This window comes from Uliginosibacterium sp. 31-16 (assembly GCF_030730865.1).
In the GTDB taxonomy this organism is placed as follows: Bacteria; Pseudomonadota; Gammaproteobacteria; order Burkholderiales; family Rhodocyclaceae; genus Uliginosibacterium.
This window is the reverse complement of sequence record NZ_JAVALZ010000002.1, coordinates 680,255-795,597: the sequence shown is the minus strand read 5'-3', so window position 1 is coordinate 795,597 and position 115,343 is coordinate 680,255. Positions and strand designations below refer to the sequence as shown.

Genomic DNA, 115,343 nt, shown 5'->3' with positions numbered 1-115,343 from the left:
CCGAAACCAGTTCGTTAGTCGTTGTTGCAACCCGGTTGCGTTGAATCATGTCTCGCATGGAAGGTGCAGCAATGCTGACCAGAACAGCCAGCACAGCCAATGTGATCATCAGTTCAACAAGGGTAAAGCCGAGATCTTTTTTCATGGTCGTAGCGTGGTTGGCAAAATCGCCAAATTCAACAATTTCGCGATGAGAGGGGATTGAGCAGGGATGGATGGCTGGAGAGTGCGGCTGATCCGGGTCTTTGCTGGACTATTGTACAAACGAACAAATTGATCGCGTTGTTCAAAGATGTCCCCTGTTGAGGTATTCGATCTGATCGCATACAATCCGCGTCCTTCGCTGCTGTAGCTCAGTCGGTAGAGCAACTGATTCGTAATCAGTAGGTCACCAGTTCGATTCCGGTCAGCAGCACCAGTTCCATGGAAAGGGTTGTGTCTTGGACACAGCCCTTTTTTCTTGCCCGCGTTACGGCCGGTGCTGGTTGATGCTGCGTTGTAGAATCGCTTTCCTGTCTTTCGGTCCGGCCATCGTGACTACCGGTTTTCAGACTTCCGTCGAGCTTTCCTGCTTCCATTGTGGTCAGCCCGTGCCTGCAGGAACAGCGCTGTTTGTTTCAATGGATGGAATTCCGAGACAGGTGTGCTGCGCAGGCTGCCAAGCGGTATCCGAGGCCATCATCGTGAATGGTCTGGCTGACTATTACCGCCATCGGGCTGCGCTGCCTGAGCGGCCGGAAGAGGCTTTGCCGGCAGAACTGCAGGAACTGGGCTTGTTCGATCACCCGAACTTTCAGCAGAGTTTCGTGCGTCCCTTGGTCGGAGATGAGCGGGAGGCCGATCTGATCCTGGAGGGAATTACCTGTGCAGCCTGCGTATGGCTCAACGAACGCCATCTGACGCAATTGCCAGGGGTGTCCGGCGTGCAGGTCAACTATGCGACGCGGCGTGCACGTATTCGCTGGCACGAGGGAGAAATCAGGCTCTCGACGATCCTGGCGGCTGTCGCGTCAATCGGTTATCGCGCACATCCTTACGACCCCTTGCGATCTGAAGAACTGGCCCAGCGTGAACGGCGCAGTGCGCTGTGGAGGCTGTTTGTCTCGGGTTTCGGGATGATGCAGGTGATGATGTACGCCGTGCCTGTATACATGGCAGGCGAGGGTGAAATGAGCGTCAGCGTCGAATCGTTGATGCGCTGGGCAAGTTTGTTGCTCACCTTGCCGGTGGTGTTCTATGCCGCGGCACCGTTTTTTCAAAGAGCTTTGCGGGATCTGCGTTTGCGGCGGGTGGGCATGGATGTGCCGGTTGCGCTGGGGGTGGGCTTTGCGTTCGTGGCGAGTGTGTGGGCGACATTGGCGGGCGCTGGGGACGTGTATTTCGACTCCGTGTCGATGTTCGTGTTCTTTTTGCTCGGTGGGCGTTATCTGGAGATGCTGGCGCGCCAGCGTGCGATGCGTGGTGCCGAAATGCTGGGGCGCCTGTTGCCGAGTTTTGCACGACGCCTGACAAAGGACGGAGGGGTTGAAGAGAGGGTTCCTGCGAACCTGCTGGTCGTGGGGGACCGGGTGTTGGTGCGGCCTGGCGAGACGATTGTGGCGGACGGTGTTGTGCGAGCCGGGCATAGCGAGGTCAATGAAGCCTGGTTGACCGGCGAGAGCGCGCCTGTGCTCAAGGCGGTTGGCGCCACGGTGTTGGGCGGCAGTCTGAATGGCAGTGGCGTGCTGGAGGTGGAGGCGCAGCAGGTAGGGGAGACGACCCGACTGGCGACGATTCGTCGCTTGATGGAGCGTGCCGCCGCTGAACGACCAAAGGTGGTAGAGCAGGCCGACCGTATCGCAGGAGTATTTACTCTTGTCCTGCTCGGATTGGCATTGCTGTCGGGGATGTACTGGTGGCAGGCCGACGCTGCGCGAGCTGTGCCGGTTTTCGTGGCGGTGCTGGTTGTGAGTTGTCCTTGTGCATTGTCGCTGGCAACGCCGGTGGCCCTGACGGTGGCAACGGATGCGTTTGCAAGGGCCGGGTTGCTGGTGACGCGGGGGCATGCCATCGAGGCGCTGGCTCGTGCTGGACATTTTGTATTCGACAAGACTGGGACCTTGACGACCGGTGCATTGCGCCTGGAGGAGGTGGTGTGCGCTGAAGGCGTGGCACGCGAGCAGGCGTTGAGCTTGGCGGCCGCGCTGGAGTTGCATTCCGAACATGTGATTGCGCGGGCGCTCGTGCTTGCCGCAGGGGAGAATGTTTGTGCGGCTACCCGTCTGGAGATCCGCCCCGGACAAGGCTTGACAGGCCGCATTGATGGAGAGCCGCATGCGCTAGGGTGCTACGAGCATGCCGCTCGTTTAGCCGCGTCAGACTTGCCTTTCCGTCTTGTTGCGCCAGAGGGGCGAACCATTGTTTATCTGGCGCGGCAAGGGCAGTGGCTGGCTGCATTTGCTCTGGCTGACAGCTTGCGCCCCAGTGCGTATGAGTTGGTCAAAGGGCTGCGCGAGGCGGGCTGCGGGGTCAGCATTTTCAGTGGCGACGCGCAGCCTGCCGTGGCTGCCGTGGCCGAGACGCTTGGCGTGATGGATGCCAAAGCCGGTCTTGCCCCTGAAGGAAAGCACGCGGCACTTCAGGCTCTGCAAGGGCGCGGTGCCGTGGTAGCCATGGTGGGTGACGGGATCAACGATGCGCCTGTGCTGGCGCAGGCGCATGTATCCATTGCAATGGCGGGGGGCACCGAACTGGCGCGTAATCAGGGTGACATTCTGTTGCTCAATGATGAGCTGGGGCGTCTGCTGCTTGGTCGTCGTCTGGCGCACAAGACGCTGGCCGTTATCCGCGAAAATCTTGCTTGGGCACTGGCTTACAACCTGCTGGCCATTCCGGCGGCAATGCTTGGCTGGGTGACCCCATGGATAGCAGGGATTGGCATGGGACTCAGTTCGCTGCTGGTCGTACTGAACGCCCTGCGGATAGCGCGCGTAAGATAAGCACATGGAAAACAGCCTCTACATACTTATCCCTCTTTCCGTGCTGCTGGTCTTCGTGATCGGCCTGATCTTCCGGTGGTCGGTCAAGAGTGGGCAATTTGATGATCTTGAGGGGCCAGGCTTCCGTATTCTCATGGATGACGATTCGTCTCCGTCGGCGTCAGACAAGACTGAACCCAAGGATGAAGAAATTAACACTTTGGTGTAGGCCGATTGATTTCGGTCAAGCCGCCGGGCGGCCAAAGGGGCATACTGCACACATGCCGACGGGGGCGTCGGCGGCGAGAAGAAAACCGGTTGCAATGACTAGGTTTTCTGATCGTGAAGTCTCTCTGTTGGGGTTGGGGGTGCGCTTGTCGCACCCTTTTTTTCGTCCCAAACTTTTGTTCGCTGCCTAAAAACCCTTCTTGTTGTGCTAGGATTTGCGCCAGCGCAAAAACTCACTTGATTTTGATCAAAAAGTGAGCGAGAGGGCAAGGATGGTCCTCCTGCTGATGTGTGGTTGTGCCGCTGAAGCCGCTGGTTTTAAGCACACCGCTGAAACTCCGTGAATTCCGGGGGGGGGGCAGGCGCTAGGTTCCTTCTCTACTGCGAGGTGGCTTATGCAAACCCAGGCGACTTACGACTATCAGGTCGTACGACAGTTCGCGATCATGACGGTTGTTTGGGGCATCGTCGGCATGCTGGTCGGCGTGATTATTGCCGCACAGCTGGTCTGGCCTGATCTGAATGTTCACGAATACCTTCACTTCGGGCGCTTGCGCCCTCTGCATACGAATGCGGTGATTTTTGCTTTCGGCGGCTGTGCTCTGATGGCGACATCGTTTTATGTGGTGCAGCGAACCTGTCACACCAGTCTGTTTTTGCCAAAACTGGCCTCCTTTGTGTTCTGGGGGTGGCAACTTGTCATCGTACTGGCTGCTATCACCTTGCCGCTGGGTTACACGTCAGGCAAGGAGTACGCCGAACTCGAGTGGCCGATCGATATTCTCATTGCAGTCGTATGGGTGGCCTATGCCGTGGTTTTCTTTGGCACCATCGGGAAGCGCAAGACCTCGCATATCTATGTAGCCAACTGGTTCTACGGTGGTTTCATCCTGGCCGTCGCCTTGCTGCATATCGTCAATTCAGCCGAGATCCCTTTTTCGCTGATGAAATCCTACTCGGCTTATGCCGGGGTACAGGATGCGATGATCCAGTGGTGGTACGGGCACAATGCTGTGGGCTTCTTCCTGACGGCAGGCTTCCTCGGCATGATGTATTACTTCGTGCCCAAGCAGGCGGGGCGCCCGGTGTATTCGTATCGTCTGTCGGTGGTGCACTTCTGGGCGTTGATCTTCACATATATGTGGGCGGGCCCTCATCATCTGCACTACACCGCATTGCCTGACTGGGCGCAATCCATCGGCATGGTGTTCTCGCTGATTCTGCTGGCCCCAAGCTGGGGTGGCATGATCAACGGCATCATGACCATGTCCGGGGCTTGGGATAAATTGCGTACGGATCCAATCCTGAAGTTCCTGATCACCTCGCTGTCTTTCTACGGCATGTCGACCTTTGAAGGCCCGATGATGTCGATCAAAACGGTGAATGCCCTGTCGCACTACACAGACTGGACTATTGGTCACGTGCATTCTGGTGCGTTAGGCTGGGTGGGGATGGTGTCTATCGGCTCCATCTACTATCTGTTGCCGCGACTCTATGGCAAGACCGAGATGTATTCGGTGCGTCTGATTACGCTCCATTTCTGGGTGGCAACCATCGGCATCGTGCTTTACATCGCTTCGATGTGGATTGCAGGCGTGATGCAAGGCCTGATGTGGCGTGACGTGAACGTTGATGGCACGCTCAAGTGGGCTTTCATTGAAAGCGTCAAGGCGACGTATCCGTACTGGGCGATCCGTTTGTTGGGCGGCCTGCTCTACCTCTCCGGCATGTTCATCATGTTCTACAACATGGTGCGCACGATTGCTGGCCAGAAAGCGGTTGATGCTCCGGTGCTTGCACCGGCGGCGGCACACTGAGGAGAGATCAAGATGAAACTGAATCATGACGTGATTGAAAAGAGCGTGCCGCTGTTGATCGTGCTGACCTTGCTGGTGGTCAGCGTGGGCGGTCTGGTGGAAATCGTCCCCTTGTTTTTCCAGAAATCCACGACAACCCCGGTCGAAGGCGTGAAGCCTTACGATCCGGTGCGTCTGGTTGGCCGGGATATTTACATTCGTGAAGGCTGTTACAACTGTCATTCGCAGATGATTCGGCCTTTTCGCGCGGAAACCGAGCGCTATGGGCATTACTCTGTGGCGGGCGAGTCTGTATACGATCACCCGTTTCAGTGGGGGTCCAAGCGTACCGGTCCCGATCTGGCGCGGGTAGGAGGACGGTATTCGGACGTATGGCATCGCGCACACTTGCTCAATCCGCGCGACGTGGTACCCGAGTCGAACATGCCGGCTTTTGCGTGGCTTGACCGCCCGGTCAAAGCTGACGACATTCAGGCGCGCATGAAGGCCTTGCGTGTCGTGGGGGTGCCGTATACGGATGCAGAAATAGCGGCCTCGCCTGAGCAGATCAAGGGCAAGACCGAGCTGGATGCGTTGATTGCATACCTGCAGGGTCTGGGTACGGCGATCAAGAACAACAACTGAGCTCAGGAGGCGATCATGGATATTGATAGCGTGCGCTCGCTGGTAACAGTGCTCGGGATGACCTGTTTCCTGGCCATCGTATTTTGGGCTTACAGCCGTTCTGCCAAAAAAGGGTTTGAAGAGGCTGCCATGTTGCCGTTTCATGAAGATGACGAAGTGGACAGCCAGTCTGCTTCCCGTTCGCATACTCAGGGGTAAGCATCATGAGTGATTTCGTCAGCGATACCTGGCATTACTATGTTGTGGGTCTGGTGGTCCTGAGTCTGGCTTTTTGCCTGTGGATTCTTGTGTCCAACATGACCAAGCGCGAGAAGGGGCCGGTAACCCTTCACGATCACATCTGGGACGAGACCCTGCAGGAGTACAACCATCCGTTGCCACGGTGGTGGTTGTACCTCTTCTGGCTGACATTGGGTTTTGCGGTCGCTTATCTTGTGCTGTATCCGGGTTTGGGTACGCGTCAGGGGCAATTGGGCTGGAGCGGAAAGTCTCAGTATGAGGCCGAAGTCAAGGCCGCTGAAGCGCAGTTCAAACCGATTTATGCCAAGTACGCCAAGCAGGATCTGGCTGCGGTAGCGGCAGATCCGGAAGCCCAGGCGATGGGGCAGCGTCTGTTCCTGACCTACTGTGCGCAGTGTCATGGAGCGGACGCCCATGGGGCGAAAGGTTTTCCGAACCTTGCTGACAATGATTGGCTGTATGGTGGCGATCCGGCCACCATCAAGACCACCATTACTGGCGGACGGAACGGCGCAATGCCTGCGTGGGGTGCTGTATTGGGCGCTGATGGGGTGAAGGATGCGGCCAACTATGTGCGTTCTTTGTCAGGTCTGGCTAATGACTCCATCCGGGCTCAGCGTGGTAAGGAGCTGTATGCACAGAACTGCATTGCTTGTCATGGGCTGGAAGGCAAAGGCAATCAGGCGCTGGGTGCCCCCAATCTGACGGACCGGATCTGGCTGTGGGGATCGTCCGAAACCTCGCTGATAGAGACCATCAGCAAGGGGCGTCAGAACCAGATGCCGGTATTCAAGGATTTTCTGGGCGAAGACAAAATTCATATCCTGTCGGCGTATGTGCTGAGTCTCTCAAAGAGCCAGGACAAACAACAATAAACGGCAATAATCAGCCGGGGCGCGCAAGGCGCCCCGGCCTTGCTTTCAGGGTAGGAAACTGCAGCCCTTGGGGCTGCGTGCGGAGACCGCTGTATGGATCGCGAAGAAAAACCGTCCAGTGATGAAACGACAAGCAGTCCAGAAGTTTCGACGCGCGTGGTGAAGTTGCATCCACGCGCGGCGGGTGCTGATGCCGATGCTCTCTATGAAGTTCGTCAGAAGGTTTATCCGCGAGCAGTCAGCGGGCGATTTGCTGCCTGGCGCTGGGCACTGGTGTGGCTGACTCAACTCGTTTTTTACGGGCTGTGCTGGTTGCCATGGAATGATCGGCAAGCCGTTCTTTTCGATCTGGCAGAACGCAAGTTTTATGTATTTGGCTGGGTGTTCTGGCCGCAGGATGTTTTTTTTCTGGCGATCCTGTTGATCATCTGTGCGTACTCCCTTTTCCTGTTTACTGCGGTGGCTGGGCGTTTGTGGTGCGGTTACGCGTGTCCGCAGACGGTTTATACCGAGATTTTCATCTGGATTGAAAAGCTGGTTGAGGGGGATCGTGCCCGGCGCATGAAACTGGATGCTGCAGGCGCCAGTTTCCGGAAAATTCTGCTCAAAGCCGTGAAGTATGGAGCGTGGGTTGCGGTAGCGCTGTGGACCGGTGTTAGCTTCGTCGGCTATTTCTCTCCCGTCAGAGAGCTGCTGTCTGGCCTGATCAATTTCTCTGCAGGCGGTTGGGAAATATTCTGGATCCTGTTCTACGGCGGCTTCACCTATCTGATGGCGGGGGTGATGCGTGAGCAGGTATGCAAATACATGTGTCCTTACGCGCGCTTCCAGGGCGTAATGTTCGACCCTGACACCTTGGTCATCACCTATGACGAGGAGCGTGGCGAGCCGCGTGGTTCCCGGCGCAAAGGCGTTGCCGTTGCCGGGCAGGGAGATTGCGTTGATTGCGGGATTTGTGTGCAGGTCTGTCCAACTGGGATTGATATCCGCCAGGGCTTGCAATACGAATGCATCGGTTGCGCAGCGTGTATTGATGCCTGTGATCAGGTGATGGACAAGGTTGAACTGCCGCGCGGGCTCATCCGCTATTCGACCGAGAATGCAATTCGCAAACACTGGGGGCGAGGCGACATCATCCGCCATGTGCTGCGTCCGCGGATCCTGATTTACGTGACGGTGCTGTGCGCAATCTGTATCGCCTTCGTGTGGGGACTGACTACACGCAAGCCACTGAGGATGGATGTCATCAAGGACCGGACGGTGCTGGTGCGCGAGGTAGAGGGCAGTCTGCTGGAGAATGTTTACATCCTCCACGTGATGAACATGGCTGAACAGCCGCGTCATTTGCGGCTTGGAGTGTCCGGCATTGAAGGTGTGACGCTGGATGGTCAATCAGAGATCGAAATGTTGCCGGCGCAGAACAAGACCTTGACGGTTCGGGTTCGGGTTCCACTGGATACGCTGACAAAGGGGGCTCATCAAGTGTTTTTTGATCTGCAGGCTGAAGATGATTCCTCTTTGCGGCTGCACGAAAAAGCCGTTTTCATTGCCCCTTAGAAAGCCATCATGCGCCCTGTGACTCAACCTTCGTCGAGCCTTCGTCCCTGGTACAGGGAGCCTTGGCCTTGGCTGCTGATGAGCTTGCCGGCATCTGCGGTCGCGGCAGGTCTGGTTACCTGGCTGATCGCCTTCCGTTCGGATGATGGTCTGGTTGCTCAGGACTATTACAAGAAAGGCTTGGCTATCAATCGTGTCCTGGCCAGCCAGGAACGCGCGACCCAGATGGGATTGACCGCCAGCCTGCAGCAAGATGGTGAGCAGCTGGATCTGGTATTGGAGTCGACGCGTGATCTGACTTTACCGGATCAGGTCCGGCTGAGTTTGCTCAATCCGGCACGCGCCGGTTTTGATCAGGTCGTGATGCTGCAGCGGGATGGCAAACACTACAAAGGCAAGATCAGACAGGTGCGCGATGGGCGCTGGAATCTGAAACTTGAAGACGAAGGCGGCGTCTGGCGCCTGTTCACTGAAACCCGTTTGCCTTTGCTGGCGCCTGTGCGCCTTGAACCCTGAACCGAAAATCTAGGGGGTGTTATGGCTGTTTCGCTGACCAACCGGCTGGTTCTGATGCTCTGGCCATCCTTTCTGATGGCAGGGGTGGCCGAGATCGTGTTTTTCACCCTGATCAATCCTCAGGAGCTGTATCTGCTGGGGCGCCCCGTTCGCTATTCCGTGATGGGCACTTATTCACTGGGTTTTCTTCTGTTCTGGGTTTTGTGTGCGGCCACGTCCGTCACCACGTTGTTTTTTGCCCGGACCAGTGCGCAGGTCAACCATCCGGAAACTCCGGTGGAGTGATCAGAAGGAGGCGGCCGAACCCAGAGGGGGAGGCCGCAGAGCCGCTTCTGGCGGCCGTCTTCAGAGGGGTGTGTTCAAGAAGCAGGCGGGGCGAGGCTCTGCAGCCATGCCTCTATGCCTGCCCCTCCCGCACAAATTCAACGATAAACCAGTACCGGAACCTTGCAATGGGTCAGAACCTTGTGGGTTTCCGAGCCGATCAGCAGTCCGGCCAGCCCCTTGCGCCCGTGTGAGGCCATGAAGACCAGATCACAACCTTGATTCTGGGCGGCATTGATGATGACCTGGTAGGGGATGTCACTGACTTCGGTCAGGCTGTCGGCCTTTACTCCGGCCTTTTGCGCGATGGCGACGGCCTCCGCCAGGACCTTCTCGGCCTGTTCCCGGGTGCCTTGCGCGAATTCATCCCGGCTTTCCGGAGCCAGCATCGCCCCCTCTCCGGCAATCGGCAGGGGGAATTCGGGCTGCACGTAAAGGAAAGTCACATCAGCCCCCAGACTCTGCGCGAATTTCACGCCGCTGGAGACAGCGCCGGCCGAGAGTTCAGAGCCGTCAGTGGGAATCAACAGGTGCTTGTACATGAGTTCCTCCTTCGCCGTTTTTGCGTTGATCTGATTTCTGGCGGGCAGCCTGCCTGCGTGGTGCCACCCTTAGGTCAGCTCGCGCCGCAGTAACCCTTCTGCCATGATTCATTCTATGCTCTTCTGCAGAGGGGAACGCAATGAATGCAAAACAGGGCGACGATGATCTCAAGCCCGAGCGTCCGTTTTATCGCGAATGGCACGAGAAAATTGATGCCAGCGTTGATCCTCTGGGCGTATTCGTGCCCCTCGCGCATGCCCAGCTGGCGTGGCTGCTGCATCCTCAGGAGCTGATCGAGCATGTGATGGGATTTTCTTCGGATGTGCTGGCAGTCGCTGTTCATGCTGCGCGCCGGGCTGCTGGAGTTGCCAGCGAGGATCCGATCACGCCCCAACCGGACGATAACCGCTTCAGCGATCCCGCGTGGACCGAGCATGCCTCCTGGGATATCACCAAAGAGTGGTATCTGCTGGTGACACGGCGCATTCAGGACATGCTCTACGAGACTCCGGGGCTTTCGGACAACGAACGTCGCAGGGCTGCTTTCTGGTGGCGGACCTATCTCAACGCGGTTGCGCCAACCAACTTTTTCTGGAGCAATCCGGCGGCCATGCGTTTGGCGGTCGAAACTCGCGGTGAGAGCCTGCGCGCCGGCTGGCAAAACTTTGTCGACGATCTGGCTGCAGATGATCTCCGCATGACCAATCCGGACGATTTCAAGGTGGGTGAAAATCTGGCAACGACACCCGGCGTGGTGGTTGCCCGCAACCGTTTGCTGGAAGTGCTGCGTTACGCGCCGACCAAGTCAAAGGTTCATTCACGACCGATCGTGATCGTCACGCCATGGATCAACAAGTTCTACATCCTTGATCTGACCCCGAAGAAGAGCATGGTGCGGTATCTGCTTGACCAAGGGTTCGACGTGTATATCACCAGCTGGAAGAATCCTGATGCGTCGATGCGTGATGTCAGTTTCGAAGACTATCTTATCGAAGGTGTCGATTTTGCCATCAATACTGCACGTACCTTGTCGAAGTCCGATCAGGTCGTGGCGGCGGGTTATTGCATCGGCGGTACGGCACTGAGTATCTACATGGCGTGGGCTGCACGGCAGTTCCCTGCGGACAAACACCCTGTGGCGTGCTGGACTTTGTTTACCACCTTGACCGATTTTTCTGCGCCGGGTGATATCGAGGTGTTCATCGACGAAGGCAGTGTGCGCTATCTGACAGATGCAATGCGGCGCAAGGGCGTACTCGAAGGCAAAGAGATGGCGGTTTCCTTCCGTCTGCTGCGTTCCAATGGCTTGATTTGGCATTACTACGTGCATGGCTATCTGTATGGCGAAAAGCCATCAGCTTTCGACGTGCTGTTCTGGAACATGGACTCCACCCGCATGCCGGCGGCAATGCATTCCTGGTATCTCAAGGAGCTGTACCTGCATAACCGCCTGATCGAGCGTGATGCGTTGACCGTTGCCGGACAACCGATAGACCTGGAGCGGATCGAGCAACCGCTGTACGCCGTGGGGGCCGAGGATGATCACATTGCTCCGTGGCGGCAAACCTTCCGTGTAATGAATTTTGTGCGTGGTCCCAAGCGCTATGTCCTGTCGAGTTCCGGGCATATTCTGGGCATCGTCAATCCGGTGGTGACACCGCCGAAGCGCAAGTTTCGCGCGGATGTGGTGCATCGCACCGATACGGTTGAGAAATGGCTGGCGCGTGCCGATTGGACATCCGGTTCATGGTGGGAGGACTGGATGGCTTGGCTGGTTCCGCAGGCCGGAGAGCTGCGCGAGGCGCCCGCCGTCGAGAAACTTGCGCCACGCAAGCTCGGTGCAGCGCCGGGTACCTACGTGCTGGAGCCTTGAATGGCAAACGGCCGAGTCATTCAGTGAATGGTCCGGCCGTGCCGCTCTCTGTGAGGAGAGCCTTCAGTGGAGCTTCGGATCAGCTCGGGGTGTGGTTCAGCAGGGCCTTGAGGCCGTCTGCATTGAGGATGCGGATGTATTTCTGCTGAACGCCAATCAGGCCTTCGTCGTGGAATTTCGAGAACGCACGGCTGACTGTTTCGAGCTTGAGGCCGAGATAGGAGCCGATTTCTTCACGAGTCATGCGCAGGTGAAATTCCGATGCTGAATACCCGCGTACCCGCATGCGTTGCGACAGATTGAGGAGAAAGGCGGCAATCCGCTCTTCCGCTCGCATGGAGCCAAGCAGGATCATCAGGCTCTGATCGCGGACGATCTCGCGGCTCATGAATTTGTGGAACTGCTGCTGAAGACTTTTGATCCCGCGAGAAAGCTCTTCAAGCTGGTCATAAGGCATGATGCACACTTCACTGTCTTCCAGCGCCGTGGCATTGCAGACATGGTGATCATTGCTGATGCCATCCATGCCGATGATCTCGCCCGCCATCTGAAAACCGGTGACCTGTTCAAGGCCTTCCTCGGTCAGGATGTCCGTCTTGAAAAAGCCGGTGCGGATGGCATAGAGGGCCTCAAACGAGTCGCCTGCACGGTATAACTGCTGGCCACGCTTGAGCTTGCGCTTGGTGACCATATCATCAAGTTTGTGCAGATCGTCGTCGTCGAGGCCAACAGCAAGGCACAACTCACGAAGATTGCACTGAGAACAGGCAACGCGCATATTGTTTGAAGTCAGGGGGATGGTAACTTTCTGGTCCACGCTTTGGAGTTTACCTTGCGGATTGATCAACATCAACGTTTTTGCTTACTATCTCTGCGATTGTTTTCCTCCACCTGAAAAAGAACACGAATCGTGCAACATACGATCAGTTTTGACCCCGACCTCATCCGGCGCTTTGATGTGCCCGGCCCACGCTATACCTCCTATCCGACGGCTGATCGTTTCACTGATGCATTTTCCGCGCCAGATCTGGCCCGGCATCTGGGCCGGATCGTGTCGGACAGTGGGCTGTCGCTGTACTTCCATATCCCGTTCTGTAACACCATCTGTTACTACTGTGCCTGTAACAAGATCATTACCAAGGATCGGACGCTGAGCGCGAAGTACATTGATTATCTCGGGCGTGAAATGGCCATGCAGGCCGCTTTGCTGTCGGCGCCGCGCAAGGTGCAGCAGATGCATTTCGGTGGGGGTACTCCGACTTTCCTTTCGCCAGAGGAGCTTGGGAAGCTGATGGCGAGCATTCGCCAGCATTTCGAGTTGCAGGCGGGAGGAGAGTTTTCCATTGAAGTCGATCCGCGCAAGGTTTCGGCGGAGTATGTCGCTCTGCTGGCGCAAGAAGGCTTCAATCGCATGAGCGTGGGCGTGCAGGATTTCGATCCGCAGGTGCAGAAGGCGGTCAATCGCATCCAGTCGGTCGAAGAGACACGGCTGGTGATCGATGCTGCGCGCGCCGAGGGCTTCAAATCCGTCAGTGTCGATCTGATCTATGGCTTGCCGCATCAGAGCGTCGAGCGTTTCGGCAAGACGCTGGATACGGTGCTGGCTATCCAGCCGGACCGGCTGGCCTTGTACAACTATGCCCACTTGCCAACCCGCTTCATGCCGCAGCGGCGCATCAACGAGGCTGATTTGCCGCTTGCTGACGAGAAGCTGCAGATCCTGCAGCTGGCGATTGAAAAGCTGGCCGCAGCCGGTTACGTCTATATCGGCATGGATCACTTTGCCCGGCCGGATGATGAACTGGCGGTCGCGCAGCGTGAAGGCCGGCTGCAGCGCAATTTTCAGGGGTATTCGACGCACGCCGAATGCGATCTGCTCGCTTTCGGTGTTTCGTCGATCAGCAAGGCCGGCGGAGCGTTCAGCCAGAACCAGCGCGACCTTGATGCCTACTACGCCGTGCTGGACCAGGGGGCGTTGCCTGTGATGCGTGGCTGGGCGCTGAGCGAGGATGACATTCTGCGCAACGCCATCATTCAGGCCCTGATGTGCGATTTTGCATTGTCCTTCCCGGCGCTGGAGAGTCGCTTCGCTATCCGCTTTGCGGACTACTTCGCCAGCGAACTTGAGGACTTGCGCGATCTGGCCAAGGCGGGTCTGCTTGACCTGGATGCGCAGGGGCTGGTGGTCAGCGCAAAAGGGCGCATGCTGGTGCGCATCATCGCCATGGTGTTTGACCGCTATCTGCGCAGCGATCAGGCACAACGCCGTTACTCCCGCGTGATCTGATTCGGTTTGCCCTGATCGGCAGACCGGCATTCCCGGCTTAGAATGCGCCATCGCATTCTGAAGGATCCTTGTGCCTGAAACCGGATATCTGGCCGTTTTTCTGATCGGCCTGTTGGGCGGCGCCCACTGCATCGGCATGTGTGGCGGCATCGTCGGAGCCTTGTCCGCGCCTGTTCCTGGCGCAGCCCCGGTCTGGTCGCGGCAGCTTGCCTACAACCTGGGCCGGATTGCCAGTTACACCGCCATCGGAACGGCCGTTGGTGCACTGGGTTCCGCCAGCCTGCTGTTCAACCGGTTCCTGCCGGTGCAGATGGCTTTGTACATTCTCGCCAACCTCATGCTGATCGGCATGGGGATCTATCTGATGGGTTTCACGCAGGCGCTGGCTGGGGTCGAGCGCATGGGGCAGTTCCTGTGGCGACGCATCCAGCCGCTCAGTCGCCATCTCATGCCCGTGCGGAACTGGCGTCAGGCCCTGCCAGTCGGTTTTCTGTGGGGGGTTCTGCCCTGCGGATTGACCTACAGCGTGCTGTCGCTGGCGCTGGTCAGCGGCTCAGCCCTGCGGGGCGGGGCGCTCATGCTGGCTTTCGGGGCAGGAACCCTCCCTAATCTGCTGCTGGCTGGCATCCTGCTGGCACGTTACAGAAATATTGTGCGCAGCCGTTCTTTCCGTACAGGAGCAGGCCTGATCGTGCTGGCCTTTGGCGTGTATGGCCTGATCCGGGCGCCCGAGTTGGGCGGGCGGCTGTGGGCCGGCGTGCTGTGCGAAATTTGAAGATTTTTCATTCCAGTAATGACGGGAGCGCAAGATGAACATTCTGCTGGCTGTTGATGGTTCCGAATACTCCGCCCGGGTGGTGGATGCCCTGCTGACCTTTTCCGGACGGCTGCGCGAAATGCCCCGAGTGCAGGTGCTCTATGTCCATCTGCCGATTCCAATCGGGTTTGCCACCAAGCATGTGGCGCGTGAAATCGTGGATAACTACTATCACGAGGAAGGTCAGGCCGTGGTTCAGCCTGTCGCCGATCGCCTGATCCAGGCCGGGCTGAATGTACAGACCCATGTTCGTGTCGGCTCGCCGGGCGAAACCATCGCGCATGCGGCCAGGGATCTGGAGTGCGATGCGGTGTGGATGGGCACGCATGGGCGTGGCGCGGTAACCCAGGCCTTGCTGGGGTCGGTGGCGGCACGCGTGGTGGCGCTGGCGCACAAGCCGGTGACGCTGGTGAAGTGAAGCTGGACAGGTCGGGGGCGCCTTCGTAGTTACACCGATACCCAAAGTGCAAAAAAAGAACGAGAATGCCCCCGCCTGAGTAACACCACTACATAAAAAGCAGACTTCATACCCAACCAAAGAGGGTTATTTCATGGGTTTCAACAACGTCTTGCCGGGCAATGTGCCCGATGACGTCAACGTCATCATCGAGATCCCGGCGCATGCCGACCCGATCAAGTACGAGATCGACAAGGATACCGGCGCAGTCTACGTCGACCGTTTCATGGGCACCTCGATGTCCTATCCCTGTAACTATGGGTATGTGCCGCGCTCGATTTCCGGCGATGGCGATCCGGTCGATGTGCTGGTAATGGCGCCTTTTGCCCTGATTCCTGGCGTGGTGATTCGCTGCCGGCCGGTTGGCGTGCTGCGCATGAATGACGAAGCCGGCGAGGATGCCAAGGTGCTGGCGGTGCCGGTGCCCAAGATCACTTCGCTGTACGACAACATCCGGACTTATCAGGATCTGCCGTATCTCCTGTTGCGTCAGATCGAGCATTTCTTCCAGCATTACAAGGATCTGGAGCAGGGCAAGTGGGTCAAGGTGCTGGGCTGGGATGGCCCGGACGCGGCGCGCCAGGAAATCTATGCCGGCGTGGCGGCTTTCAATGCCAAGGCGGGCGAATCGACGGACTGAGCCGCGCTGCCGTCTCGCCAGAAAAGGCCTGCCATGTGCAGGCCTTTTTCATGGACATGTCTGGAGGCCCGCTTCTGACAAGGATTTCCGGGTAGTGTGCCCGGAGAAGCTCTTATGTATTGAGCTTTCGCCATGCCTGTCTGAAAACGCTTGCCAGACGCGGCTCTTCAGGCAGGTGTCAGTTGCAGGCCAGCGCCTTGAGGGCGGCAACCTGATCCAGTATCGGTTGCGGCACGGGGGTTTCGTCCGCCAGCATGCGCCGGATCAGTGCCGCATTTTCGGCGACCGAGCAGGATTCGCCTTCAATCTCCTCGCCGCCAAACTCGGCGGCAGCAAAGATTTCTTCTGCGATCCCCTGCGTGAAGCCCAGCAGACGGGGGCGGCGGCGCGGGGCCGCATAAGCTTCGCCCTCGGTGCCACGCATCAGCAGCGCCGTGGCCTGCTTCGCTTCCAGCAAGGTCTGCATGGATTCGAGGTAGGGCGGGTGAGTGACGGCCACCACGCGCACGCTGCGGCCCCGGCAGGGATCAAGCAGCTTGGCGAGCGTGTGGCCACTGTTGCGTACGCCCAGCGTCAGGCGCAGGCCGAGCAGCCAGTCCAGTCCGCGCGCCAGCATGTCCAGGCGCAGGCAGGCAATGTGGCGATCAGCCAGTGCGGCGGCGGCATCCGGCAGGCTGCGCTCGGTGTCGATGCCCAGCGCGGCAAGCAGGTCGAAGGGGCTGACGCGGGATTCGAAATCATGCCGTCCCTGAACCAGCACCGGCACGCCTTCGCGGGCCAGCAAGAGCGCCACCAGCGGCATCAGGTTGGGCTGCTTGCGGGCACCGTTGTAGGTGGGCAGCAGCACGCAGCGCGGGCCGGCGGGTACGCTCACCTGACGCGTGCGTTCGTCCAGTGCGGCGAGAAAACCGAGCAGCTCGTCCGGCGTTTCGCCCTTGATGCGCAGGGCCATCAGGATGGCGCCGAGCTCCATGTCCGGCACCTTGCCGTCGAGGATCAGGCCGAACAATTCCTGCGCCTGTTCGCGTGGCATGGAGCGGGCACCCTTGGCGCCACGCCCGATTTCCTTGATGATCGAAGCGTAATTCATGCCGCGATTATCGCTTGTCGGTAGCCGGGGGCCAAATCAGGAGAAGAAATAAGCATGAAAACCCGATTGATGACGCAGCACACCGGCTGGGCGGAGTTCTCGAAACGCGTTCTGGTGCTGGGGGCTGCGCTGCTGCTGGCGGCTTGCGCCACGGCCTGGCAGAAGCCGCAAGTCAGTCTGGCCGAGGTGCGTCTGGCGGGCGGCAATCTTCTGCAGCAGAAACTCAAGCTGCAATTGCGGGTGAAGAACCCGAATGGTGTCGACATCGGGGTGGAGAGCCTGACATTCGATCTGCTGGTCGGCGAGAGCCGCTTTGCCAGCGGCCAGTCGGCGGCGCCGGTCCTCATTCCGAAGCGTGGCGAGGCGCTGGTCGAAGTCGATGCGAAAGCGCAGGTGCTTGGCTTGCTGTCTCGTCTGCCCGAGCTGACGGGGGCTGACGGCAAGCTGCACTATCGCCTCAAGGGCGAGGCACGGATCAGCGGCTACGGCAACGCACCCTTCGATCAGCCCGGTGAACTGGAACTCGGCAAACTGCAGGGTCTGGGAGGCGCTCGCCCGCCGGCAGAAAAGAGTCCGGACAACACCCGTCTGTAGAGCCGCATCTGGCGGGCTTCTTCAACAGGCCTGCCTGAAAAGGGGCTGGGCATGCGGTGCTTGCCGGTGGGGTGCTGAAGAAGCCTGCCGGGTGCGGCTCTCCGGGCCAATCATTGCGCCTGCTGCAGCCAGGCGATCAGATCGGCCAGTTCCGCCGGATTGGGTTTGCCCAGCAGGCGCATCTTGGTGCCGGGGATGTCGGTCTTTGGCGAAGCCAGATACTGCGCGAGCCGCTCGGGCGTCCAGGTGATGTTCGAGCCTGCCATGGCATCCGAGTAGCGATAGTTCGGCCCCGAGGCGGCCTTGCGGCCGACCACGCCAGCCAGCGCAGGTCCGCGCTTGTTCTTGCCGACGCTGACGGTGTGGCAGTCCGAACACAGGTTCTCGAATACGGCGCGGCCTTCCGCTGGATTGGCGGCCAGGCTGTTGCTGGCGCAACAGATGAGGGCGCTGGCCAGAAGGAGGCGGCTCAGGGAAAAGCGCGTCTTCACCGGGTTTGCTGCTGCAGCCAGGCGATCAGATCCGCCGAGTCCTGCGCGCCGGGCGCGAAGAGCAGCCACATCTTGGTGCCGGGCACATTGCTGCGCGGTCCGTCGATGAAGGCGGCGAGGCGCTCGGGCGTCCACTCGAATTTCGCCGCCGCCATGGCGTCCGAATACTTGTAGCCCGCGACGCTGCCCGCTGCGCGGCCGACCACGCCGGTGAGATGCGGCCCCTTCTTGTCTTTCGCGGGGTCCATGCTGTGGCAACGCGCACATTTGTTATCGAACACGCGGGCGCCGTTGGCCGGATCGTCGGCGGCCGTTGCCAGCAGCGGGCAGAGCAGGGCGAGGCTCGTGATCAGCGGGAGAAGACGCATGGCGCGTTCCTTTCAGTCCTTGTTGACGACGATGGTCGGGAATTTCAGGCGCATGTCGCGTTGTTTCTCGGCGATGCTGATCGCCACCTTGCGCGCGATAGCGCGGTAGGCGTCTGCAATCGCACTGTCCGGCTCGGCGACCACGGTTGGCGTGCCGGCGTCGGTCTGGCTGCGGATCCTGATGTCCAGCGGCAGGTCGCCGAGGAAGGGAATGCCGTAGTCCGCGCACATCGCCTCGCCTCCGCCGGCGCCGAAGATGTGCTCGGCGTGGCCGCAGTTCGAGCACACATGGATGCTCATGTTCTCGACGATGCCGAGGATCGGAATGCCGACCTTCTCGAACATCTTGAGACCCTTGCGCGCATCCAGCAGCGCAATGTCCTGCGGCGTGGTGACGATCACCGCGCCTGTGACCGGCACGGTCTGCGCCAGGGTCAGCTGGATGTCGCCGGTGCCCGGCGGCATGTCGATGACCAGATAGTCGAGCTCGTTCCAGCGTGTATCGAAGAGCAGCTGGCGCAGGGCTTGGGTGACCATCGGGCCGCGCCACACCATGGGCTGTTCGGGGTCGATCAGGAAGCCGATGGAGTTGGCCTGTAGCCCATGCGCCTGCAGCGGCAGCATGGTCTTGCCGTCGTCGGATTCGGGCTGGGCTGCGGCGATGCCCAGCATCTGCGGCTGGCTGGGGCCGTAGATGTCGGCGTCCAGAATGCCGACGCGTGCACCTTCCTGGGCCAGTGCGAGGGCCAGATTCACGGCGGTGGTGCTCTTGCCGACGCCGCCTTTGCCGGAGGAGATGGCGATGATGTTCTTCACGCCGGGCAGCAATTGCACATTACCCTGCACCTTGTGGGCGACGATCTTCGCGCTGACCGTGGCTTTCGCGCTGGTGACGCCGGGCAGGGCGCAGGCCGCGGCCTCGATCTGAGCCGCGATGGCGGTGAACTGGCTGGTTGCCGGGTAGCCCAGCTCCACGCTGATTTCGGCGGTGTCGCCCTTGAGCGTGGCGGCCTTGATGGCTTTGGCCTCGGCAAAGCGCTTGCCGGTGTTTGGATCGATCAGTTCGCCGAGGGTGGCGAGGAGGTCTTGCTCGGATACACTCATGTCCAGCCTTCTTAATACCTGATTGTTTCAGTCAAGCTTACCACGCCACTCCGTTCAAACATGAGTGACAAGCAGAATCCCTGTATTACCTGCGGCGCATGTTGCTGCAGCTACCGCGTTTCCTTCTATTGGGCCGAGGCTGATGATGCGCCCGGCGGCAGCGTGCCGCACGCGTTGACCGTGCAGGTCACACCTCATCTGCGGGCCATGGCGGGTACCCATCCGCACGTGACGCGCTGCGTGGCCCTTGGTGGGGAGCCGGGGCAGGAAGTCCGCTGCACGATCTATCCGCTGCGCTCGAGCACGTGCCGGGAGCTGAATCCCTGGCGGGAGGATGGCCTGCCCGACCCTCATTGCAACAAGGCGCGCGCCAACATCGGGCTGCCGGCCTTGCTGGCCCTGCAGCCTGACGTGAGCGTGCTGGAGAGCCGAGTGGCACCTGCCTGAGCGGGCAGGGAGGCTGAAGAGCCTTGCTGCAAGCGGCTCTTCAGCTGGGTGCCTCATGGCGTGCCGGCGGCCATGCCCGAGGGGTATTTGTTGCGCAGATAGTGCAGCGGCGGGAAGCTCAGCACATCCGGCAGGAAGCGCCAGTACGGCGAGGCCACGCCGAGCTTGTCCAGCCAGGCGTAGAACATGCGTTGGCGATCCGAGATGGCGCCGTCGGCGGCATGCACGATGCACGGGTTGCGCGAGAAGGCGAGCGTCACACGGTCGATCAGGGCCTGCTCACTCACGAGCGGCGAGTGATAGAACACGCCGCTGGAGAGGTCCGTGTCGGCGCTGATATAGCCCTCGGCAATGGCCTGACGGGCCAGTTCGGTATCGGGCAGCAGGCGGATGCCGGTAAAGAAGACCGACAGGAACTGGCGCCCGGTGAGGCGCTCTTCGGCAAAGCGGATGGTCTCCTCTGCGGTTTCCATGGTTTCGCCCAGTCCGCCGAGCATGAAGAACCAGAAGCTTTTCATGCCCGAGGCACGGGCACGATCCACACAGGTATTCACGTGCTCCATCGTGAAGCCCTTGCGGAAATTCGACAGCATGGTGTCGCAGCCGGCTTCGGGCGAGATCAGCATGGAGTTGAAACCGGCACGCTTCATGGTCGGGAAGAGCTCCGGCGGCACATCGCGCGGATTCAGCCCCATCACCGTGAAGCTGGCCTTGATCTTGCGGCGGATGATTTCCTCGCAGATCTCGATGGCGTGCGAGGCCGGCGTGTTGAAGGTCGAGTCGACGAACTCGAAGGTGCGCGGCTTGACGTCACGCAGCACCTGCTCGATCTCGTCCACCACTTCGCCCGGTGGGCGCAGGCGCAGCTTGCTGCCTTCGACCAGCGGGTAGGCGCAGTAGGTGCACTTCATGCCACAGCCGCGTTTGCTCTGCACCGGCCACGTGCCACCGCTCTTCTGGTAGTTTTTCCAGTTCACGAAACGCTGCATGCCGGAGTGGTCAAAGCCTGGCAGCAGAACAGTCGGGTTGCGCTGCGCAACGCCATCCTGCCAGTAGCACAGACCGGGTACTTCGCTCAGCGGGGTTCCGCGTTCGATGGCGTTGATCAGTGCCGGGAAGGCCACTTCACCTTCGCCGACATTGGCGAAATCGGCGCCGAACAGGCTCAATGCGCGCTCGGCCAGAATCGAGATCGCGGGGCCGCCCAGCACCAGCGGCACCGGTGTGCCATCGGGTTTTCGCGCATGCTGACGGATTACCGCGACCTGTTCACGCAGGGCGTCCTGCGGTGAGACGAAGCGCTGGCTGACCACATTGTCGATGTTGCGGATCGACAGGCCGACCACTTCCGGCTTGAAAGCCTGGATCGCCGCGGCCAGATCGCCCGTGAGATCCAGCGAAAAAGCCAGATCAAGCAGCTTCACTTCATGTCCGGCTGCCTGGGTGGCTGACGCGACATAACTCAAACCCACCGGAGCAGCGGGTTCCATTTCACGACTCTGGTTTGAATAGATCAGCAGGATGCGCATGAAGCAAGGCCCGGAGGGCCGGGATGTGAAGGCAGGGAGGCCGAACGGTAACAAACTTGATTGGTAATGGAAACGATGAAAGTCAAGAATTTGCTGGCGAGATCAGGAGCTGTACGCATTCAAGAAAATCGCGGGCAGTTCCCGTAGATCCAGTCAAGTGAGGTTTGAATGGTTTCGAACCACGCCAAGCTCAAAAAAATCGGACCGGATCTGAAAAACGGGCCTCCGGATGATGTTTTGGGTGGCGATAGTGTTGAAAGTTGTGTCAACCGGGCTTGGCAGGCGCGCAGGCCATCGGATTTAACAATCCAGGCCAATAGTTCGACTTTCGTATCAGTACAATCCATGGAATTGAATCCTTGGATTATTGGCATGAAAACCGCATCGAATAATGGCTTGAGCGTGGCGCGCTCTGGTTGTTCAAAACTCTTGATTGCCATTGCATCGGTCTGCCTGATGTCATCCATGGCGTTTGCCCAGTCGATTGATACGCTGGAGAAAATTCGCAAGACGCGCGTGCTGGCCGTGGGCATTCGCGACAATAACTTGCCATTTACCACGCTCAGCCAAGGCATGGCTACAGGCTATTCGGTTGAATTGTGCAACAAGGTTCTGGAACAAACACGCAAGGATCTAAAGTTGCCGGATATTCGGATTCAGTATGTTCCGGTGACGGCAGCAAACCGCATCAGCAAGCTGAAAGACGGCTCCATTGACATGGAGTGCGGACAGACCGTTAACACCAAATCGCGGCAGGCAGAGGCAAGTTTCAGCTACGCGCACTTTGTGGCGGGAGAGCGTTTCATCTTTCGCAAGGAAAGCGGATTTCAGAGCCATGAAAATCTGGCCGGCAAGACGGTTGGTGTCGTCAAGGGAACAACTGCGGAGAAGCTGTTTGCCCAATTGAAGAGCGGGCCGCTCAGCAGCATGAATCTTGTCCTGTTCAATGACAATCAGGAGGCGATGAAGGCGCTGGAGGCGGGCAGTATTGCCGCGTTCGGTCAAGTTGATATCGCGCTTGAGAGCTTGCGCATGCAGAGCAGCAAGCCGGAGCAGTTTGCGATCAGCCCCAAAGCCATGTCGATCGAACCGATGGCGCTGATGTTCCGCAAGGACGATGCCGCCCTGCGGGCCATTGCAGACAAAACCCTGGCGGGTTTGTACTCCAGCGGAGAAATCATGGGGATCTATGATCGCTGGTTCAATTCCGGAATGCTTCAGGTGGGCATGTCGCAGATGCTTCGTGAGTGCCTGAAGCGTCCGAGTCGTGATGCAGCGGTTGCGCTGGATATGGGTTATTCGCTCTGAGCCTTGTTGCTTCTGGCTGGATGAATGGTGAACGGGCTGCAATTGCAGCCCGTTTTCATTTCTGTCGCAATGCTGGCGCAGGTCCGGTCTGCAGGACCCGGTATTGATCCGGCGGCTGGAGGGCGAGCATGGGCAATGATGGGCCGCGTCGGGAGCTCTTGCTGGTGCGGCTGCCCGAAGATCAGCCTTCAGCTGCGCGCCGGCAATGCCGATGCTCCGGGTTTCTACACGGTGATTGGCTATTGACAGGGTGCGGCAGTGGGCCTTGGCAAGCTGCTGATCGTGGATTGAACCTGCGGTCTTCGGGCTGGCGTGGCGGCCGTCGACAGGCATCCCGGGCTACAATTGCAGTCTGAACCTTTGAATCTCCCTGTTCTCCATAAAAATGAGCACTCCTTCGCGCAAGATCTTCGTCACCAACGCCCTGCCGTACGCCAACGGCGACATCCACCTCGGCCACCTCGTCGGCTATGTGCAAGCCGATATCTGGGTACGCTTCCAGCGCATGCTGGGTAACGAAGTGCATTATGTCTGTGCGGATGACACCCACGGTGCGCCGGTGATGCTGCGGGCTGAGAAGGAAGGCATCAGCCCTGAGGCACTGGTGGAGCGTGTGCGCGGCGAGCATCTGCGTGACTTCACCGATTTCGGCGTGGCTTTCGACAACTACCACTCGACCCACAGCCCGGAAAACCGTGCTTACGCTGAAGATATCTACAAGAAGCTGCGCGCGGCCGGCATGATCGAGACGCGTGCCATCGAGCAGTATTACGACCCGGTCAAGCAGATGTTCCTGGCTGACCGCTTCATCAAGGGCGAATGTCCCAAGTGCGCGGCCAAGGATCAGTATGGCGACAGCTGCGAGGTCTGCGGTGCGGCCTACGCGCCGACCGAGCTGAAGAACCCGTATTCGGCGGTGTCCGGTGCGACGCCCGAGCTGCGCTCCTCCGAGCATTATTTCTTCCGCCTGTCCGACCCGAAGGCCGTCGAATTCCTGCGCGAGTGGACCCGCGCGACGAATGCCGACGGCTCACGCCGCATGCCGCCGGAAGCCTCCAACAAGATGCGCGAATGGCTGGGCGAGGCGGGCGAGAACAAGCTTTCCGACTGGGATATCTCGCGCGACGCACCGTATTTCGGTTTCGAAATTCCGGACGCGCCGGGCAAATATTTCTACGTCTGGCTGGATGCGCCGATCGGCTATCTGGCGAGCTTCAAGAACTACGCGGATCGCGTCGGCTTCGACGTGGCTGACTATATCGATCCGGTGAAAGCCGCTGCAGCCGGTACGGAGATGGTGCACTTCATCGGCAAGGACATCCTCTACTTCCACGCCCTGTTCTGGCCGGCGATGCTGAAGTTCGCCGATTACCGCACGCCGAATTTCCTTAACGTGAACGGCTTCCTCACCGTTGATGGCGCCAAGATGAGCAAGAGCCGCGGCACCTTCATCACCGCGCGTTCCTATCTGGAGCAGAAGCTCAATCCGGAATGGCTGCGCTACTACTATGCGGCGAAACTCAATTCGAACATCGAGGATCTGGATCTGTCGCTGGACGACTTCGTGGCCAAGGTCAATTCGGATCTGGTCGGCAAGTTCGTGAATATCGCCAGCCGCTGCGCCGGCTTCATCAGCAAGCGCTTCGACGGCAAGCTCGCCGCCAGCGATGCGGCCGCGCTGGCCCCATTCGTGGCCGAAGAAACGATTGCGACATTGACCAAAGCCTTCAACGATCGCGACTACAGCAGTGCGCTGCGTGAAGTGATGCGTCTGGCCGACGTCGCCAACGTGTACGTGAATGACGAGAAGCCCTGGGAACTGGCGAAAGACCCGGCCCAGCTGGAGCGCCTGCATCGCGCCTGCTCGACCGCCCTGAACCAGTTCCGCGCGCTGACCATCCTGCTCAAGCCGGTGCTGCCGGCGCTCGCCGCCCAGGTCGAAGCCTTCTTCGGCGTGACGCCTTTCGTGTGGCGCGATCTGGCCGCGCCGCTGGCCGTCGGCCACTGCATCAACCCCTACGCCCACCTGATGACCCGCATCGAGCGCAAGCAGATCGATGCCCTGATCGAAGCCAACAAGGAAACCCTCGTGACCGAAGTGAAGACCGCCGAGCCGGCCCAGAAACACGCCCAGCATCAGGCCCATGCGGCGCAGACCGAAGCGGCACAAGCCGATGAGTTTGAGCCCTTCATCAGCATCGATGATTTCGGCAAGGTCGACCTGCGTATCGCGAAGATCGTCGCGGCCGAACATGTCGAAGGGGCTGCCAAGCTGATCAAGCTGCTGCTGGATATCGGCGAAGTGGTTGACGGACAACCGAAGCCGCGCCAGGTCTTCGCCGGTATCAAGAGTGCCTATGATCCGGCGCTGCTGGTCGGCCGCCTGACGGTGATGGTGGCCAATCTCGCGCCGCGCAAGATGAAATTCGGCATGTCCGAGGGCATGGTGCTGGCTGCTTCCGACGACAAGGGTGAAGTGCCGGGTCTCTTCATCCTCTCGCCGGATTCCGGTGCCCAACCCGGCATGCGGGTGAAGTGATGTTGCCCAACGGCCGCAAACGCATCCAGCTTACACCACGCATGTTTGCGTGGCTGGGGCTGGATCTTTTCGGCATGCTGCTGTTTGCTGCCGGGGCCATGTTTCTGGCCAATGGCGAGGCCTTGCTGGTGAAACTGCCGGGCAGCGTCGTCGAAGCGGCGGTGCTGCTGGTAGCGGGCGGGCTGCTGATGCTCATTGCGGCGGCCAACCTGCTGCGTGAGGCTTTGCCCGAACGCGCCGAGAAACCTGAAGACAAGGTGCTCGGCGAATAAGGACGCCACGACGATGCCACTGACCCGCTCACTGCTCTGGATCGTCGCCCACCACCTTCATCCGCGCTGAATCTCCTTTTCCCCGGACTGCGTTGCGCGTTCAGGTTTGAAGAGGAGGTCTGCAGTGGCATCGTTTCACCGCTTTCATACCAAGCTTCAGGATTCGCTCAAGGGCTATTCCAGAGGCCGCTTCTTTGCCGATTTTTCCGCGGGCATCACGGTCGGGGTGCTGGCTCTGCCGCTGTCGATGGCGTTCGCAATAGCCAGTGGCGCCAGCCCCTCGGCCGGGATCTGGACGGCTATCATCGCCGGTTTCCTGGTCTCTGTTCTGGGAGGTTCGCGGGTACAGATCGGTGGTCCGACCGGTGCTTTCATCCCCATCCTGTATGGCATCGTGGTGGCCTACGGGCTCAACAACATGCTGGCGGCCACTTTCATGGCGGGCATCATTCTGTTGCTGATGGGAATGCTGCGGCTGGGGAATCTGATCCGCTTCATCCCGATCTCGGTGGTGATCGGTTTCACCAATGGCATCGGCGTGGTGCTGGCGCTTTCGCAGATCAAGGATTTCTTCGGATTGGGGGGCGAGGCGTTACCAGCGGATTTTTTCCCGCGCATGAAGGCTTTGTGGCAGCTGGCTCCGACATTCAATCTGCATGCCACGGTTCTGGCGCTGGGTACCCTGATCCTGATATTCGGCTGGGCTCGTATCGCCGAGCGTGTGCGGTGGCTCGGCAAGGTACCGGCGCAACTGGCGGGGCTGATCATCGGGACGCTGGCAGGTGTGCTGCTGAATCTGCCGGTGGAAACCATCGGCAGTCGCTTCAATGGGATTCCGCAGGGGCTGCCGGCGCTTCAGTTTCCGGTGCCGGACCTGCATGCGATCAGCAAGCTGCTGATGCCTGCCGTGACCATTGCGCTGCTCGGCGCGATCGAGTCCTTGCTTTCGGCGCGGGTGGTCGACCCGCAAATCGAGGATAAGCACGATCCGAATCAGGAGCTGCTGGCGCAAGGTGTTTCCAACATGGTTGTGCCATTTTTTGGCGGCATTGCGGCAACCGGGGCGATTGCGCGCACATCGACCAACGTGAAAGCCGGGGGGCGCACGCCAGTGGCTGGCATGGTGCATTCGCTCACGCTGCTGTTGATCGTGCTGGTGGCAGCGCCACTGGCATCCTGGGTGCCGATTCCCGTGCTGGCCGCGATCGTGGTGGTGACGGCGATCCACATGGGCGAATGGCACGAGTTTACCCGTCTGCGCAGCTTCCCCTGGCATTACGCGCTGATCCTGATTTCCACCTTCCTGCTGACCGTGTTGTTTGATCTGACGGTGGCAGTGGAAATGGGCCTGTTGCTGGCTTGTCTTTTCTTCATCCAGCGCATGCAGGATCTGACCGGAGTTGAACGCGTTGATCTGAAAGCGCATAACGGGGTGGCGGTCTATACCGTGCGCGGTACCCTGTTTTTTGGTTCGGTGGCCAAGCTTGACGAGCAAATTGCTCAGACCCAGGGAGATGCAGGGGTGCTGGTGTTTGACATGAGCGAGGTCATCAACATCGACGCAACCGGTGCCGGCTGGCTGCATGGCGTGCATCGCTCGCTGGCGAAAAAGGAAGGGGAGCTGGTTCTGTGCGGGCTGACCGAGCATGTGCAGGACTATCTGTCCCGCTCGGGATTGCTGGCCGTCGTGGGCCTCCACAACGTGTGCTCCAGCCTGCATGCGGCATTGGTACGCAGCCGCGAGATTCAGGATGAATTCGACTAGGGGCTGACAGCCGCATTACCAAGGGATTCGCACTCTGGTCTACCAGAACAGTCTGAAGCTGGCGTGCCGGCTATTGTGAACGGGCGGTTTTTGACGGGAGGTAACGGTGCTGCAGTTTCATCCCAAGCTTCAGGATGCGCTCAGGGGCTATTCCCGGAGCATCTTTTTTCGCGATCTTTCGGCGGGAGTGACCGTCGGCGTGTTGGCCCTGCCGCTTGCCATGGCCTTTGCAATCGCCAGTGGAGTCAGCCCCTCGGCGGGTATCTGGACGGCGATCATTGCCGGTTTCATCATTTCGGCTTTTGGCGGTTCGCTGGTGCAGATCGGTGGCCCCACCGGCGCCTTCATCCCCATCCTGTACGGCATCGTGGCAGCGCACGGCATCAGCAACATGCTTGCGGCAACTTTCATGGCCGGCATCATGCTGCTGGTCATGGGGCTTACGCGCATGGGCAACCTGATCCGTTTCATTCCGATTTCGGTCGTGATCGGCTTCACCAATGGTATTGGTGTGGTGCTGATGCTCTCGCAGATCAAGGACTTCTTCGGTATGGGCGGCGGCGCTTTACCGGCCGAATTCTTTGCGCGCATGCAGGTTTTGGCCGGGCTGGTGTCGACGATCAATCCCTATGCTGCAGGACTGGGGGCAGGGACGGTAGTTTTGAAATATGGCTGGGATGCATTGGTGCGACGTTGTCCGCGCGCGGGGGCGGTGCCGGCGCTGTTGATGGCCCTGCTGCTGGGAACTGTGCTGAGCGTGCTGCTGGAATTGCCGGTGGAGACCATCGGCAGCCGTTTCAATGGAATTCCTCAAGGCTTGCCAGCCATAGCCTTTCCCCTGCCGGCTCTCAGTAGCCTGGGAAGCCTGCTGGCACCGGCGATCACGATTGCGTTGCTGGGGGCCATTGAGTCTTTGTTGTCAGCACGGGTTGCCGATCCTCTGGTTGAGGACCGGCATGATCCGAACCAGGAATTGCTGGCGCAGGGGCTGGCAAATATTGCATCTCCCTTTTTTGGCGGGATTGCAGCAACGGGGGCGATCGCCCGCACGTCGACCAATGTGCGCGCCGGCGGGCGTACGCCGGTGGCTGGTATCGTACATGCGCTGACCTTGCTGGTCATCGTGCTGGCGGCGGCCCCTCTGGCTGCATGGGTGCCGATTCCTGTACTCGCCGCGATCGTGATCGTGACGGCCGTACGCATGGGCGAGTGGCACGAGTTTGTGCGCCTGAAACACTTCTCGTGGAATTACCGCATTATTCTGCTTGCCACGTTTTTCCTGACGGTATTGTTCGACCTGACCATCGCGGTGGAAATCGGGATGGTTCTGGCCAGTCTGTTCTTCATCTACCGCATGCAGGACCTGACGACGGCCGAGGTTCTTGGCGTCAAACTGCGTCCCGGCCTGCTGGCTTTTGACCTGCGAGGGTCACTGTTCTTCGGTGCGGTAGCCAAGCTGGACGCACAGATCGATCCTGCACGACTGGAGGTCGAAGTGCTGGTGCTGAACCTGCGCGAAGTGCTCAATATAGACACTTCCGGTATTGACTGGCTGCAGGGCTTACAAAAAGCGCTGATCAAGAAAGGGGCTACTCTGGTGTTGTGCGGTCTGGGGGCTCAGCCTCAATCCCTTGTACGCCGTTCCGGCCTGATTGCTCAGCTTGGCGTGCACAATGTATGTGACGATATTGACGCGGCCCTGCATCGGGCGCGAGAAATCCAGGATGAAACTGAATGAGTGATCTGCATGATGATGTGGGCCGTCACCTTTTGATCCGTGGCCATGTGCAAGGCGTAGGCTTTCGCTGGTTCATGTTTCAGGAGGCACGCAAACTCAAGCTGGATGGCTGGGTGCGCAACCGGCGCGATGGGCAGGTGGAAGCCCTGGTCAGCGGACCGCAGGCTGCCGTGGCCGCGCTGGTTCACTGGGCCAGCTATGGCCCGTCGGATGCCCGTGTGGACGAAATTCTGGTGGAAGACACTCCAGAGCGGGCGCAGGGCTTTGAAAAGCGCCCGACTATCTGAGTAATAGGCACAGACAATCGGCTGCGGGCTTTACCTTCAAGGGCGTCGCTACCATAATCCGCTCACCCAAACCCCTCCGGTTTACTCAGGTATGCCGGGAACCATCAATCAAGAGAGAGGATTCATCATGGCCGTTCTGGTTGGCAAACAAGCCCCTGATTTCACCGCGACCGCTGTTCTGGGCAACAACGAGATCAAGGACATCACTCTGTCCCAGGTGAACAAGGGCAAGTATGTGGCGGTGTTCTTCTACCCGCTGGACTTCACCTTCGTCTGCCCCTCCGAGCTGATCGCTTTCGATCACCGCCTCGAAGAATTCAAGAAGCGCAACGTTGAAGTCATCGGTGTATCGATTGACTCGCAATTCACCCACCTCGCCTGGAAGAATACCCCGGTGGAAAAGGGCGGCATCGGTCAGGTTGGCTATACGCTGGTGGCTGACGTGAAGCACGAAATTGCCAAGGCCTACGACGTGGAATCCGAAGGCGGCGTGGCTTTCCGCGGCACCTTCCTGATCGACAAGAGCGGCGTGGTGCAGCATCAGGTCGTCAACAACCTGCCGCTGGGGCGTGACATCGACGAACTGATTCGCGTGATCGACGCCCTGCAATTCACCGAAGAGCATGGTGAAGTCTGCCCGGCGGGTTGGAAGAAGGGCGCCAAGGGCATGAATGCTTCTACCGAAGGTGTGGCCAAGTATCTGGCTGAGAACGCCAAGGCGCTCTGATCCGGGCTGTAGTCATCAAAAGGGGCGGAACCTGCGGGTTTCGCCCCTTTTTTGTGCGACGAGAGGTCGTTGCATCCCTCAAGCTGATCGTCTCCCCTGCCGTAAAAGAGTTAATCACGCTGGCGTGTGAATCCTTCACGCCGGTTCACGTCTGTACGGGAGTCCGAGAATGAGCATCGCACGCAAGATAGCCCTGATGGTGGTCCTTTCCATGCTGACCAGTGCCGTAGTCTTTGGAATGGCATTGTTCGGACTGCAACGGGTGTCCGCCAGCGTCGACAACATTACCGACAATACCTTGCCGGCTGTGCTCGCTGCCAGTGAGGTGCGTGCCATGTACCTTGGCATGAATGCCACGGCTTTTGAGCTCGCAACCACTAGCGACAGCGCCAAGGCCGGCGCGCTGACCAAGCGGATCAACGAACTGCTCGAAGACATCATCCGGCAGATCAATCTGTACTCCGAAAAGACCAGTGATGAAGCTGAAAAGCAGGTGCTGGACGAACTCAAGATGAGCATGGCCCAGTATCTGTCAAAGATGACCCAGATCGCCAACCTGTCCCAGGCGGGCGAGGCTGAAATGGCCATCGGTATCATGCAGAGTCAGGTCGGTCCCCTGCATCAGAAACTCAGCGGTTCCTTCGACAAGCTCATGCAATTCAAGACTGCCGAAGCCAATGCGGCCGGCGAGCAGTCTGACAAGGCTTATCACGCCACCATCAGCCTGATTCTGGTGGCCGCCGTGATCGGTCTGGGCCTGATTGCATTGCAGGGGGTTTTTGTCGGTCGCTCCATTGCCCGTCCGCTGGCCGCCATGCAGGGCGCCATTGCCAGGACGGCTGAGCAACTCGATTTCCGTGACAGCATTCCGGTGCATAGCCAGGATGAAATTGGCCGCACCCTGAATGCCTACAACGCCTTGCTGGCACGCCTGCGCAGCAGCTTTGCCGAGATCCAGCAAGCCACCGGGCGCATGCAGGCCATCACCAGCGAAGCCGAAGCTAATGCCCACCAGATTGCCGACAACTCACGCAGTCAAAGCGAAGCCTCGACCCACATGGCTGCCGCCATCGAAGAGCTGACCGTGAGCATCTCGGTCGTTGCCAATCAAGCCGAGGAAGCCAGCCACCACACCCTGGTTTCACGCGATAACGCCAGTCGTGGCTCCGAGGTCATCCTGGCCACGGTCAGCGGCATCCAGACTATTTCCGGCACCGTGCGCGAAGCAGCCGAGCGCATTGACGCCTTGCGCAGCGATAGCGACAGCATTTCCTCGGTGGCCAACATCATTCGCGAGATTGCCGATCAGACCAACCTGCTGGCCCTGAACGCCGCCATCGAAGCTGCGCGGGCTGGCGAGCAGGGCCGCGGTTTTGCCGTCGTGGCAGATGAAGTGCGCAAGCTTGCCGAGCGCACCGCCAAATCCACGCAGGAGATCACCACGTTGCTCGGGCGCATGCAGGAGCGTGCCCGTCTGGCCGTCGACAGCATGAGCGTGGCGGTGCGGGAGGTCGATGCAGGAGTGGATAACGCCCGGCGCGCCGGTGAGTCAATTGATGGCATCCAGTCCGGCTCTGGCGCAGTGGTGAGTGTCGTTGCTGAAATCACTGAAGCAGTGCGCGAGCAGAGCAGTGCCAGCACCACCATCGCCCAGCAGATCGAACAGATCGCCCAGATGACCGAACGCAATTCGGTTGCGGCCAGCGCCTCGGCCGACGCGGTCGATCACATCGCTGCGATGAGCCAGGAGATTGCTGACGCCCTGGCGGTGTACAAAGTCTGACCTGACTCGGCGTTCATCCATTCCGACAAGCCTCGCCGCGCGCGGGGCTTTTTCATGCCCATGCTGAAGAGCCGCTTGCAGCGTGGATCTTCGGGATGGGGGCTTGCCGTGGATTGCTGCGTGCGGCGGTACGGGCATGCATGCTGAAGAGTCTTGCCAGATGCGGCTGTGCAGGCATGCCTGTTTTGAAATGACAAGGCCCGCGTTGTGCGGGCCTTGGCGTTTTGGTACCCCCAACAGGAATCGAACCTGTACCTGCCCCTTAGGAGGGGGCTGTTGTATCCATTCAACTATGGAGGCAGAACGGCGCGCATTGTACCGCCTGTGCGGGACTTGCCCAAGCACGGAGTGCACCGCGACGTGGCCGGGGTGTGATGGCCGGACGTCTGCCGGATCTGAATGATCAGGCCCGCGAGCGATTGGTCAACAGCCCCTAGCCGAAGCCGATGTTGCTGCCTTCTTTCCGGGTGCTGTTGGCCGGTGCGCACAGCGGGATTTCGATGATGAATTCCGATCCTTCACCTGGCGTGCTGTGCACGACGACACGACCACCCAGGATGCCGGTGACGATGTTGTAGACGATGGCCAGGCCCAGGCCCGATCCTCCGCGTCCCAGGCGGGTGGTGAAGAAGGGGTCGAAGATGTGTTCGCGCACCGCACTGCTCATGCCGACACCATCGTCGCGCACCGTCAGTCGGGCCCGACCGGGCGGCAGCGCCTCGGCCTTGAGCCAGATGTTGCCGCTGTCGCGTCCTTCAAAAGCATGGGTGAGGGCGTTCAGCTGGAGGTTGGCCAGCACCTGCCCGAGCGGACCGGGATAGCTGTCCAGCTCGATGTTTTCGGCTGTTTCCGTGTGCAACTGGATGCTTGCATGCTTGAAGTTCGGGCTCAGTGCCAATTGCACTTCTTCGATGAAGCCCTGGAGATCAAAGCTGCGACGCTGCTCGCTGGTTTGATCGACCGCTACCTGGCGGAACTTGTTCACCATTTCGGCGGCACGCATCACGTTGCGTTGCATGATGTCCAGACCTTCGCCAATGCCGGCGACGAACTCGTCAAACTGCGAACGCCGCAGACTGCTCTGTTCCATGGCAGCACTGATCGTGCGATGGTGGTCGAGCAGGGTGGACATGACGGTGAGGCTGGAGCCCAGCGGGGTATTCAGTTCGTGAGCGATGCCGGCCACCATGCGCCCAAGCGAGGCCAGCCGGTCCGCTTCGATCAGGTCGTGCTGGGCGCGCTGCAGGCTGTCGATGACTTCGGACAGGCGCGCATTGCTGGCGACCAGTTCGTTCGTGCGTTCAGCTACGCGCAGTTCCAGATCCTCTGCGTACTCTTCCACTTCGCGGTTCTTCTCCTCCAGGTCGGTAAAGGCCTGGGCCAGAGATACCCGGGTGGCTTCCAGGCTCCGTGCCAGCTCTCCCAGTTCATCGCGACGGGGGAGCTGGATCGGCTCACTCAGATCCTTGCCCGCCAGCCGCACTGACATGCTCTTCAGGTACTCGATCGGGCGCACCAGTTGCCAGTGCATGACCAGAAAGATCAGCAGCAGCGAGAGCGTCAGACCGATCAGGGTACGGGTCAGGATCTGCTGCCTAGCCGCTTCGGCGCGTTGTGCGGCCTGCGCGGTGGACATGTAGATATCGACGCTGCCGATGACCTGATCCTTGTAGCGCACCTCACGCTGCATGCGCATGACCGACTCTCCCTCCATGAGCGGGCGCCGGTATTCCAGAAATGGCTGCGGGCTGCGGATGTTCCGTACGCTCAGGACGCGGATGCGGGGGTCGCGAAACACGGCCTGGGCGACCGAGTCGCCAAACTCCGGGTAGAGTTGCCACAGGGACTCCCGCAGCGCTTCGGCGCTCACTTCGGTGAGCTGTTGCAGATCCGCCTGCAGTTGTTTGAAGCTGTCTTGCCGGACGGCAGCCCCTTCATTATGGGCAATGATGAGGGCCGGCACTGCCAGGCCGAAAGCAACGGCGAGCGCGATCAGCAGACGCAGGCGCAACAAATGCTCCATCAGCCAGGAAATGGAGAAACGCTTGTCGTGAGAAGGGGCGGGAGTGTTCATGGCTGTGTGTTGCGTGCCCTTGGCAGCGCAGTCCATCTGCAAAGGGCAGGCACGCGGGGGCTCACCGGAGGGGTGCCTTGCGGACGGCGGCGGTTTGAGGGCAGATGCCGGTTTTCGGATCGTAGGGGTTGAACCAGAATTCCTTGCGATCCAGTGGCGTCTTCGCGGAGAGCAGGGGATTCGGGATGCGGAACAGGCGCCGGGAGCAGAAGTTGGCCTGGCGGATCATGTCTGCGTGATAGTCCTTCATCATCTTCATCATGCTGCCATCGCGGACCATCGATTCCAGCCCTTCCTCGACGCGCCGCGCCAGTCTCGGGTCATTCTGCGTGACGAAGAAATAGCGGGGCAGGGGAAACTGCACGACGACCTCCTGCTCGATGGCCAGTTTGGGAAAAGCGGCCTTGCGTTCTTCGTATTCCGTAAAGACTTCGTTCACTCCGCGCGGGAAATGCACGAAGCGGCCTGCCATGAGCATCTTGAAGAGCGATTCGTAATCGGCGCCGGGGACAACCTCGAAGCCGTTGTCTTCGTAGATCTTGCGCGAGCTCCACAGGGTGCCGGCGCCCATGCTCAGGGCCTTGAGTTCATCAAGACGCTTTACCGCAGACAGTCGCGCCTGCTGATCCGCGCGAATCAGCGAGATGCGGTAATCCGCCATGCCCAGATCGACGGGAATCCAGATGGTGATGAGTTTTTCTTCCCAGGCTGGCTGGCTGGGAACGGAGGTGACATTGATGATTTCGCCGCGCACCGTCTCTTCCAGCAGGCGCTCGCGCGAGAGGAACTCTGGCGCGCGTTCTACCTGATAGGGGCCATATCTGGCCGTCGTGCGGCGCATGGCTTCGAACAGCAGGGAATCCGTATAGTCCAGACGGCGGTCGGTGGCCGACTCCGGACGGGCGATTTTCAGGATGTCCATCGCGCCGGCTGGCGCCGCTGCCGCCAGAAGGACGAGAGCCAGCAGCACGCCCCGCCAGCCATGGCAAACGCCCGGGCGTGGTGCAATGTGGTTTGGCGGTGAAGCTGGCATCACTTTCTCCTGCTCCGGGCGGATGTCAATGCACGCATTCTAGCTGCTATATCTTTAGACATATAGGTCAGGTGCCGCTGAAGGCGCGGGAAGCCTGCTCCGACGGGCTGTGCAGCGTTCTGAGAAGGGAGTCGGCGATTGCCCGGAGAGCCGCGTGCGGCCTGCTTTCCGGATGGGGATGCCGCGAAATGACCGTCTGGTGCGGATCTCCGGCAGGATGGCCTGAAGAGCGCCGCCCGGTGCGGTACGGAGGGTACAATCCGGGCCTTCTCCGCCTGACGTGATTGTGTTTCCACATGCCGCTGCTGACTCTTGATAATGCCTGCCTCGCTTTTGGTGATGTAGCCCTGCTGGATCACTCCGAACTGGTCCTGGAGCCCGGTGAACGGGTCGCCCTGATCGGCCGCAACGGCGCCGGCAAATCCAGCCTGCTGCGGGTGATGGCCGGGCAGGGCAAGCTGGACGACGGCACGCTGTGGCGTCAGGCCGGCCTGAAGATGGCCTATGTGGCACAGGAGCCGGATTTCGATCTCGCGCGCACGGTGTTTGAAACCGTGGCGGACGGCGTCGGCGAGGCGGCGCGCCTGATTGCCGATTATCACGCTGCCGCGCATGCCGTGGCGCAGGGTGATGAGGCGGCGATGGAGCGCATGTCTGCCCTGCAGCATGAACTGGACGCGCATAACGCCTGGGCTGTGCACCACAAGGTGGAGCAGGTTATGGATCGCCTGAAGCTCGATGGCGACACGCGGGTGTCCAGCCTTTCCGGCGGTGGTATCAAACGCGTGGCGCTGGCGCGTGCGCTGGCCGGGGAGCCCGAGCTGCTGTTGCTTGATGAGCCGACCAACCATCTGGATGTGGAAGCCATCGACTGGCTGGAAGAACTGATCAAGGCTTTCCGGGGGGCGGTGGTGCTGATCACCCACGACCGGGCTTTCATGGACAACGCCGCCTCACGCATCGTCGAGCTGGATCGCGGACGGCTGGTCAGCTTTCCGGGCTCCTATTCCGCTTACCAGCAGCGCAAGGCCGAGATGCTGGAGATGGAGGCCAAGAGCAATGCGGAGTTCGATAAATTCCTGGCGCAGGAAGAAGTCTGGATCCGCAAGGGCGTGGAAGCCCGGCGCACCCGTAACGAAGGTCGCGTGCTGCGTCTGGAGAATCTGCGCCGCACGCGCGCCGAGCGCCGCGAGCAGCTGGGCAACGTGAATCTGCAGCTGGACCGTGGCGAGAAAAGCGGCCAGTTGATCGCTGAACTGGAAAACGTCAGCAAGAGCTTTGGTGACAAGACCGTGATCCGCGACTTCTCGGCGCGCATCATGCGTGGCGACCGCATCGGCTTTCTCGGTCCCAACGGTGCGGGCAAGACCACCTTGCTCAAGCTCATCCTTGGCGATCTGGAAGCCGATGCCGGCCGCATCCGGCGTGGCACCAAGCAGCTGGTGGCCTATTTTGACCAGTTCCGCACGGCGCTTGATCCGGAAGCCCCGTTGACCGATGTGATCAGCCCCGGCTCGGATTACGTCGAGATAGGCAATACGAGGAAGCACGTGATCGGCTATCTGGAAGATTTTCTGTTCTCGCCACAGCGCGCGCGAAGCCCGGTGAAATCGCTTTCGGGGGGCGAGCGCAACCGCTTGCTGCTGGCGCGTCTGTTTGCGCGGCCGGCGAACATCCTGGTACTCGACGAGCCGACCAACGATCTCGACGTAGAGACCCTGGAGCTGCTTGAGCAGCTGCTGCAGGATTATGACGGAACGGTTTTTCTGGTCAGCCACGACCGGACCTTCCTCGACAACGTGGTGACCCAGACGATCTCGGCCGAAGGCGGTGGGCGCTGGCGCGAGAATGCCGGCGGTTACTACGACTGGCTGCGGGTGCGTACGATGGAACGCGAAGCGGCGGAGAAAGCCGCCAGCAAGGCTGCCGTGGTGGCCAAACCGGTGGAGGCCGAACGCAAGGCGCAGACGAAGTCGAACAAGCTGAGCTTCAACGAAAAACGCGAGCTGGACGCCCTGCCGGGCAAGATATCGGCGCTCGAAGCGGAGCAGGCCGGTTTGCAACAGCTGCTTGCTGATCCGGACATCTACCAGAAGCGTGGCGCCGAGCTGCCCGCCATGCACACGCGGCTGGCGGCGATTGATGATGAGTTGCTGATTTTGCTTGAGCGCTGGGAGGCGCTGGAAGCGAAAACGTAATTTTTTCGGACTGGCGAAAAGCACTGTTTGAGGGTATGTTCCCGATCACCGTTGAACCATTCCGTGCGGGTCTGTTCCAAGCGCTTGTCCTGCTCAAGGGTTGGCATGAGGGGCTGTATCCACCCCGCAACTGAATCCTGTGTTGTTCCATTCGGAGGAGAGTATGAAGAAGAACGTATTGGTGGTTTCTCTGGCGGCGATAGGTTTGCTGGCTGCGTGCTCCAGCGTAGGTCCTGCAAAGTCTGAAGGCGCTGCCCTGGGGGAACTGGGCCGGCAGGTTCTGCCTGCTGATGGCGGCTGGGCCGCTGCAGGTGCAGGCACGACAGGTGGTGCCAAGGCAAGCGCTGAGAATGTGCTGACCGTATCAAGCCGCAAGGAGCTGGTCGCCGCGCTGAAAAAGGCCGGTGCCGAGCCGAAGATCATCTATGTGAAGGGTACGATCAACCTGTCGACTGATGACTCGGGCCGTGAGCTGACGGAAAAGGATTTTGCGGACCCTGTCTACAATTTCGAGGCCTACAAGAAGGCCTATGATCCGACCGTTTGGAATCGTCAGGAACTCGTGAAGGGCAAGCCGCCGAAGCTCAGTGGCCCGCAGGAAGAGGCTCGTCGCAAATCGGCTGACAAGCAGTTCGCGCATATCGTTCTGCAGGTGCCGTCGAACACCAGCATCATCGGTGTTGGCAAGGATGCCAAGATCATCAAAGGCTCTTTGTACATTGATAACGGCATCTCTAATGTAATCATCCGCAACATCGCTTTTGAGGATGCTTTCGATCTGTTCCCCGAGTGGGACCCGGGCGATGGTTACAACATCAAGCGTACCGAGCCGGTGATCGTGAATGGTGTGAACTACACCGTCGATGGTTGCCAGGAGAAGTTCGAGAGCGACACCAAGGGGCCGCATCGTTGCAATGGCGGGCGCTGGAATTCGCTCTACGACATGATCACCCTGAAGGGCGCCACGAATGTGTGGATCGACCATTGCTCTTTCAGCGATGGCGAGCGTCTGGACAAGCAGTTCCCGCCGGTTTTCGGTGCGCCGTATAACCAGCCTGAGCAGAAGGTCCAGCATCACGATGCAGCGATCGACATCACCAAGGGATCTGACTTCGTCACGATTTCCAATAGCCGCTTCTTCAATCACGACAAGTTGAGTCTGGTGGGCGGCAGCGACAGCGATAACGGCGATGAGGGCAAGCTCAGCGTGAGCTACGTGCGCAATTATTTCGACGGTGTTGGTCAGCGTCAGCCGCGCGTGCGTTTCGGCAAGGTTCACGTCGCGAACAATCTCTACACCGGCGAGCGTGTCGGCAAGCAGTATTCGTTCATGTACGGTGTTGGCCTGGGCAAGAACGCCAAGGTGTTGTCGCAGAACAATGCTTACGAACTGCAGGGCGATTTCGCTCCGGCCGAGTTGATCAGCTTCTTTACTGCGGGTTCGGCCATGGCGGATTCGGGTACGCTGCTCAATGGCAAGCCTGTGGATATCGTTGCGGACTTCAATGCGAAGAATCCGAAACAGCAGATCGGCACGATCAGCTGGACTCCTGCTACAGCCATGAAGCTGCTTCCAAGCGCCGAGGTTCCGGCTTACGTGAAAGCCAATGCCGGGGCTGGCAAGCTCTGAGTCCTGGATGTTGTAGAAATGAAAAAGCCGACGAATTTGTCGGCTTTTTCATTTTTGCTCTATCCTCTTCATCCCACTGTCGCGTTTCGAGGGAACCATGAAGCACACCCTGCTTGCTGCATCCTTGGCCAGCCTATTGCTGTTGTCTGCATGTGCATCCGAGGTGCCACGCGCGGACATGTCAGGCCCGCTGCCCGTGGAGCGGCAGCCCTTGCCTGCGGGGGATGGCTGGGGTTCCGCCGGGCCGGGCGTGACGGGGGGCAGTGCGGCGAAGGCGGGTGACGTCTACACGGTCAGCACTCGCAAGCAGTTTGTGGATGCCCTGAAACGCTCGGGCAACAGCCCCAAGATCCTGCGCATCCAGGGCACGATCAATCTGAGCTCCGATGATTCGGGGCGTGAGCTGGGCTACAAGGATTACGTCGATCCGGCCTACGATTTCGAGGCCTACAAGAAGCTGGTCAATCCGCACGTGTGGAATCGCCAGCCGCTGGTCAATGGCCGCCCGCCCAAGATCACCGGAGCGCTGGAGGAGGCGCGCCTGCGCTCGTGGAACCGGCAGAAGCATCAGGTGCTGGTGCTGATCCCGTCGAACACGACCCTGATCGGTCTTGGCCAGGACGCGAAGATCATCAAGGGCAATCTGTATCTGGATCGAGGGGTGTCGAACATCATCATCCGCAATATCGGGTTTGAAGATGCCTACGATTACTTCCCCGCCTGGAATCCGGGCGACTCCTACAGCACCACGCGTACCGCGCCGGTGATTGATGATTTCGGCGTCAATCACACGGTGCCAGGCTGCCAGGCGCAGTTCGTGGATGAGGAGCATGGCCCGCACCGCTGCAATGGCGGGCGCTGGAATTCCGAGTTCGATCTTATCTCGATCAAGGGCGCCACCCAGGTGTGGATCGACCATTGCTCGTTCAGCGACGGGCAGACCCTGGCCAAGACCATCCCGAACATTTTCGCCTTGCCGTATGACCAGCCCGAGCAGAAGATCACTCCGCATGATGGCTTGCTGGACATTACCAATGCCTCGAACTTCGTTACCGTGTCGAACAGCCATTTCTTCAACCACGACAAATCGATGCTCGTTGGTGGCAGCGACAATGCACCGGGCGATGAGGGCTACCTGAAGGTGACCTACCATCACAATTTCTTCGACGGCTTGCGCCAGCGTCAGCAGCTGGTGCGCTACGGACAGGTGCACAGCTACAACAACCTGTTTGCGGGCAGCAAGACCGATCCGCAATACCCCTTTGCCTACGCCTTCGGGCTGGGAGCTGCGGCGAAGATCCATTCGGAAAACAATGTATTCGAAATCGCCGGCCTGAGCGACCCGGCCGGGCTGGTGAGCTTCTTTGTTCCGGGTGCGGCCTTGCGCGATGTGGGCTCGGTGCTGAACGGCAAGCCGGTGGGCATCGTCCAGAGCTTCAATGCGGCAGGCCCCAAGGCGGCGATTGCCGACATCACATGGACGCCGCCCAGACCCGCTGATCTGTTGGCGCCGGACGCCGTGCCGGCTTACGTACGGGCCAACGCCGGAGCGGGCAAGCTGTAAGCCGCGCAGTGCCGAAAGCAGAAAAAACGCCAGCGTGTGCCGGCGTTTTTTCTTGGAAACAGGATCTGAGCGGCATGCTCCAGAGAGCCGCTTGGGTAGTGCCTCGCAGGCTGGGTGCCTTGAAGAGGTCCGTCAGTGGCGCTCCTCAGACGTACCCTGCTGAAGATCCTTGCTGCATGCGGCTTTGGAGCGCCCTGTTCAGCCGCGCGCCATCGTTTCGTTGAATGCCTGGAGTGCCGAGAGGGGCGCGATGCCTGAGTCTTCAACGATGTCCTCGCCGCTGGCGAGCAGGCGCGCGTAGGCGCCGTTGGCAGCCAGCAGCTCCTCGTGATTGCCGATTTCGACAATGCGCCCGCGTTCCATCACCACGATGCGGTTGGCGTCGCGGATGGTGGTCAGACGGTGGGCCACGACCAGCACGGTGCGGTCGCGGCGCAGCTCGACCAAGGCTTCGCGCACCACGCGCTCGGACTCGTTGTCCAGCGCCGAGGTGGCTTCGTCGAGCAGCAGGATCGGCGCATTCTTGAGGAAGGCGCGGGCAATTGCCAGACGCTGACGCTGTCCACCGGAGAGCTGGTTGCCGTTGGTGCCGATGCGGGTGTCAAAGCCCTGGGTGAGCTTGTTGATGAACTCCAGCGCGTGGGCCTGAGCGGCTGCAGTTTCGATATCGCTCTGGCTGGCGCCGTGGCGGCCATAGGCGATGTTGTTGACCACGCTGTCATCGAACAGGGCGGCGTGCTGGCCGACCAGGGCGAGCTGCTCGCGCAGGCTGGCCAGCGACATGTCCTGCAGGGCCACACCATCGATCAGGATGCGCCCGCTTTGCAGCTCGAAGAAGCGCGCGACCAGCGCCATCAGGGTGGTCTTGCCGCTGCCCGAGGCGCCAACGAAGGCCACGGTTTCGCCCGGCGCGATGGTCAGCGACAGATCGTTGACTGCCGGCGTCTCCTGACCCGGGTAGGCAAAGGTGGCGTGCTCGAAGCGGATTTCGCCACGGGCGCGGTCGATCTTCTGCGTGCCGGTGTCGGCCTCGGCGGGCAGGTCGAGCAGCTCGAAGATGCTCTGGGCGCCGGCCAGCCCGCGCTGAATGGTGGAGTTGATGTTGGTGAGGCGGCGGATCGGTTCGAAGATCATCGCCATGGTGGCGATGAAGGCGACGAATTCGCCCGGCGAGAGCAGGCTGTTCTCGGCCAGCCGCGAGGCGGCGAAGATCACCACCGACACGGCGCCGAAGGCCAGCACCTGCACCATCGGCACATTGGCCGAGGAGATGCGCACCACGCGCATGGTTTCCTTGCGCAGCCGGGTGGCGATGCGGGCGAAGCGCGTGGCTTCGTGTTCGCGGGTGCCGAAAATCTTGATTTCGCGCAGGCCGGCGAGCTGTTCCTCGACGGCACAGGTCATGTCGCCCATGTGGTTCTGCTGGGTGCGGTTCGATGCGCGCATGCCGGTGCTGGCCTTGCGGATGATCCACGCAACGGCCGGGCCGATGGCGAAGATGATCAGCGTCAGGTGCCAGGCCTTGAAGAACAGGTAGCCGAGCAGCGCAAGGATGGTCAGCGTGTCCTGGATCACCACGATCCAGGCCGTGGACAGTGCCGCGCCCACCTGTGGAATGTCGTAGGTGATGCGCGAGAGCATGCGACCGGTGGTCTGCGCTTGGTGGGTGCTCACCGGCAGATCCATCTGGTGATTGAAGACCAGGCGGCGCAGGTCTTCGATGGCCTTGTTGGCCACCCACTGGCTGGACACGCTGGAGACGTATTCGGCAAAGCTCTTGGCGCAGGCGATCAGCAGGATGGTCAGCGGCACCCACAGGATCGCCTCCCTGTTCTTGGCGATCAGGCTTTCATCCAGCAGCGGCTGCAGCTGGTGGGTCAGCAGCGGCGTGCTCGCCGCCACGGCCATCATGGCCAGAATGGACAGGGCCGAAACGCGCCAGTAAGGCTTGATGTAGGCGAGGAGGCGGCGGTAGAGCTGGAAAGAGTCTCTCATCCTGGAAACCTCGGTTGATCGCTTCGATTCATGGGGAGGCTCAGGCGGATGCGGGGGGTTATCGACTTGGCAGTAATCATCATCTGGGTAAGAGCGCTACGCCCCCGATTGAACCACGCTGCCGTACGCTGGCGGCGTTGCGCCTCCTTGCGGGCAAGGGCCCGCAGCGTTGGCGCGTCTTGCCAACGCACCGCATCGTGGCCCACTCGGGGACGTTCAACTGAGGTTTTCAGGATCATTCGCGGTGCAACACCTTGTCGACCAGAAAATCTGCCCAGCCACGGGTGTGGAAGGCTTGCTTGAGCTGATCCCGATTGTAGACCGTGCTCAGCCAGGTCATGAATTCAATGGGCTCGCGGGCATTGGCCGCGAGATATTCCTCGAAGAAGTAATCGAGGATGCCGGTCTTGGAGCCCTTCAGGTGGCCGTATTTCCACGACAGTTCGCACAGCGCTTCCTGCACCGGTTCATTCAGGCGGAACAGCCGGTACAGGGCCGCCGCGAAGCCAGCGCGGTCTGCGCCGCTCTTGCAGTGGATCAGCGCCGGGTATTCGATGCTGTCGAACATCTCGCGCGCACGCTGCACATGGACGAGCTCCGGCGCGCTGCGTGACAGGATGCCCTTGAAGTCGACCAGGGTGATGCCAAGCCGGCGGCACTCCTCGGCTTCCAGCGCATAGCGGCGCGTGTCGTCCGCACCGCGCAGGTTGATGATGGTCTTGATGCCGAGCTTGCGCTGGTACTTGCGGATCTGGCCGGGGCTGGGCTGGCTGCTGCGATACAGGCCGCCGGGCAGGGCGTACAGATTGTTGTAGATCACGCGGAACAGTCCGTGATCAACCAGCAACATGTCGAGATAGGCCAGCAGGCGGCCGGAAAAACTGCTTACGTCGTGCGCCACAAAAGGGATCCGCTCAGCCCATGCGGGCAAAGGGGGGGATTATGCTTTAAAAGCAGGACCGAGTAACGAGGGCCGGGGATAGAGTTGAGCCTGCCTGAAGAGCCACATGGGGCGGTCGTCTTCAGGCAGGCATGCTGAAGATGCTTGCCGGGAGCGGGTCACGAGACAGGTGTGCCGGAAATCCTTGGTGGAGGCGGGTTTTCAGGTGTCCCGTGTACCGCAGGTGCTCACCCCATCTTCTCGTCCTGCGCGGGCGGTGCGATGCGCAGCACTTCGTCGAGGCTGGTCAGCCCCTTGGCGATCTTGAGCGCGCCGGAGATGCGCAGCGGCTTCATGTCTTCGCGGTAGGCCTGCTGGCGGATCAGGGCCAGATCGGCGCCTTGCTGAATCAGCCGGCTGATCGCTGGCGACATCAACAGGGTTTCGTAGATGCCCATGCGCCCGCTGTAACCGGTGTTGCGGCATTCCAGACAGCCGACCGGGTGATGGATCTGGCCGGGCACCGGCGCTTTGAAGGGGATGGCCAGCTGCGCCCAGGCGGCCGCCTCTTCTTCCGTCGGCGCTGCGGCCTCCTTGCAATGCGGGCACAGGGTGCGCACCAGACGCTGGGCCATCACGCCCAGCACGGTGGCGTTGAGCAGGTAGGACGGCACGCCCAGATCGAGCATGCGGGTGATCGCCGAAGGGGCGTCGTTGGTGTGCAGGGTGGACAGCACGAGGTGGCCGGTCAGCGCCGCCTGGATCGCCATTTCAGCGGTCTGCAGATCGCGGATTTCGCCGATCATGATGATGTCCGGGTCCTGCCGCATCAGGGCGCGCACGCCGTCGGCAAAACCCAGCTCGATGCCGGCCTGCACCTGCATCTGGTTGAAGGCCCCTTCGACCATTTCGATCGGGTCTTCGATGGTGCACACATTCACTTCCGAAGTGGCCAGCTGCTTGAGCGTGGAATACAGCGTGGTGGTCTTGCCGGAGCCGGTCGGACCGGTCACCAGAATGATGCCGTTGGGCTGGCGGGTCATGTGGTTCCAGCGGTTCAGGTCGTCGTCGGTGAAACCCAGTTCGCCGAAATTGCGCACCAGCACATCCGGATCAAAAATGCGCATCACCAGTTTTTCGCCGAAGGCGGTGGGCAGCGTCGACAGGCGCAGCTCGATCTCGGTACCTTGCGGGGTGCGGGTCTTCACACGGCCATCCTGTGGCCGGCGTTTTTCGACCACATCCATGCGGCCGAGGATCTTGATCCGGCTGGTCATCGCAGTGATGACCGACATGGGCAACTGGTACACCTGATGCAGCACGCCGTCGATGCGGAAACGCACGATGCCGGCATCGCGGCGCGGCTCGACGTGGATGTCCGAGGCGCGCTGCTCGAAGGCGTACTGCCACAGCCAATCGACGATGCTGACGATGTGTTGCTCGTTGGCATCGAACTGGCGATTGGTCTTGGAGAGTTCCACCAGCTGCTCGAAATTCGAGATCGCACTGCCTTGCTGGGCTTCTTTCTGGGCGGCTTTCTTGACCGAGCGGGCGAGGTTGTAGAACTCGATCTGGAAGCGCTCGATATCCACCGGATTGGCGAACACCCGGCGGATCGGACGACGCAGGGCGGGCGTCAACTCGCGTTCCCATTCGCGGATATACGGTTCGGCACTGGCGATCACGACTTCGTGCGGTGTGACCTGCACCGGCAGCACCTGCAGGCGCCCGGCGTAGGCGGCGGACATGACTTCGGTGACGCTGGCGAAATTGATCTTCAGCGGATCAATGTGGAAATACTCCAGTCCGAGTCTGCCGGCCAGCCATTCGGTGAGCGCCTCCAGATGCAGCGGGCGATGCGGTGGCTGCTGGTTCTTGAACTGGCGCTCGGCGATCACCGTCAGCGGATGGGCGCCGGCCTTGCTGGTGTGACGCTCGGCGTGCACCTGCTCGGCCTCCTCGCGGCTGATGAGCTGATCTTCCAGCAGCAGACGCAGGATTTCCTTGAGGGTCAGGCGGCGCTCCGCCTCGGAAATAGGGGTCACGCTGGCTTTGTGGGGCATGGGGCTGAGCGCGGGCTTGGACATGTTGATGAACCGTGAAAGGGTTCTGCTGACTTTAGGACGGCGGCAGGTGCGCAACAATGCCGCGAGCGGGGTTTTTGCTCAGCTTTGCAAGCTTTAACGAGACGGATCGCTCAAGTGCTGCTGCCCGAAGAGCCGCTTGTGGCGGACTTCTTCATGATGGGGTGCTGAAGAGCAAGGCTGGGAGCGGCTTTCCAGCCTGCATCTGGTTTTGCGCGTCACAGGCGCGGTGGGCTCCCGTCTCTCTGTTACCATCGCCAAGCCATTTTTTCGTATTGCTCCATGCTCGACGTTGCTGCACATTTTGCTGAAGAAGGTTCGCTGGCCCGCGTGATTCCGGGTTTCCGTGCCCGCCCGCAACAGGTCGAGATGGCTGAGGCGATTGCCCGCGCGATCAAGGGCAACCGCGCGCTGGTGGCCGAGGCGGGTACCGGCACCGGCAAGACCTTTGCCTACCTTGTACCCGCCTTGCTCTCCGGCGGCAAGGTAATCATCTCCACCGGCACCAAGACCCTGCAGGATCAGCTTTTCCATCGTGACCTGCCGGCGGTGCGCAAGGCACTCAAGCTGCCGCTCAGCGTGGCGCTGCTCAAGGGGCGGCAGAACTACGCCTGCCACTATCACATTGCCCACGCACAGATTGAAGGACGCTTCCATAGTCGCGAGGATGCGTCGCACATCCGTACCATCGGCAAATGGCTGCTGACCACCACGACCGGCGACAAGGCCGAGTGCACGGGGGTCCCCGAAGATGCGACGGTGTGGCTGGCGGCAACCTCGACACGTGACAACTGTCTGGGGCAGGAATGCCCGAATGCCAAAGAGTGCTTTGTGATGGGCGCGCGCCGCACGGCACAGGAGGCGGACGTGGTGGTGGTCAATCACCACCTGTTCTTTGCCGACGTGATGCTGCGCGACGAAGGTATGGGCGAGCTGCTGCCGGCCTGCAATACCGTGGTTTTCGACGAGGCACACCAGTTGCCCGAAACCGCCAGCATGTTCTTCGGCGATTCGGCCTCGACCGGCCAGATGCTCGATCTGGCGCGCGATACACGCACTGAGGCGCTGATTGCGGCGCGCGACTTTCCGCCCTTGCAGGAGGCGACGCGCTCGCTGGAGAAGGCCGCGCGTGATCTGCGCCTGGCCATTCCCGGGGAGAATGCGCGTCTGGGCTACGAACAGGTGGCCGACAAGGCGGACTTCGTGGGCGCGCTGGACGCCGTGGAAAAGGAGCTGGAAAACTTCCTGACACTGGCCGAATCGCAGGCCGAACGCTCGGAAGGGCTCGAAAAATGCTGGCAGCGCGGCACCGAACTGCATACCCGCGTGACCAACTGGCGTCGCCTGAACCAGCCGGACACGATCCGCTGGGTGGAAGTCTTCAGTCAGTCCGCGGCGCTGAACACCACGCCGCTGCGGGTCGCCGAGATCTTCCGCAAGCAGATCGAAGGCAATGCCAAGAGCTGGATCTTCGCCTCGGCGACGCTGGCGGTAGGCAAGAATTTCTCCCACTACAACGCCGAGCTGGGGCTGGATGCGCTGGACCCGCCACCCGAGACCGGCATGTGGGGCAGCCCCTTCGATTATGCCGAGCAGGCCGTGCTCTACGCGCCAGACCGGATGCCGGACCCGAACAGTCCGGATTTTCTCGACGCGGTGATCGAGCGTGCCGTGCCGGTGATCCGTGCCGCGCAGGGGCGCACTTTCGTGCTGTGCACCTCGCTGCGCGCGATGAAGATCATTCACGAAGGGCTGGAATCACGCTTCCATCGTCAGGCGCTGGATTTCCCTCTGCTGATCCAGGGCCAGGCATCCCGCTCCGAGCTGCTGGAGCGTTTCCGCCAGCTGGGCAACGCCGTGCTGGTGGCCAGCCAGAGTTTCTGGGAAGGCGTGGACGTGCCGGGTGATGCACTGTCGGTGGTGATCATCGACAAGCTGCCGTTTGCGCCGCCGGATGATCCCGTGCTGAAAGCCCGTGTCGACTGGATCGAGAAACAGGGCAAGAATCCGTTCATGGAATACCAGCTGCCGCGCGCGGTGATCAGCATGAAGCAGGGCGCCGGTCGCCTGATCCGCAGCGAGCGGGACCGCGGCGTGCTGATGGTGTGTGATCCGCGCATGATCTCCAAGCCTTACGGCAGGCGTGTCTGGCAGAGCCTGCCGGCAATGCGTCGTACGCGCATCGAGGATGAGGTGGTGAGCTTTCTTGAAACCCTGCCCCCGCCTGCGCTGAGCAAATAATGGGGTGCGTATTGCTGCAAGGCGGAAGAGTCTCTGTAATAATCCCAAAGTAGTATGTATGATTAATGTTGTCACCGATTTTTCAGGTCACAACAAACCGCTTACGCTTTCCCGGGGCAGGTATGGACGGAGTTGTTTTCACCAAGACCGTGTTCGGAGTCGACGAACTGCGCCAGCGCCAGATGCGGCTGCATCCGCGTTTGCGCACCTTGCTGGTCATGATTGATGGCAAGCGGCCTGCGCAGCAACTGATCAAGACGCTGGAGGCTGCTGGCATCACCGAAGAGCATCTGAAGCAATTGCAGGATGCCGGCCTGATCCAGCCCCTTTTGTCGCCGCCGCCCCGTCCGGTCAACAACGGCCCGGCTTCTGCGGGCTTGCTGACGGTGGTTTCGCCGAATGAAGTGCCCGCTGATGAGTCCAGCCGCCTGATGAGTCTGTACCGCATCTATGGCGACATGATCCGCGACGCCTTCGGTGCAAAGGGCGCGACCTATCAGGGCAAGCTGGTTCAGGCCGCCCGCATCAGTGACTACATCGCGCTGGGCAACGAGATCATCACGGCCTTGAATCGGTCCGCGCGCGTTGAACAGGCTGTGGCATTCAAGGCGCGGGTCAAACCCTATCTGCGCTGATCCGGCAGGATCGGGATCACACGCTTCCCGGAGGGGCGCTTCTGGCGGGCCTTTTCAGGCTGCATGCTCTGTAACTGGCTCTGGCGCTCGTTCTCCCGCCACGCTGCCCGCAACCCCAATAGCAGAGCCAGGATCAGGGCATAGATCAGTGGCTGGGTAATGTCGCGCTTGACCAGCCACCAGTAATGCACGACCCCGATGATGGCGACGGCGTACACGCTGCGGTGCAGGGCTTGCCAGCGCCGGCCCCCCAGCGCGCGGATGGCGGCATTGAAAGACGTGGCGGCCAGCGGAATCAGCAGCACGAAGGCGGCAAAGCCTGCGGTGATGAAGGGACGCTTGAGAATATCCTTGGCGATGCCCTGCAGATCGAAGAAACGATCCAGCCACAGATAGGTGATGAAGTGGAGCAGGGCGTAGAAAAAGGCGTAAAGCCCTAGCATGCGCCGTGTGCGGATCAGCCAGTTCATGCCCGTCAGGCGGCGCAAGGGCGTGACTGCCAGCGAAATCAGCAGGAAGCGCAAGGCCCAGTCACCGGTGCCGCGGGTAATGGCTTCGACCGGATTGGCGCCCAGCCCGTCGTTGAAGAAACCCCAGCCCAGATGCGCCAGCGGAATCAGGCAGACGATAAACAGGACGAGCTTGATGATGGTGATGCCGTTTCGGCCAGGATTGCGCAACCCGCTCAGCATCAGAAATTCTTCTTCAGATCCATGCCCGCGTAAAGCGGCGCGACTTCATCGTAACCGTTGAACAGCAAGGTTTTGCGCTTGGTGAGCTCTCCGATGCGGCGTTCCGTGTCCTGCTCCCAGCGCGGGTGATCAACCTTGGGATTCACGTTCGAATAAAAACCGTATTCGTTGGCGGCGGCCTTGTTCCAGGCAGTGCCCGGCATCTTTTCGGTCAGGCGGATGTGCACGATGGATTTCGCGCTTTTGAAACCATACTTCCAGGGCACCACAAGGCGGATCGGCGCGCCGTTCTGCGGCAGCAACTCCTCGCCGTAGAGGCCGACTGCCAGGAGGGTCAGCGGATGCTGGGCTTCGTCCAGACGCAGTCCCTCGGTATACGGCCAGTCGAGGATCGGATACTTCACGCCGGGCATGATCTTTTCGTCGTACAGGGTCGTGAATTCGACGAATTTCGCACTGCCCTGGGGCTCGACGAGCTTGAGCAGGCTGGCGAGCGGGAAACCGACCCAAGGAATCACCATCGACCAGCCTTCCACGCAACGCATCCGGTAGATGCGCTCCTCCAGCGGCGCGAGCTTGAGCAGATCCTCGATGGCGAAGCGGCGTGGCCGGTTGCACAGGCCATCCACGATCACCGTCCACGGGCGGGTTTTGAGCACGCCGGCGTTCTTCGCGGGCTCGTCCTTGTCCACGCCGAACTCGTAATAGTTGTTGTAGGTCGTGATGTCCTTCAGGCGGGTCGGCTTGTCGTCGATCTTCTGGCGATTGGGCTGCACATTGGCCAAGGCTGCCGCTTCGGCCGCCGACCAGGGCAGCGCCAGCGTGGCCGCACCGGCCAGTGCGGTGCGACCGCTCAGACGCATGAATTCGCGACGGGCCCGATACAAGTCGGGCGAGGTGATTTCCGACGGGGCGATGTCGGCGGGGCGGCGGATCAGCATTGTGTCCATCCTTTCATGGCAGCTGTGCTGCCTTTTTTGTAGTGTCTCTGCAGGGCGCGGTGACCAGACTCTGAAGCATCCGCATGCAAAGCTTACGGCAATTTTTCTTGCCAGGGGTTCCCGGCAGAGGCTTTGCTTCAGGTTAGTTCTGTTCGACATTGCCCTGAGCCGTTTCTCTGGCTATAATCGCGCCTCTTCGCGGAGAGATGGATGAGTGGTTTAAGTCGCACGCCTGGAAAGCGTGTTCAGGATAATATCCTGACGGGGGTTCGAATCCCCCTCTCTCCGCCACGAATTAAATGAAAAAGCCCTTGTTTATCAAGGGCTTTTTCATTTTCTCGGGGCGTTGCTGTTTTTTGCCCCGAACCAAGGGCAATCCGGTTTGCATTCAGCACGGAGCCCGAAGTCCGCCTGATGACGTTGTGGGTGCCCGTGAAAAACGAAAAAGCGGGCCGGTTCTGCGGTGTGCCCTAGGCGGAATTGCGCAGGAGTTCAGGATTTTTGCGTCATCCCACTCCCCCGGATTTGACCTGCCTGCAGACCCGCGCCTGTACTTGTTTTCCAGCAAGTATCGCGGCAGACCCGCCTTCTGATTCGATGTGCGCCATGCCTGCCTGAAGAAGCGCGCCAGAAGCGGCTCTCCGGGCAGATGTTCAGGATATTGCTGCGAGCGCGGCGGCCTGTCGGCGCGCAGGCGCGGCGATGTTGAAGAGCGCAGTATCCGGGCTTTGCAGGGCGAGAATCAGGGCGGCGAGGCGGCGCTGGCGCTGGTAGCCCTCGCGCAGCGTAGTCAATGCAATCCGTGGCGAGCGTGGCTGACCCATGAAGAAGGGCTGGCCGGTCGGGAAGCGGGCGGCGTTGGCTTGCCACCAGGCTTGCAGCTTCGCGACATCTGGCCAGGGCAGGTTGTCGTCCGGGTCTTCGGATAGGTCTTCGTTCTCCGCGTCGTCGTTCGGGCCGGGCAGGTCTTCTTCTGGCATTCCCGGTGCACTGGCATCCAGGTCTTCCTCGGCCAGATCCTGTCCGGTGATCAGCGCGAAAGCCTCGGCAGCGAGGCGCGCCAGTGCCGGTTTTTCCATCTGCTGTAGCAGCCAGGGCAGGTATTGTGGATCGCCCGCGATGCCGCTGGCTGTGATCAGCGTGCGAGTCTGCTCCGGCTGGCGAGCCAACTGCGCGAGCAGGTTGTGTGCATCCACCGGATTCGCGGCCAGCAGCCACAGGCGCAGGGCTTCGTGCTGGTGCGGACCGGCCTGGGCGGCAAGACTGCCGAGTTGTGCGAGGCCTTGGGCGCGATCACCCAGCAGCACGGCGGCATAGGCAGCAGCAAACACCACCGCCGACGCCGTGTCATCCAGCAGCATACGGCAGGGCTCGCGCAGTGTTGCCAGGCCCAGTTCGCCAGCCGCGCGGGCGGCGCAGGCCCGCAGCGCCGGATCTTCCGCCGCAAAGTCTGTCTGCAGGAAGGTACCGGGATTTGCACCATGCTGCATGCAGGCCTCAAGCACGAGGCGTCGATGGAAGGCATCTGGCGACTCCAGCAGCGTCTTCACCACGCCTTGCAGACAATTACTCTCCACCCAGCCCAGCGCGGCCACCACCTCGGCCTGCAACTCCTCCGGCAGGGCTGCCGCCCGCGCCAGCAGCGCGTCGAGTCGTGCGGGTTGCGCTGTGAGCGCCACGACCGTTTCGGCAAACAGTGAGCCGGGCAGTTCGCCATCCTCCTCGCGCAGCCAGGGCTGGCCTTCCTCGGCAGCCACGCACAAGCCATCCAGATGCGCGGCGAGGCGCTCATCAAGGCGCTTGAGGTAGAGCAGGGCGAAATGCGGCGCATGCACCGCTGCACGCCGTTGCAGGTAGAGCAGGGCGGCGTCTTCGGTGTGTTGGGTGAGAATGGTGGCAATCATTGGCGTCAGTCGATGCGGGTCCAGGTTGTGCCGTCAAAGCGGAACAAATCCTTGGGGCCGACCACACACAGTTCTTCACCATGCGTGCTGACGTTCAGGTACTGGAGCGTGTTGGGCCGGTCCCCCTCGATCTTCATCGGTACGAAAGTCTCGCCATCCCATTTGAATATGTCGCGTGTCGAGCACGCATACAGTTCGCCCTTGAACCAGGCTAGGCTCCAGAGCTCAACGGAAAGATTGAGTTTGATGGTTTCCCAGGCCGCTCCGCGCCCGTGGACCAGCATGCCGCCGCGGCCAACCGCATAAACCTGTCCGTCTCCGGCGCAAATGATGTCCACCAGAATGACGTTGGTACCCGAGTCGTGCTGAATCCAGCGCTGACCATCGAACTGCCAGATTTCGCCTTCCCAGCCGGCCGCGTAGATTTCATTCTCGTTGAAGCCGTCCAGTGACTCAAAGCCGTTCTTGCGCGGAAGACTTTTTGTCATGAAAGACCAATTATTGCCAGCCCCCAGTTTCCAAATCTGTCCGTGCATGCCGCAGGCGTATAGCGAGCCGCCGATGTTTCTTATCCCTCGTAGCAAACCAATCTCTGATGCATAGTCAGAACCTTCCTTGATTTTCGCTTCATTAGGCTCCTCGCCATTTGTGGTGTACGCCGATCCTGTTGCACCGACAATCGCGAAAAATCGGTCTGGACTTGTAAAAAAACCAGCGCCAATAGAGTCCCAGCGGGCTTCTCCAAGATCACTCCATTCTGATATATCCCCAATGTCCTCTGGGAACAATGCGGCCATTTTTGTGTATTCGATTTGGTCTTTTGATAGTTCGTCGATGGATATGGCCGCACAGACGACACCTTTGTCTGTGATAGCCGCGTCAACAAAAGAACAAGTGTCTGTCCAGTGCCCTGCCATTGTGTAGATCCTTGTGTTTTTTACGGATTAGAGTTTTTTGCTTGGCTTGGATGCTTTTGCCGCATTCTCTGCGATCTTTTTGTCTGCTTTTGCAACCCACTCATCCCCGTGATGCCCGGTGATGACGCTTTTGCACTTGGTGTCGTCACTGATGCCGGCTTGATTGTGATAAGCATCAAGCTGTTTTTCGATGCATTTTGAATCGCATTCCTTGGGAAAAACCTTCTCCATGGCCTCCAGCGCTTGTTTCTTGGCGGTACCGTAGGTCGTGGTTTTTTCGATTTTTTTCAGGGTTGGATCTGCTTTGGGATCGTCCATCGGAACGAAACTGAGGCTGCCCGGTGTGGCGGTGTCTACGGCCGAGGTGCTTTGGTAGGTGTGCAGCAGACCGTGAGTGCCGTGGTACTGATTGGTGCCTTCCACACATACACAGGGCGCTTTTGCAGGGTCGTACTTGGTTTCGGCGAGAATTGATGGATTGTTGCTGGTGCGTCCCTCCATGAAGCCGCTTGCTTCAATTAGGTGGTGCCCGGTCTGGCCATCGCAACAGCCACCTTTGCCTTTTTCTGTCTTGTCGTAAGGCTGAAGCATGCAGCGACGCGCCTTGAGGCAGTCATTAGCTGCGACTTTCTCTGCATAGTCATCTACCCCGTCTTTGCCGGGCTTGATGACCTTGGTGGGGTCATTGGCAGATGTCAGGGAGGCGTCCACGCCGGCGCAGGGGTTGATGCCTCCTTCCTTATGGGGAGTGCAGTCCTTGCAAGCAGCATGCTCTTTCTTCATGTCTCCAACGCAGGGATTGTCAAGGTCGACTGCTACCCCGTCGATGTACGGCCAGGTCGGCGTATTTCCCGGAACTGAGCCATGGTTGTGGGTGGTAATGTCTCCCATCCGCACCACGTTTTCGCCCTCGACCATGACGTTCATGGACCACTTCTGGAAGTAGACCTTGCCCTTATTCTTGGAGGTGACTACGCCCTTCTTGGGAGCGCAGCCGGGTTCGTCGCCGTAACTGGTCTTGAAGTAGCTCTTGTTCTTGAGCATGACCTCTTTGCTGCTGATTTTGACGGTGCGCGAGCCCTTGGTGGTGTCGCTCGCCATCCCGGTGTTCGGGTAGGGAATCGGCACGCCGGGCGGGGTGGCCGGGGTTTGTGGCGGGGTGAAGCAGACATCCGGAAAGCAGGCCACGGATTTGCCATTCGCGGCTTTGCAGGAGACTTCCATCATGTTGGCAAAGACCTGATTGGCCATCATGCCTCCTTGAAGTGCAGCACGAGCGCGGCGCGCTGGCCGGCGTCGTTGGCGAAGTGGGCGAGGCTGGCAGGCCCCGGGGCGTAGGCCTTGCGGCTGGCGGCGTCGGCCAGAGCGATCACGGCGATACCGCTGGCTGCACCGGTTTCGCCGATGGCTTCAGCGGGGTGCCAGAGGTCGAACTCTTCCTTGAGCGTGCGCATGGTGCGCGAGACGGCAAGCGCGGCTTCCTTGAAGTAGTAGTGTTCGCCGGAGAGGTCGGCGATGCGGTAGTCCATTTCGTGCATGGCGCAGCCGGCTTCGGCCAGAGCGGCCTTGCAGGCGCGGGCCAGCCCGTCGCCGCGCAGGGGCTCTTCGCTGGTGATGTGTGCGCTCTCCAGATCGAAGCCGATGCCCTGGCAGCGCAGTTCCGGGCCGCGGCTAGCGGGGCCGACGAGGATGGCCCCGGCGGCTTCGCCGGGCATGAACCCGTTGGAATTGCGGTTGTTGAGCAGGCGTTCCTGGGTATCAAAGGCGGAGAGCGTGGCGGCGGTGAGCAGGCTGTCGGCAGCGACGATGAGGACTTGTGCGGCCTGCTGCGCGGCGAGGAACTGGCGCGCCTGATGCAGGGCGGCGGCCACCGCGACGCGCCCGTGTGGCACGACGGCGGAATGCGGGGCAAAGCGGGCTCCGAGTTCGAGCTCGATCTGGCTGAGGAGTTCCGTTTCCAGCCCGTCTAGCCGGCCCGGGCGTTCGCGCTCGGCCACGCAGAGCAACAAAGGAATTTCGATCCAGTGTTCCGCCGGAATGCCGGCCAGCGCTTCGCGGATGCTCATTGCGGCCATGCGGGCGAGCTTGATCAGACCGCGCCAAGGCTGATCGAGAGCGACTTGATGGCCCATGATCCACTCTGGGCCTGTACCCATTACGCCTGTTTCGGTTGCATTTTTTAGCTTGGCGCGCATCGCGGCGCAGCTCGATGCGGCAGTGAGGCCGACGCTGGTGACCAGCCCGCAGCGGCGGATGGCGAGTGGCGCGTTCATGCCTTGCCTCCGGCCTGCTCGGCTTCGTGCGCTTCGAGAATGTCGATGAGATCGGGTGAAACGTAGAAAGCGACTTCCTCGCGACGCTTCCACCAGTCCTCACCCTGACGGCCGACGAGGATCTGGCTGATCTCGTACAGGCTTTTCTTGAGCGGGCGGCACAGGCGCCAGGTGAGGGTGTAGCACTCTGCGTCCGGCTCGATCATCACGGTGTCGAGTGTGGCTCGGTATTCCTCTTTGCCACCCGTCTTGGGAAAGATCCACACGGGGGCTTCGAAGCCAGGCAGGGTGAAGCTTCGGCGGCCATCGGGCGTGAGGTTGAGCAGGGTGACTTCCTGCCCGCCGACGGGAAGCTGAAGTTGCTGATCTGCCGGGGCGGCCTGGTAGTAGCGCTCATCGAAATCCGGTGGCAGGAAGGGGAAGTGATCGGCCAGCCAGGTGTCGTCGTAGGTGCCGGCAAAAGGCGCACGCGCGGCCCAGTGACGGCCGATGGGGCCGAGCGCCATGGGGGCGTAGGCACCGCGTGGGTCGGTGATGGGGCGGTTGAGTTCTTCGGTCGTGGGGAGCGGAGCCCCGTCGATCCACTCGGGCTTGAGGTGCTGGTGGAAGCCGATGCCTACGGGGTTGGGCATGTAGGCGGCGTGCTGGGCCGGGTCTTCGTGGCGCAGGTCGCAGCCCCCGAAAGCCACGCCGTAGTGGATGGCTTGTTGCACAAAGGGCTGCGGGGCGGAGGCCGAAACTCCCGTCAGTCCGCTCTGCCAGATGCGCGGGCCAACGGCGTTGAAGATTTTCTGCCAGCTACCGATGCGCACGCCGACGGGCACGCGCTCGGCAGGGTGGCCATCGGGAGCATAAGCGCTGGCGTTGAGCAGGATATCGCAGGCGTGCTTGCGCGGAGCGAAGTCGACTTCATAACGCGGCGCGGAGAAGCCCGGCTCGCCATGAAAGATATCAGCCATGACGAGTGGTTGCTGCTCGTCAAGCAGGCGGGCGGATTCCTGGGGGGTGGCCGGCAGGCGGAATGTACCCTTGATTGCGACGACCAGCAGCTCGCGTCCGCTGGGCTCCATGCCCATGGTGTAGGCCGCCTGCAGGCGGGTGGCGTTGATGAGTTCCATGCGCGCTCAGTTCAACTGGACGGAGCCACCCTTGACGCGGTTGACGCCTGTGGAGCGACTCGAAACGTAGGCCCCCTGGATCAGCACCTTGCCGGCGCGGGTCAGCGTGATGCTGGCCTTGCCACAGCGCAGGACGATCTGTTCCTTGGCGGAGACGAGCATGCGCTCGCCGTCGGCATCGATCTCGACCTGACCGGACTGGCCAGGCACGTTGACGGCTTCGCGGATCACGCCCATGACGATAGGACGATCGGCGCGACCTTCGTCGAACATCAGCACAAGGCTGGCGCCAATGTGACGCGGCTGCAGGTCAACCGTACTGCGCGCGGGCTGTGCCTGCTTGCCTGGCTGGCCGGGCCAGCTCACCAGCGGGGTGAGACCATCTTCGGCCAGCGCAACGAGAGTGCCGGTGCGGATGCCGTCGATGCGCGGCTGCAAGGCTGCGCTGTTGGCAAGACTGGCGATGATTTCGGGGGGATGGCGACGGCTCATGTGTGCTCCGGTATTAGATACTGATCTTGCTATGAGGCTGCTCATCGATTACTGAGGGGGGCTCTGTGCTGCTCTTCGCCCCCGATGATGGCCTCTCGCGACAGATCCTTGGCAGTCTCTCAGTTCTGCAGGATCTTGCTGCCCTTGATGACGACGTCTCCTGAGGCTTTGGCGTTGATCTTGCCGCTGCCTTGCAGGTTGATGTCCTTGCCTTTGATGGTGATGGTGCCGTCTTTTTTCATCGTGATGCTGGCGCTGCCAGTCTTGATGACGACGGAGTTTCCGGCTTCGATGACGAGATTCTTGCCAACCTTCAGGCTGTCGTTGCTGCCGATGTCGCTGTTGCGATCGGAGCCGACACTGAGCGAATAATCATTGCCGACATTGGTGTTCTGATTCAGGCCGACCGCCAGCACACGCGTGGCTCCCACGGCAATTTCCTGGGCTGCGCCGATGGCGATGGTCTCGTTGATGCCGACCGTGTGCGTACGTTGTGTGGCAACGGCCAGTGTGTCGGTCGCGCCAATCGTCACGACCTGATTCGCCCCGACTGATTCCGTGCGGTTCGCGCCGATCGTGATGTTTTCATTCGCGCCTACGGTTTCGCTGCGGTTGATCCCGATCGCGATGCTTTCGTTCGAACCCACGGTTTCACTTCGGTTAACGCCAATGCTGATCGTTTCATTGTTGCCAACGGTTTCCGTCCGGTCATGCTTCACGAGGACAGTTTCGTCATGGTCGATGGTTTTTTTCCGGTCGCGCCCGACCCAATGGGTTTCATCATTTTCTACTTCGATATCCTGATTCTTCTCGGCGTGGATGAAGACCTGCTCTTCCCCCTTTTTGTCCTCGAAGCGGATCTCGTTGAAATTCTCCGGCGTGCCACCTTTGCTGGAGCGGCTCTTGATGCCGCTCTGGGTCATGTTCGCTGGCAACTCATAAGGGGGCATCTGTTCGCCGTTGTAAACGCTGCCGGTGATCAGCGGCCTGTCCGGGTCGCCTTCCAGGAATTCCACCACCACTTCCTGGCCGATGCGTGGGATTGCCACAAAACCCCAGTTTTTCCCCGCCCATGGATGGGATACACGCATCCAGCACGAGCTGTTCTCGTCCACCTTGCCCAACCGGTCCCAGTGGAACTGGACTTTCACGCGGCCGTACTTGTCGGTGTAGATCTCGTCGCCTGATGGCCCCACCACGACTGCAGTCTGGGGGCCTCGCACGATGGGGCGGGGTGTCACACGCGGCGGGCGGAATTCCTGCTGACTTGCCAGCGCCGTGATCTCGCATTGGTACAGGCTACCCATCGCGCCGGATGTGCCCTGGTGCGCCTCCAGCCCTTCGGCTTGCAGATGGATGAAGCTGCTCGTAACCAGATATTCCCGGTTCTGGTCGCGGCGCACATGGCCGCTGAGCTTGAAGAGCATGCCGCAGCCGATCGAGCGGGCATTCGTGCGCGCCTGCGCCAGCTCGTGCTGGGACTGCAGTTCGTCAATGCGCGCGCGGACCAGATGATCCCCGTCTGCCTGCTGTTCGAACCCGCCCGGATAATCGAAGATCTCATGCTCGGCCTGGTCATGGTTGCGGGGCAGGCTGGCCTTGGCGTCCAGTTTCACCTTCGGACGCTTGAAGTCGTAATCGATGATCCGCGTCTTGCCCGGCTGGATGGCCCGTTCGAAACGCCAGTCGGAAATATGGTCCGAGGCCTCGCGGCCGGCGCGGGCGTTATCCACGAATTCGAAACTGGCATCACCGGGCACCGGGCTGTGTGCGCCATAGGCATCCGCCAGCACCAGTACGTTCTTGTCCTGCGCATACTCGAAGAAGAAATAGATTCCTTCGTCTTCCATCAGGCGACAGACAAAGTCGAAATCCGTCTCCCGGTACTGTACGCAGTACTCGCGCGTGGCATACGAACCACTCAGGGCATCGCGAAATTCCGCCACGGCATGATCGGCAAAAATCTCCTTGATGATCTCCGGCGCCGTCTTGTTCTGGAAGATGCGGCAATCCGCCGTGCGGGTCAGGAACCACGGCCAGGGCGACAGGCGCGCCTGATAAGCCTGATAGCGCCCGATCGTGCCGGTGTGCGAGAAGCGCGTGACATAGCCGGAGAAGAAGCGTTCGCCCTGCCCGGGAAGCGTGATTCGCACACTGGCCAGCTTGCCGAGGATGGCATCCAGATCAATGTCGGCCTTGTCGCTCAGGCATTCGAGCTGGAACTCGCTGATACGTCCCAGCGACTCGCGTGCCATCAGCTTGTGCAGGCGCAAGACTTGCGGACCCAGCGGGGTACTCAGTTCAAACTGCATTGCTTCGGCCATGATTGCGATCCTTTACGTGTTGCTTCGCCAATCCTGTCTGCGTATCTGCAGCCTCACAGGATAGCCCACCCGGGGGACCAAAGCATACGCAGCGCCGATGCCGGAAGTATTTCCGCCCGTCAGGGCGCAGCTGCCGTTACCACCCATCCGGTCACGGGCTCACCCCCTTCGTTGCGCAGATCGGCGGCCTCGATGCTGCGCACGGAAAACCCTGCTGCCAGAAGGCTTGACTCCAGATAGTCGCGGCCGTGGGCATAGCGTCCGTGCGGGTTGATGCGGAAACCGGTCTGATCCGTACCCGGCGGCAACTGTTCGACCGTGAAGACAAACAGCCCCTGCGGGCGCAATGCCTGTCTGGCGGCCGTGCATACCGCCTCCAGTGCGCCGAAATACACCAGTGTATCGGCCGAGATGATGGCGTCGAAGCTGGCCGGTCGGGCCGCCATGAAAGCCGTCAGTTCCTCCTTGAGCAGCAGGTCGTAGCATTGGCGTGCTTCGGCCTTGGCGAGCATGCCGCCAGAGAGGTCCGCGCCGCTCAGCCGGCGTGCCAGCGGGCGCAGCAGCGGGCCGCACAGACCCGTGCCGCAGCCTGCATCCAGAATGTCGAGCGGGGCGGCTCCGGCGGGCAGGGCGCGCGCCAGCGCCTCGGCGACCAGCTCCGGGGCGCGGTAGGCCAGATTGAGCTGCAGCTGCTTGTCGAAACTGTCGGCGAAGCGATCGAATGTCTGTTCCACGTAGTCATCGGCAGCGCGTTCGGGCACGTCTTCGCCCGAGCAGGCCGCGTGCATGTGGCGGGCCACCGGGCTGTCGGGCTCGGCTTCCCGCCACTGGCGGAAAACCTCGGCGGCCTCGCGGGTTCGGCCCAGCGTGTAGTAGGCAATGCCGAGCAGGCGCCGCGCATCCGGGTGGCCGGGCATCTTGGCGATCGACAGGCAGTAATAGTGGATCGCTTCCTTGATGCGCCCGCGCGTGGCGTGCAGCAGCCCGAGATTGTTGTAGGCGCTGGTGCCGTCGGGCGAAATCTCGATGGCGCGCAGATAGCTGGCTTCGGCCTCTTCCCAGCGACCCAGCATCTTGAAAACCACGCCAAGGTTGTTGAAGACATCCGAGCGCTCCGGGTCCAGCTCCAGCGCGCGTCGATAGGCCGTGCTCGCCTCGGGCAGCCGGCCGGTGTCGGCGAGCACGTTGCCCAGATTGATGTGGCAATCCGGATGGTTCGGGATCAGCGTGCAGGCCTGGGCGATCAGGGCTATCGCCGTATCGCTGTGGCCGCGCTGGTGTTGCAGCACGCCCAGGAAGTGCAGGGCATCGGGTTGCTCCGGGAGCGCCTCCAGAATGCGCGTGTACAGCAGCTCGGCGGCATCCAGCTGATTGGCCTGCTGCAGCTGAACGGCATAGGCCAGCGCCTGGGTGACGGTGACCTCCGAGGTGTCGTCAGAAGGAGAGGGGGTGGTGGTCATGCTGCAGCATCCCGGATGAGTGAAGGCCGGATCATCCCGCATCCATCGCCTCGGCGCCATATCCTGCCGCAACTCCAGCGGCAACGGCCGTCGGATATGCCCGCTTCGGCGATTGAAGTGCCGGCCCTTGTGTGGTGCAATGCCCGCCACGACCGGGTCGTCTGGCTGAATTTTCTGGGGGTCATGTGCTGCGCATTTTCGTGGTGAGTCTGAATGGAGTGCCTCCGGCCGCGCCGCTCTCGGCGGTGTTCGGCGAAGGCCTGGGCTGCATCGGCCGCGAAGAAACCAATGCCTTGGCCCTGCCGGACCCGCACAAGCACATCTCGCGTGTGCAGGCTCAGGTCAAATGTCTCTCCGGCGAGTATTTCCTGGTGGATCAGGGCGGCAACCCGACCAGCGTCAACGGCCGTCCGCTGGGCAAAGGCAACGTGGCCACCCTGCACGACGGGGACCGCATCGAAATGGCCGAGTGGGTCTTGCGGGTTGAAACCGTGCGCCCGGCGCCGGTTTTCTCCGCCGCACCTGCATCTGCCGCGACGGATGATCCGCTCGGGCTGCTCGGCGCCGCTGCCCCCACTGCGGCTGACCCGCTGGCCGCCTTGCTGGGCACTCCCGCGGCAGCAGCACCGGTGGCCGCCATGTCGTCAGCTCCCGTTCCTTCGACACCGATGCCGGCCCCGGCGTCGCGCAAGGCCAGCGACGATCCGTTTGCCATCTTTTCGGCGGTCGCCGTGCCTGCCGCACAGGAGCGCCCGGCTGTGGCAGCCGAAGGCATGGACCCCTTTGCGGCTTTTGGCACACCGGCTGCCGCACCACGCCAGCCCGCTGCAGTACAGGCTTCGGCGGATGATCCACTGGGCTTGGGGATTGCCCCAGCCGCGACCGGCTCGGTGGATTCCCTGTTCGGGCTGGAGGGCAAGGCGGCCAGTGACCCGTTTGCCAACTCCGCACTGGCAGACCCGCTGATGCAGGCGCCGCTGGCGGCTGATGGCGCCGACCCGCTGGCCCTGCTGATGGGCGGCGGCGCCGCGCCGGCCGCACCGGTCGGGCGCAATGACTCGCCCCTGCTCAATGATGCTTTCGTGCCACCGCAGGCCCAGCCCGACGCTGCAGACGAATTCGATTTCAACCTCCCCACTCAGATGGTGGTGGGCACGCCGGATAACCCCGCTCCAGCGGTTGCGCCTGTGGTGTCCTGGGGGCGCGAGAGCGCGCCGGTGATTGATTCGCCGTCTGCTCCGAAAGCCGCTTCTGGCGTGGCTATGCAGCCACCCCCTGTGGCGAGGCCCGCCGCCGTTAATTCTGCAGCACGGGTGTCTGTAGAAGCCCTGCAGACGCCGCTCTCCAGCACCCCACCAGCAGCAGGCCCTGCCGGCCAGAGCGCCGAACTGCTGGCCGCCTTTATACGTGGGCTGGGCGTGCCCGGGCTGAATCCGCCCGGCGGGCTGACGCCTGAACTGGCCGAGCATATCGGCGTGATGCTGCGCGAATCGGTGCAGGGCACCGTCGAGCTGCTGGTGGCGCGCGCCGCCACCAAGCGCGAAGTGCGTGCCGAAATGACGATGATCGTCAGCAAGAACAACAATCCGCTGAAGTTCTCGCCCGACGTGAATTTCGCCCTCCACCAGCTCCTGCAGCCGCAGGGCAGCAAGGGTTTCATGGCGCCGGTGGAAGCCATGCGCGATGCTTACGACGACCTGCGCGCGCACCAGATCGGCTTCATCGCCGGCATGCGTGCGGCGCTGGCCGGCATCCTTGGGCGCTTCAGGCCCGCCGAGCTGGAAAACCGCCTGTCCGACAAGAGCTTCCTTGACAGCGTGCTGCCTGCCAACCGCAAGGCCAAGCTGTGGGATCTGTACGAACAGCGCTATTCCGACATCCTGAGCGAGGCCGAGGACGACTTCCATTCCCTGTTCGGACGCGAATTCCTGCGTGCCTACGAAGAGCAGATTGATCGCCTGAGCAATGACCGGGCGCCGGGCCAATGACCAAACTTGACGTTCACACCGCCCACCTGTCCCGCGTGGGAGGCCGCAAGCGCAACGAGGATTCCTGCGGTTACTGGACTTCCGACACCGGCTGCTGCTGGGTTGTCTCCGATGGCGCCGGGGGGCATGGCGGCGGCGACGTGGCCTCGCAACTGGTCGTGGCCACCGTCCTGGAGCGCTTTGCCGCCAATCCGGTGGTGAGCAGCGAAGCCGCCGTCAATCTGCTTGAATCCGCTCACGAAGCCGTAATGCAGGCCAAGCAGCACCAGCCTGCCGGCACCGACATGCATGCCACCTGCGTGCTGCTGCTGATTGACCGCGAGCACGGTCAGGTCGTCTGGGGGCATGCCGGTGATTCGCGCGCCTACCTGTTCCGGCATGGCCGGCTGGCCTATCAGACGCGCGATCACAGCCTTGTCCAGAGCATGATCGACGCCGGCTACGGCAGCGTCGAACTGATCCGCACCCACCCGCAGCGCAGCCTGCTCACGTCGGCCATCGGCAATGCCGGCGAACTGGTGATCAGCGTCTCCGGCGATCCGATTCCGACCGATGCCGGCGATGTCTTCCTGCTCTGCTCCGACGGCTGGTGGGAATACGTTGATGAGACACACATGCAGCAAACCCTGGCCGAGGCGGAGAACGCCGACGCCTGGCTCGACGTGATGGCCGCCACGGTGGACCGGACGGCAGGTGACAGCAACGACAACTACACTGCAATCGGCATCGTGGTCAGCGCCAGCGAATCGGCCACGACCGTCATCCTCGCGCCGCGCACCGCGCCGGCTGAAACCCCGCAGGAGTCGCTATGAAAATCAGGATCATTGTCGCCAGTCTGGCCTGCATGATGGCCGCGACGGGTTGTGAAACCATGGACAGCAAGACCCAGGGTGCCGTGATTGGCGGCGCCATCGGCTGTGCCGGCGGCGCCGTGCTGGCCAAGCTCACCAAGAACGACATGGGCACGGCCTGTGTTGCCGGTGCCGTGGTGGGCGGCGCCATCGGTTACCTGCGTGCGCGCAATGCCGAAGTGCAGGAAGCCCGGCAGGCCACTCAGGAGGTCGCCAGCGAGGTGCCCGGCGCACGGGTCAGCCCGGTTGAAACCCAGACCGTGCAGGTGACCGACCGCGAAACCCGCAAGACCGAGCGTGTGCAGGCCTTCAAGTCGGTTTCCGTCGACATCCCGGTCAGTCAGGTTGACACCCCGGACGGACGTGCCGCCGTCGCCAAGCTCGATGCCTATGCCCGCAAGGTCGCGGCCGAGCGCGGCGAAACCGTCGACATGACGGTGGCCTCCGCGCCCGAGAAGGGGGCCGCCAGTGCGTCGCGCGTCACGCTGCGCCAGACCAGTGAAGTCTCCGGCAACGGTCAGGTCAAGCGCAGCTACACCGCCGATCCGCGCGTGCCGGCCAATGTGCAGCGCTACACCATCGAAGTGAAGAACCGCGACCGGGTCGAGGTCTGATCTTCACAAGCCGCCCGTCATGATGGGCGGCCGGGGCTGTTGACGCGTTTTGCGGTTCGCGCAACACAGCCCCGGTTTGCGCAATTTTCCGCACTTTTCCGCAATTCCCGTCAGGTCAGCGACGCGGCTTTCCTGCCATCATGGTGGCCTTGTCCTTGAGAGGAATCGCCATGACCACTTTCCGCCTGACCGCCACCTCCGTTTGTGTTGCGCTCGCTCTGGCTGCCTGCAGCAGTGCCCCCACCGGCTCGCAACTCTCCGGCACGGTGCTGACCGGGGTCGCCGCGTATGAAGGGCCGCTGGCCGGTGCCACGATCACCGTGGCCGATGCCAAGGGCCTGAAGAAAACCGCCAAAGCTGACGCACAGGGGCGCTACGCGCTTGAAGTGAATGGTCTGACTGCTCCGCTGATGATTACCGCCGTGGAGCCCGGCAACACCAACTGCGGCGACAGCACGAAGCTCTGGGCCAAATGCATCGGTGCACTGCTGGCGGACGTGAAGCCGGATCAGCAGAACATTGCCAATGTGAACGCGCTGAGCGACCGTGCGCTCGGCAGCGTCGCGCAGACCCTCAAGTACAAGGGCCCGCAAGGCCTGATGGACGCCGGCACCACCGCCGGGATCGATGCAGCCGTGATCCGCAGCAAAACGGACGGCGGGCGCAAGGCCGTGCTGCAGGCGCTCAAGGATGCCGGCGTGAAGGATGCCGACAACTTCGACCCGGTCACCACCCCCATGCAGGCCGATGGCCAGGGCGTCGATGCCGTGCTGCGCGTGCTGGTGCACAGCCGTGGTTACGACAACGACAGCGGCGTGCCCGGTGGCACTTCGATTCTCGACGCTGATTACTACTACGTGGGCAGCGACGAACCGCTGAACCTCGCGCGTGCCCAGGCCGCGCTGGCCAAGGCCAAGGACCCGGCCTACACCCGCATTCTCATCGTGGGCGACTCCACCGCCAGCACCTACGAACTCGAGCGCCTGCCGCGCATGGGCTGGGGCCAGGTGTTTGAAGACCAGTTCAAACCCGATGCCAAAATCAAGGTGCTGAACAACGCCAAGTCCGGTCGCAGCTCGCGCAATTTCTACAATCAGGCCTACTTCCGCCAGATGGCGCAATACCTGCGCGCAGGCGACTACGTGATCATCAATCACGGTCACAACGACCAGAACTGCGACGAGAAGAAGCCCACGCGCGGCGCAGCGGACACCCGCAACATGTGCACCTACCCGAACGATGCCCAGGGCAACAAGCAGTTCCCGGCGGGCAAACCGGAGATGAGCTTCCAGAACTCGCTGGAAGTCTACGTGAAGGAAGCTCGCGCCAAGGGTGCCATCCCGATCATCATGACGCCCACCACCCGGGTCTGGAACAAGGACCGCAAGGAAGGCTTCCCGGTGGTGCCCAACCACTTCACCTTTGCCGGGCAGGGCAGTGGCGGCTACGCCTTTGTGGGCGATTACAGCCAGACGATCAAGGACACTGCCAAGGCCAACCAGCTGCCGCTGATTGATCTGGAGGCAAAGACCATCGCCTTTGCCAATGCCCATCAGGCCGACTGGAAAAACTACTGGCTCGCCGCCGACCCCGCCAAGTGGCCGTATTACGCCACCCAGTCGTCCGGCACGCAGGCCAAGCCGGACACCACCCACTTCCAGGAAGCCGGCGCCCGCGCCGTTGCCGCAATGGTGGCGCAAGGCATCAAGGAAACGCCGGAACTCAAGGCGCTGGCCGCAAAGCTGAAATAAACGCCCGGCAACAACGGCATCCCGAAGACCCTCCACTGGCGGGTCTTTTCACGATGGGGTGCTGACAAGGCAGGCGGGGCGGGGCTTTCCCGGCAGGGGCCTTGAAGAAGTCCGCTGCAAGCGGCCTCCAGGTCACCCCTACGTTCAATGCCATTAAGTTAGCCGTTCGTGCTGAGCGTAAGGAGCAAAGCGACTGAAGGCTCTCCTGAGCTTGTCGAAGGGTCGAAGCATGACCGGCAGGGCTCAAGCCCTTCGACTTCGCTGCGCTATGCTCAGGGCGAACGGTGTTCTGGGCCTAACTTAATGGGATTGCCCCTCCGTTCGGGTCGGGTAGCCGGCTCGCCGGCGTATCGAGAGCGGGGCACGCAGACGGGCCTTGCCCTCGATACACCGCGCGGCTCTTCGTCTAGGGCTTGATCAGAACGATTCTGTCGCCATAGGCGAGCAGGCCGCTGCCATCAGGTAACTCGAATAATCCCTTGAGGTGTCCGGTGGTTTGGGTCGGGATTTTTCGCCAGTTCAGCCCGCCGTCATCGCTGCGCAGCAGGGTACCGCTGCGCCCGGGCACGAAGATCGCGCCGGTCTTGCTCACGAGCGGCTGGCGCAGCGCTTGGTCGCTGCCGCCCGCCATCGGCGCCCAGTGCGCGCCGGCATCGGTCGAGCGCAGCAGCGTGCCCTGGTCTCCGCTTGCAATCAGGATTTTTCGTGAAGCGTCCCAGGCTAGATAGCGCAGGGTGGCGGAGCTGCCGGAGCTGAGCGCTTGCCAGCTTTCGCCGGAATCCGTGGAGCGCAGAATCACGCCATTGGCGCCGATGACAAAGAAGGCATCCTGCTCCGCCACGTAGGCGACGCCATGCAGGATGCTGCTAACGCCGCTGGGCCGGGTCTGCCAGTGCTCGCCGCCATCCAGGCTCCGCTGGATTACGCCATCGCGGCCGACGGCGACAAAGTTGCCATTGCGGCTCGAAGCGGCTGCGTCGAAGAGGTGTGATTCGGTACGCGCGTCAGTGGCTTGCCAGCTGCGCCCACCGTCGACGGAGCGCATGACGGTACCGGGGCTGGCCAGCGCCAGCAGAACGCCATATTTTGCGTCCGCAACGAGTTTCTGGAAGTAGCCACGCGCCGAACTATTCACTTCCAGTACGCGCTGCCAGTCGCTGCCCGCGCCCTCGCCGCGGATGATGGTGCCGGGCGGTCCGCCGGCGAGGATGGCGCCCGACTTCGGATCATTGATGGCGCTGAGCAGATACACATCCTGCCCAAGGCCGAGGAACAGCGGCGTCCACTGGCGACCCCAGTCTGTTGAGCGGATAAGCCAGCCTTGCGGGCCAACGCCGATCAGGCTGCTGGCGTCGGCGGAAAGCTTGATGTCATGCACGTAGAGGCTGAGCGGTTGCTGCAGCACGCGCCAGGTCTGGCCCGCATCAACGGAGCGGAGCAGGGCACCGAACTGGCCCAGGCCGATGATCACTTTCTCGGTGACGATCAGCCGGCCGAGGCGATCCGGGGAGTCGAAACTCACGGCTTGCCAGCTCTGACCTCCGTCGCTGGAGCGGCGTAGGCCACCAGCTTCGCCAGTCGCGAGCAGGGCGCCATCGCCAGGCACATAGGCGAGATGGTTCAGGTAGAAATCCGTGCCGCTCGGCGCGAGTTGCCAGCGCTTGCCTCCGTCGCTGGAGCGCGCGATCTGGCCACGGGCATTGCCGGCAAGAATGACTTTGTGTTTGGGGTCCCAGACGAAGCTGCTCAGATAATCGCTGCTGCCGGAACTGCGCTGTGACCAGTGACGACCACTGTCGGCACTGACCAGGATCTTGCCATCGGCGCACAGCACGAAGACGCTTTTCAGCGCTGCAACATAATGCAGGCTGCTTACGGTGGCTTCGCTGCCGCTGCGGATGGGCTGCCAGTGCCTGCCATCGTCAATGGAGCGTAGCAGTGTGCCGTTCTCACCACCGGCCAGCCAACTGCCATCGGGCAGCGCCAGCAGATGGCCGAGATTTTGAGTGCTGGGCGTGGCAGCCCGGAACCAGTTCAAGCCCTGATCCGTGGAGCGCAGGATGTTGCCGCCTTCGCCGGCCGCGATCCATGTCTTCGTGCGCGTGGCCTGGGCCAGTGCGCGCATGCGGGCCTTTGCGTCGTGCGGGCGCAAGCTCCAGTTCTGCCCGTCATCCGTGGAGCGCAGCAGACCTTCGCCGGGCCCGGTGGCGAGCAGGATGCCAGCGTTTTCATCGGCGGCAATCTGCAGGATTTGTTCGCTGATCTCGTCCGTCGAGGCGCCGACCCAGTGCTGGCCCTGATCCGTGCTGCGCAGCATGCTTCCGTCGGTGCCGCCAATCAGCAGCGTGCCGCTGCGCGGCAGGTGCAGGCCGGTGTTGGGAATGGCATTGATCATGCTGCGGCCACTGAATACCGGCGTCGCAGGCTCGGCGAAGGTATGGGTGCTGAACAGGCTAATCAGCAGGCTCAATAGAATGACGGACGGGTGGTGCATGGCGGCGCGCTGTCGTGGAAACGGAAGGTGAGCAATGGGCGAAAAAAGCCCCCGTCGCAAATGATACGGGGGCTTTTTGATTACAGAGCGGGGCCGCCCTGTGCTCAGGTGAAGATCAATATGCCGTTACGTCGGTCTTGGAAACATCGCAAGATACGGTGTTCCATTCTTCGCCGATGGTCGAGGACGAACCGTTGCCCTTTTGCACGCCTTTGTAGGTCACGCAAACCTTCGGGCTGCCAGCTTTGTAGCCCTTGATCTGGATGCCACGCAGCTTGGCCTTGTCACCGTAGTTGCTGTTCACGCCGATCACGGTGGAGACCTTTTCCATCTTCACGTTGTTGATGTTGAAGAAGCGCGGGCCGCCGTTGTCGGTGCAATCGCCGCAAGCGCGGGAGAGTTTGCCGATCGAGCCGGTAGTGGTGAAGTTGTCGACGTTCAGTGTGGCGTTAATCCCGTTGTTCTGGAACACCTTGTCGCCGGCGTTAGCGGCAGTGCCGCCCTTGATGTTCATCACGGTGCCGACCTGACCATTGCCGATCGAGGCTGCGTCTTCGCAGACGGCTACCCATGTCACGTTTTCAAGGTTGCAGGTGCCGCCTTGCACGTTGACGCCGCGCCCGCTGCCCAGGCTGCCCCAGCCGCAATGGATGCCGTCCGAACCGCCACCGGCCGGGATCACCACGTTCTTGACCGTGGCGTTGATCAGGGTCAGCACGGCCGGTTGCGTTTCGCTGCTGCCCGCACAGGCCAGGCCGATGGATTTGCCGCCGCAATCGAGCGTGGTGTTGTAGATCAGGGCGCCCGGCTCACATTTGTTAACCGGCCCGGTCCAGCCCGGCACCGGCACGCCGCCGCTCGATGAACTCGAAGAGCCACCGGAGCTGGAGGAGCTTGATGACGATGAGCTCGACGACGAGGAACTGCTGGAGCTGGAGGATGAACTCGATGAAGAGCTCGACGAAGAGCTGCTGGAGCTGGAGCTGGAACTCGTGCCGTCGATCTTGATCGAGCACTCATTCACGCCGCCAGCGATTCGGCTGCCGAAGGTCGTTTCGTTACAGATGAAGCTGCCGCTGAGCGTTTTGTAGACGAACTTGTCTGCGCGGCCGAAGGCCACGTTGGTGCCGGCGCTGACCGAGCAGGTCTTGCCTTCGGCGCAGATGGTCTTGAAGCCGCTTGGACGGTTGGCAGCTGAAGCCGTGCCAGCCAGAGCGAGGGCAGCGATGCCCAGCGCGAGGTGCTTGATGTGCATTGATTTGTCTCCTGGATTGTTTGCGTGGCTGTAGCCACAGGTATTTTTCTGTGCCGACTGCCTTGAAAAAATGTGACTTTTTCTGGGCAGGCGACGATCGAAATTAGCAGATGCCGAACCATTTTGAGTATTTTCTTGAAGTAGTTGCCCGGGGGTCTGTATCGGCAGACAAAAGGAGTCGAAAACCGTCTTGAGCGCCAGGGAGCGAAGGCGCCTGGGTCTTGAATTCAAGCGTTGGTCCTGAATTCGCTGCATTGGCTTCGCTCATTGCCACCTGCGCAGCCCATCGCATGCCCGCTCCCGGAACGGCAAGCTGAAGGTCCGTTCATGGCCGACTGCTGTCGACCGATCAAGTCAGTCAGCACGCGGACGTCATGGCGACAGCGCCCTGACCATGTCGGTTCAGAATGGGGGATCAAGTCGAAAGCTGCCCGCAGACCCGCTACTGGCGAGCCTTCTCACGATGGGGTGCTGGCAAGGCAGGCGGAGCAAGGCTTTTCCGGCAAGGGGCTCGTAGACGTCCGCCGCGGGCGGCGCTCAGGCAGGGTGGCAGGCCAGCGATCAACTCCAGCTGTTTCTCTTCCGTCGCGTGCGGTTTGACCAGCGTGGCGCGCCCTGTCTCATTGATACCATGGACGGCGAAGACGTTCTTGGCGAGATCGATTCCCACGGTAATAATGCTTCCGGACGCTCCTTGTTTCCCGGTAGCACGATGAGGTGTGGAAACTCGATCATCTGGCTTCCGCCGCAGCTTCGGAACAGGGAAGTCCCTTTCATTCGTCAGGCAGTACAAAAGCAACCACTTTTGCGCGCGAGCGTCTGGTTTCGCCCGGGAGCTACAGTCCATGAAGCACTCCGCCAGCATCGGAAAGCAGTTCTCATTCGAAGCCATCTTGGAAGACTGGGCAGAAGGCATGGATTACTGTGCCATTCCCGTTCCTTCGGAAGTTACCCAGGCACTCGGCACAAAAGGGCCCGTTCTCGTCATGGCGCGCGTCAACGAATCTGAGCCGTTTCAGGTCAGTCTTTTCCCGGTCGGGGGCGGCCAGCACTACATTCGCATCAAGGCCCAGGTTCGCAAGGAAACGAATACGAAGACGGGCGACCTCATTCGGATGCGGGTCACCGTTCTTGATCGCGATAGCGTCGAGATTCCGGATGATCTGCTGTTTGCCCTACGTTCTGAAGGTGTTGAGAAAGCGTTCCAGTCACTGCCGCCCGGCAAGCAGAACTTCATCATCCGGCGCCTCAACGAGGCTGCAAGGCCAGAGACTCGCGAGCGGAGAATTCAGGAAGGAGTGCTCGCCGCGCTTCAGCGCAGAGAGAAACTGAGTGATCAGTCGTAGGGTATTTGATCAAATGAATAGTTTGATCCAGCCGTTTTGGCGCCGGGGCCGCCTGGGCGGGAGGGTTGTCAGCAAAAGTGTTATTGCTCATCAGGACCAGAATTCGAGAACACAAGTCGATGTTTTCATGGGGGTTTGCCCGATTCGTCAAGTGTCCGATATAACCCTCAGAGGCCGTTTCGACCTCTACTTCACGTTAGGCAACATAACCATTTCCTTGGAGACTTTGTGCAATGGGACCGCTTCCACAAACCTTAGAAACTCTCGCCCGCCTTGGTGCTCGTTTGGATTTATCCGAGCACTCGTATCTTCCTCAATCCCTTGAAGATCTTGTTCGACTGGCAGCCGGAAGTGGTGGGCACATCGTAATCAATGCATCAAAGAGCCTTCCAATGACGCTTGAAACACTTGCGCGCATTGGCGGATCACACGTTACGTTCCGCTTCTAATGAAACTGTCTTTGCCATTTTCTGATCTCACTTCTGAAGAGCAGCGTTGGGCCCTTTCTGATACGTGGTGTGAGAAGTGTTTGGCTTCTGATCTTGGAATCACCGATCCGTCGCGATTCCAAGAGAATGGAAAAGAGTACGTCTCGGGTAAGTGCAGCGTCTGTGGCAGTGAGTGCATCACCGAGATCGTTCGTTCCGGATTCGATTCAAAATGAGCGCCATGCCTAACAATTCCTATATGGACTCCCCCGAAAATCAAGGCTGATCGATTTTTGGTGTTTTCGGGTTAAATCACCTGCTGTCGTATATCCGGCATCTGGAGTGGGTTTGTAGTGACCCGTGCCGACTGATCGTTCCCACGCTTTGCGTGGGAATGCTGTCTGTGGCGCTCCGCGCCACTTGTGCGGCAGGTGATCGGGCGTTGGATCCCGGCCTTCGCCGGGATGACGCCAATTGAGCGTTTGGTTCCCTTTACTTTGACGGAACGCTTCCGGTGAGGCGAGCTGGATGGAGTGCCTGAAGACCCGCCACTGGCGAGTCTTTTCACGATGGGGTGCTGGCAAGGCAAGCGGCGCGCGGCTTGCCGGGCATGTGAGCTGCAGAGTGAGTCTGCAGGCGGGTCTTGAGGCGCGGCTGCGTGGGCTTACTTGCAGGATTCTTCTGCGTTGAGCAGGTAGTCCTGCAGTACCTGACGCAGGCTGCCGCCGTCGCGGAACTTCACGTCCCGTACGCGCCACTGGCCGGCGCTTTCCTGCAGGTTCAGTTCGTCTTGCCAGACGAGTGTGCGGAAGGGGTGAGCCTTGGGAAAGCGCGGGTCGATGAGCACCAGGTTCGCCGGGATGACGGCTTGTGCGCCTTCCAGACGCAGCTCGCCGTAGCTGACTTCGCTGGCGCCTTCGTAATTGCCGGTGAACAGGTCGCCTTCCAGGACGAAAGGTTTGTCACCTGCAGGGGTGGTCTTCACGCACTGTTTTTCGGCGGCGGAAGCTTGCTGCAGGAGCGTGATCAGCTCGGGTGCGAGCAGTTTGCCGAGTTGCGTGCGCTCTTTGGGCGAGGGCAGAGCGGTGCCCGGATGCTTGAGCACCCAGGTGTAGTAGGCCTGGGCGTGTTGCTGGGCGGGGTGCTTGTCTGCCGCGCCGGCGGGCAAGGCGAGGCTCAGCAGGGCAAGGAAAAGCAGGCGCACGGTGGTCTCTCCTGGAGCTCAGACGGTCTGGCCGAAGCCATAGCGCACCAGCGCCATCGCAAAGGCGAAAAGGAAGCCGTAAGCATAACGGTCCACGCGCAGCAGGGTCTGCCCGCGCTTCGCCCGCCAGGCGCCGACTGACGCCATGGCGAGGCCGGCCAGTGCGGGTGAGATGAGCAGGTTGGCGAGCTGGGCGGTGGGCGAGGCGATGAACAGATTCGGGAACAGCCACAGGCTGAGCGCACCAGCCAGGGCTCCGAGCAGGCCGTAGCCGATGAAGGCCACGACGGGATGCGGCTTGCGCCGGAAGGGCTCGCTCAGGCTGTGCAAGCCGAATTCTGCGAGCAGCTCGAAGACGATCTGCAGCAGGAATTCACCGCAGATTTCAAACAGCAGTTCGAACAGGAATTCCATGCGATTTCCTATTCGAGATGAAGATCGAGCAAGGCTTGGGGAATGCTGTTACGGAGCCGGTCTATATGGGCGGGGTCCGAGAAATAGGCTTTGAGGCATTTGTCGCGGGCCTTGCAGAAGTCCCCGAAGGGATCGGTGCCGGGCTTGATCGGGGTGTCGTCGGTAAGGCCGAAATCGGATTTGACGGGGCAGTTTGCATCCGACAGCAGTTCGTAGGCCAGCGCCGAGTTGTCGATGTGCGTGGCGGCTAGCGTCGGGGTTTCGAAGTGATGCACGACGCTGATCTCGCCGCAGTAATCCTGCGCAAAATCGCCGACGTGTACGCTGACCGCATGCCAATGCTTGCCTGGCGCCAGCTTCAGCGTGAAGGCGCTGGAGAAAGCGGCGTTCAGGTCTGCCAGAACCGTGATGCGGGAATCTGCATCGGGGCGTCCATCCAGCTCGTTCAGATAAGCCGCAGTGAGGGCGGTGGATTCGCCCGGCGAGATCGGGATCTTGAATTCACGAAAACTGACCGTGTCATCAATGCTGCTGCCATCGCTCTGCGGATGGCTTGCGCCGACGAGGCCGGGGTAGTGGCGTACGGGTTCGGCGACGGCTGCGTCTACCGGGTCTTCCGGCGGAGCAGCGGGCGTTTCGGTGTTCTTGCAGGCGGCCGTCAGGCCGGCGGCAAGTAGCCCGGCGAGCAGCAGCCGGAACGGAGTTTTTTTCATGACGGGGCGCGCAGACTCAACGCAGCAGGTTGTCCAGATCCTTGTTGAGCTGCTTCATGTAGTCGCGCTCGGCCTTGTCGCCATTATCGCCGGCCGGTTTGGCGGGCTTGGGTTTGGGCTCGACCGGCTTGGCGGCGGGCTTTTTGGCGGGCTGGGTCGCCGGGGCGACAGGCTCCAGGCGGATGCCTTCCGGTTTGGGCTCGGTTTTGGGCGGCGTCGCGGCTTCGATGGTCTCGCTGCTTGCTGCTGGCGGAGCCGGGACGGCGACCGGAACCGGCGCGCTGACGCCGGTGATGGCGCCGGGTGGGGGCGGCAGCACGAGCGGGGTGGACTGTGCGGCGGTGGGGCTGACTTGCGGGCTTGAGGCGCTGGACTGTGGAGTCACCTTGCCTTGCTGCTGTGTGTAATACCAGCCCCCACCCGCAGCGGCCAGCGCCACGGCGGCGATGCCGATGAAAAGCGGTGCCTTGCTGCTGCGGGGTGCCGGGCTGTCGCGTTGCTCGTCACGGTCGACCATCAGTGGGCGTTGCACGGGGGGGCTGGAGACCGGCACCGGGCGGGCATTTGCGGGCGGCGTGACCGGAGCGGCAGGCGTGACGGGTGCCTTCGCGGGCTCCATCTCGAAAACGAGATCCGGTGCGGCTTGCGGGGCAGGTGCCGGTGCGGGTGCTGGCGTGGACGCGGGACGCAGATTGATGCCGATCAGCTCGCGCATCTCGGCCATGGTCTGCGGGCGGTGCTCGGCCTTGACGGCGAGGCAGTGGTCGATGCCGCGCAGGAAGGTATTGCTGTAGCGGCCGGCGGCGATCTCGGCAAGCGGTTCGTAGCTGTCCTGCACGATACGGCTGACCGACGGCGGCGGCAGCTTGCGGGCGATGGCGAAGTAGCAGACCGCGGCGAGCGCGTAGATGTCGGTCCAAGCGCCCTGTTTCATGCCGGGCATTTCGGCGTATTGCTCGATCGGGGCGTAACCCGGTTTGAGGATCACGGTGAGCGCCTGGGTCATGTCGCTGATGACGCGGCGGGCTGCGCCGAAATCCAGCAGCACGGGGCGGCCATCACGCAGCAGCATGATGTTGTCCGGCGCGATGTCGCGGTGGAAGCAGTTCTGCTCGTGGATGATGCCCAGCGCTTCGGTGACCGGGTCCAGCATCTTCTTGAGCCAGGCTTCGTCCGGCGGGCTGGTGCGCTGGCGCAGCGCGTCGCGCAGGGTCTGCCCGTCGTAGTAGGGCATGGCCATGTAGGCGGTGCTGTTGGCTTCCCAGAAGCGATACACCTTGACCAGCGCGGGGTGGTCAAACTGGGCGAGCAGACGGGCCTCGTTCACGAAGCTGCGCCGGCCGATCTCGAAGGTCTCCTGATGGCGCTCGCTGCGCACGATGACGGAGGCGTCATCGCCGCGCGCGGCGAGCGAGGCGGGCATGTATTCCTTGAGCGCGACCTTGCGTTCCAGCGAGTGATCCTGCGCCAGATAGACGATGCCGAAGCCGCCTTCGCCGACCAGCCCGATGATCTCGAATTCACCCATGCGCGTGCCGACCGGCAAGGCGTTGTGCACGCCTTCGGTGGTGCGCGTGGCGCCGGGTTTGGCGGCGCCACCGAGTACGACGGTGTTGTTGTCCTTCGGGCTGTCGGTCACGGTGTTGATTCCAGGGCAGGCATCGGGAGTTTCTCTAGCCGGGAGTGTATTCCAGCATGCGGGTAAAAACATCGGGGCGCGGCATGCCATGACAGACAAATCCGCTCTGTTGCCCGGCTGCGTTGCTGGCAAGCCACAGCGAATGCCCGGCCAGCAGGCCCGTCAGCAGTTCGTTTGCAGCCTGACTGGCCTGAGGAGCAGGCAGGCCGCCGATCTCCAGCGGGATGAGCTGGACAGGGCCGCCGGATGCGGCTGGCGGGGCGATGGCATGCAAGGCCGTGTCGAAAGCGTCGATTTCGCTGGCCCCCAGGCCGGCGTGGGCGGCGGATTCGAGCGCGGCAAACCATTCGTCGAGATGGCTGGCACTGGCAAACGGGGCTGCGATGGTCAGCGGGAAATAGCGCCCGACGCGATCTACCGAAGGCACCAGAATGCCGGCCCAGGCGCCGGGGCCGAGACACTCTGCGGCGAGCACGAAGCGCCAGATGCTGCTGGTCAGATAGGTTTCCAGCCAGGCCTCGCCAAGCGCCGCACGGCTGGCCGCCAGGCCCTGCTGCAGCCAGGCATCCCAGGGCTGGATGAAGCCCTGTGACAGACGCCGGCTGGCGAAATCACCGAGGGCGGGAAGCTTGCCGTACCAGCCGGGGCCTGCGTGCATGCTCACAGCCCCGCCGGGCAGCGGAACTCGGCCAGCTCACGCAGGCGGAAGGGGTTCTGCACGCTGCTGGTGGTGACATCGAATACCGCCACGCGGCCATCCACATTGAAGGTGACGCGGAACTTCTCGGGCGCGGAGCCGGGCTCGATGTTGGCCTTGTCGAAGATGCGGAACAGCGCCCAGGGGCCTTCGATCGTCACGCCCGACGCGCCGCTGGGGCCGGGCGGGGTGATCTGCACGCGGGCCGACAGGCCGCCGCGCTGGCCCGGCCACTGCACGCTCTGCAACTGCTGCGGGCCGTGGCTGTACTTGACCAGCTGACCGTCCACATCCAGCGTGAAGCTGGTGATGGCCGGGTCCATCTCCACCGGCTTGAAGTCCAGACGCAGGGTGGGGCCGCTGCGGAAGAACACGTCGCGGATGGTTGCCGCGCGCTGGAACTGGGCGAGGTTGCCGGAGTCGCCAAGCGACTGCTCCTGCACGCGCTTGAAGGACCAGGGGCGGGTGGAGATATCCACGTACTGCGCGAGGTTGCGGTTGAAGAAGTCGTCGATCTTGCCGTTCGGGCCGAACAGGGCGGCGAAGTCTTCGCGGGTCACATCGCGCTGGCTGCTGCGCACGAAGGGGTAGCGTCCCTCGATGGCCTGACTGCAGAAATGCCCCACCTGGGCGCCGACATCGGCCGACAGGGTCTGGCGCAGGTTGGAGAGGGCCTGCCCGGTGCCGGCGGCGGTGAGCTGCTGCAGCAGGCCGCGCAGGGGCTCGGGCATGCGGGCACTTTCGGCCTTGGCACGATTCGGCACATCGGATTGCGGCATCGCCACCTTGTCGCGCTGAGCGGTTTCCACCGCCGAGAGGAAGGCGTAAACGTCGCCGAGCAACTGGATCGCCGCATTCAGCGGGGCACCCTTGTCGTCGGGTGCGCCCACGGTTGCGCGCAGCGGGGCGAAGTGGTCGTCCACAATGCTTTCGATGGCGCTTCCCGGTGCCGCATCGCGCGGCGCCGGCTTGTTGCCGAAGAGCATCTTGCCCAGCTCGTTCCTGGTTTCGCTGAGGGCTTCCTGGGCTTTGCCGACCACCGCTACATTGCTGGTCTTGCTCAAGGTGGTTTCGCGCGACAGGGCGCGCATCAGCCGCGCCATCGGAGAATCCGGCGCGGAGAGCACGCGCGCGATCTGGATGTTCTGCTGCAGGTTGGCGGCCTTGGCGATGGTGATGTCGTCCATGAAGGCATCCCAGATCCGCACGTATTCGTTCAGATACAGGCGGCGCACTTCCTGGCCGACCTTGGCGCTGTCATCGAGCCGGCGCTGACCTTCGCTGATGCCGAGTACCCAGGGCTCCTCGTCGATCAGGCGTTTGGTCTGGCTGCTGACACTCTTGTCGAAAGCCTTGTGATAGCCATCAAAGGTGAACAGCCCCGGCACGCCGACGCTGAGCGCCTTGCCGCTCTTGCGCGCATAGACGGTGACGGCCGTGGGGCCGACGGTCTTTTCGATGGTGAATTCGGGGATGTCATCGGCCACGCCCTGACGTTTCAGGCGGCTGAAGATGCGCTCGGGCAGCGGGTAGCGCAGCAATTGGTTGCGCACATTGGTAACCAGATCCTTGTTCTGCGGGATCGGTGCGATCACCGGGCCGTCGGCAAACAGAGCGGCCAGGTGGCGGGCGAGTGCGGCGCGCTGCTCGGGGCTGGCGTTGCCGGGCAGGTTCTGGTCCCAGTCAAAGCTGATCCAGGCCTGCAGACCCTCGGCGTCGAAGTGGCTGGCGTCGAAGAGCATCAGGTAGGCCTTGAGCGCTTCGTAGCTCAGCTCCAGATTGCTGGCGTCAGCGCTGCGCAACTGGCTTTCGATGCGGTGGGCAATGCGCGGGTAGAGCACGTCGCGCAGGAGTGTGCGGTAGGCCTGATCGGCTGCAGCATCCAGCTTGTCGCCCTGGAACAGGCCGAAGCGCAGGCCCAGCGGCACGCCGTCAGCGGTGGTCGGGGTGGTGGCCACGCCCTGCACGGTGTCGATCACTGGCAGGATGCCGAGCAGGTCGTCCGGGCTGGCCATGCGTGCATCATTGACGATGGGCTGGGCGGCCTGCACCTGTACGGCGACTTCATCAATGTAGCTGCGATTGCGCAGGGTGCTGACGCCCCAGCCGACCAGCAGCAGCACGCTGAGCAAAGCCATGCCGCCCATCACTGCAAAGCGGGCGAGGCTGCGGCGGTGCTCCCATTTCAGGTTGGCGCCGCCCACGCGCTGCTCGGCAAACACCACATCGCGCAGCAGACGGGTGATGAAGAAGCTCTTGCCGGCGCCCACGGCCGGCGGCAGGATGCGTCGCTCCAGCCCGAAGGCGCCACCCAGACTGCTCATCACGCGGTCGATCGGCGAGCCTTCCTGGGTGCCGCTGGTGAGGTACACGCCGCGCACCATCAGCGGATGCTCGAAGCCGGAAGGGGCGAAAACCTTCTCGGCAAAGCTGGCCAGCAGACGCGTGGCGATGGCGAATTGCTGATCGAAGGCGGCGATGGCGCCGCGCCGGGTGAGATCGGTTTCCTGTTGCAGGCGGCCGATGAGCTGATCCTCGACGCGCTGACGCAGGGCCTGCAGCTTGCCGGCCAGCCCGCTCATGGCGGCTTCGCTGCCCTGATCCAGCGGGAACGTGACGCCCCACACCTGATCGCGGGCTTCCTTGCCCAGATCGGCGAAGAATTCGTTGAAGCCGGCGATCAGATCGGACTTGGTGACCAGCAGATAGATCGGCAGGCGTACGTTCAGATCGCTGTACAGCTCCTGCACGCGGGCGCGCAGCACGTCGGCATGGCGCTGGGCCTGATCTTCGTTCATGGCGAGCAGGTCGCCCATGCTCACGGTGAGCAGTACGCCATTCAGTGGCTGACGCGGGCGGTGCTTGCGCAGCAGGGCCATGAAGCCTTGCCAGGCGTCGCGGTCCACGCTCTGGTTGGAATCCTGCGTGGTATAGCGCCCGGCGGTGTCGATGAGCACGGCGTCATCGGTGAACCACCAGTCGCAGTTGCGCGTGCCGCCGATGCCCTTGAGCTGGTGCGTGCCGAGTTTTTCGGCGAGCGGGAAACGCAGGCCGGAATTGACCAGCGCGGTGGTCTTGCCCGAACCCGGCGCGCCGATGAACACATACCAGGGCAGCTCGTACAGGTGGCGCGAGGAGCCCAGCGAGAGGAAGCGCGCCAGCCCGCCTTTTTTCGCCGCAGCGGCAGCCTGACTCTGCTTGAGCACACGCATGGCTTCCTGGAAGCGTTCATGCAGGATTGCTGCTTCGCTGGCGGTCTGGGTATGGCCGGCGATGCCGCTCGGCTCTGCATTTCTGGCCAGACCATCGAGCAGTTGCGCGTTGTTGCGGCGGGCACGCCAGCGGTTCAGCAGCGCACGGCCGATGAAGAACAGCAGCATCAGCCCGATCAGGACCAGGCGGACCAGTGGCGGATCGAAGGGTTCGTAACGGGCAAACGCGATCAGCGGCAGCACGAACCAGATCACGGCGGCCAGGGCGAGCAGGCCGAGGATGAAGAAAAGAGTCTTGAGAATGGATTTCATCGCGGGCTCTCCGGATCAGTTGGCGCCAGCGGCGGGGAAAACGATGATTTCCACGCGACGGTTCTGCGCGCGATGTTCGGGCGTGTCGTTGGGCACTACCGGTTCGCTGTCGGCAGCACCTTCGGCACGGATCTTCTGGCGGCTGCCCAGCTGGGTTGCCAGCGCACTGGCGACAGCGTCGGCACGCGCCTGTGACAGATGGTAATTGGACGGGAAACGCGCGCTGCGGATCGGTACGTTGTCCGAGTGGCCGCGCACCAGAATCGAACCATTCACCTTGCCGGCCGCCGCACCGATGCGGGTCAGCAGACTGGAAAAGCTGTCCGAAAGCGTGGCGCTGCCTGCTGCGAAGAGGCCATCTCCGCGCACCAGCACGATGCTGCGGTCCGACAGGTCGCGCACTTCCAGCTTGCCCGCGCGGATTTCCTCCGGCAGATAGGTCTGCAGGCGCGGCGGCACGCGCGGTGCGATCTTTGGCGGCGGAGGTGGTGGCACCTTGAGGCCGAGGATTGTCGAGAATGTCGGGTCGGACTGGCGGTTGAGCAGCCACGAGGCCGTCATGTACGCCGCAAACAGGATCAGTGCGGTGATCGCAGCCAGCGCCCACAGCGGCACGCTGTCGCGCAGCGGCTTGGTCGGGCGTGCCGTGGTTTGCCATTCCGGCGACAGCTCGCGCGGTGCTTCACCACGTTCGCGCTGCAGCACCTGGGCGAGGCGTTCGCGCACGGCATCGAGCTGGGCCTTGCCGTTCTGCTGGACGCGGAAACGGCCCTCGAAGCCGAGTGACAGGATCAGGTAAAACAGCTCCAGCAGATTGCGGTGCTGGGCGGGCTGTTCGGCCAGCTTGCCGAGCAGCTGGAAGGCCTTTTCGCCGCCCCAGGCTTCGTTGTGGAACTGCACCAGCAGGCTGCGCTGTGCCCACACCTTTTCGCCCCAGGGCGTGTTGGCGGCGGTTTCGTCGAGGAAGGTGCACAGCGCATAGCGCGCGCCGATGACGTGTTCGTTGAGCATGCCGGCTTCGCGGGCGCGCTGCTCGAAAGTCTGGATGGCACGCGCCAATGTCTCGCGCAGACCCGCCGGGTCAGGGTGATGCGCAGCACGCAGTTGCGGGGCCAGATTCAGCAAGGGTGCGGCGGCGGCCACCAGCGGATTGAGACCGGCGGACCAGTCCAGCGCCGCCAGGTCGACGCGTTCGAAGCTGCCGTTCGAGCGTGGCGCAGCCGGCTGCGCGGCGGCTTGCCCACCTTGCGGCACGGCGCGTGCGCCGGGCGTGGGGATCACGAAATTCTGCTGACGGGGGGCAAACGGATCGTTATCGGTCATGGTTGTGACACCGTGCTGGGTGAGTGGTGCACCAGCTTCGCGCTGGTCTGTTCATGTTTTGTTGCGACTGCCTGAAGAGCCGCTTGTGGCGGGCTTCTTCGGGCGGCCTTCCTTGTTAGCAAGGACCGGGGCGGGTCAAGGCGGTGCCTGTCTGCAGAGGTCCGCCACAAGCGGCTGTCCGGCATGCATGGTCAGGCCTTGATTGCCCACAGCGAAACTTCCAGCCCCGGGAAATCGCCGGAAACGTACATGCCCAGACCGCCCGAGGCATCCAGCTGTTTCCACAGATCGCCGGTGGTTTCCAGCTCGAAATAGCTGAAGCCGGCGTGGAAGGGGATCTGACGCGGGGCGACGGGCAGGGGGCGCAGGGCAATGCCGGGCAGCTGCAGATTCACCAGCTCGCGGATCTTTTCCACCGGACCGAGTTTGGCTTGCGTCGGGAAGCGGCTGCGCACGGCCTCGCTGGGCATCTGCGCATTCACGGCGAGCACGAAGCCGGCCTGGCGCAGCAGGCCACGATCGGCAATGGTGCCGACATAACGTCCTTGCTTGTGGTCGACCAATTCGATCTGCACGGCATTCTGTTCGAGGATGGCGGACAGGCCGCGGCGGATCTCGCGCATCAGCGCATCGAAGGTGAGCTGCAGGTTGTCGTGCTGGTAGGGCGGCAGTTCGGCAGGGCGGCGCTTCTCGCTGACCAGGGTGGCGAGCTCGCCCTGCAAGGTGAGCATCTGGGCGTACAGGCGTTCCGGGTGCAGCGGGTTGAGACTGGCCAGATGCTCGAACACGGGCTGCTGACGGTTCACGCTGAGCAGGAACAGGAAGTCGGCAATTTCCGACACGCCGCCGTGGCCGGCCTGGGTCAGACGCCCGGCCAGCGCTTCGCCACGCTGGCGCAACAGGCCGAGGATCTCGCGCAGGATGGTGGTGAGCTGGTTGTCGGCCGCACAGGCAAGGGTCGGCGGGATGTAGCCGCGATCGACGAGGAGCGAGTTGTCCGGCCGGCGTTCAGTGACGCGGATCACGCCGATCTTGACGTAGGCGTCCGAGAGCTTCGATTCCAGTTCCAGCACCAGGCGTGGCTGGCCGGTCTGCAATGCTTCGCTGGCAGCACTCGGGCAGGTGGCGTCAGGCAGATTGTCTTCGCCGATTTCGTAACGGGCGAGGGGGTCATTGCCGCTGGCGTCATTGACCTCTGTGGCAAACGGGCGGCGCAGTGGCAGGGCCAGGCAAACCAGCGCGTCGCGTGCGTCGGCGGGGAAATCAAACGCGGCTGGTGCTGCATGCGCTGCCGGAAATTCAAAGGGAGTGCCGTCAGGCAGGATGCCGGTGGCACTCTTGATGGCGATCTTGCCCAGAGTCAGCGCAGTGTCATCCAGCGTCAGCGAGCTGAATCCGTATTGAAACGGCGCGAGGCTGCGGGTGCGGGCTTCGAGCTGCCATTCGGCATGGCGATCCTGCTGCTGGAAATGCTGTGGCCGCAGGAACAGGCCTTCAGACCAGACGACTTTACTGAACCAGGACATGAGGTTTTCCGTTTTCGATGGCGTGTGATCTCAGCGTGGCCACAGGCTGGGGCGCGCCGGGATGGAAGGAGCAGAGGGGGCCGAGGGTGTGCTCGGGAGCGATGGCGTCTCGGGGGCCTTGAGTTGTGGCATTTCAGGCGCTTTGAGCTGGCTGGCATCCGGCAGTTCGCCGGGCTTGAGCAAGGCGGGGTCGATGCCCTGCGCGGCAGTGATGCCATCCTCGCGGGCGAGGATGTAGATGTTGTTGGTTTTGTTTGGCAACAATTGCACGCTGCTGCGCCAGTTGGCCTTGTCAATGTTGCGGAAGGCGGCAAGCACGGCGACGAATTTGCCTTCGCCGGGGTCGCGTGGGTCAAGGCGGCGGATCTCGCCTGGCTGGATCGTCATTTCTTCGCGCCAGACGACTGCGTCGGCCAGCGTCTGCTGATCCTTCTCGTAGAGCGAGAAGAAATCTGCCGAGCCGAACGCGGCAAGATTTTTCAGGATGTACACGCGCACCACGACCGGCGTGGCGCGGTTGCGCGAATCGAGATTGAGCCGGCTGTCGGCGGCGACCGTGATGCGCGCAATCGTCGGGTCCGGCTTCATGAAGGAGCAGGCTCCCAGTGCGATGGGCAGCGTCAGCAGCAGAGCGGCTTGCCTGAGCGAAGCGGTGAGACGCATTGCGGTCAATCTCCTTCTGCAAAAGGGGGTATTAGCCGGATTCTGTAGTCATGAAAGCCTCACGTATTGTACTGAGGGCTGTTCGTCGGAAAGTCCGGATTGAACCGGCCTCATGGGCTATATGATCCTTGCCGGTTGTTGACTATATTAGTGAGTCAAAGCCGTCTTGTGCCAATTACGGGACGAGCGGGTAGTCTCGATGATCTTCCATGTCTTGAGCATGGTCTTACAGGGCGGTCGGCAGTCTGTTGATTCGGGGGAGCGGGATGTCGCTGGATGTGGATGTGAGCAGCATGCTTGGGGCGCTGGGGGGCGACGCGCCTTGTGGCCTGAATCTTGAATATGACGCCGAGTTCCTGCAACTCGAGGAAGCTGCGCGTGCGCAGCCCGAGCAGGAGTTCGCGAATGCCGATACCGGTACGCGCCTGACGATCGAAGGGCAGGGCGCCAATTGGGCCGACGTGCGGCGTCTGGCCCAATCCCTTCTGCAGCGCACGCGCGACCTGCGCGTGGCGACCTACTACACCCGCGCGCTGCTGCGTACCGAAGGTTTCGGTGGCCTGGCTATCGGCCTGAAACTGATCCATGGCCTGCTTGAAGCGCAATGGGATTACGTACATCCGCAGCTCGATCCGGATGATGGCAATGACCCGACCATGCGCGTCAACGCACTGATGCCTCTGGTGGCGATGGATGCAGTGCTGGGCGATCTGCGTGCTGCCTGGGTGCTGAAATCGCGTCAGGCCGTGGTGTGCGTGCGTGACATCGAGGTGGCGCAAGGCCGCCTGTCTGCGCGTGACGGCGAACCGACATATTCCGAAGCCCAGCTGGCGGCCATTCTCGGTGAAGCCGCTGCGCAGGATGCAGCGCTTGCAGATTCGATCCACGGCAGCGTGGCGGTGCTGGATGCGCTCTCGACCCTGTTGCAGGATCGCGTGGGCGCGTCGGCGTCAATAGATTTCAAACCCCTGCGCGACATGCTGCAGGGGGTGCGACGCGCCTTGCCGGATACGGCGGCGGGATCGGCCATGGCGCCCGCCGGTGAAGACCCCACCGTTGGAGGTGCGCCCGCTGTTGTGACCGCGCGGCCCGGCGAGATAGCTTCCCGTCAGGATGTGGTGACGGCGCTGGAGCGGATGATTCAGTATCTCGAACGCGCCGAGCCGACCAATCCGGCCCAGCTGCTGCTGCGCCGTGCGCAGCGGGTGATGAACATGAATTTCCTTGAGGCCATGAACGAGCTGGCACCGGACGGCTTGGTGCAGGCCGAGCGTTCGGTTGGCAGTCAGCTGCCTCAGGAATGAGCTAAACCGTACAACGTAGTTCCAACAAACTGTTTCAGGACGGAGAGTCAGCATGGCGACCAGCAGTCAGAAATTCATCGCACGTAATCGTGCACCCCGGGTTCAGATCGAATACGACACCGAACTGTACGGTGCCGAAAAGAAGGTGCAACTGCCCTTCGTGATGGGCGTGCTGTCGGACTTGTCCGGCAAGCCGGCCGAGCCGCTGGCTCCCGTGGCCGATCGCAAGTTTCTTGAAGTTGATGTCGACAACTTCGACAGCCGCATGAAGTCGATGAAGCCGCGCGTGGCCTTCCAGGTGCCCAATACCCTGACCGGCGACGGCAACCTCAATGTCGAGCTGACCTTTGAGAGCATGGATGATTTCTCGCCGGCCGCCGTGGCCCGCAAGGTGGATGCGCTGAACAAGCTGCTCACCGCACGCCAGCAGCTTGCCAATCTGGTGACCTACATGGACGGCAAGACCGGGGCCGAGGAGCTGATCTCCAAGGTGCTCAGTGATCCGGCGCTGCTGAACACGCTCGCCGCTGCTCCCAAGCCCGAAGGCCAGTAAGCCGGTTTTCCTCATTTCCCGCACAGAATCAATCGAAGGAGTTCAGCATGGCTGAATTGCAGAAAAGCAGCGCTGTTGCCGGCGCCGTTCTTGAAGGCAGCGAACTGGAATCGTTGCTGCAGCGTGAGTTCAAACCCAAAACCGACGAGGCACGCAGCGAAGTCGAGCGCGCCGTGCGCACCCTGGCCGAGCAGGCCTTGTCGCAAACCCAGCTGATCGGTTCGGATGTGGTCAAGTCCATCGAGGCCATCATCGCCGAACTGGACCGCAAGCTCTCCGAGCAGGTAAATGTCATCATGCACCATGCCGACTTCCAGCAGCTGGAAGGGGCCTGGCGCGGCCTGCATTATCTGGTGAACAACACCGAAACCGACGAGATGCTCAAGATCCGTGTGATGAACATCTCCAAGGCGGATCTGGGCAAGACCCTCAAGCGCTACAAGGGCACGGCCTGGGATCAGAGCCCGATCTTCAAGCGCGTGTACGAAGAAGAATATGGCCAGTTCGGTGGCGAGCCCTTCGGCTGCATGGTCGGTGATTACCATTTTGACCAGAGCCCGCAGGATGTCGAAATCCTCGGCGAGATGGCCAAGGTGTCGGCCGCGGCACACAGTCCTTTCATTGCCGGCGCATCGCCTTCCATCATGCAGATGGACTCCTGGCAGGAACTGGCCAATCCACGTGACCTGACCAAGATCTTCTCGACGCCTGAGTACGCGGCCTGGCGTTCGTTGCGTTCCTCAGACGATGCTCGCTACCTGGGGCTGGCGATGCCGCGTTTCCTGGCACGTGTCCCTTATGGTGCCAAGACCAACCCGGTCGAAGAATTCGATTTCGAGGAAGATACCGGCGCGGCAGATCACGGCAAATACACTTGGGCCAATGCGGCCTATGCCATGGCTGTGAATATCAATCGTTCCTTCAAGGAATACGGCTGGTGCTCGCGCATTCGCGGCATCGAGTCGGGTGGCGCGGTGGAAAACCTGCCGGTGCACAGTTTCCCGACCGACGATGGCGGTGTGGACATGAAGTGCCCGACCGAAATCGCGATCAGTGACCGCCGCGAGGCCGAGCTGGCAAAGAGCGGTTTCATGCCGCTGATCCACAAGAAGAACTCCGACTTTGCTGCCTTCATCGGCGCCCAGTCGCTGCAGAAACCGGCCGAGTACGATGACCCGGACGCCACGGCGAACGCCAATCTGGCCGCACGTCTGCCCTACCTGTTCGCCTGCTGCCGCTTCGCGCATTACCTGAAGTGCATCGTGCGCGACAAGGTGGGTTCCTTCAAGGAGCGCGACGACATGCAGCGCTGGCTGCAGGACTGGATCATGAACTACGTGGATGGTGATCCGGCTCACTCCTCGGATGACACCAAGGCCCGCCGTCCGCTGTCCGCAGCGGAAGTGATCGTGGAAGAGGTGGAAGGCAATCCCGGCTACTACACCTCAAAGTTCTTCCTGCGCCCGCACTATCAGCTGGAAGGCCTGACGGTTTCCCTGCGTCTCGTGTCGAAGTTGCCTTCGGCCAAGGCCGCCTGACCCAACCCCCCAACGCCGGCCCGCGCGGGCCGGCTTTCCTGAACAGGAGAACAGAGCATGGCAGCAGATATCTTCATCAAGCTTGGCAATATCGAAGGCGAGTCGCGCGACGACAAGCATGCCAAGGAAATCGACGTACTGCAGTGGGGCTGGGGCCTGTCCCAGTCCGGTTCCGCACATCAGGCTTCTGGCGCCGGTGCCGGCAAGGTCAAGGTGCAGGACCTGACCTTCACCAAGTATGTCGACAAGGCCACCACTGCACTGGTGCTGGCCGCCTGCAAGGGCACGCATTACGACAAAGCCGTACTGACCGTTCGCAAGGCTGGCGACAAGCCACTCGAGTATCTGAAGATCACCATGGAAGACCTGCTGGTGACCAACATCACTACGGGTGGTAGCGGCGGTGAAGATCGTCTGGTTGAAAACGTCACCCTGAACTTCGCCAAGTTCAAGGTCGAATACACCGAGCAGGATGCCAAAGGCGCGGGCGGCAAGACTTCCACCGCGGCCTGGGACATCTCCGCCAACAAGGCCATCGGCTGAAAATCGTGCGCTGCGCTACTGCGCGGGCCAATCTCGAAGCTCCGGTGCTCAACGTATCTGCATACGTTTCCGCTTCTCGCTTCGACCTTGGCCCGCTCGCGACGCGCATCCCACGATTTTCCGGCACTCTGGATGAGATATGAATAGCGCCTGCGCGGCGCTATTCGCTCGTTTGCAGGAAAGAAGATTCATATGCCAATGATTCCGACAGGTGCGCCGAGTGGCGACATGTTCCTCAAGATCGAGGGCGCTCGCTCGGGCGTGTTCAAGGGCGAGTCGCGGGACCCCGGCCATCTGGACGAAATCCAGGTGGTGGCGTGGTCCTGGGGCATGGAAGGTAACGCCAGTTCGACCGTCACGACAGGGGCCCGCGGAGCCAATCAGGTGAGCGTGCGCGAACTGGAAATCGTCAAGCGCGTGGACAGCACCACGGCCGGGTTGATGTCCGCGCTGCGCAGCAATGAAGTCATCGCCAAGGCCACGCTGTCTGTACGCAAGGCGGGAGGCAGCAGTCCGGTCGAGTATCTGAAGATCATTCTGGAGAAAGCGCGCATCCGCGCCATCGATCTGGAAACCGGCCTGCACGGTGCTGAAGAAAACATCGCCGAGCGGATCAGGATCGGATTCCAGAAAATCACCGTCGAATATCGTCCGCAGCAGGCACAAGGCGGCGGTGGCGGGGTGTCAAGCTTCACAACGGAATTTGATCAGGCTTGATGTCGCCCCGAGACCCGCATGTAGCAAGCGTCTTCAGGCGGTGTGCCTGAAGAGTGCCGTGAGATGTGGCTCACCAGACAGGGCGGCTGGAGATGGCCGCCAGAAGCGGCTCTCCGGGCGGTAAGTAAAGAAAAGGAATACGCAGATGACTCAAGTTTCTGAAGCCGAAGTAGCCTTGCGCGCAGGCGATCCAGAAGGCGCGCTGGCGCTTCTGCAGAACCAGATCCGCGCCAACCCGGCGGATGCGAAGCTGCGCATTTTCCTGTTCCAGCTCCTGTCGGTGCTGGGTAACTGGGAGCGTGCGCTGAATCAGCTCAACGTCGCTGCGGAACTGGATGCGAGTGCGCTGGCGATGGCACAGATGTATCGCGAGGCCCTGAAGTGCGAGGCCCTGCGCGCCGAGGTGTTTGCCGGGCGCAAGTCGCCGGTGGTGTTCGGGCAGCCCGAGCAATGGCTGGCGCTGCTGATCGAATCCACGCTGGTCGCCGGACGTGGCGACATGGCCGCAGCGGCGACGCTGCAGGCACAGGCCTTTGAACTGGCGCCGGCTACCGCCGGCACGCTGGATGGCCAGCCTTTCGAATGGATTGCGGATGCCGACATGCGTCTGGGCCCCGTGTGCGAGGCGGTGATCAACGGTCGCTACTACTGGCTGCCCTTCGGCAATCTGATGCGCATCGACATCGAGGTGCCGGCCGATCTGCGTGATCAGGTATGGATGCCGGCGCACTTCCAGTTCAGCAACGGTGGCGAAGCTGTCGGGGTGATCCCGACGCGCTACCCTGGTTCCGAAACTGATCCGGATGGCCTGATCCGGCTGGCCCGCAAGACGGACTGGCGTGAAGCCTCGCCGGGCGTTTTCCATGGCCTCGGTCAGCGCTTGCTGAGTACCGATACGGGTGACCATGCGCTGATGGACGTGCGTCAGATCCTCATCGGCGAAGCTGCAACAACGGAGACCGCGGATGGATCTGCAGCCGCTTGATCGTCTGCAGCCTGCGCTGCTCGACCGCCTGCTCGATGATGACCCGTCGAACCAGAAGCCGGAGCCCAAGGAGCGGCGCATGCTCACCAAGGCGCAGTTCCGCGAGGCGGTGCTGCGCGATCTGACTTTCCTGCTCAATGCGGCGCGCCCGCCCGCCAGTGACGGATTGGCCGACTACCCGGAGGTCGAGCGTTCGGTACTCAACTACGGCATGCCGTCCTTCGCCGGGGAGACCGCATCGTCGCTGGATAGTGCCGATCTTGAACGTGCCGTGCGTGAGGCGCTGATCCAGTTCGAGCCGCGCATCGTGCCCGGCAGCCTGCGCGTACAGGCGCATCAGGAAGGCAACATGCTCGACTGGCATAACGTGATCAGCCTGCGCATCGAAGCCAGCGTATGGGCCCAGCCCGTGCCGCTGGATCTGTTGCTGCGCACCGACGTCGATCTGGAAACCGGCCAGATCGAGGTCAAGGAACTGGGTGGGTATTGATGGATCCGCGTCTGCTGCGTTACTACAACCAGGAACTCTCGCACCTGCGCGAGATGGGGGCGGAGTTCGCCCGGCAGTTCCCGAAGATTGCTGCGCGCCTGGGCATGGACGGCATCGAGGTTGCCGATCCGTATGTCGAACGACTGCTCGAAGGCGCAGGTTTCCTCTCCGCCCGGATCCAGTTGCGGCTGGACGCCGAGTTCCCGCGCTTCACCCAGCGTCTGCTGGAAATGGTGTATCCGCACTATCTGGCGCCCACGCCTTCGATGCTGATCGCCCAGTTCAATCCGGTGCCGGGTGACAGCAATCTGGCCAAGGGCGCTGTCGTGCCGCGCGGCACGCCGTTCCGCAATGCGCAGAGCAAGGGCGATGCAGTCGCCTGTGAATTCCGCACGGCGCACGATATCCGGCTGTGGCCGCTGGAAATTGCGCAGGCCCGTTATTTCTCGGTGGCGCCTGATCTGCCGCTGTCGCGGCTGAACCTGCCGGCCAGGGTCAAGGGTGGCCTGCGCCTGCGCTTGCGCTGCACGGGAGGTGCGCAATTCAGGCAACTCAGTCTGGATACGCTGCAACTCCATCTGGCCGGCGCACACGAGATTGCCTTCAAGCTCTACGAGCTGATTGGTGCGTCACTGCTTGGCGCGCTGGTGCTGCCGGTGGGGGAGACGCCAGCCTCCTGGCATGAATTCCTGCCTGCGGCCAAGGTGCGCCTGACGGGCTTTTCCGACGAGCAGGCCCTGCTGCCCACGAAACGGCGCGGCTTTGCGGGCTATCGCCTGATGCAGGAATATTTTTCCTTTCCCGAACGCTTCATGTTTGTCGATATTGACGGGCTGCAGCCGATCATTGCCCGTCAGGCAAGCAATGAACTGGAGATCGTGCTGCTCTTCGGTCAGGGCGAAACGATGCTCGAAAGCGTGGTGGATGCCAGCAACCTCCTGCTGCACTGCACGCCCGCGATCAACCTGTTCCCGAAGCGTCTGGACCGCATTCACGTTACCGACGCGAGCCATGAATTCCATGCCGTGCCGGATCGCACCCATCCGCTGGACTACGAAATCTACGAATTCAGCGAAGTCGTCGGGCACAGTGGCGGGGCACGCAGCGAACAGAGCTTCCTGCCTTTCTACGCCGATTACCATTCCGATGCCCCGGGCGATCAGGCTTACTTCATGGCCCGCCGTGAACCGCGTCTACCCTCGGAAAAACAGAAGCGCATCGGCACCCGTACCGGCTACATCGGCAGTGAAGTATTCCTGTCGCTGGTTGATCCGCGCGAGGCACCGTACAGCGCCGATCTGCGTCAGCTATCGCTGCAGGCTTTGTGTACCAATCGTGACCTGCCGATCCTGATGCCGCTGGGCTCGGGCAAGACCGATTTCACTCTGGATGTGGCAGCGCCGGTCGATTCCGTGCGCTGCGTGAAAGGTCCGTCGCGACCCTATTCGATGCTTGCCGAAGGCTCGGTGGCCTGGCGTCTGATCAGCCAGTTGTCATTGAACTACCTGTCGCTGCTCGACAGTGATCCGCAGGAAGGCGCGGCGGCCTTGCGCCAGATGCTGGAACTCTATGCCAGCACCGGGGATGCCGGTCTCAAGCGCCAGATCGAAGGACTCAAATCGGTGACATCGGCACCCGTCGTGCGTCGTTTGCCGATGGCCGGGCCGATCTGCTTCGGGCGCGGGCTGGAGATCACGCTGGAAGTCGATGAAATGGCCTTTGAGGGCGGTGGCGCTTTTCTCTTCGGTCAGGTGCTGAGCCAGTTTTTTGCGCGTCATGCCTCGATGAACAGCTTCACCCAGACCGTGCTGCGCTCACAGGCGCGCGGTCAGATCATGCGCTGGGCACCGCAATGCGGATTGCGGCCGATTCTGTGATGAGCCTGATCGTGCAAAGCGGAGCGATGGGATGACCCGGCTCTCCCCGCAAACCTTCTACGCCCGTCTCGAAGCCGAGCCCTTCGCGCACGATTTTTACCAGACCATGCGCCGGTTGGAGTGCCTGCACCTGGACAAGCCGCGCTGGGGGATGGCGCTCCGTCCGGCGGATGAGCCGGTGCGGATCGGTCAGGAGCCTTCGCTGGCTTTCGCACCGGCCAGTCTGGCGAGTTTCAGGCGCGAGCGTGACGATCGTCCGCCGCGTCTGGAGATCCGCTTCTTCGGTCTGCTCGGCGCCAATGGTCCGTTGCCGCTGCACCTGACCGATCATGCACGCCAGCGCATCCTGCATTCAGGCGACGCGACCTTTTCGCGTTTCCTCGACATCCTGCACCACCGTTTCGCCGCGCTGTTCTATCGCGCCTGGGCGCAGGCGCAACCCACCGTCAGTCTGGATCGGCCGGATGAGGACCGCTTTGCCGGCTATGTCGGTGCGCTGTGTGGCATCGGGCAGCCCACGCTGCAGCGCCGCGATGCGGTGCCCGACAATGCGCGACGTTTCCACGCCGGCGCGCTGTCGCGCCAGGTACGCAATGGTGAAGGGCTGGCCAGCGTGCTTGCCGGATTTTTCAAACTTCCGGTCGAGGTCGAACAGTTCGTCGGTCACTGGATGCCGATCGAGGAGGCGGATCAGTCGCGACTGGGCAGCAGCCAGCTTGGCCGCAACGCCGTGCTTGGCAGCCGTGTGTGGGATCGGCAAAGCAAATTCCGCATCCACATCGGCCCGCTCACGGTCAGGCAGTATGCCGATTTTCTGCCCAGCGGTTCGGCTTTGCCGAAGCTGGTCGACTGGGTGCGTTTCTACACCGGCGGTGAGCTGTTCTGGGATGTGCAACTGATCTTGCGTCGTCAGGAAGTGCCGACACTGATGCTGGGCCGATCCGGTCTGCTGGGCTGGAGCGGCTGGCTGGGCACGCCGCAGATGGCAGATGATGCCGGCGATCTGGTGCTGGATGCCGAACGGGTAATGGATGCGCGACACGCATGATGGCAGAGAGCAGGGCTGGCATTCCGGCAACCAGCCGGATCCAGCCTGTGGGAAAAGCGCCCGGACCCCGGCCTGCGCCAGGGTGACGGCAATAACAGGGAGTCTCAAGCATGAGTGAAATCAGTCGGGTGGCGTTGTTCGGCAAGCTCAACAGCGTGGCGTACAAGGCGGTCGAAGGTGCGACGGTATTCTGCAAGTTGCGCGGCAATCCTTATGTCGAACTGGAACACTGGATCGCGCAGATCCTGCAGCTGCAGGATTCGGACTGGCATCGCATCATCCGCCACTACGGTCTGGACGAAGCCGTGCTGGCGCGTGACCTCACCGCCGCGCTGGACCGTCTGCCGCGCGGGGCGACGGCGATATCCGATATCGCCGAAAACATCTCGAACGCCATCGAGCGCGGCTGGGTGTACGGCTCGCTGATGTACAAGGATGCTGGCGTGCGCTCCGGCTACCTGCTGCTCGGCATGCTCAAGACGAACTACCTGCGCAACGCGCTGTACGCGATTTCGCGCCAGTTCGAGCGCATCAAGGCGGACGATCTTTCCGACGCGCTCGGCCAGATCGTTGCCGGCTCGCCCGAGGATGCGCTCACCGCCACGGCTGGCGAGGCAGGCCCCGGCGAGGCGAGCGGGGCGATGGCGCCGGCGCAGATGGGCAAGCAGGAAGCGCTCAAGCAATTCACGGTCGATCTGACCGAGCAGGCGCGTGCCGGCAAGATGGATCCGATCGTGGGGCGTGACGAGGAAATCCGCCAGGTCGTCGACATCCTGATGCGCCGTCGCCAGAACAACCCGATCCTCGTTGGCGAAGCCGGTGTGGGCAAGACCGCGGTGGTCGAAGGTTTTGCCCAGCGAATCGTGCGTGGTGATGTGCCGCCCGCGCTGAAAGACGTGCAGTTGCTGTCGCTGGATGTAGGGCTGCTGCAGGCCGGTGCATCCATGAAAGGTGAATTCGAGCAGCGCCTGCGCTCGGTGATCGACGAGGTTCAGGCTTCACCGAAGCCCATCATCCTGTTCATCGACGAGACCCACACCTTGGTCGGTGCAGGTGGCGCAGCCGGCACCGGTGACGCGGCCAACCTGCTGAAACCGGCGCTGGCACGCGGCCAGCTGCGCACCATCGGCGCGACGACCTGGGCCGAATACAAGAAGCACATCGAGAAGGATCCGGCGCTGACCCGGCGTTTCCAGAATGTGCAGATCGACGAGCCGGACGAGGCCCGCGCGATCCTGATGATGCGCGGGGTGGCGTCCACGATGGAGAAACACCACAAGGTGCAGATTCTCGATGAAGCGCTGGAAGCTGCGGTCAAGCTCTCGCATCGTTACATCCCGGCGCGCCAGCTGCCGGACAAGTCGGTGAGTCTGCTCGACACTGCCAGCGCCCGCGTGGCGGTGAGCCTGCACGCGACGCCGGCCGAGGTGGATGACTGCAGCAAGCGTATCGACGCACTGAAGACCGAACTGGAAATCATCGGGCGCGAGATGGTGATCGGTATTGATACCGGCGGGCGCGAGGCGCACGCGAAGGACTTGCTGGAGAGCGAGGAAGCACGCCTGTTTGCGCTGACCACCCGCTGGAACGAAGAAAAGACGCTGGTCGACAGCCTGCTTGCCCTGCGAGCCAGGCTGCGCGCGGCTTTCCAGCCGGTCGAGGGTACCGGCAGCAAACTGGAATCAGCGGCAGCCGAGGCGGCCAGCAGCGAGTCTGCCGCGACCGAGGCTGCGCCGGCGGAGGATCGCGACGCGCTGCTGGCCGAACTCAAGGAAGTTCAGGCGAAGCTCGAAGCCCTGCAAGGCGAGAGCCCGCTGATCCTGCCGACGGTGGATTATCAGGCGGTGGCCAGCGTGGTGGCGGACTGGACCGGCATCCCGGTCGGACGCATGGCCGCCAACGAGATCGAGACCGTGCTGAATCTCGCGGCGAATCTGGGCAAGCGCGTGATCGGGCAAGACCATGCGATGGAGATGATCGCCAAGCGCATCCAGACCTCGCGGGCCGGGCTCGACAATCCGAACAAGCCCATCGGCGTGTTCATGCTCGCCGGCACCTCCGGCGTGGGCAAGACCGAGACCGCCCTGGCACTGGCCGAAGCGCTGTACGGCGGCGAGCAGAACCTCATCACCATCAACATGAGCGAGTATCAGGAGGCGCACACCGTCTCCACGCTGAAAGGCTCGCCTCCCGGCTACGTCGGTTATGGCGAGGGCGGAGTGCTGACCGAGGCGGTGCGTCGCAAGCCGTATTCCGTGGTGTTGCTGGATGAAGTCGAGAAGGCGCATTCCGACGTGCACGAACTGTTCTTCCAGGTCTTCGACAAGGGCTGGATGGAAGACGGCGAGGGCCGCGTGATCGACTTCAAGAACACCCTGATCCTGCTCACCACCAATGCCGGTACCGATCTAATTGCCGGCATGTGCAAGGATCCGGAGCTGCTTCCGGACCCCGAAGGTCTTGCCAAGGCGCTGCGTGAGCCGCTGCTGAATATCTTCCCGCCGGCGCTGCTGGGCCGCCTGGTGACGATCCCGTATTTCCCGCTGACCGACAGCATGCTCGCTTCGATCACTCGTCTGCAGCTGAATCGCATCAAGCGTCGCGTCGAGGAGCACCAGAAAGTGCCGTTCGAATACGACGAGGAGGTTGTCAAACTCGTGGTTTCGCGCTGTACCGAGGGCGAATCAGGCGGCCGCATGATCGATGCAATCCTCACCAACACGCTGCTGCCGGATGTGTCACGCGAATTCCTGCAGCGCATGCTGGCCGGCAAGCCGGTGCAACGTGTGAAGGTTGGCGTAGCGGAGAAAAACTTTGCCTACAGTTTCGATTGAAGCGTTCGCGCTGGAATGACAAAGGGGCCGCGAGGCCCCTTCTGTTTTTGTGGCGGGAGTTTGTGGTGGGTCGGTCTGGAACTGGCTCAGGCTTGAGACACGACAGCCCAGCCGGCGGCATAGCGGATTGTGCAGGTGCTGCCGCTGGCGGGAGCGCTGGTGAAGTTGCGGCGCTCATGACTCACGATTTCCTGCCCCACGAGCTGATACACGCAGTGGACGTCAACGTGCAGGATGCTGCCGGTATAGGCGCGGCGCGTATCGGCGCGGTCAGCCCGATACAGGTTGTAGATGCCATTGCGCAGGTTGCCGGCGGGGCTGGCACTGAAAACGCAGACCTTGCCGTCGTGCAGCTCCTGCAGCAGCTTCGAACCGTTCATGACCACCATCTGCAGATTCATTGTGGAGCTTCCGTTTGAGTCGGGCCGCCATTCTCGCTGCCCACAGCCTGGAATGGAGAAGACAGCGGATGGAGCGCTGACTTGCGGAGACAATCGGCACTGCAGGTGATGATGAGCCGCCGCCGGATCTTTCAATCCCGCCCCGGTTTTCTGTCCTGCCGCCTGTCGCGGCTGAGTGGTCGGTGTTTCTTCCGGAATCGCCCTGAATGCGTCGACTGGTTCCTTGAAAGGGGCTTTTTTCATGCCGTATGCTTGTCGGCACATGTCTGATAGCCATCCAGTTACTGATAAAACCATGTTAAGCCTTATCCGTAAGCTGTTCCGTCGCCAGGAGGAAATGGACCCCGGTCTTCCTCTGGAATCCCTGACCACCACCATTGCCTATCCCGATGGCAGCAAGGGCACGGCCTACCGTGCCTCCTCTGTCAAAAAGGTCGATACGGCGCTGGAAGTCATGCTTGTCGAGTTGCGCGCAGCGTACCCGCACATTGCCGAACGGATCTCGCTCACCTGGGGGACGCCGGACTGTGAAGCGTATCTGGCGTCACTGCTGTTCGATGAACGGGCCATGGACAAGGATCATCAGTACATCGCGCGCACGGGATTCAATCCGCAGATCATGTCGGTGCTGATGCAGTTGCAGGACGAACACCAGCGCTGCTTCAACTTCAGCGAAACGGAATCCGCCCGCTGATCTGATCAGGCCGCGCGCGGCCCGGGCTGCAGACGATCGCGCTGTGCAAGCGACGGGAACAGGCGCATCCACAGGCCCACCACCCCGAGCGTGCCCAGACCACCGATCACCACCGAAGCGACCGGGCCGAATGCCGCAGCGGTCACGCCTGATTCAAATTCCCCCAGCTGGTTCGACGCGCCGATGAAAATGGAATTCACGGCGCTGACGCGGCCGCGCATCTCGTCCGGCGTTTCCAGTTGCACCAGCGACTGACGGATGACGACGCTGATCATGTCCGCCGCGCCGGACACGGCCAGCATCACCAGCGAAAGCATAAAGCTCGTCGACACGCCGAACACCAGCGTGGCCAGACCATACACGGCCACCGCGCCGAACATGACCTTGCCGGCGCGCTGCTCGATGGGGTGGCGGGTGAGCCAGATCGACATGCAGAAGGCCCCGGCTGCGGGCGCCGCGCGCAAGAAGCCCAGCCCCCAGGGCCCGGTATGCAGGATGTCGCGCGCGTAGATCGGCAGCAGTGCGACGGCGCCGCCGAGCAGCACCGCGAACAGATCCAGCGAGGTGGCGCCGAGCACGGCCTTGCGCTGCCAGATGAAGCGGATGCCGGCGAACAGGCTGGCGCGGGTTACGGGTTCGCGTGCCAGCGTTGGCTGATGGTCGTAGCGCACCGGCGCCAGGAAGCCTGCGGCGGCCACGAAGAGCAGGCCACACAGACCGTACACGGCGTGTGCGCCGGCTACATACACGAAACCTCCGGCGGCGGGTCCGGCGATGATGGCGAACTGCACCCCGGCCGAGTTGAAGGCCAGTGCGCGTGGCAGAAGTTCGGCGGGCACCAGCAGCGGCCCCAGCGCCTGCTGGGTGGGCATCTGGAAGGCTTTGGTGACGCCCAGTGCAACGGCTGCGAGGAGGATGTGCTCGCGGCTGATCCAGCCGCTAAAGGTTGCCCAGATCAGGCCGGCGACGATCAGCGCCTGGGCGACCAGACACAGGCCCAGCACGCGGCGGCGGTCGAAGCGGTCGGCCACCTGACCCACCACCAGCGTCAGCGCCAGCGCCGGCAGGAACTGATACAGGCCGACCAGACCAAGATCCCAGGCGCTGTGGGTGAGGTCGTACATCTGCCAGCCCACCGCCACCATCATCATCTGGTTGGCCATGGTGGTGCACATGCGGGTGGCCCAGAAAGCGAGGAAGGACCGATTCTGGAACAGAGGATTGGATGCTTGCATGGCGTGATTATGCGCTAGCCAAGAGGCTGCCTGCACAGCCGCCTGTGGCGGGCCTGTGCAGCCATGCTGCCGGGAGAGCGGCCATGCCCGGCGCTCTCCGGCATGGATGGCTCGAAACCCTTAACGGGAGCGTCTTTCCAGCAGGTAGTCGTAGCCGCGCTGAATTCCCCAGGCCAGACCGAAGACCAGCGGTACTCCGACAGCAAGCAGACACAGCAGGCGCGTCTCTTCGGCGAACGGGGTGAGGCGGGCCATCAGCAGCTTGAAGACGACCCGGTGCAGCAGATAGGCCGCGAAGCCGGCGTAGGCCAGGGCGTGGACCAGCCGTGGCATGCTGAAATGCCCGAGCAGGCGCGTGGTACCGAACAGCACCAGCACCGGCACGCCCATGGCAAGGCCGATCGAGGCGAGGCTCTGCTCTGGGTCGCCGCCAGCCAGCAGCGACACCCCGAGGGCGGCCAGCGCCGCGACGGCCCAGTGTCCGAGTGCTGGCGCCGCCTTGCCGGCGAAACAGATGCCGAGGCAGAAGGCCGGGAAATAGATCGCTCCCCGGTTGTCGGTGCCCGAGAGCAGGGGCGCCACGCACAGCACGGCTTCGATGCCCAGCGCCATCAGCCAGAAGCGCCGGCTGCCGACGCCCTGGCGCGCCAGCAGGGGCAGCAGCAGGTAGTACAGGCACAGATTGGCGATGAACCACAGCGTCATCGGCTGCTTGCCCCACAGCGGCGAAATCAGCAGCAGGGCCCGCAGCAGCGCCGCTCCGTTGGCGAGCTTGAGCGCCAGAAAGAGCAGGCAGGCGAGAATGAAGAGTGGATACACCCGCAGCAGGCGCTTGCGGTAGAAGCCGCGCGCATCCGGCCCGCTGCGCGCGAAACTCTCTGCCACGCACAGCCCCGAGACGAACATGAATACCGCCAGCACGGCGACGGTCAGGCGCGTGGTCACGCCGTTGTGGTAACCGGGGAAGGCCTCGGTGTAGGTCATCAGGTGCCAGAAGCCGACGATGTAGAGCACGCAGGCGGCGCGCAGCAGGTCGATGACGGAATTCCGGGTGGAAGGAGGCGGACTCATGGTGTTTGTCTGTTGGAGCAGGCCTTGTTGACCCGGCTCAATGAGGTTTGAACTTTGTGTCCTGAAAACCGTTCGTGCCGAGTGCCAGCCAGAGGCTGGCGTATCGAGGCTTGGGCCCCGCCCTCGATACACGCCCTGCGGGCGTACTCGGGCCGAACGGACTTCAGCTGGATCAGCCCGCCAGCTGCTTCAGCGCACTGCGCACCTTGTTGGCCCGCTCGCTCACCGAATCGGCGGTGATGTTGATCGCCAGCTTGTCCTGCCCGGCGAGTTTCCAGTTGCGATTGTTCTGGATGAGCTTGATGATTTTGATCGGTTCGATCGGCGGATTCGGCTCGAAGTGCAGATGGATGCGCGAATCGGTGGCGTCGATCTTGATGATGCCCAGCGGCTTGGCCGCGACGCGCAGGCGGTGGGTTTCCATCAGCGCCTGGGTCTGCGGCGGCATTTCGCCGAAGCGGTCGATCAGCTCCTCCTGGATGCCCTGCAGATCGTCGGCTTCCTCGCAGTTGGCCATGCGCTTGTACAGCGTCAGGCGTTCCTGGATGTCCGGGCAATACTTGTCGGGCAGCAGCGCCGGGGTGTGCAGATTGATTTCCGAGGCCACATCCAGCGGCTGCGCCAGATCGACTTCCTTGCCCGACTGCAGCGCCTTCACCGCGCGCTTGAGCATCTCGGAATACAGCGAGAAGCCGACCTGCTGAATCTCGCCGGATTGCGAATCGCCCAGCACTTCGCCCGCGCCGCGGATTTCCAGATCGTGCATGGCGAGGAAGAAGCCCGAGCCGAGCTCGTCCATCATGGTGATGGCTTCCAGACGCTTCTGCGCATTCGCCGTGGGCTTGGCATTGCCATCGGTCAGCAGATACGCATAAGCCTGGTGGTGCGAGCGCCCGACGCGGCCGCGCAACTGGTGCAACTGCGCCAGCCCGAAACGGTCTGCGCGGTTGATGATGATGGTGTTCGCCGTCGGGATGTTGATGCCGGTCTCGATGATGGTCGTGCACAGCAGCAGGTTGGCGCGCTGGGCGGTGAAATCCTTCATCACGCGTTCCAGCTCGCGCTCGTTCAGCTGGCCGTGGCCGACGACGATGCGCGCTTCGGGCAGCAGCTCGGTCAGCGAGTTGCGCATGTTCTCGATGGTGTCGACTTCGTTGTGCAGGAAGTACACCTGCCCGCCGCGCTTGAACTCGCGCAGCACGGCTTCGCGCACGATGCCCTTGCTCCAGCCCTGCACGAAGGTCTTGATGGCCAGGCGCTTCTGCGGCGCGGTAGCAATCACCGAGAATTCGCGCAGGCCTTCCATGGCCATGCCCAGTGTGCGCGGAATCGGCGTGGCGGTGAGGGTGAGGATGTCGACCTCGCTGCGCAGGCTTTTCAAGGTTTCTTTCTGGCGCACGCCGAAACGGTGTTCCTCATCGATCACGACGAGGCCAAGGCGTTTGAGCACCACGTCTTTCTGCAGCAGGCGATGGGTGCCGATCAGGATGTCGATCTTGCCCTCGGAGGCCAGCTTGAGTGCTTCTGTCTGCTCGGCGGCGGAGCGGTAGCGCGACAGCTCGGCAATCTTCACCGGCCAGTCCGCAAAGCGATCCGAGAAGGTCTGGAAGTGCTGCTCGGCCAGCAGCGTTGTCGGGCACAGCACGACCACCTGCTTGCCATCGGCAATCGCGATGAAGGCCGCGCGCAGTGCCACTTCGGTCTTGCCGAAGCCCACGTCGCCGCACACCAGCCGGTCCATCGGCCGGCCCGAGCGCATGTCTTCAACCACCGCGTTGATGGCGGCGAGCTGGTCCGGCGTTTCCTCGAAGCCGAAGCCCTCGGCAAAGGCGTCCAGATCATGCTGCTTGAAATCGAATTTGTGGCCCGGCCGCGCGGCCCGCTTGGCATACAGCGCGAGCAGCTCGACCGCCGTGTCGCGCACCTGTTGCGCCGCCTTGCGCTTGGCTTTGTCCCACTGGCCGGAGCCCAGCTTGTGCAGGCCGATGCTTTCCGGGTCGGCACCGGCATAGCGCGTGATCAGATGCAGATGCGAGACCGGCACGTAGAGCTTGGTGTCGTCGGCGTATTCCAGATGCAGGAACTCGGTATCGCCTTCGCCCAGATCCATGTGCACCAGGCCGTGATAGCGGCCGATGCCGTGACTACTATGCACCACCGGGTCGCCGATTTTCAGCTCCGAGAGATCCTTGAGGAAGCCCTCGACACTGCTCTTGCGCCCCTCGCGGCCACGCCCGCGCGGGCGCACCTGCGAGGCGTAAAGCTCGTTCTCGGTGAGGATCGCGATGTTGGCCGCGGGCAGTACGAAGCCCGCATTCAGCGGGCCGACGGCCAGCGCCAGCTTCGCGTCGCCGGCCATGAAGCCGGCCAGATCGGCACTCGCCGCCGGGCGCAATTCGTATTCGGCGAAGTAATCGCTGATCGTCTGGGCGCGGCCGGCGGATTCGGCCAGCAGCAGCACGCGCCAAGGGAAGTTGGCGAGGAAATGCTTGAGGCGATGCAGCGGGTCAGTCGCCTTGCGCTCCACCGACAGGTCGGGCAGCGGCGCCGTCGGTGTAGCGGCTTCGTTGCGCTCGCCGATGGCCAGGCGCGGCAACTCGCCGGCGGCAATGAAGAAGGCCTCGGCTGGCAGGAACAACTGCTCCGGCGTCAGCAGCGGCCGTGCCCGGTCGCCGGCCATCAGGCGATAGCGGTTGCGCGCCTCGGTCCAGAACGCTTCGACAGCCGCCGGCACATCCTGATGGCTGACCAGCATCACCTTCTTCGGCAGGTAATCGAAGAGCGTGGCAGTTTCCTCGAAAAACAGCGGCAGGTAGTACTCGATACCGGCCGAAGCCACGCCGTTGGAGATGTCCTTGTAGATTACCGACTTGGTTGGGTCGCCTTCGAAGGCCTCGCGGAAGCGCGCGCGGAAGGCGCTGCGGGCCTTGTCGTCCATCGGGAATTCGCGCGCCGGCAGCAGGCGGATTTCCGGCACCGGATACACCGTGCGCTGCGAGTCCGGATCGAAGGTGCGGATCGTGTCGATCTCGTCATCGAACAGGTCGATGCGGAAAGGCAGCTGGGTGCCCATCGGAAACAGATCGACGATCCCGCCGCGCACCGAGAATTCACCCGGGCGGATCACCTGCGTCACATGCTCATAGCCGGCCAGCGCCATCTGCAGCTTGAAGGCATCCAGATCCAGCGTGTCGCGCGTCTTCAGGAAGAAGGTGTAGGCCGCCATGTAAGAGGGCGGCGCCATGCGGTACAGGGCGGTCGCGGCCGGCGCGATGGTGATGTCCGACTCGCCCTTCTGGATCGCGTAAAGCGTGGCCAGCCGTTCGGAGATCAGATCCTGATGCGGTGAAAAGCTGTCGTAGGGCAGGGTTTCCCAGTCCGGCAGCAGATGCACGCGCAAGCCCGGCGCCAGCCACTGCACTTCCTCGGTCAGACGCTGTGCATCCAGCGGATTGGCCGTGATCACCAGCAGCTTCTGTCCGCTGGAGGCTAGCTGCGCCAGCGCCGCGGCGTCACCTGATCCGTGCAGGCGCGGCAGATCCAGGCGCTGACCGGGCTTGGGCAGGCTGATCAGGGACAGGGGCTGAAGCGGGCTGGCGGCAGGCGAGGGACGGGTCATGGCGAGGCTCGGAAAATGCACAACACCGCGCGGCGGCTGGCGAGGCGAATGCCCCGACGCTGGCGTGCGGTGAAAAGGAAAATCAGGGGCGGATTATAGCGGCTGAAGCGCTGCGGCTACGCTGCAAGCTGCCGCAGACGCGCGCGAATCCCGGCGGGTTCCGACGGAAATGACGAGCGGCCTGAAGAGCCGCCTGGGACGGGCCTGTGCGGGCAGGGTGGTTGGAGACCTACGCCAGAAGCGGGTTTGCAGGAGGGTGTTGTGACGACGTAGCTTACAGATCGGGAGCTTGATCGGTGAATGACCACGGTGGATGCTGCGGATGTGTGTTTTCGACCCTTTGCAGGCGCTCGGAGAATCAGAGAGCAGACGTTCAATTTGTAGGGTGCGCATTGCGCACCCTACAAGCAATACCGTTAAGTTAAGCCCCAAACACCTTTCGCCCTGAGCGTAGCGCAGCGAAGTCGAAGGGCCTTGGCCCCGCCGATCATGCTTCGACTTCAGTCGCTTCACTCCTTACGCTCAGCACGAACGGCTAACTTAATGGCATTGACCCTACAAGGCTTTTTGTTATATGCCTGCTCTTTTAAGAGCTTTTATTTGTATTAAATGACATTCTCCTCTGGGGGTTAGTTTCCAGTAGGTGTTTGTGTCCGATACAGCCCTCTTTTTTGTTCCGGGCTCCATTAGCCCAAGCGCTCTGAATTGAATTTTTATTTGGTCTTCAAATACATATGGAAGCACTACGTCATTGTGCTTATTGAATTTTTCTATTTTTTCCGGAATCGAGTGGAAGCAGGCTAGTTCGATCTTTTCTCTTATTTTTAAGTCCGAGCATTCGCCGGACAACTCTGGTCCACAGTAAGAAAATAACTTATCCCAGCTTATTTTTATGTCAACTGTCTCGAGCTCATTTGCTGTACTGTTTTTAAGTTGTAGCCGTATGGAGTACAGGTCGCTTCCGCTTAGTAATTCTGTCGTGTCAATGTTGTTGTTTGTGTTTTTTATGGTGAGCAGCTGTAGTTCAAGGTCCTTTATTACCGAACGCATTTTTTCCATTTCAGAAAGCATTTTGGGGTCCGTTGCGTACTTGCCTGGGACCCAGCCGTCAGAAGGATGCTTCTTTTTAAGTTGAATTAAACTTCTGGATGCTTTTCCGCCAAGGTCGGCTGCGGATGACCAAAACTTGCAGTGTTTGTCTTTGGCTTTGTTTGTGAAGAGCTTTAGTTTTTCTTTGGCCGAATCGGTATTTTCGACTTTTGATGAAGGTAGATTGTCTATGTTTTCGTGTATAAAACAAATTGTGGGTTTCCCTTGCTGGATGGCGTAGTCAAACTCCATCTCAGTGTAGCCGACCCCCTCTTGATTTGTTGAACCATATTTTCCGCCTAGTATTAATAAATAATAGTCGCACCCGTCTATTACTTCTTTTATTAGGGACCAAGCATCTTCGTCCGTTGCTGGGAACAACTCCATCCCAGCGGGAATGCATTCCAGTTCGAGTAGTGCATGTATGACTTCTTTGCGCTCTTCTATTAGATCTCGATACGTCGACGAGACGAATACTTGATGCTTTCTTTCCATTGGCTTGACCTATTTTCGTAGAAGTTAAGTTTTGGAAACGTTTATGCTCTTTAATCGCATGCTACGTGCGGCGCAATCATTCTGGCGTGGTGTGCACTAAGCGGATCGAACTGCTCCATACGCCAAACATTACAAAAAAACCAAGACCATCGATTCGATGGATGCACCCAAATCATCCGGCGCAATTCGCTACGCTCATTGTTCCCTTCGGCGCCCTACGAATGCCCGCTTTCGGCGACGACCGCCAGCTTCTGGCTGATTGTACCCATCCGGAATGCGATCTGACAGCGGCCCTTCGGAACACGGCAAAGCCCGCCCTTGTCGATTTCACCGCCGACGCTGCGCGGGATCGTGCCGGCTGACTGCGCCTATGCCTGCCTGAAGAGCCGCTTCGGCTCTGCTTCTCCAGCCTGCCTGCCCGCAAACATCCGCCCGGTGAGGCTGTGCAGGCCATGTCGTTTCAGCACAGTGATGCGCGCTATACGTCCATTGGTCTGCTGGCCGTAGAGGTGACGACACTTCTCCTTGCAATGAGAACCTCCATCAACCATGTTTTGAAGGCTGCGCGGAGCGTGTGTGCAGCCATAGCAACCCGTAGATGTTGTGTTCATTCCAGAAACCAGGAGACAAATCCATGTTCAGGTCATTGTTGTCAGGAGCGCTGCTGGCGCTGCTCAGTACGACTGCTGTTGCGGCCAACCGGCCGGTTGGCTTTACCACGATCTGCACCGAGGGCAAGACCTGCACGGTGAGCGCCAATACCAATGTTGCGTTTGGCCGTGCAGACAAGTTTTTCTACAAGACGCTGTCAGGCAGCTTTGCCTGCGCCGAGGCGACCTTTGGTGGTCGCGTAGCAGGCGGCACCAACGAGTGTTCGATCAAATCCGGCAGCTCGTCGTCGAGCAGTTCGAGCAGCAGTTCTTCGAGCAGCTCATCTTCTTCATCCTCGTCGTCGAGTTCGTCCAGCAGTTCGTCGTCCAGTTCTTCATCCAGCTCCTCATCCAGTTCTTCGAGCAGCAGCTCGTCAGGTGGCGCAGGCCTCAACACGGTTGACGGTTTTGCGGGCGCAGCAGCGTTCGGCCTGAGCACGACGACCGGTGGTGCGGGTGGACGGGCGGTCAAGGTGAGCAATCTCACCGATCTGAAGGCGCTGACCGACAGCAACGAGAAGCTCATCGTCCTGATCAACGGGGTGATCGACATGCAGGGCATGGTGCCGCTGCGTTCCGACAAGACGATTGTCGGTCTGCCGGGCAGCAAGCTCACCAATGGCGGCTTCGAGATCTACAAGCGGCAGAACATCATCATCCGCAACGTGTATTTCGAGGGCGCGCCGGACGACACGCTGAAGATCAACCAGAACACCCACCACGTCTGGGTGGATCATTGCTCCTTCTCGGATGGCGATGTGTATCCGGACGGCAAGGAGCATGACGGCCTGTTCGACATCACGCGCCAGACCTCGCACATCACGATCAGCTACAGCCATTTCAAGAACCACAGCAAGACCATGCTGATCGGCCACAGCGACGGTGCCAGCACGGATACGGGCTACCTGAAAACGTCGATCCATCACAACTGGTTCCAGACCGATCAGCGCCATCCGCGCGTGCGCTTCGGCGAGGTGCATGTCTATAACAACTTCTACGACGGCAACAAGCTGTACGGCGTTGCGTCGACCATGGAAGCGGACGTGCTGGTCGAGGGCAACTACTTCCGCAACGTGCTCTATCCGGCCTATGTCGGCTATGCGGAGTCCGGCCCCGGCGATCTGGTCCAGCGCAACAACGTGCTTGAGAACTCCGGAGGCTTCCAGACGCGCGGCTCGGCTTTCGATCCGTCGATCTACTACAGCTACGTCGTCGAGAACCCGGCTGGCATTCCGGTGAAAGTGGTGGCCAATGCCGGCTTTGGCAAGATTGATCCGTGGAAGGCCGCAGGAGTCGCACCGTTCTGAGCTTCGCAAGCCTGATCGGATGAAAAGGCCCGGACAGCCTGTTCCGGGCCTTTTTTTAGGCTCTGTATGCGTCAAGTGTTGCAACACTCTTCGCCGAGCGTTGCCCTTTCCAACCGTTCGGGTCGAGTGATGGGCGCAGCCCATCGTATCGAGACCGGGGCCGTGCCTCTCGCCCTGCCCTCGATACACCGCGCAAGCGCGGCACTCGGGCCGAACGGACTTCGGGACCACAACAACTAATTCCGACAGCGCCTTTTTTACGTACCTGCCTGAAAAACCGCATCAGGTGGTCTTTGGCGAGACGCCTGCCCGCGCAGGCCCGCCCGGAGCGGCCGGGCAGACAAGGCCGGATGGTTGCGGGATTCCTATACTGGAATCAAGCCAGGGCGTTTCCCGACGCCGACGAAGGAGAAGCACATGTCCACACCCATTGAAATCAGTAGTCCGTCAGCGTCATCCGGTTTGCGCAGCACGGAGGTGTCTCCGAAGCCGAGCGCCGCGGCGCAGGCCCGCGCGCAGCAGAATGCGGCGATTGTGCAGGCTTCGGCCGATGTGGCGATCAGCTCCGGCAATGATTCGCTGGCGCTGCTCTACAAAACGGCGATCGACAGCATCAACGAGAATCTGAAGGCGGAGCTCGGCGACAACGCGCTGCAGGCGGCGATGAGCCAGGACAACACGCCGGAAGGCACGGCAGGGCGCATCGTGTCGCTGTCGACGGGCTTCTTCGAGGCCTTCAAAGCGCAGCATGGTGGTGAGAACGAGGCGGATGTGCTGACGAATTTCATGGCGACGATCCGCAGCGGCTTCGAGAAGGGCTTCAATGAGGCGAGCGATATCCTGCAGAGCCTGAAGGTGCTGAACGGCGACATCGCGAGCAACATCGACAAGACCTATGCGCTGGTACAGCAGGGTTACGCGGATTTCGAGGCCGCGCAGCGCAGCCGCCTGAGCGGCACGGCAGAGAATGCCGAAAAGCCGGCGCAGTAACGCGACAGGGCGGGTGCAGATTCTGTCGTGACCTGCCCGTAGAGCCGCATCCGGCGGGCCTCTCCAGCCTGCCTGCCGGCGCAGGCCCGCGCAGGGCGGCTGTGCGGGCACCCATGCTAAAATTGCGCCTCAATTCAGACAGATCGGGATTCCCATGTCCGGCAGCACTTTCGGCACGCTCTTCACGGTAACTTCTTTCGGCGAATCGCACGGCGCGGCCATCGGCTGCGTGGTGGATGGCTGCCCGCCGGGACTGGCGCTGACCGAGGCCGATATCCAGCTTGAGCTGGACCGCCGCAAGCCGGGAACCTCGCGCCATGTGACCCAGCGCAAGGAGCCGGACGCGGTGGAGATCCTGTCCGGTGTGTTCGAGGGTAAGACCACCGGCACGCCGATTGCGCTGCTGATCCGCAACCAGGATCAGAAAAGCAGCGATTACTCGAAGATCATGAATACCTTCCGCCCGGGCCATGCGGACTACGCCTACGAGCACAAGTACGGCGTGCGCGACTACCGCGGCGGTGGTCGCTCTTCGGCGCGCGAAACCGCGGTGCGTGTGGCGGCCGGGGCGATTGCCAAGAAATGGCTGGCCGAGAAACAGGGCATCGTGATCCGGGGTTTCATGAGCCAGCTCGGCAGCATCGAAATCCCTTTCCAGAGCTGGGATGAAGTTGGCAACAACGCCTTCTTCGCGCCGAATGCGGCCATCATTCCGCAGCTCGAAGCCTGCATGGACCAGATCCGCAGCGAGCGCGATTCCATCGGCGCGAAGATCGATGTCGTCGCCACCGGCGTGCCGCCGGGCTGGGGCGAGCCGGTGTTCGAGCGGCTGGACGCGGACATTGCCTACGCGATGATGAGCATCAACGCCGTCAAGGGCGTGGAGATCGGTGATGGCTTCGGTGTGGTCGCCCAGCGCGGCACCGAGCACTGCGACGAGCTGACGCCGGAAGGCTTCCTGTCGAATCACGCCGGTGGCGTGCTCGGCGGGATTTCGTCGGGGCAGGACATTCACGTGTCGATTGCCATCAAGCCGACCTCGTCGCTGCCGCAGGAGCGCCGCTCGATCGACCGCGACGGCAATCCGGTGATGATGATGACCACCGGCCGTCACGACCCCTGCGTGGGCATCCGCGCCACGCCGATTGCCGAAGCCATGCTGGCGCTGGTGCTGATCGACCATGCCCTGCGCCAGCGTGCGCAGAATGCCGATGTGGTGCCGCCGCTGCCGCGCATTGCCGGACTGGCGCCGCAAGGCAAGCAGACCATCCCGTCACCGAAGGTCTGAAGAGCCGCTTCTGGCGGACTTCTTCAGGTGGTATGGCTGGCGGGCCACGCCGGCCTTGCGTCTTCGAGCTGTCTGCCCTGAAAACCTTGCTGCGAGTGGGTCCTGGGGCTAGGGCTCCTTGGGCAGGGACTATGCCTGCCGGGGCGCGGTTTCCGGCACGAAAAAGCGTTCCGCCATTTCTTCCAGCCCCACCGTGGCCAGCATTTCCGTGAGGCGCTCGGCCGGGCGACGGCGCGGCAGATCCTTGTAGCTGGCGATGATCAGCTCGTTCTTCATTGAGTGTTCCCAGCCGACCAGCTCGGTCACGTTGAGCTGATAGCCGTGCGCTTCCAGTTGCAGGCAACGCAACACGTTGGTGAGCTGGCTGCCGAATTCGCGGGTGTGGATCGGGTGGCGCCACAACTCGGTCAGCGCCGATTTGCCCAGCGCCTTGCCCTTGTTCTTGCGCAGTACGGCGGCCACTTCGGCCTGACAGCAGGGCACCAGCACGATGTGGCGGGCCTGCTTGGCCAGCGCAAAGCGGATTGCGTCGTCGGTCGCGGTGTTGCAGGCGTGCAGCGCGGTCACGATGTCGATCTGCGCGGGCAGGGCCGGCGAGGTGATCGAGTCCGCGACCGACAGGTTCAAAAACTCCATGCCGCCAAAGCCCAGGCGCTGCGCCAGTTCGCGCGAGCGTGTGACCAGCTCGTCGCGCGTCTCGATGCCCCAGATCTTGCCTTGCCTGGCCTGCTCCTTGAAGAACAGGTCATAGAGGATGAAGCCCAGATAGCTCTTGCCCGCGCCGTGATCGACGAGATTGAGCTGCGGCCCGGCCTGCAGCGCGTCTTTCAGCAGCGGCTCGATGAACTGGAAGAGGTGATAGACCTGCTTGAGCTTGCGCCGGCTGTCCTGATTCATCTGGCCGTCGCGGGTCAGGATGTGCAGCTCCTTGAGCAGCTCGATGGACTGGCCGGGGCGGATGTCGTGGGTCTTGGCGGTGGTCATGGGTACTTCCGGAGTGGCGGGTGCGGCGTCAAGGGGCGCATTCTGGCATGTTGTCAGGCCCGCTGCACCGGCCGGGCGCCGGCCTGAGCGGCGCTGGCTGACAATATTTTGCAATGCTGACTGAAGTTTTCAGGGTGACGTTGCCGTTACAGGGGGCAGGAATGCGTTTCCCGGGTTGCAAATCATGTGGCGTTGTCTGCAAAGGATGGTCTGGCTGTTGGCGGGGGGGCTGCTCTGGGCCGGGACGGCCTGCGCCGCCTGGCCGGATCGCCCGATCACCCTGGTCGTCGGCTGGGTCATGGGCAGCGGCTCGGACCTGATTGCCCGCAAGATGGCCGACGGCCTGAGCAAGGAACTCGGCGTGCCGGTGTCGGTGCTGAACATCGATGGCGCGGATGGCATTTTCGCCCATTCGGCGGTGGCCTATGGCGAGCCGGATGGCTACACGCTGGGGCTGGTGACGCCCGAAATCTTCAGCGCCTACTGGCAGCAGCAGACCGGGTATTCGTTTGAAAGCTACACCCCGATTGCGCGGGTAGAGCAGAGTGCGGCGGCTTTCTGGGTAAAACAGGACAGCCCCTGGCGCACGCTGGACGAGGCGCTGACGGCTATCCGCAAGGCCAAGCCCGGCACCTACAGCATGAGCGGCATGACCGTGGGCGGTGCCTATCACATTGCCATCGCCGGGCTGCTCAAGGCGCACGGGCTGCGCGTGGATGCGCTGCGCCCGGTGCCCAGCGAAGGCGCCCAGCCCGGTTTTGAGGCGCTGGCCAGGGGGCTGGTGGATGTTTGTCCGGACTCGCTGCACGAAGGTCATGATTTGCGCCGGCAGGGCAAGATCCGTCCTCTGGCGGTGCTGGCGCGCGAGCGTCTGGGCTCGTTTCCGGATGTGCCGACCGTGCGCGAGCTGGATGGCAAGCCGGTATCCGGCGGAACCTGGCGCGCCGTGCTGGCGCCGCCGGGGCTTGCGCCAGAGGTGAGCACGCGCCTGACCGAGGCCGTGCAGAAGGTTGCCGCCTCAAGTGATTACCGCAGTTTTCTCGAAATGTACGGCTTTGGCGCCGCCACCCTGGCGGGCGAAGATCTGCGCAAATCCCTGGCCGAGGAACATCGTCACTGGGGCGATGTGATGGGCGAACTGGGCTTGCGCAAGCGCAAATAGCGACACTGCCCGCCGAGGCTGCCGAGGTACGGGCCACGATGGTCGAGGCAGTCCGGACGCAGCCAGCGTGGCACGCCGCAGGGCGTTCATTCGCCAGGAAACAGGAAATGCTCGTCTGAGGCGCTGGCACAGGCCATGACAGACGCTTCCGTCCATCCGGCATCAGGGCGCATCCGTCGGTGGCGAATCCGGCGCAGCCGGGCGCGCGTCAATCCGGCATCTCCGCCAAATCCTGCCTCCGCCGGCCATCGCCGCTGCAGGCGGGTTGCCGTTAAGCGCATGGCATTGTTCCAGCCCTCCGGTCGCCGATGAAAGGGTTTGCGACGTGCTTCAAGGGCGCCACATCATAAGCCCACACCAGTGAGATGGATGCCCGCAAAACCAATGCTGGTGCGGGTTTACCGGTAGCCAGGCTTTTCGCGCTACGCGGGCACATCTCCGTTCTCCGGAGGATTGAAGCAGATGTTCAGATTGGGCGCGGCAGTATTGGCATTGACTCTTTCAGGTAGCGCGCTGGCGCAGGAGGCTCCCATTCGCATCGGCGTGGTCGGGCCGTTTTCCGGCAAGTCGTCTACGGACATGGGCGAGAGCATCCGCGGCGGTGCACGGGTTTTTGCCGACGAGGTCAATCGTTTTGGGGGGCTGCTGGGGCGGCGCATCGAGCTGGTCGAGCGCGACGATCAGGCCTTGCCCGATGTCGGGGTGAAAGTCGCCCGCGAGCTCATCGAGAAGGAGAAAGTCGCTGCCGTGGTGGGCTTTGCCAACATTGGTGTTGCCACCCGCGTTGCGCCGATTTTCCAGCAGGCCAAGGTGCCGCTCATCATTTCGGCGGCGGCTGGCGGTGATATCACCAAAACGACCAATGCCGGCAACGGCGTGGCGAATTATGTGTTCCGCCTGGCCGGACGCGATCTGCTGCAGACCCAGGTGATGGTCAAGGACGTGGTCGAGCGCCGCAAGATCAGCGCCGTGGCGGTGCTGCATGACACCAGCCCCTACGGCGAATCCGGCAAGGCGAATGTGCTGGCGGAGCTGACCCTGCGCAACATCAAGCCAGTGGTGATCGAAACGTTCAAGGTGGGCGATCAGGACATGAGCCAGCAGCTGGCGCGCGCGCGCGATGCCGGAGCCAAGGCCGTGCTGATCTATGGTCTGGCCAGCGAGGATGCGGCCGTGGCGCGTGGCATGGCGAAGATGAAATGGGCTGTGCCGCTGGTGGGTACCTGGACCATGTCGCAGCAGACGTTCATCGAGCAGGCCGGTCCGGCAGGCGAGGGCGCACGCGCGGCGGTGACTTTCATCGAGGACGAGCAGCGCGGGCCGCGTTATGCGTTTGCCAAGGCGTATCGCAAGCTGAACAACGTGCCCACGATTCCGTCAGGCGTGGCGGCGGCACAGACTTACGATGCCCTGCGCCTGATCTATCTGGCGATTTTCCAGGCCAATGGCTGGAACGGCGAGCGCATCCAGCATGCGCTGGAAACGCTGGACATGCAGGCCAGCTCGACGGTGGTAACGCGTTTCAAGCGGCCTTTCGCCTATGACGACCATGAAGCCATCAGCGACAGCATGGTGGTGATGGCCGAAATCCGCGCACAGAAACTCGCCTACGCTTATCCCGAGGACGAAACGGCGGCCTTGCTGATGCGCAACCGGCGCTGAGCGCCTCCCGCTTCCTTCTGCGTTCTTCCGTTTCCCCGCGCCAGCCCGGCATCGTCCACCGGCTGGCGTTTCTGCAAGGCCATGTGATGGCCTGCCTGCACAGGCGCTTCTGAACTCATTCTGCGAGCAGGCAGCCCGGTAACCCGCCACCATCGCCGTTCAGCGCGGTGACGGCCTGAAGACTCAGGCTGCACGCCGGTCTTGAGGCACCCATCAGGGCTTTGCAACATCCTCGCTCCGCCCCTGTCGGCGACGCCTGTGGCGGCATGCGCGCCGGAATGGACGCTCACTCTTTTCTGCGGGAAAGCCCATGCGGGCCGGACGGGCATGTTTCGCTAGCCCATATGCCGGAGGATTTAGGATCAACTTGAAGGTCTCCCCGTCAGGGCCGGACCCGAGGATGAATCTCAATCCCGCAGCAGCGCAGGATGCCGAAGAGGAGCCCGCAGATGAGTGACATGCGTTACTTGCCACGCGCCGCATTATCCGGCCTGATCGACGCGATCCGCGATGCGGGTTACCGGGTGATCGGGCCGCGCGAGGAAACCGGCCAGGGCGGGCTGGTGTATCGCGAAATCGATGGGGTCGAAGATCTGCCGCAAGGCCTCCATGACCGCCAGGAGCCCGGCAGCTACCGGCTCGAAAAGACCGGCTCGCCGCGTTACTTTGCCTGGGCCAACACCGCCTCGGCGATCAAACCCTTCGTGTATGCCCCGCGCGAGAAACTCTGGCGCGTGGTGCACAAGGAGGGGCGCATCCACTTCGAGCCGGTGGAGCGCGATGCCGCCAAGACGGCAATCCTCGGCGTGCGGGCCTGCGACCTGGCCGCCCTCGAATTGCAGGACGCCCACTTTCTGCGCGGAAAGTTTGTCGATCCCTACTACAAGGCCCGGCGCGAAAAGCTGCTGCTGGTGGCGGTGAATTGCAGCCACGCGGCGGCGACCTGTTTCTGTGCGTCGACGGGCGACGGACCGGAGGTCAGCACCGGCTACGACATCCTGCTGGATGAACTCGAAGACGGTTACCTGCTGCGCGTGGGCAGCACGCGTGGGGCGATGATCGTGGCAGACCTGCCGCTGCAAGCCGCGACCCAAGGGCATCTTGAGGCTGCCCTCGCGCAGAGCGAGGCCTGTCGGGCGCAGCAGCGCGTACTGCCCGGAGAGAAAGATCTGGCGCGGCTTGGCGAGCAGCTCGAAAGTGCGCGCTGGACCAAGGTGGCCGAGCGCTGCCTGTCCTGCGGCAACTGCACCGCCGTGTGCCCGACCTGCTTCTGTCACCGCGAACTGGAAGTACCGGCGCTGGATGGCAAGAGCAGCGAGCACTGGCGCGACGCGGATTCCTGCTTCAGCGAAGACCACAGCTACATCGTCGGCGAAGTGGTGCGTCATGGCACGCGCGAGCGCTACCGCCAGTGGATGACCCACAAGCTCTTCAACTGGGTGCCGCAATACGGCCGCATCGGCTGCACGGGTTGCGGACGCTGCACGACCTGGTGCCCGGTCGGGATCGATTTTGTGGCCGAGGCCAACATCGTTCTGGGGCTGGCCGAAGCGCCGGAGCCCGAGCTGCCGCATGTGGATGGATCGGAGGCTGCCCAGTGAAAACGGATAACGCTTATCTCCCCTGGGAAGCCGAGATCGTCGACACCATCCAGGAAACTCCCGACATCTTCACCTGGAAGCTGCGTTTTACCGACCGTGAGGTTGCGCGCAACTACAGCTTCAAGCACGGCCAGTTCAACATGCTCTACCTGTATGGCGTGGGCGAGGTCGCCATCTCGGTCATGTCGAATGATGGCGAGTGCATCTATCACACCATCCGCGCAGTGGGGCGCATCACCAAGGCCATGATGAAGCTGCCCATCGGCGCGCACATCGGCGTGCGTGGCCCCTTCGGCAGCGCCTGGCCACTGGACGAGGCGCGTGGCAAGGACGTGGTGTTCGTCACCGCCGGGCTGGGCTGCGCGCCGGTCACCTCGTCCATCAAGTATGTGGTGGCGAACCGGGCCGCGTATGGCCGGCTGGTCATCATGCAGTCGGTGCGGCATCGCAACGAGGGGCTGTGGGAACCGCAGTATGACGAGTGGCGCACCCTGCCGGATACCCAGGTGCTGCTCACCGCCTCGCGTGACAAGACGCGCTGGCCGCACTGGTCGCTGGGGCGCGTCAGCGTGTTGCTGGACGAGGCGCAGTACGACAAGCAGAACTGCGTGGTGATGATGTGCGGGCCGGACGCCATGATGGCCGACACCGCCCGCACTCTGGTCGAACTGGGGGTGCCGGCCGAGAGCCTCTTCGTCTCGCTGGAGCGCAACATGCAGTGCGCCGTGGGCCACTGTGGCCACTGCCAGCTGGGCGGGAAATTCGTGTGCAAGGACGGACCGATCTTCGTCTGGCCGCAGGTGGCCGAACTCATGCGTGTGAAGGGGTACTGATCATGAGCAAACCCCGCGTTGCGATCCACAAATTCGCCTCCTGCTCCGGATGCCAGCTGGCTTTCGTGAACATGGGCACCGAGCTGGTCGAGCTGGTCAAGCTCGTCGATCTCGTGCACATGGCCGAGGTCGGTCATGTGCTGCCGGACGATGCGGAAATGGACATCGCTTTCATCGAAGGCTCGATCACCACGCCACACGACGTGGAGCGCCTGAAGAGCATCCGCGAGCACAGCAAGTTCCTCATCACCATGGGCGCCTGTGCCACTTCCGGCGGCATCCAGGCCTTGCGCAACAATGCCGATTCTGCGGAATGGATGCGCTCGGTGTATGCCAGGCCGGAGTTCATTCACTCGCTGTCTACCTCGGGGGCCATCGCCAACTACGTGAAGGTGGATTTCGAGCTGTGGGGCTGCCCGGTCAGCGTGCGCCAGATGCTGTCGACTGTCCGCTCCTTCCTGTTCGGCGTGCCACCGCAGATCCAGCGCGAGAAGGTCTGTCAGGAATGCAAACGGCGCGGCAACAACTGCATCATGGTCACTCAGGGGGCAGCCTGCATGGGGCCGGTCACGCGTACCGGCTGCGGCGCGCTGTGCCCGAGCTTCGGCGCACCGTGCTACACCTGCTATGGCCCGGCCGAGAACATCAATGTCGGCAGCTTCGGCCGCCGCCTGATGGGGCTGGGCCTCACGCAGGAGCAGGTGGTGCGCAAGTTCTCCTCGATCAACAACGCCGCGCCGGCTTTCAGCGACGCGGCCAAATTGTTCTGCAGCGAACCGTGGATGGAGGAGTGAGCGATGACAGCACTTGATCCCAAACGCGACATCGATATCCAGGTGCCCCTGCTGACCCGCGTGGAAGGCGAGGGCTCGCTGGAATTCACCGCTCGCGATGGCAAGCTCGACAAGCTCCACCTGCGCATCTTCGAGCCGCCGCGCCTGTTCGAGAAATTCCTCGAAGGTCAGGATTACACCGAGGTGCCGCACATCGCCGCGCGGGTCTGCGGCGTCTGCCCGATTGCCTACCAGATGACCTCGATTCGCGCCATGGAGAAGATCTTCGGCGTGGCCGAAGATCCCTGGGTGCATGCCATGCGCCGGGTGATCTACTACGGCGAATGGCTGCAAAGCCACGCGCTGCATATCAACCTGTTTGCCGCCCCGGATTTCCTCGGCTTTGCCGATGCCTTGCAGATGGCCACGCGCTTCCCGGAAGAGGTGAAGCGCGGCATGCTTTTGCAGGGCTTGGGCAACGACATGCTGCGTCTGCTCGGCGGCCGCTCCGTGCATCCGATCGGCCTGCGGGTAGGTGGCTTCCATCGCGCACCGCCGAAGCACGAAGTGTCGGACATGGTCGACAAGCTGCTCGCTGCGCGTGACATGGTGCGCGAATTCGCCGCCTGGGCGGTGAGTCTGCCGCGCCCGGTGGACGAGCAGGATTTCGTCAGCGTGGCGATTCGCCACCCGCACGAATATGGCCTCAACGAAGGCCGGCTGGTGTCGGATCAGGGGCTGGATATTGATTTCGCAGACTACCCGCAGCACTTCCGCGAACATCAGGTCGAACACTCCACGGCGCACTATTCAATGATGGGCGGGCAGAGCTACTTCCTCGGCCCGCTGGCGCGCATGAACCTGAATTTCGACCGCCTGCCGCAGGAAGTGCAGGATTTCGCCCGCGATCTCGGCCTG

Annotated in this window: 94 protein-coding genes, 3 tRNA genes and 1 pseudogene (2 of these 98 running past the window's edge); 56 read left to right on the top strand and 42 right to left on the bottom strand. The window is 61.8% G+C overall.

What is annotated here, in order from left to right; genetic code table 11:
• Positions 1-145: the start of a GspH/FimT family pseudopilin gene (locus tag Q9Q94_RS11380; protein WP_305980181.1), read on the bottom strand. It extends 401 nt beyond the left edge of the window; the window shows 145 of its 546 coding nt (coding positions 1-145); the start codon lies at positions 143-145; its stop codon lies off the left edge, out of view.
• A gap of 197 nt (positions 146-342) precedes the next feature.
• Between Q9Q94_RS11380 and Q9Q94_RS11375 the strand changes: the two genes are divergently transcribed.
• The 10 genes from Q9Q94_RS11375 (at position 343) to Q9Q94_RS11330 (ending at position 9,099) form a co-directional block, all read left to right on the top strand.
• A tRNA-Thr gene (locus Q9Q94_RS11375) sits at positions 343-418 on the top strand.
• 70 nt (positions 419-488) lie between these two features.
• The gene (locus Q9Q94_RS11370; protein WP_305980180.1) at positions 489-2,978 is read left to right on the top strand and encodes a heavy metal translocating P-type ATPase; all 2,490 of its coding nucleotides are present in this window, start codon (positions 489-491) and stop codon (positions 2,976-2,978) included.
• 4 nt (positions 2,979-2,982) lie between these two features.
• Complete coding sequence (gene ccoS, locus Q9Q94_RS11365; RefSeq protein WP_305980179.1) at positions 2,983-3,186, top strand: cbb3-type cytochrome oxidase assembly protein CcoS; 204 nt, start codon at positions 2,983-2,985, stop codon at positions 3,184-3,186.
• Positions 3,187-3,580: 394 nt separating this feature from the next.
• Complete coding sequence (gene ccoN, locus Q9Q94_RS11360) at positions 3,581-5,002, top strand: cytochrome-c oxidase, cbb3-type subunit I (RefSeq protein WP_305980178.1); 1,422 nt, start codon at positions 3,581-3,583, stop codon at positions 5,000-5,002.
• Positions 5,003-5,020: 18 nt separating this feature from the next.
• Positions 5,021-5,626 carry a cytochrome-c oxidase, cbb3-type subunit II gene (ccoO, locus tag Q9Q94_RS11355; RefSeq protein ID WP_371929849.1) on the top strand — a complete coding sequence of 202 codons (606 nt, stop codon included), beginning with the start codon at positions 5,021-5,023 and terminating at the stop codon, positions 5,624-5,626.
• 15 nt (positions 5,627-5,641) lie between these two features.
• Entirely contained in the window at positions 5,642-5,824 is a 183-nt protein-coding gene (locus Q9Q94_RS11350) for a cbb3-type cytochrome c oxidase subunit 3 (protein ID WP_305980176.1), read from the top strand.
• 5 nt (positions 5,825-5,829) lie between these two features.
• Positions 5,830-6,741: a cytochrome-c oxidase, cbb3-type subunit III gene (gene ccoP / locus Q9Q94_RS11345; RefSeq protein ID WP_305980175.1), complete on the top strand. Its 912-nt coding sequence runs from the start codon at positions 5,830-5,832 to the stop codon at positions 6,739-6,741.
• 93 nt (positions 6,742-6,834) lie between these two features.
• The gene (gene ccoG / locus Q9Q94_RS11340; RefSeq protein ID WP_305980174.1) at positions 6,835-8,298 is read left to right on the top strand and encodes a cytochrome c oxidase accessory protein CcoG; all 1,464 of its coding nucleotides are present in this window, start codon (positions 6,835-6,837) and stop codon (positions 8,296-8,298) included.
• 9 nt (positions 8,299-8,307) lie between these two features.
• A complete protein-coding gene (locus tag Q9Q94_RS11335) occupies positions 8,308-8,814 on the top strand; it encodes a FixH family protein (protein WP_305980173.1) in 507 nt (168 codons plus the stop codon).
• A gap of 21 nt (positions 8,815-8,835) precedes the next feature.
• Positions 8,836-9,099, top strand: coding sequence for a hypothetical protein (locus tag Q9Q94_RS11330; protein ID WP_305980172.1), 264 nt, complete (start codon positions 8,836-8,838; stop codon positions 9,097-9,099).
• 137 nt (positions 9,100-9,236) lie between these two features.
• Here Q9Q94_RS11330 and Q9Q94_RS11325 read toward each other — a convergent pair whose 3' ends face one another.
• A complete protein-coding gene (locus tag Q9Q94_RS11325) occupies positions 9,237-9,680 on the bottom strand; it encodes a universal stress protein (RefSeq protein WP_305980171.1) in 444 nt (147 codons plus the stop codon).
• Positions 9,681-9,820: 140 nt separating this feature from the next.
• Between Q9Q94_RS11325 and Q9Q94_RS11320 the strand changes: the two genes are divergently transcribed.
• Positions 9,821-11,554 carry an alpha/beta hydrolase gene (locus tag Q9Q94_RS11320; protein WP_305980170.1) on the top strand — a complete coding sequence of 578 codons (1,734 nt, stop codon included), beginning with the start codon at positions 9,821-9,823 and terminating at the stop codon, positions 11,552-11,554.
• Positions 11,555-11,633: 79 nt separating this feature from the next.
• On the opposite strand, the gene fnr is transcribed toward Q9Q94_RS11320, so the two are convergent.
• Complete coding sequence (fnr, locus tag Q9Q94_RS11315; RefSeq protein WP_371929848.1) at positions 11,634-12,296, bottom strand: fumarate/nitrate reduction transcriptional regulator Fnr; 663 nt, start codon at positions 12,294-12,296, stop codon at positions 11,634-11,636.
• A gap of 168 nt (positions 12,297-12,464) precedes the next feature.
• Here fnr and hemN point away from each other — a divergent pair, with 168 nt between their 5' ends.
• The 4 genes from hemN (at position 12,465) to ppa (ending at position 15,755) form a co-directional block, all read left to right on the top strand.
• Positions 12,465-13,841, top strand: a complete 1,377-nt coding sequence (gene hemN / locus Q9Q94_RS11310; protein ID WP_305980168.1) for an oxygen-independent coproporphyrinogen III oxidase — start codon at positions 12,465-12,467, stop codon at positions 13,839-13,841.
• Positions 13,842-13,911: 70 nt separating this feature from the next.
• On the top strand, positions 13,912-14,616 hold the full coding sequence (locus tag Q9Q94_RS11305; protein WP_305980167.1) for a sulfite exporter TauE/SafE family protein: 705 nt from the start codon (positions 13,912-13,914) through the stop codon (positions 14,614-14,616).
• 34 nt (positions 14,617-14,650) lie between these two features.
• Positions 14,651-15,076 carry a universal stress protein gene (locus Q9Q94_RS11300; RefSeq protein WP_305980166.1) on the top strand — a complete coding sequence of 142 codons (426 nt, stop codon included), beginning with the start codon at positions 14,651-14,653 and terminating at the stop codon, positions 15,074-15,076.
• 133 nt (positions 15,077-15,209) lie between these two features.
• Entirely contained in the window at positions 15,210-15,755 is a 546-nt protein-coding gene (ppa, locus tag Q9Q94_RS11295) for an inorganic diphosphatase (RefSeq protein WP_305980165.1), read from the top strand.
• Between the two features lie 178 nt (positions 15,756-15,933).
• On the opposite strand, the gene ybiB is transcribed toward ppa, so the two are convergent.
• A complete protein-coding gene (ybiB, locus tag Q9Q94_RS11290) occupies positions 15,934-16,845 on the bottom strand; it encodes a DNA-binding protein YbiB (RefSeq protein WP_305980164.1) in 912 nt (303 codons plus the stop codon).
• A gap of 54 nt (positions 16,846-16,899) precedes the next feature.
• Between ybiB and Q9Q94_RS11285 the strand changes: the two genes are divergently transcribed.
• Positions 16,900-17,439, top strand: coding sequence for an LEA type 2 family protein (locus Q9Q94_RS11285; protein ID WP_305980163.1), 540 nt, complete (start codon positions 16,900-16,902; stop codon positions 17,437-17,439).
• Between the two features lie 110 nt (positions 17,440-17,549).
• Here Q9Q94_RS11285 and Q9Q94_RS11280 read toward each other — a convergent pair whose 3' ends face one another.
• From Q9Q94_RS11280 to apbC, 3 genes are read right to left on the bottom strand one after another with little or no spacing between them, the layout of a single operon-like run.
• Complete coding sequence (locus tag Q9Q94_RS11280; protein WP_305980162.1) at positions 17,550-17,930, bottom strand: cytochrome c family protein; 381 nt, start codon at positions 17,928-17,930, stop codon at positions 17,550-17,552.
• Positions 17,927-18,298 (bottom strand): cytochrome c family protein, encoded by a 372-nt coding sequence (locus Q9Q94_RS11275; protein ID WP_305980161.1) that lies wholly within the window; start codon positions 18,296-18,298, stop codon positions 17,927-17,929. Before Q9Q94_RS11275 ends, Q9Q94_RS11280 begins: the two co-directional genes overlap by 4 nt.
• Before the next feature lie 12 nt (positions 18,299-18,310).
• Entirely contained in the window at positions 18,311-19,402 is a 1,092-nt protein-coding gene (apbC, locus tag Q9Q94_RS11270) for an iron-sulfur cluster carrier protein ApbC (RefSeq protein WP_305980160.1), read from the bottom strand.
• A 60-nt stretch (positions 19,403-19,462) separates the two neighbouring features.
• Here apbC and Q9Q94_RS11265 point away from each other — a divergent pair, with 60 nt between their 5' ends.
• Positions 19,463-19,849, top strand: coding sequence for a YkgJ family cysteine cluster protein (locus Q9Q94_RS11265; RefSeq protein ID WP_305980159.1), 387 nt, complete (start codon positions 19,463-19,465; stop codon positions 19,847-19,849).
• Positions 19,850-19,902: 53 nt separating this feature from the next.
• On the opposite strand, the gene Q9Q94_RS11260 is transcribed toward Q9Q94_RS11265, so the two are convergent.
• Entirely contained in the window at positions 19,903-21,378 is a 1,476-nt protein-coding gene (locus Q9Q94_RS11260; RefSeq protein WP_305980158.1) for a B12-binding domain-containing radical SAM protein, read from the bottom strand.
• A 168-nt stretch (positions 21,379-21,546) separates the two neighbouring features.
• Here Q9Q94_RS11260 and Q9Q94_RS11255 point away from each other — a divergent pair, with 168 nt between their 5' ends.
• The 8 genes from Q9Q94_RS11255 (at position 21,547) to Q9Q94_RS11220 (ending at position 31,797) form a co-directional block, all read left to right on the top strand.
• Positions 21,547-22,686, top strand: a complete 1,140-nt coding sequence (locus tag Q9Q94_RS11255) for an amino acid ABC transporter substrate-binding protein (protein WP_305980157.1) — start codon at positions 21,547-21,549, stop codon at positions 22,684-22,686.
• A 385-nt stretch (positions 22,687-23,071) separates the two neighbouring features.
• Entirely contained in the window at positions 23,072-25,225 is a 2,154-nt protein-coding gene (metG, locus tag Q9Q94_RS11250; RefSeq protein WP_305980156.1) for a methionine--tRNA ligase, read from the top strand.
• The gene (locus tag Q9Q94_RS11245; RefSeq protein WP_305980155.1) at positions 25,222-25,497 is read left to right on the top strand and encodes a hypothetical protein; all 276 of its coding nucleotides are present in this window, start codon (positions 25,222-25,224) and stop codon (positions 25,495-25,497) included. The genes metG and Q9Q94_RS11245 overlap by 4 nt, the downstream gene beginning before the upstream one ends.
• 124 nt (positions 25,498-25,621) lie before the next feature.
• Entirely contained in the window at positions 25,622-27,262 is a 1,641-nt protein-coding gene (locus Q9Q94_RS11240) for a SulP family inorganic anion transporter (protein ID WP_305980154.1), read from the top strand.
• Positions 27,263-27,368: 106 nt separating this feature from the next.
• Complete coding sequence (locus Q9Q94_RS11235) at positions 27,369-29,000, top strand: SulP family inorganic anion transporter (protein WP_305980153.1); 1,632 nt, start codon at positions 27,369-27,371, stop codon at positions 28,998-29,000.
• Positions 28,997-29,287: an acylphosphatase gene (locus Q9Q94_RS11230; protein WP_305980152.1), complete on the top strand. Its 291-nt coding sequence runs from the start codon at positions 28,997-28,999 to the stop codon at positions 29,285-29,287. Before Q9Q94_RS11235 ends, Q9Q94_RS11230 begins: the two co-directional genes overlap by 4 nt.
• 127 nt (positions 29,288-29,414) lie before the next feature.
• Entirely contained in the window at positions 29,415-30,014 is a 600-nt protein-coding gene (locus Q9Q94_RS11225) for a peroxiredoxin (protein WP_305980151.1), read from the top strand.
• A 169-nt stretch (positions 30,015-30,183) separates the two neighbouring features.
• The gene (locus Q9Q94_RS11220) at positions 30,184-31,797 is read left to right on the top strand and encodes a methyl-accepting chemotaxis protein (RefSeq protein WP_305980150.1); all 1,614 of its coding nucleotides are present in this window, start codon (positions 30,184-30,186) and stop codon (positions 31,795-31,797) included.
• Between the two features lie 225 nt (positions 31,798-32,022).
• Here the strand turns inward: Q9Q94_RS11220 and Q9Q94_RS11215 are convergent.
• From Q9Q94_RS11215 to Q9Q94_RS11205, 3 genes are all read right to left on the bottom strand, one after another.
• Positions 32,023-32,097 (bottom strand) — tRNA-Arg (locus Q9Q94_RS11215).
• A gap of 133 nt (positions 32,098-32,230) precedes the next feature.
• Entirely contained in the window at positions 32,231-33,871 is a 1,641-nt protein-coding gene (locus Q9Q94_RS11210; RefSeq protein ID WP_305980149.1) for an ATP-binding protein, read from the bottom strand.
• Positions 33,872-33,932: 61 nt separating this feature from the next.
• Positions 33,933-34,904, bottom strand: coding sequence for a hypothetical protein (locus tag Q9Q94_RS11205; RefSeq protein WP_305980148.1), 972 nt, complete (start codon positions 34,902-34,904; stop codon positions 33,933-33,935).
• Positions 34,905-35,200: 296 nt separating this feature from the next.
• Between Q9Q94_RS11205 and Q9Q94_RS11200 the strand changes: the two genes are divergently transcribed.
• The 3 genes from Q9Q94_RS11200 to Q9Q94_RS11190 all read left to right on the top strand — a co-directional run bounded on the left by Q9Q94_RS11200 (position 35,201) and on the right by Q9Q94_RS11190 (position 40,296).
• The gene (locus Q9Q94_RS11200; RefSeq protein ID WP_305980147.1) at positions 35,201-37,102 is read left to right on the top strand and encodes an ATP-binding cassette domain-containing protein; all 1,902 of its coding nucleotides are present in this window, start codon (positions 35,201-35,203) and stop codon (positions 37,100-37,102) included.
• Positions 37,103-37,265: 163 nt separating this feature from the next.
• Positions 37,266-38,732: a polysaccharide lyase family 1 protein gene (locus Q9Q94_RS11195; RefSeq protein WP_305980146.1), complete on the top strand. Its 1,467-nt coding sequence runs from the start codon at positions 37,266-37,268 to the stop codon at positions 38,730-38,732.
• Positions 38,733-38,829: 97 nt separating this feature from the next.
• Positions 38,830-40,296, top strand: coding sequence for a polysaccharide lyase family 1 protein (locus Q9Q94_RS11190; protein ID WP_305980145.1), 1,467 nt, complete (start codon positions 38,830-38,832; stop codon positions 40,294-40,296).
• A gap of 198 nt (positions 40,297-40,494) precedes the next feature.
• Here the strand turns inward: Q9Q94_RS11190 and msbA are convergent, their stop codons facing one another.
• From msbA to Q9Q94_RS11175, 3 genes are all read right to left on the bottom strand, one after another.
• The gene (gene msbA / locus Q9Q94_RS11185; protein WP_305980144.1) at positions 40,495-42,291 is read right to left on the bottom strand and encodes a lipid A export permease/ATP-binding protein MsbA; all 1,797 of its coding nucleotides are present in this window, start codon (positions 42,289-42,291) and stop codon (positions 40,495-40,497) included.
• A 235-nt stretch (positions 42,292-42,526) separates the two neighbouring features.
• Complete coding sequence (locus tag Q9Q94_RS11180) at positions 42,527-43,192, bottom strand: tyrosine-protein phosphatase (RefSeq protein ID WP_305980143.1); 666 nt, start codon at positions 43,190-43,192, stop codon at positions 42,527-42,529.
• Positions 43,193-43,419: 227 nt separating this feature from the next.
• Positions 43,420-45,258, bottom strand: coding sequence for a GspE/PulE family protein (locus Q9Q94_RS11175; protein ID WP_305980142.1), 1,839 nt, complete (start codon positions 45,256-45,258; stop codon positions 43,420-43,422).
• A 279-nt stretch (positions 45,259-45,537) separates the two neighbouring features.
• Between Q9Q94_RS11175 and Q9Q94_RS11170 the strand changes: the two genes are divergently transcribed.
• Complete coding sequence (locus tag Q9Q94_RS11170; protein ID WP_305980141.1) at positions 45,538-47,496, top strand: ATP-dependent DNA helicase; 1,959 nt, start codon at positions 45,538-45,540, stop codon at positions 47,494-47,496.
• Positions 47,497-47,618: 122 nt separating this feature from the next.
• Positions 47,619-48,131 carry a hypothetical protein gene (locus Q9Q94_RS11165; RefSeq protein WP_305980140.1) on the top strand — a complete coding sequence of 171 codons (513 nt, stop codon included), beginning with the start codon at positions 47,619-47,621 and terminating at the stop codon, positions 48,129-48,131.
• Here the strand turns inward: Q9Q94_RS11165 and Q9Q94_RS11160 are convergent.
• Together Q9Q94_RS11160 and msrP are read right to left on the bottom strand one after the other, a co-directional pair.
• Complete coding sequence (locus Q9Q94_RS11160; protein WP_305980139.1) at positions 48,119-48,823, bottom strand: sulfite oxidase heme-binding subunit YedZ; 705 nt, start codon at positions 48,821-48,823, stop codon at positions 48,119-48,121. The two genes, Q9Q94_RS11165 and Q9Q94_RS11160, sit on opposite strands and share 13 nt — an antisense overlap.
• The gene (msrP, locus tag Q9Q94_RS11155) at positions 48,823-49,764 is read right to left on the bottom strand and encodes a protein-methionine-sulfoxide reductase catalytic subunit MsrP (protein WP_305980138.1); all 942 of its coding nucleotides are present in this window, start codon (positions 49,762-49,764) and stop codon (positions 48,823-48,825) included. Before msrP ends, Q9Q94_RS11160 begins: the two co-directional genes overlap by 1 nt.
• Before the next feature lie 200 nt (positions 49,765-49,964).
• Here msrP and Q9Q94_RS11150 point away from each other — a divergent pair.
• Positions 49,965-50,055, top strand: a tRNA-Ser gene (locus Q9Q94_RS11150).
• Positions 50,056-50,417: 362 nt separating this feature from the next.
• Here the strand turns inward: Q9Q94_RS11150 and Q9Q94_RS11145 are convergent.
• The 8 genes from Q9Q94_RS11145 to Q9Q94_RS11110 form a co-directional block, all read right to left on the bottom strand.
• Positions 50,418-51,668: a TIGR02270 family protein gene (locus Q9Q94_RS11145; RefSeq protein WP_305980137.1), complete on the bottom strand. Its 1,251-nt coding sequence runs from the start codon at positions 51,666-51,668 to the stop codon at positions 50,418-50,420.
• A 5-nt stretch (positions 51,669-51,673) separates the two neighbouring features.
• Positions 51,674-52,585 carry a hypothetical protein gene (locus Q9Q94_RS11140; protein WP_305980136.1) on the bottom strand — a complete coding sequence of 304 codons (912 nt, stop codon included), beginning with the start codon at positions 52,583-52,585 and terminating at the stop codon, positions 51,674-51,676.
• A gap of 27 nt (positions 52,586-52,612) precedes the next feature.
• Positions 52,613-53,839: a PAAR-like domain-containing protein gene (locus Q9Q94_RS11135; protein ID WP_305980135.1), complete on the bottom strand. Its 1,227-nt coding sequence runs from the start codon at positions 53,837-53,839 to the stop codon at positions 52,613-52,615.
• Complete coding sequence (locus Q9Q94_RS11130) at positions 53,836-54,858, bottom strand: hypothetical protein (RefSeq protein ID WP_305980134.1); 1,023 nt, start codon at positions 54,856-54,858, stop codon at positions 53,836-53,838. Before Q9Q94_RS11130 ends, Q9Q94_RS11135 begins: the two co-directional genes overlap by 4 nt.
• Positions 54,855-55,976, bottom strand: coding sequence for a DUF2169 domain-containing protein (locus Q9Q94_RS11125; protein ID WP_305980133.1), 1,122 nt, complete (start codon positions 55,974-55,976; stop codon positions 54,855-54,857). Before Q9Q94_RS11125 ends, Q9Q94_RS11130 begins: the two co-directional genes overlap by 4 nt.
• 6 nt (positions 55,977-55,982) lie before the next feature.
• A complete protein-coding gene (locus tag Q9Q94_RS11120; RefSeq protein WP_305980132.1) occupies positions 55,983-56,468 on the bottom strand; it encodes a DUF6484 domain-containing protein in 486 nt (161 codons plus the stop codon).
• 119 nt (positions 56,469-56,587) lie between these two features.
• A complete protein-coding gene (locus Q9Q94_RS11115; protein ID WP_305980131.1) occupies positions 56,588-58,792 on the bottom strand; it encodes a type VI secretion system Vgr family protein in 2,205 nt (734 codons plus the stop codon).
• A 119-nt stretch (positions 58,793-58,911) separates the two neighbouring features.
• Entirely contained in the window at positions 58,912-60,252 is a 1,341-nt protein-coding gene (locus Q9Q94_RS11110) for a tetratricopeptide repeat protein (RefSeq protein ID WP_305980130.1), read from the bottom strand.
• A gap of 185 nt (positions 60,253-60,437) precedes the next feature.
• Here Q9Q94_RS11110 and tagH point away from each other — a divergent pair, with 185 nt between their 5' ends.
• The 4 genes from tagH (at position 60,438) to Q9Q94_RS11090 (ending at position 65,456) form a co-directional block, all read left to right on the top strand.
• The gene (gene tagH / locus Q9Q94_RS11105) at positions 60,438-62,240 is read left to right on the top strand and encodes a type VI secretion system-associated FHA domain protein TagH (protein ID WP_305980129.1); all 1,803 of its coding nucleotides are present in this window, start codon (positions 60,438-60,440) and stop codon (positions 62,238-62,240) included.
• A complete protein-coding gene (locus Q9Q94_RS11100) occupies positions 62,237-63,052 on the top strand; it encodes a PP2C family serine/threonine-protein phosphatase (RefSeq protein WP_305980128.1) in 816 nt (271 codons plus the stop codon). Before tagH ends, Q9Q94_RS11100 begins: the two co-directional genes overlap by 4 nt.
• Positions 63,049-63,705, top strand: a complete 657-nt coding sequence (locus Q9Q94_RS11095) for a hypothetical protein (RefSeq protein ID WP_305980127.1) — start codon at positions 63,049-63,051, stop codon at positions 63,703-63,705. Before Q9Q94_RS11100 ends, Q9Q94_RS11095 begins: the two co-directional genes overlap by 4 nt.
• 170 nt (positions 63,706-63,875) lie before the next feature.
• A complete protein-coding gene (locus Q9Q94_RS11090) occupies positions 63,876-65,456 on the top strand; it encodes a rhamnogalacturonan acetylesterase (RefSeq protein ID WP_305980126.1) in 1,581 nt (526 codons plus the stop codon).
• 406 nt (positions 65,457-65,862) lie between these two features.
• On the opposite strand, the gene Q9Q94_RS11085 is transcribed toward Q9Q94_RS11090, so the two are convergent.
• From Q9Q94_RS11085 to Q9Q94_RS11075, 3 genes and pseudogenes are all read right to left on the bottom strand, one after another.
• Complete coding sequence (locus Q9Q94_RS11085; protein WP_305980125.1) at positions 65,863-67,950, bottom strand: YCF48-related protein; 2,088 nt, start codon at positions 67,948-67,950, stop codon at positions 65,863-65,865.
• Positions 67,951-68,065: 115 nt separating this feature from the next.
• Complete coding sequence (locus Q9Q94_RS11080) at positions 68,066-69,205, bottom strand: pectate lyase (RefSeq protein WP_305980124.1); 1,140 nt, start codon at positions 69,203-69,205, stop codon at positions 68,066-68,068.
• Between the two features lie 538 nt (positions 69,206-69,743).
• Positions 69,744-69,884, bottom strand: a pseudogene (locus Q9Q94_RS11075) (IS110 family transposase); the annotation flags it as partial.
• Positions 69,885-70,050: 166 nt separating this feature from the next.
• Between Q9Q94_RS11075 and Q9Q94_RS11070 the strand changes: the two are divergent.
• Positions 70,051-70,551 carry a YdeI/OmpD-associated family protein gene (locus Q9Q94_RS11070; RefSeq protein ID WP_305980123.1) on the top strand — a complete coding sequence of 167 codons (501 nt, stop codon included), beginning with the start codon at positions 70,051-70,053 and terminating at the stop codon, positions 70,549-70,551.
• A 1,092-nt stretch (positions 70,552-71,643) separates the two neighbouring features.
• On the opposite strand, the gene Q9Q94_RS11065 is transcribed toward Q9Q94_RS11070, so the two are convergent.
• The 9 genes from Q9Q94_RS11065 to tssJ form a co-directional block, all read right to left on the bottom strand.
• A complete protein-coding gene (locus tag Q9Q94_RS11065; RefSeq protein ID WP_305980122.1) occupies positions 71,644-72,183 on the bottom strand; it encodes a hypothetical protein in 540 nt (179 codons plus the stop codon).
• 18 nt (positions 72,184-72,201) lie between these two features.
• Positions 72,202-72,597, bottom strand: a complete 396-nt coding sequence (locus Q9Q94_RS11060; protein WP_305980121.1) for a hypothetical protein — start codon at positions 72,595-72,597, stop codon at positions 72,202-72,204.
• Positions 72,598-72,605: 8 nt separating this feature from the next.
• Positions 72,606-73,310 (bottom strand): hypothetical protein, encoded by a 705-nt coding sequence (locus Q9Q94_RS11055; RefSeq protein WP_305980120.1) that lies wholly within the window; start codon positions 73,308-73,310, stop codon positions 72,606-72,608.
• Positions 73,311-73,326: 16 nt separating this feature from the next.
• Positions 73,327-74,949, bottom strand: coding sequence for a serine/threonine protein kinase (locus tag Q9Q94_RS11050; RefSeq protein ID WP_305980119.1), 1,623 nt, complete (start codon positions 74,947-74,949; stop codon positions 73,327-73,329).
• Between the two features lie 34 nt (positions 74,950-74,983).
• Positions 74,984-75,607, bottom strand: coding sequence for a type VI secretion system-associated protein TagF (gene tagF / locus Q9Q94_RS11045; protein WP_305980118.1), 624 nt, complete (start codon positions 75,605-75,607; stop codon positions 74,984-74,986).
• 2 nt (positions 75,608-75,609) lie between these two features.
• The gene (gene tssM, locus Q9Q94_RS11040; RefSeq protein ID WP_305980117.1) at positions 75,610-79,170 is read right to left on the bottom strand and encodes a type VI secretion system membrane subunit TssM; all 3,561 of its coding nucleotides are present in this window, start codon (positions 79,168-79,170) and stop codon (positions 75,610-75,612) included.
• 15 nt (positions 79,171-79,185) lie between these two features.
• On the bottom strand, positions 79,186-80,493 hold the full coding sequence (locus tag Q9Q94_RS11035; protein ID WP_305980116.1) for a DotU family type VI secretion system protein: 1,308 nt from the start codon (positions 80,491-80,493) through the stop codon (positions 79,186-79,188).
• 191 nt (positions 80,494-80,684) lie between these two features.
• Positions 80,685-82,019, bottom strand: a complete 1,335-nt coding sequence (tssK, locus tag Q9Q94_RS11030) for a type VI secretion system baseplate subunit TssK (protein WP_305980115.1) — start codon at positions 82,017-82,019, stop codon at positions 80,685-80,687.
• Positions 82,020-82,049: 30 nt separating this feature from the next.
• The gene (gene tssJ, locus Q9Q94_RS11025) at positions 82,050-82,682 is read right to left on the bottom strand and encodes a type VI secretion system lipoprotein TssJ (RefSeq protein ID WP_305980114.1); all 633 of its coding nucleotides are present in this window, start codon (positions 82,680-82,682) and stop codon (positions 82,050-82,052) included.
• 293 nt (positions 82,683-82,975) lie between these two features.
• On the opposite strand from tssJ, the gene tssA reads away from it, so the two are divergent.
• The 10 genes from tssA (at position 82,976) to tssH (ending at position 94,571) form a co-directional block, all read left to right on the top strand.
• Positions 82,976-83,986 (top strand): type VI secretion system protein TssA, encoded by a 1,011-nt coding sequence (gene tssA / locus Q9Q94_RS11020; RefSeq protein ID WP_305980287.1) that lies wholly within the window; start codon positions 82,976-82,978, stop codon positions 83,984-83,986.
• A 52-nt stretch (positions 83,987-84,038) separates the two neighbouring features.
• Positions 84,039-84,539 carry a type VI secretion system contractile sheath small subunit gene (gene tssB / locus Q9Q94_RS11015; protein WP_305980113.1) on the top strand — a complete coding sequence of 167 codons (501 nt, stop codon included), beginning with the start codon at positions 84,039-84,041 and terminating at the stop codon, positions 84,537-84,539.
• A gap of 47 nt (positions 84,540-84,586) precedes the next feature.
• Positions 84,587-86,077 carry a type VI secretion system contractile sheath large subunit gene (gene tssC / locus Q9Q94_RS11010; RefSeq protein WP_305980112.1) on the top strand — a complete coding sequence of 497 codons (1,491 nt, stop codon included), beginning with the start codon at positions 84,587-84,589 and terminating at the stop codon, positions 86,075-86,077.
• Between the two features lie 57 nt (positions 86,078-86,134).
• Positions 86,135-86,620 carry a type VI secretion system tube protein Hcp gene (locus Q9Q94_RS11005; protein ID WP_305980111.1) on the top strand — a complete coding sequence of 162 codons (486 nt, stop codon included), beginning with the start codon at positions 86,135-86,137 and terminating at the stop codon, positions 86,618-86,620.
• A 192-nt stretch (positions 86,621-86,812) separates the two neighbouring features.
• The gene (locus Q9Q94_RS11000) at positions 86,813-87,337 is read left to right on the top strand and encodes a type VI secretion system tube protein Hcp (RefSeq protein ID WP_305980110.1); all 525 of its coding nucleotides are present in this window, start codon (positions 86,813-86,815) and stop codon (positions 87,335-87,337) included.
• A gap of 145 nt (positions 87,338-87,482) precedes the next feature.
• The gene (locus tag Q9Q94_RS10995) at positions 87,483-88,322 is read left to right on the top strand and encodes a type VI secretion system accessory protein TagJ (RefSeq protein WP_305980109.1); all 840 of its coding nucleotides are present in this window, start codon (positions 87,483-87,485) and stop codon (positions 88,320-88,322) included.
• On the top strand, positions 88,303-88,812 hold the full coding sequence (tssE, locus tag Q9Q94_RS10990) for a type VI secretion system baseplate subunit TssE (protein WP_305980108.1): 510 nt from the start codon (positions 88,303-88,305) through the stop codon (positions 88,810-88,812). The genes Q9Q94_RS10995 and tssE overlap by 20 nt, the downstream gene beginning before the upstream one ends.
• The gene (tssF, locus tag Q9Q94_RS10985; protein ID WP_305980107.1) at positions 88,812-90,689 is read left to right on the top strand and encodes a type VI secretion system baseplate subunit TssF; all 1,878 of its coding nucleotides are present in this window, start codon (positions 88,812-88,814) and stop codon (positions 90,687-90,689) included. Before tssE ends, tssF begins: the two co-directional genes overlap by 1 nt.
• Before the next feature lie 31 nt (positions 90,690-90,720).
• Positions 90,721-91,737, top strand: a complete 1,017-nt coding sequence (gene tssG / locus Q9Q94_RS10980) for a type VI secretion system baseplate subunit TssG (protein WP_305980106.1) — start codon at positions 90,721-90,723, stop codon at positions 91,735-91,737.
• A 110-nt stretch (positions 91,738-91,847) separates the two neighbouring features.
• Positions 91,848-94,571, top strand: a complete 2,724-nt coding sequence (gene tssH, locus Q9Q94_RS10975) for a type VI secretion system ATPase TssH (protein WP_305980105.1) — start codon at positions 91,848-91,850, stop codon at positions 94,569-94,571.
• An 86-nt stretch (positions 94,572-94,657) separates the two neighbouring features.
• On the opposite strand, the gene Q9Q94_RS10970 is transcribed toward tssH, so the two are convergent.
• Positions 94,658-94,972 carry a KfrB domain-containing protein gene (locus tag Q9Q94_RS10970; RefSeq protein WP_305980104.1) on the bottom strand — a complete coding sequence of 105 codons (315 nt, stop codon included), beginning with the start codon at positions 94,970-94,972 and terminating at the stop codon, positions 94,658-94,660.
• A 337-nt stretch (positions 94,973-95,309) separates the two neighbouring features.
• Here Q9Q94_RS10970 and Q9Q94_RS10965 point away from each other — a divergent pair, with 337 nt between their 5' ends.
• Positions 95,310-95,666, top strand: coding sequence for a hypothetical protein (locus Q9Q94_RS10965; RefSeq protein WP_305980103.1), 357 nt, complete (start codon positions 95,310-95,312; stop codon positions 95,664-95,666).
• Positions 95,667-95,671: 5 nt separating this feature from the next.
• On the opposite strand, the gene Q9Q94_RS10960 is transcribed toward Q9Q94_RS10965, so the two are convergent.
• The 4 genes from Q9Q94_RS10960 to Q9Q94_RS10945 form a co-directional block, all read right to left on the bottom strand.
• Entirely contained in the window at positions 95,672-96,901 is a 1,230-nt protein-coding gene (locus Q9Q94_RS10960; RefSeq protein WP_305980102.1) for an MFS transporter, read from the bottom strand.
• 120 nt (positions 96,902-97,021) lie between these two features.
• Positions 97,022-97,972: an acyltransferase family protein gene (locus tag Q9Q94_RS10955; protein WP_305980101.1), complete on the bottom strand. Its 951-nt coding sequence runs from the start codon at positions 97,970-97,972 to the stop codon at positions 97,022-97,024.
• Positions 97,973-98,144: 172 nt separating this feature from the next.
• Positions 98,145-101,591 (bottom strand): transcription-repair coupling factor, encoded by a 3,447-nt coding sequence (gene mfd / locus Q9Q94_RS10950; protein ID WP_305980100.1) that lies wholly within the window; start codon positions 101,589-101,591, stop codon positions 98,145-98,147.
• Positions 101,592-102,161: 570 nt separating this feature from the next.
• Positions 102,162-103,175: a DUF4062 domain-containing protein gene (locus tag Q9Q94_RS10945; RefSeq protein ID WP_305980099.1), complete on the bottom strand. Its 1,014-nt coding sequence runs from the start codon at positions 103,173-103,175 to the stop codon at positions 102,162-102,164.
• Between the two features lie 634 nt (positions 103,176-103,809).
• Here Q9Q94_RS10945 and Q9Q94_RS10940 point away from each other — a divergent pair.
• The 3 genes from Q9Q94_RS10940 to aroC all read left to right on the top strand — a co-directional run bounded on the left by Q9Q94_RS10940 (position 103,810) and on the right by aroC (position 107,410).
• On the top strand, positions 103,810-105,132 hold the full coding sequence (locus tag Q9Q94_RS10940; protein WP_305980098.1) for a polysaccharide lyase family 1 protein: 1,323 nt from the start codon (positions 103,810-103,812) through the stop codon (positions 105,130-105,132).
• A 417-nt stretch (positions 105,133-105,549) separates the two neighbouring features.
• The gene (locus Q9Q94_RS10935) at positions 105,550-106,122 is read left to right on the top strand and encodes a DUF5610 domain-containing protein (protein WP_305980097.1); all 573 of its coding nucleotides are present in this window, start codon (positions 105,550-105,552) and stop codon (positions 106,120-106,122) included.
• Positions 106,123-106,276: 154 nt separating this feature from the next.
• Positions 106,277-107,410 carry a chorismate synthase gene (gene aroC / locus Q9Q94_RS10930; RefSeq protein ID WP_305980096.1) on the top strand — a complete coding sequence of 378 codons (1,134 nt, stop codon included), beginning with the start codon at positions 106,277-106,279 and terminating at the stop codon, positions 107,408-107,410.
• A 129-nt stretch (positions 107,411-107,539) separates the two neighbouring features.
• Here aroC and Q9Q94_RS10925 read toward each other — a convergent pair whose 3' ends face one another.
• Entirely contained in the window at positions 107,540-108,394 is an 855-nt protein-coding gene (locus Q9Q94_RS10925) for an SAM-dependent methyltransferase (RefSeq protein ID WP_305980095.1), read from the bottom strand.
• A gap of 184 nt (positions 108,395-108,578) precedes the next feature.
• On the opposite strand from Q9Q94_RS10925, the gene Q9Q94_RS10920 reads away from it, so the two are divergent.
• The 6 genes from Q9Q94_RS10920 to Q9Q94_RS10895 all read left to right on the top strand — a co-directional run.
• The gene (locus tag Q9Q94_RS10920; protein WP_305980094.1) at positions 108,579-109,556 is read left to right on the top strand and encodes a tripartite tricarboxylate transporter substrate binding protein; all 978 of its coding nucleotides are present in this window, start codon (positions 108,579-108,581) and stop codon (positions 109,554-109,556) included.
• Between the two features lie 462 nt (positions 109,557-110,018).
• The gene (locus Q9Q94_RS10915) at positions 110,019-111,218 is read left to right on the top strand and encodes an ABC transporter substrate-binding protein (RefSeq protein ID WP_305980093.1); all 1,200 of its coding nucleotides are present in this window, start codon (positions 110,019-110,021) and stop codon (positions 111,216-111,218) included.
• Between the two features lie 449 nt (positions 111,219-111,667).
• The gene (locus Q9Q94_RS10910; protein WP_305980092.1) at positions 111,668-112,819 is read left to right on the top strand and encodes a 4Fe-4S dicluster domain-containing protein; all 1,152 of its coding nucleotides are present in this window, start codon (positions 111,668-111,670) and stop codon (positions 112,817-112,819) included.
• Positions 112,816-113,652, top strand: coding sequence for an FAD/NAD(P)-binding protein (locus Q9Q94_RS10905; protein ID WP_305980091.1), 837 nt, complete (start codon positions 112,816-112,818; stop codon positions 113,650-113,652). Before Q9Q94_RS10910 ends, Q9Q94_RS10905 begins: the two co-directional genes overlap by 4 nt.
• Positions 113,653-113,654: 2 nt before the next feature.
• Complete coding sequence (locus Q9Q94_RS10900) at positions 113,655-114,446, top strand: sulfhydrogenase subunit delta (RefSeq protein ID WP_305980090.1); 792 nt, start codon at positions 113,655-113,657, stop codon at positions 114,444-114,446.
• Between the two features lie 3 nt (positions 114,447-114,449).
• Positions 114,450-115,343 carry the 5' portion of a Ni/Fe hydrogenase subunit alpha gene (locus tag Q9Q94_RS10895; protein ID WP_305980089.1) on the top strand. The gene runs 414 nt beyond the window's last position, so 894 of the gene's 1,308 nt are visible here — the first part of the coding sequence; its start codon is at positions 114,450-114,452; its stop codon lies beyond the right edge, outside the window.

Excerpts from the sequence above, each read along its gene's own strand:
- Q9Q94_RS11350 (WP_305980176.1), top strand. The coding sequence starts at position 5,642 with ATGGATATTGATAGCGTGCGCTCGCTGGTAACAGTGCTCGGGATGACC.
- Q9Q94_RS11115 (WP_305980131.1), bottom strand. The coding sequence starts at position 58,792 with ATGGCCGAAGCAATGCAGTTTGAACTGAGTACCCCGCTGGGTCCGCAA.
- Q9Q94_RS11130 (WP_305980134.1), bottom strand. The coding sequence starts at position 54,858 with ATGAACGCGCCACTCGCCATCCGCCGCTGCGGGCTGGTCACCAGCGTC.
- Q9Q94_RS11095 (WP_305980127.1), top strand. The coding sequence starts at position 63,049 with ATGAAAATCAGGATCATTGTCGCCAGTCTGGCCTGCATGATGGCCGCG.
- msrP (WP_305980138.1), bottom strand. The coding sequence starts at position 49,764 with ATGCTGATCCGCCGCCCCGCCGACATCGCCCCGTCGGAAATCACCTCG.
- Q9Q94_RS11275 (WP_305980161.1), bottom strand. The coding sequence starts at position 18,298 with ATGCGTCTTCTCCCGCTGATCACGAGCCTCGCCCTGCTCTGCCCGCTG.
- Q9Q94_RS11370 (WP_305980180.1), top strand. The coding sequence starts at position 489 with ATGCTGCGTTGTAGAATCGCTTTCCTGTCTTTCGGTCCGGCCATCGTG.
- Q9Q94_RS11220 (WP_305980150.1), top strand. The coding sequence starts at position 30,184 with ATGAGCATCGCACGCAAGATAGCCCTGATGGTGGTCCTTTCCATGCTG.
- tssG (WP_305980106.1), top strand. The coding sequence starts at position 90,721 with ATGACCCGGCTCTCCCCGCAAACCTTCTACGCCCGTCTCGAAGCCGAG.
- Q9Q94_RS11120 (WP_305980132.1), bottom strand. The coding sequence starts at position 56,468 with ATGAGCCGTCGCCATCCCCCCGAAATCATCGCCAGTCTTGCCAACAGC.
- Q9Q94_RS11170 (WP_305980141.1), top strand. The coding sequence starts at position 45,538 with ATGCTCGACGTTGCTGCACATTTTGCTGAAGAAGGTTCGCTGGCCCGC.
- ccoN (WP_305980178.1), top strand. The coding sequence starts at position 3,581 with ATGCAAACCCAGGCGACTTACGACTATCAGGTCGTACGACAGTTCGCG.
- Q9Q94_RS11085 (WP_305980125.1), bottom strand. The coding sequence starts at position 67,950 with ATGCACCACCCGTCCGTCATTCTATTGAGCCTGCTGATTAGCCTGTTC.
- Q9Q94_RS10920 (WP_305980094.1), top strand. The coding sequence starts at position 108,579 with ATGTGGCGTTGTCTGCAAAGGATGGTCTGGCTGTTGGCGGGGGGGCTG.
- Q9Q94_RS10955 (WP_305980101.1), bottom strand. The coding sequence starts at position 97,972 with ATGAGTCCGCCTCCTTCCACCCGGAATTCCGTCATCGACCTGCTGCGC.
- ccoG (WP_305980174.1), top strand. The coding sequence starts at position 6,835 with ATGGATCGCGAAGAAAAACCGTCCAGTGATGAAACGACAAGCAGTCCA.
- Q9Q94_RS11070 (WP_305980123.1), top strand. The coding sequence starts at position 70,051 with ATGAAGCACTCCGCCAGCATCGGAAAGCAGTTCTCATTCGAAGCCATC.
- Q9Q94_RS11055 (WP_305980120.1), bottom strand. The coding sequence starts at position 73,310 with ATGAAAAAAACTCCGTTCCGGCTGCTGCTCGCCGGGCTACTTGCCGCC.
- Q9Q94_RS11195 (WP_305980146.1), top strand. The coding sequence starts at position 37,266 with ATGAAGAAGAACGTATTGGTGGTTTCTCTGGCGGCGATAGGTTTGCTG.
- tssH (WP_305980105.1), top strand. The coding sequence starts at position 91,848 with ATGAGTGAAATCAGTCGGGTGGCGTTGTTCGGCAAGCTCAACAGCGTG.
- Q9Q94_RS10935 (WP_305980097.1), top strand. The coding sequence starts at position 105,550 with ATGTCCACACCCATTGAAATCAGTAGTCCGTCAGCGTCATCCGGTTTG.
- Q9Q94_RS11255 (WP_305980157.1), top strand. The coding sequence starts at position 21,547 with ATGGTTTCGAACCACGCCAAGCTCAAAAAAATCGGACCGGATCTGAAA.
- Q9Q94_RS11230 (WP_305980152.1), top strand. The coding sequence starts at position 28,997 with ATGAGTGATCTGCATGATGATGTGGGCCGTCACCTTTTGATCCGTGGC.
- Q9Q94_RS11110 (WP_305980130.1), bottom strand. The coding sequence starts at position 60,252 with ATGACCACCACCCCCTCTCCTTCTGACGACACCTCGGAGGTCACCGTC.
- Q9Q94_RS10915 (WP_305980093.1), top strand. The coding sequence starts at position 110,019 with ATGTTCAGATTGGGCGCGGCAGTATTGGCATTGACTCTTTCAGGTAGC.
- Q9Q94_RS11145 (WP_305980137.1), bottom strand. The coding sequence starts at position 51,668 with ATGATTGCCACCATTCTCACCCAACACACCGAAGACGCCGCCCTGCTC.
- Q9Q94_RS10925 (WP_305980095.1), bottom strand. The coding sequence starts at position 108,394 with ATGACCACCGCCAAGACCCACGACATCCGCCCCGGCCAGTCCATCGAG.
- tssJ (WP_305980114.1), bottom strand. The coding sequence starts at position 82,682 with ATGCGTCTCACCGCTTCGCTCAGGCAAGCCGCTCTGCTGCTGACGCTG.
- tagF (WP_305980118.1), bottom strand. The coding sequence starts at position 75,607 with ATGCACGCAGGCCCCGGCTGGTACGGCAAGCTTCCCGCCCTCGGTGAT.
- Q9Q94_RS11060 (WP_305980121.1), bottom strand. The coding sequence starts at position 72,597 with ATGGAATTCCTGTTCGAACTGCTGTTTGAAATCTGCGGTGAATTCCTG.
- tssK (WP_305980115.1), bottom strand. The coding sequence starts at position 82,019 with ATGTCCTGGTTCAGTAAAGTCGTCTGGTCTGAAGGCCTGTTCCTGCGG.
- Q9Q94_RS11335 (WP_305980173.1), top strand. The coding sequence starts at position 8,308 with ATGCGCCCTGTGACTCAACCTTCGTCGAGCCTTCGTCCCTGGTACAGG.
- mfd (WP_305980100.1), bottom strand. The coding sequence starts at position 101,591 with ATGACCCGTCCCTCGCCTGCCGCCAGCCCGCTTCAGCCCCTGTCCCTG.
- Q9Q94_RS11325 (WP_305980171.1), bottom strand. The coding sequence starts at position 9,680 with ATGTACAAGCACCTGTTGATTCCCACTGACGGCTCTGAACTCTCGGCC.
- Q9Q94_RS11090 (WP_305980126.1), top strand. The coding sequence starts at position 63,876 with ATGACCACTTTCCGCCTGACCGCCACCTCCGTTTGTGTTGCGCTCGCT.
- Q9Q94_RS10940 (WP_305980098.1), top strand. The coding sequence starts at position 103,810 with ATGTTCAGGTCATTGTTGTCAGGAGCGCTGCTGGCGCTGCTCAGTACG.
- tssF (WP_305980107.1), top strand. The coding sequence starts at position 88,812 with ATGGATCCGCGTCTGCTGCGTTACTACAACCAGGAACTCTCGCACCTG.
- Q9Q94_RS10970 (WP_305980104.1), bottom strand. The coding sequence starts at position 94,972 with ATGAATCTGCAGATGGTGGTCATGAACGGTTCGAAGCTGCTGCAGGAG.
- Q9Q94_RS11205 (WP_305980148.1), bottom strand. The coding sequence starts at position 34,904 with ATGCCAGCTTCACCGCCAAACCACATTGCACCACGCCCGGGCGTTTGC.
- Q9Q94_RS11100 (WP_305980128.1), top strand. The coding sequence starts at position 62,237 with ATGACCAAACTTGACGTTCACACCGCCCACCTGTCCCGCGTGGGAGGC.
- metG (WP_305980156.1), top strand. The coding sequence starts at position 23,072 with ATGAGCACTCCTTCGCGCAAGATCTTCGTCACCAACGCCCTGCCGTAC.
- Q9Q94_RS11160 (WP_305980139.1), bottom strand. The coding sequence starts at position 48,823 with ATGCTGAGCGGGTTGCGCAATCCTGGCCGAAACGGCATCACCATCATC.
- Q9Q94_RS11300 (WP_305980166.1), top strand. The coding sequence starts at position 14,651 with ATGAACATTCTGCTGGCTGTTGATGGTTCCGAATACTCCGCCCGGGTG.
- Q9Q94_RS11135 (WP_305980135.1), bottom strand. The coding sequence starts at position 53,839 with ATGATGGCCAATCAGGTCTTTGCCAACATGATGGAAGTCTCCTGCAAA.
- ccoS (WP_305980179.1), top strand. The coding sequence starts at position 2,983 with ATGGAAAACAGCCTCTACATACTTATCCCTCTTTCCGTGCTGCTGGTC.
- Q9Q94_RS11320 (WP_305980170.1), top strand. The coding sequence starts at position 9,821 with ATGAATGCAAAACAGGGCGACGATGATCTCAAGCCCGAGCGTCCGTTT.
- Q9Q94_RS11190 (WP_305980145.1), top strand. The coding sequence starts at position 38,830 with ATGAAGCACACCCTGCTTGCTGCATCCTTGGCCAGCCTATTGCTGTTG.
- Q9Q94_RS11175 (WP_305980142.1), bottom strand. The coding sequence starts at position 45,258 with ATGTCCAAGCCCGCGCTCAGCCCCATGCCCCACAAAGCCAGCGTGACC.
- Q9Q94_RS10965 (WP_305980103.1), top strand. The coding sequence starts at position 95,310 with ATGGACCCCGGTCTTCCTCTGGAATCCCTGACCACCACCATTGCCTAT.
- Q9Q94_RS11140 (WP_305980136.1), bottom strand. The coding sequence starts at position 52,585 with ATGGCAGGGCACTGGACAGACACTTGTTCTTTTGTTGACGCGGCTATC.
- msbA (WP_305980144.1), bottom strand. The coding sequence starts at position 42,291 with ATGAGAGACTCTTTCCAGCTCTACCGCCGCCTCCTCGCCTACATCAAG.
- Q9Q94_RS11265 (WP_305980159.1), top strand. The coding sequence starts at position 19,463 with ATGAGTGACAAGCAGAATCCCTGTATTACCTGCGGCGCATGTTGCTGC.
- Q9Q94_RS11035 (WP_305980116.1), bottom strand. The coding sequence starts at position 80,493 with ATGACCGATAACGATCCGTTTGCCCCCCGTCAGCAGAATTTCGTGATC.
- Q9Q94_RS11005 (WP_305980111.1), top strand. The coding sequence starts at position 86,135 with ATGGCAGCAGATATCTTCATCAAGCTTGGCAATATCGAAGGCGAGTCG.
- Q9Q94_RS11330 (WP_305980172.1), top strand. The coding sequence starts at position 8,836 with ATGGCTGTTTCGCTGACCAACCGGCTGGTTCTGATGCTCTGGCCATCC.
- Q9Q94_RS11210 (WP_305980149.1), bottom strand. The coding sequence starts at position 33,871 with ATGAACACTCCCGCCCCTTCTCACGACAAGCGTTTCTCCATTTCCTGG.
- Q9Q94_RS11225 (WP_305980151.1), top strand. The coding sequence starts at position 29,415 with ATGGCCGTTCTGGTTGGCAAACAAGCCCCTGATTTCACCGCGACCGCT.
- Q9Q94_RS10960 (WP_305980102.1), bottom strand. The coding sequence starts at position 96,901 with ATGCAAGCATCCAATCCTCTGTTCCAGAATCGGTCCTTCCTCGCTTTC.
- Q9Q94_RS11080 (WP_305980124.1), bottom strand. The coding sequence starts at position 69,205 with ATGCACATCAAGCACCTCGCGCTGGGCATCGCTGCCCTCGCTCTGGCT.
- aroC (WP_305980096.1), top strand. The coding sequence starts at position 106,277 with ATGTCCGGCAGCACTTTCGGCACGCTCTTCACGGTAACTTCTTTCGGC.
- ybiB (WP_305980164.1), bottom strand. The coding sequence starts at position 16,845 with ATGAATTACGCTTCGATCATCAAGGAAATCGGGCGTGGCGCCAAGGGT.
- tssA (WP_305980287.1), top strand. The coding sequence starts at position 82,976 with ATGCTTGGGGCGCTGGGGGGCGACGCGCCTTGTGGCCTGAATCTTGAA.
- Q9Q94_RS11165 (WP_305980140.1), top strand. The coding sequence starts at position 47,619 with ATGGACGGAGTTGTTTTCACCAAGACCGTGTTCGGAGTCGACGAACTG.
- Q9Q94_RS11125 (WP_305980133.1), bottom strand. The coding sequence starts at position 55,976 with ATGGAACTCATCAACGCCACCCGCCTGCAGGCGGCCTACACCATGGGC.
- Q9Q94_RS11000 (WP_305980110.1), top strand. The coding sequence starts at position 86,813 with ATGCCAATGATTCCGACAGGTGCGCCGAGTGGCGACATGTTCCTCAAG.
- Q9Q94_RS10910 (WP_305980092.1), top strand. The coding sequence starts at position 111,668 with ATGAGTGACATGCGTTACTTGCCACGCGCCGCATTATCCGGCCTGATC.
- Q9Q94_RS11200 (WP_305980147.1), top strand. The coding sequence starts at position 35,201 with ATGCCGCTGCTGACTCTTGATAATGCCTGCCTCGCTTTTGGTGATGTA.
- ccoP (WP_305980175.1), top strand. The coding sequence starts at position 5,830 with ATGAGTGATTTCGTCAGCGATACCTGGCATTACTATGTTGTGGGTCTG.
- apbC (WP_305980160.1), bottom strand. The coding sequence starts at position 19,402 with ATGAGTGTATCCGAGCAAGACCTCCTCGCCACCCTCGGCGAACTGATC.
- tssB (WP_305980113.1), top strand. The coding sequence starts at position 84,039 with ATGGCGACCAGCAGTCAGAAATTCATCGCACGTAATCGTGCACCCCGG.
- Q9Q94_RS10900 (WP_305980090.1), top strand. The coding sequence starts at position 113,655 with ATGAGCAAACCCCGCGTTGCGATCCACAAATTCGCCTCCTGCTCCGGA.
- Q9Q94_RS11260 (WP_305980158.1), bottom strand. The coding sequence starts at position 21,378 with ATGCGCATCCTGCTGATCTATTCAAACCAGAGTCGTGAAATGGAACCC.
- ppa (WP_305980165.1), top strand. The coding sequence starts at position 15,210 with ATGGGTTTCAACAACGTCTTGCCGGGCAATGTGCCCGATGACGTCAAC.
- Q9Q94_RS11285 (WP_305980163.1), top strand. The coding sequence starts at position 16,900 with ATGAAAACCCGATTGATGACGCAGCACACCGGCTGGGCGGAGTTCTCG.
- Q9Q94_RS10995 (WP_305980109.1), top strand. The coding sequence starts at position 87,483 with ATGACTCAAGTTTCTGAAGCCGAAGTAGCCTTGCGCGCAGGCGATCCA.
- Q9Q94_RS10945 (WP_305980099.1), bottom strand. The coding sequence starts at position 103,175 with ATGGAAAGAAAGCATCAAGTATTCGTCTCGTCGACGTATCGAGATCTA.
- tssM (WP_305980117.1), bottom strand. The coding sequence starts at position 79,170 with ATGAAATCCATTCTCAAGACTCTTTTCTTCATCCTCGGCCTGCTCGCC.
- tssE (WP_305980108.1), top strand. The coding sequence starts at position 88,303 with ATGGATCTGCAGCCGCTTGATCGTCTGCAGCCTGCGCTGCTCGACCGC.
- tssC (WP_305980112.1), top strand. The coding sequence starts at position 84,587 with ATGGCTGAATTGCAGAAAAGCAGCGCTGTTGCCGGCGCCGTTCTTGAA.